Source organism: Conexibacter sp. CPCC 205762, from assembly GCF_030646155.1.
Classification (GTDB): Bacteria; Actinomycetota; Thermoleophilia; order Solirubrobacterales; family Solirubrobacteraceae; genus Conexibacter.
Window position 1 is genome coordinate 54822 of record NZ_JAUTDN010000002.1, and the last position, 114296, is coordinate 169117.

Annotated in this window: 92 protein-coding genes (2 of these 92 cut by a window edge); 29 read left to right on the forward strand and 63 right to left on the reverse strand. The window is 72.3% G+C overall.

Annotated features, from left to right (window positions below; all coding sequences use genetic code 11):
* The 9 genes from Q7L73_RS02475 to Q7L73_RS02515 form a co-directional block, all read right to left on the reverse strand.
* Window positions 1-150 carry the 5' end (the start) of a hypothetical protein gene (locus tag Q7L73_RS02475; RefSeq protein ID WP_304685913.1) on the reverse strand. The gene continues 222 nt to the left of window position 1, outside the view, so only the first 150 of its 372 coding nucleotides appear in the window; the start codon lies at window positions 148-150; the stop codon falls past the left edge of the window.
* 51 nt (window positions 151-201) lie between these two features.
* The gene (locus Q7L73_RS02480) at window positions 202-1035 is read right to left on the reverse strand and encodes a glycerate kinase (protein ID WP_304685918.1); all 834 of its coding nucleotides are present in this window, start codon (window positions 1033-1035) and stop codon (window positions 202-204) included.
* A 28-nt stretch (window positions 1036-1063) separates the two neighbouring features.
* Window positions 1064-1420: a hypothetical protein gene (locus tag Q7L73_RS02485; protein WP_304685920.1), complete on the reverse strand. Its 357-nt coding sequence runs from the start codon at window positions 1418-1420 to the stop codon at window positions 1064-1066.
* A 62-nt stretch (window positions 1421-1482) separates the two neighbouring features.
* Window positions 1483-2109, reverse strand: a complete 627-nt coding sequence (locus tag Q7L73_RS02490; RefSeq protein ID WP_304685921.1) for a signal peptidase I — start codon at window positions 2107-2109, stop codon at window positions 1483-1485.
* Window positions 2078-2626 (reverse strand): hypothetical protein, encoded by a 549-nt coding sequence (locus Q7L73_RS02495; protein ID WP_304685922.1) that lies wholly within the window; start codon window positions 2624-2626, stop codon window positions 2078-2080. The genes Q7L73_RS02490 and Q7L73_RS02495 overlap by 32 nt, the downstream gene beginning before the upstream one ends.
* Before the next feature lie 221 nt (window positions 2627-2847).
* Window positions 2848-3867: a DUF2278 family protein gene (locus Q7L73_RS02500; RefSeq protein WP_304685923.1), complete on the reverse strand. Its 1020-nt coding sequence runs from the start codon at window positions 3865-3867 to the stop codon at window positions 2848-2850.
* Window positions 3868-3934: 67 nt separating this feature from the next.
* Window positions 3935-5470 carry a hypothetical protein gene (locus tag Q7L73_RS02505; RefSeq protein ID WP_304685924.1) on the reverse strand — a complete coding sequence of 512 codons (1536 nt, stop codon included), beginning with the start codon at window positions 5468-5470 and terminating at the stop codon, window positions 3935-3937.
* A gap of 53 nt (window positions 5471-5523) precedes the next feature.
* A complete protein-coding gene (locus tag Q7L73_RS02510; protein WP_304685925.1) occupies window positions 5524-6486 on the reverse strand; it encodes an ATP-dependent DNA ligase in 963 nt (320 codons plus the stop codon).
* Window positions 6413-7420, reverse strand: a complete 1008-nt coding sequence (locus Q7L73_RS02515) for a DMT family transporter (protein ID WP_304685926.1) — start codon at window positions 7418-7420, stop codon at window positions 6413-6415. The genes Q7L73_RS02510 and Q7L73_RS02515 overlap by 74 nt, the downstream gene beginning before the upstream one ends.
* A gap of 71 nt (window positions 7421-7491) precedes the next feature.
* Between Q7L73_RS02515 and Q7L73_RS02520 the strand changes: the two genes are divergently transcribed.
* The gene (locus tag Q7L73_RS02520; RefSeq protein ID WP_304685927.1) at window positions 7492-8415 is read left to right on the forward strand and encodes a LysR family transcriptional regulator; all 924 of its coding nucleotides are present in this window, start codon (window positions 7492-7494) and stop codon (window positions 8413-8415) included.
* A gap of 4 nt (window positions 8416-8419) precedes the next feature.
* Here the strand turns inward: Q7L73_RS02520 and Q7L73_RS02525 are convergent, their stop codons facing one another.
* Window positions 8420-9217 (reverse strand): SDR family oxidoreductase, encoded by a 798-nt coding sequence (locus tag Q7L73_RS02525; protein WP_304685928.1) that lies wholly within the window; start codon window positions 9215-9217, stop codon window positions 8420-8422.
* A 31-nt stretch (window positions 9218-9248) separates the two neighbouring features.
* Here Q7L73_RS02525 and Q7L73_RS02530 point away from each other — a divergent pair, with 31 nt between their 5' ends.
* Window positions 9249-9968: a metal-dependent transcriptional regulator gene (locus Q7L73_RS02530; protein ID WP_304685929.1), complete on the forward strand. Its 720-nt coding sequence runs from the start codon at window positions 9249-9251 to the stop codon at window positions 9966-9968.
* A 68-nt stretch (window positions 9969-10036) separates the two neighbouring features.
* The gene (locus Q7L73_RS02535) at window positions 10037-12004 is read left to right on the forward strand and encodes a bifunctional diguanylate cyclase/phosphodiesterase (RefSeq protein WP_304685930.1); all 1968 of its coding nucleotides are present in this window, start codon (window positions 10037-10039) and stop codon (window positions 12002-12004) included.
* Here Q7L73_RS02535 and Q7L73_RS02540 read toward each other — a convergent pair.
* The 3 genes from Q7L73_RS02540 to sucC all read right to left on the reverse strand — a co-directional run bounded on the left by Q7L73_RS02540 (window position 12001) and on the right by sucC (window position 15204).
* Window positions 12001-13101, reverse strand: a complete 1101-nt coding sequence (locus Q7L73_RS02540; RefSeq protein WP_304685931.1) for a PLP-dependent aminotransferase family protein — start codon at window positions 13099-13101, stop codon at window positions 12001-12003. The genes Q7L73_RS02535 and Q7L73_RS02540 overlap by 4 nt on opposite strands.
* Window positions 13102-13177: 76 nt before the next feature.
* The gene (gene sucD / locus Q7L73_RS02545) at window positions 13178-14053 is read right to left on the reverse strand and encodes a succinate--CoA ligase subunit alpha (protein ID WP_304685932.1); all 876 of its coding nucleotides are present in this window, start codon (window positions 14051-14053) and stop codon (window positions 13178-13180) included.
* Entirely contained in the window at window positions 14050-15204 is a 1155-nt protein-coding gene (gene sucC / locus Q7L73_RS02550; RefSeq protein ID WP_304685933.1) for an ADP-forming succinate--CoA ligase subunit beta, read from the reverse strand. The genes sucD and sucC overlap by 4 nt, the downstream gene beginning before the upstream one ends.
* Before the next feature lie 84 nt (window positions 15205-15288).
* Here sucC and Q7L73_RS02555 point away from each other — a divergent pair, with 84 nt between their 5' ends.
* Window positions 15289-15969, forward strand: coding sequence for an HAD family hydrolase (locus Q7L73_RS02555; RefSeq protein ID WP_304685934.1), 681 nt, complete (start codon window positions 15289-15291; stop codon window positions 15967-15969).
* Between the two features lie 16 nt (window positions 15970-15985).
* Entirely contained in the window at window positions 15986-16780 is a 795-nt protein-coding gene (locus Q7L73_RS02560) for an MBL fold metallo-hydrolase (RefSeq protein ID WP_304685935.1), read from the forward strand.
* Between the two features lie 7 nt (window positions 16781-16787).
* Here Q7L73_RS02560 and Q7L73_RS02565 read toward each other — a convergent pair whose 3' ends face one another.
* Genes Q7L73_RS02565 through accC form a run of 3 tightly spaced genes read right to left on the reverse strand, consistent with a single transcriptional unit; the run spans window position 16788 to window position 20003 of the window.
* Window positions 16788-17657 (reverse strand): bile acid:sodium symporter family protein, encoded by an 870-nt coding sequence (locus Q7L73_RS02565; RefSeq protein WP_304685936.1) that lies wholly within the window; start codon window positions 17655-17657, stop codon window positions 16788-16790.
* A gap of 59 nt (window positions 17658-17716) precedes the next feature.
* Window positions 17717-18205, reverse strand: a complete 489-nt coding sequence (locus Q7L73_RS02570) for an N-acetyltransferase (RefSeq protein ID WP_304685937.1) — start codon at window positions 18203-18205, stop codon at window positions 17717-17719.
* 7 nt (window positions 18206-18212) lie between these two features.
* Window positions 18213-20003 (reverse strand): acetyl-CoA carboxylase biotin carboxylase subunit, encoded by a 1791-nt coding sequence (gene accC, locus Q7L73_RS02575; protein WP_304685938.1) that lies wholly within the window; start codon window positions 20001-20003, stop codon window positions 18213-18215.
* Window positions 20004-20158: 155 nt separating this feature from the next.
* Here accC and Q7L73_RS02580 point away from each other — a divergent pair, with 155 nt between their 5' ends.
* From Q7L73_RS02580 to Q7L73_RS02590, 3 genes are read left to right on the forward strand one after another with little or no spacing between them, the layout of a single operon-like run.
* Window positions 20159-21628 (forward strand): DUF3696 domain-containing protein, encoded by a 1470-nt coding sequence (locus tag Q7L73_RS02580; protein WP_304685939.1) that lies wholly within the window; start codon window positions 20159-20161, stop codon window positions 21626-21628.
* Window positions 21625-22638: a hypothetical protein gene (locus tag Q7L73_RS02585; RefSeq protein ID WP_304685940.1), complete on the forward strand. Its 1014-nt coding sequence runs from the start codon at window positions 21625-21627 to the stop codon at window positions 22636-22638. The genes Q7L73_RS02580 and Q7L73_RS02585 overlap by 4 nt, the downstream gene beginning before the upstream one ends.
* 2 nt (window positions 22639-22640) lie before the next feature.
* Window positions 22641-28598 (forward strand): hypothetical protein, encoded by a 5958-nt coding sequence (locus Q7L73_RS02590; RefSeq protein ID WP_304685941.1) that lies wholly within the window; start codon window positions 22641-22643, stop codon window positions 28596-28598.
* Here the strand turns inward: Q7L73_RS02590 and Q7L73_RS02595 are convergent.
* From Q7L73_RS02595 to Q7L73_RS02615, 5 genes are all read right to left on the reverse strand, one after another.
* Window positions 28551-29561 (reverse strand): phosphatase PAP2 family protein, encoded by a 1011-nt coding sequence (locus Q7L73_RS02595; protein ID WP_304685942.1) that lies wholly within the window; start codon window positions 29559-29561, stop codon window positions 28551-28553. The two genes, Q7L73_RS02590 and Q7L73_RS02595, sit on opposite strands and share 48 nt — an antisense overlap.
* 61 nt (window positions 29562-29622) lie before the next feature.
* A complete protein-coding gene (locus tag Q7L73_RS02600; protein WP_304685943.1) occupies window positions 29623-30927 on the reverse strand; it encodes a sulfate adenylyltransferase subunit 1 in 1305 nt (434 codons plus the stop codon).
* The gene (gene cysD, locus Q7L73_RS02605; protein ID WP_304685944.1) at window positions 30927-31832 is read right to left on the reverse strand and encodes a sulfate adenylyltransferase subunit CysD; all 906 of its coding nucleotides are present in this window, start codon (window positions 31830-31832) and stop codon (window positions 30927-30929) included. Before cysD ends, Q7L73_RS02600 begins: the two co-directional genes overlap by 1 nt.
* The gene (locus tag Q7L73_RS02610) at window positions 31829-32764 is read right to left on the reverse strand and encodes a sulfite exporter TauE/SafE family protein (RefSeq protein ID WP_304685945.1); all 936 of its coding nucleotides are present in this window, start codon (window positions 32762-32764) and stop codon (window positions 31829-31831) included. The genes cysD and Q7L73_RS02610 overlap by 4 nt, the downstream gene beginning before the upstream one ends.
* 42 nt (window positions 32765-32806) lie before the next feature.
* A complete protein-coding gene (locus Q7L73_RS02615; RefSeq protein ID WP_304685946.1) occupies window positions 32807-33481 on the reverse strand; it encodes a phosphoadenylyl-sulfate reductase in 675 nt (224 codons plus the stop codon).
* Between the two features lie 147 nt (window positions 33482-33628).
* Between Q7L73_RS02615 and Q7L73_RS02620 the strand changes: the two genes are divergently transcribed.
* The gene (locus Q7L73_RS02620) at window positions 33629-34657 is read left to right on the forward strand and encodes a hypothetical protein (protein ID WP_304685947.1); all 1029 of its coding nucleotides are present in this window, start codon (window positions 33629-33631) and stop codon (window positions 34655-34657) included.
* Between the two features lie 7 nt (window positions 34658-34664).
* Here the strand turns inward: Q7L73_RS02620 and Q7L73_RS02625 are convergent, their stop codons facing one another.
* The 3 genes from Q7L73_RS02625 to Q7L73_RS02635 all read right to left on the reverse strand — a co-directional run bounded on the left by Q7L73_RS02625 (window position 34665) and on the right by Q7L73_RS02635 (window position 37447).
* The gene (locus tag Q7L73_RS02625; protein WP_304685948.1) at window positions 34665-35321 is read right to left on the reverse strand and encodes an HAD family phosphatase; all 657 of its coding nucleotides are present in this window, start codon (window positions 35319-35321) and stop codon (window positions 34665-34667) included.
* Window positions 35321-37150, reverse strand: coding sequence for a nitrite/sulfite reductase (locus tag Q7L73_RS02630; RefSeq protein WP_304685949.1), 1830 nt, complete (start codon window positions 37148-37150; stop codon window positions 35321-35323). The genes Q7L73_RS02625 and Q7L73_RS02630 overlap by 1 nt, the downstream gene beginning before the upstream one ends.
* Before the next feature lie 81 nt (window positions 37151-37231).
* The gene (locus Q7L73_RS02635; protein WP_304685950.1) at window positions 37232-37447 is read right to left on the reverse strand and encodes a hypothetical protein; all 216 of its coding nucleotides are present in this window, start codon (window positions 37445-37447) and stop codon (window positions 37232-37234) included.
* A gap of 52 nt (window positions 37448-37499) precedes the next feature.
* On the opposite strand from Q7L73_RS02635, the gene Q7L73_RS02640 reads away from it, so the two are divergent.
* The gene (locus Q7L73_RS02640) at window positions 37500-38432 is read left to right on the forward strand and encodes a GDSL-type esterase/lipase family protein (RefSeq protein ID WP_304685951.1); all 933 of its coding nucleotides are present in this window, start codon (window positions 37500-37502) and stop codon (window positions 38430-38432) included.
* Window positions 38433-38481: 49 nt separating this feature from the next.
* On the opposite strand, the gene Q7L73_RS02645 is transcribed toward Q7L73_RS02640, so the two are convergent.
* The 3 genes from Q7L73_RS02645 to Q7L73_RS02655 all read right to left on the reverse strand — a co-directional run bounded on the left by Q7L73_RS02645 (window position 38482) and on the right by Q7L73_RS02655 (window position 43680).
* Window positions 38482-40050: an acyl-CoA carboxylase subunit beta gene (locus Q7L73_RS02645; protein WP_304685952.1), complete on the reverse strand. Its 1569-nt coding sequence runs from the start codon at window positions 40048-40050 to the stop codon at window positions 38482-38484.
* A 55-nt stretch (window positions 40051-40105) separates the two neighbouring features.
* Complete coding sequence (locus Q7L73_RS02650; RefSeq protein WP_304685953.1) at window positions 40106-40597, reverse strand: DUF2269 family protein; 492 nt, start codon at window positions 40595-40597, stop codon at window positions 40106-40108.
* 95 nt (window positions 40598-40692) lie between these two features.
* Entirely contained in the window at window positions 40693-43680 is a 2988-nt protein-coding gene (locus Q7L73_RS02655; protein ID WP_304685954.1) for a hypothetical protein, read from the reverse strand.
* A 217-nt stretch (window positions 43681-43897) separates the two neighbouring features.
* Here Q7L73_RS02655 and Q7L73_RS02660 point away from each other — a divergent pair, with 217 nt between their 5' ends.
* Window positions 43898-45871, forward strand: coding sequence for a metallophosphoesterase (locus tag Q7L73_RS02660; RefSeq protein ID WP_304685955.1), 1974 nt, complete (start codon window positions 43898-43900; stop codon window positions 45869-45871).
* Window positions 45872-45919: 48 nt separating this feature from the next.
* On the opposite strand, the gene Q7L73_RS02665 is transcribed toward Q7L73_RS02660, so the two are convergent.
* Window positions 45920-47533 carry a methylmalonyl-CoA mutase gene (locus Q7L73_RS02665; RefSeq protein ID WP_304685956.1) on the reverse strand — a complete coding sequence of 538 codons (1614 nt, stop codon included), beginning with the start codon at window positions 47531-47533 and terminating at the stop codon, window positions 45920-45922.
* 123 nt (window positions 47534-47656) lie between these two features.
* On the opposite strand from Q7L73_RS02665, the gene Q7L73_RS02670 reads away from it, so the two are divergent.
* On the forward strand, window positions 47657-48355 hold the full coding sequence (locus Q7L73_RS02670; RefSeq protein WP_304685957.1) for a molybdenum cofactor biosynthesis protein MoaE: 699 nt from the start codon (window positions 47657-47659) through the stop codon (window positions 48353-48355).
* A gap of 9 nt (window positions 48356-48364) precedes the next feature.
* On the opposite strand, the gene Q7L73_RS02675 is transcribed toward Q7L73_RS02670, so the two are convergent.
* The 3 genes from Q7L73_RS02675 to Q7L73_RS02685 all read right to left on the reverse strand — a co-directional run bounded on the left by Q7L73_RS02675 (window position 48365) and on the right by Q7L73_RS02685 (window position 50281).
* Complete coding sequence (locus Q7L73_RS02675) at window positions 48365-48784, reverse strand: hypothetical protein (RefSeq protein ID WP_304685958.1); 420 nt, start codon at window positions 48782-48784, stop codon at window positions 48365-48367.
* A gap of 205 nt (window positions 48785-48989) precedes the next feature.
* The gene (tenA, locus tag Q7L73_RS02680; RefSeq protein WP_304686590.1) at window positions 48990-49751 is read right to left on the reverse strand and encodes a thiaminase II; all 762 of its coding nucleotides are present in this window, start codon (window positions 49749-49751) and stop codon (window positions 48990-48992) included.
* A complete protein-coding gene (locus Q7L73_RS02685) occupies window positions 49748-50281 on the reverse strand; it encodes a ferritin (protein WP_304685959.1) in 534 nt (177 codons plus the stop codon). The genes tenA and Q7L73_RS02685 overlap by 4 nt, the downstream gene beginning before the upstream one ends.
* 115 nt (window positions 50282-50396) lie before the next feature.
* Here Q7L73_RS02685 and Q7L73_RS02690 point away from each other — a divergent pair, with 115 nt between their 5' ends.
* A complete protein-coding gene (locus Q7L73_RS02690; protein WP_304685960.1) occupies window positions 50397-51344 on the forward strand; it encodes a UDP-glucuronic acid decarboxylase family protein in 948 nt (315 codons plus the stop codon).
* A gap of 58 nt (window positions 51345-51402) precedes the next feature.
* Window positions 51403-52941, forward strand: coding sequence for a sugar transferase (locus tag Q7L73_RS02695; RefSeq protein WP_304685961.1), 1539 nt, complete (start codon window positions 51403-51405; stop codon window positions 52939-52941).
* Here the strand turns inward: Q7L73_RS02695 and Q7L73_RS02700 are convergent.
* From Q7L73_RS02700 to Q7L73_RS02735, 8 genes are all read right to left on the reverse strand, one after another.
* Entirely contained in the window at window positions 52938-53330 is a 393-nt protein-coding gene (locus Q7L73_RS02700; protein ID WP_304685962.1) for a response regulator transcription factor, read from the reverse strand. The genes Q7L73_RS02695 and Q7L73_RS02700 overlap by 4 nt on opposite strands.
* The gene (locus tag Q7L73_RS02705) at window positions 53327-56338 is read right to left on the reverse strand and encodes an ATP-binding protein (RefSeq protein ID WP_304685963.1); all 3012 of its coding nucleotides are present in this window, start codon (window positions 56336-56338) and stop codon (window positions 53327-53329) included. The genes Q7L73_RS02700 and Q7L73_RS02705 overlap by 4 nt, the downstream gene beginning before the upstream one ends.
* Window positions 56338-57063 (reverse strand): CheR family methyltransferase, encoded by a 726-nt coding sequence (locus Q7L73_RS02710; RefSeq protein ID WP_304686591.1) that lies wholly within the window; start codon window positions 57061-57063, stop codon window positions 56338-56340. The genes Q7L73_RS02705 and Q7L73_RS02710 overlap by 1 nt, the downstream gene beginning before the upstream one ends.
* A 113-nt stretch (window positions 57064-57176) precedes the next feature.
* On the reverse strand, window positions 57177-59357 hold the full coding sequence (locus tag Q7L73_RS02715) for a tetratricopeptide repeat protein (protein ID WP_304685964.1): 2181 nt from the start codon (window positions 59355-59357) through the stop codon (window positions 57177-57179).
* Window positions 59332-60033, reverse strand: coding sequence for a hypothetical protein (locus tag Q7L73_RS02720; RefSeq protein ID WP_304685965.1), 702 nt, complete (start codon window positions 60031-60033; stop codon window positions 59332-59334). The genes Q7L73_RS02715 and Q7L73_RS02720 overlap by 26 nt, the downstream gene beginning before the upstream one ends.
* Window positions 60034-60367: 334 nt before the next feature.
* Window positions 60368-61597 (reverse strand): glycosyltransferase, encoded by a 1230-nt coding sequence (locus Q7L73_RS02725; RefSeq protein ID WP_304685966.1) that lies wholly within the window; start codon window positions 61595-61597, stop codon window positions 60368-60370.
* Window positions 61597-62418, reverse strand: a complete 822-nt coding sequence (locus Q7L73_RS02730) for a hypothetical protein (protein ID WP_304685967.1) — start codon at window positions 62416-62418, stop codon at window positions 61597-61599. The genes Q7L73_RS02725 and Q7L73_RS02730 overlap by 1 nt, the downstream gene beginning before the upstream one ends.
* A complete protein-coding gene (locus Q7L73_RS02735) occupies window positions 62415-63257 on the reverse strand; it encodes a glycosyltransferase family 2 protein (protein WP_304685968.1) in 843 nt (280 codons plus the stop codon). Before Q7L73_RS02735 ends, Q7L73_RS02730 begins: the two co-directional genes overlap by 4 nt.
* 184 nt (window positions 63258-63441) lie before the next feature.
* Here Q7L73_RS02735 and Q7L73_RS02740 point away from each other — a divergent pair, with 184 nt between their 5' ends.
* Together Q7L73_RS02740 and Q7L73_RS02745 are read left to right on the forward strand one after the other, a co-directional pair.
* Entirely contained in the window at window positions 63442-65556 is a 2115-nt protein-coding gene (locus Q7L73_RS02740; RefSeq protein ID WP_304685969.1) for a hypothetical protein, read from the forward strand.
* 38 nt (window positions 65557-65594) lie between these two features.
* Complete coding sequence (locus Q7L73_RS02745) at window positions 65595-68375, forward strand: hypothetical protein (RefSeq protein ID WP_304685970.1); 2781 nt, start codon at window positions 65595-65597, stop codon at window positions 68373-68375.
* Between the two features lie 56 nt (window positions 68376-68431).
* On the opposite strand, the gene Q7L73_RS02750 is transcribed toward Q7L73_RS02745, so the two are convergent.
* The 5 genes from Q7L73_RS02750 to Q7L73_RS02770 all read right to left on the reverse strand — a co-directional run bounded on the left by Q7L73_RS02750 (window position 68432) and on the right by Q7L73_RS02770 (window position 74086).
* A complete protein-coding gene (locus Q7L73_RS02750) occupies window positions 68432-69421 on the reverse strand; it encodes an NAD(P)-dependent oxidoreductase (protein WP_304685971.1) in 990 nt (329 codons plus the stop codon).
* Window positions 69418-70704 (reverse strand): nucleotide sugar dehydrogenase, encoded by a 1287-nt coding sequence (locus Q7L73_RS02755; RefSeq protein ID WP_304685972.1) that lies wholly within the window; start codon window positions 70702-70704, stop codon window positions 69418-69420. Before Q7L73_RS02755 ends, Q7L73_RS02750 begins: the two co-directional genes overlap by 4 nt.
* A 13-nt stretch (window positions 70705-70717) precedes the next feature.
* Window positions 70718-71581: a WecB/TagA/CpsF family glycosyltransferase gene (locus Q7L73_RS02760; RefSeq protein WP_304685973.1), complete on the reverse strand. Its 864-nt coding sequence runs from the start codon at window positions 71579-71581 to the stop codon at window positions 70718-70720.
* Window positions 71582-71769: 188 nt separating this feature from the next.
* Window positions 71770-73275: a glycosyltransferase family 39 protein gene (locus tag Q7L73_RS02765; protein ID WP_304685974.1), complete on the reverse strand. Its 1506-nt coding sequence runs from the start codon at window positions 73273-73275 to the stop codon at window positions 71770-71772.
* A gap of 4 nt (window positions 73276-73279) precedes the next feature.
* Window positions 73280-74086 (reverse strand): FkbM family methyltransferase, encoded by an 807-nt coding sequence (locus Q7L73_RS02770; RefSeq protein WP_304685975.1) that lies wholly within the window; start codon window positions 74084-74086, stop codon window positions 73280-73282.
* Between the two features lie 81 nt (window positions 74087-74167).
* On the opposite strand from Q7L73_RS02770, the gene Q7L73_RS02775 reads away from it, so the two are divergent.
* Window positions 74168-75298, forward strand: coding sequence for a glycosyltransferase family 1 protein (locus Q7L73_RS02775; RefSeq protein WP_304685976.1), 1131 nt, complete (start codon window positions 74168-74170; stop codon window positions 75296-75298).
* Between the two features lie 35 nt (window positions 75299-75333).
* Window positions 75334-76305, forward strand: coding sequence for a GDP-mannose 4,6-dehydratase (gene gmd, locus Q7L73_RS02780; protein WP_304685977.1), 972 nt, complete (start codon window positions 75334-75336; stop codon window positions 76303-76305).
* Between the two features lie 18 nt (window positions 76306-76323).
* Here the strand turns inward: gmd and Q7L73_RS02785 are convergent, their stop codons facing one another.
* Window positions 76324-77166, reverse strand: coding sequence for a methyltransferase domain-containing protein (locus Q7L73_RS02785; protein WP_304685978.1), 843 nt, complete (start codon window positions 77164-77166; stop codon window positions 76324-76326).
* 72 nt (window positions 77167-77238) lie between these two features.
* Here Q7L73_RS02785 and Q7L73_RS02790 point away from each other — a divergent pair, with 72 nt between their 5' ends.
* The gene (locus Q7L73_RS02790; protein ID WP_304685979.1) at window positions 77239-78111 is read left to right on the forward strand and encodes a bifunctional 2-polyprenyl-6-hydroxyphenol methylase/3-demethylubiquinol 3-O-methyltransferase UbiG; all 873 of its coding nucleotides are present in this window, start codon (window positions 77239-77241) and stop codon (window positions 78109-78111) included.
* On the opposite strand, the gene Q7L73_RS02795 is transcribed toward Q7L73_RS02790, so the two are convergent.
* Genes Q7L73_RS02795 through Q7L73_RS02805 form a run of 3 tightly spaced genes read right to left on the reverse strand, consistent with a single transcriptional unit; the run spans window position 78084 to window position 81204 of the window.
* Window positions 78084-79229, reverse strand: a complete 1146-nt coding sequence (locus Q7L73_RS02795) for a glycosyltransferase family 1 protein (RefSeq protein ID WP_304685980.1) — start codon at window positions 79227-79229, stop codon at window positions 78084-78086. The two genes, Q7L73_RS02790 and Q7L73_RS02795, sit on opposite strands and share 28 nt — an antisense overlap.
* Entirely contained in the window at window positions 79226-80218 is a 993-nt protein-coding gene (locus Q7L73_RS02800) for a GDP-mannose 4,6-dehydratase (protein WP_304685981.1), read from the reverse strand. The genes Q7L73_RS02795 and Q7L73_RS02800 overlap by 4 nt, the downstream gene beginning before the upstream one ends.
* Window positions 80215-81204 (reverse strand): glycosyltransferase family A protein, encoded by a 990-nt coding sequence (locus Q7L73_RS02805; protein ID WP_304685982.1) that lies wholly within the window; start codon window positions 81202-81204, stop codon window positions 80215-80217. Before Q7L73_RS02805 ends, Q7L73_RS02800 begins: the two co-directional genes overlap by 4 nt.
* A 23-nt stretch (window positions 81205-81227) precedes the next feature.
* Between Q7L73_RS02805 and Q7L73_RS02810 the strand changes: the two genes are divergently transcribed.
* The 3 genes from Q7L73_RS02810 to Q7L73_RS02820 are packed head-to-tail and all read left to right on the forward strand — an operon-like array spanning window position 81228 to window position 84748.
* Complete coding sequence (locus tag Q7L73_RS02810) at window positions 81228-82028, forward strand: hypothetical protein (protein ID WP_304685983.1); 801 nt, start codon at window positions 81228-81230, stop codon at window positions 82026-82028.
* Window positions 82025-83551: a polysaccharide biosynthesis C-terminal domain-containing protein gene (locus tag Q7L73_RS02815; RefSeq protein ID WP_304685984.1), complete on the forward strand. Its 1527-nt coding sequence runs from the start codon at window positions 82025-82027 to the stop codon at window positions 83549-83551. Before Q7L73_RS02810 ends, Q7L73_RS02815 begins: the two co-directional genes overlap by 4 nt.
* A gap of 21 nt (window positions 83552-83572) precedes the next feature.
* Window positions 83573-84748: a glycosyltransferase family 4 protein gene (locus Q7L73_RS02820; protein ID WP_304685985.1), complete on the forward strand. Its 1176-nt coding sequence runs from the start codon at window positions 83573-83575 to the stop codon at window positions 84746-84748.
* On the opposite strand, the gene Q7L73_RS02825 is transcribed toward Q7L73_RS02820, so the two are convergent.
* Genes Q7L73_RS02825 through Q7L73_RS02845 form a run of 5 tightly spaced genes read right to left on the reverse strand, consistent with a single transcriptional unit; the run spans window position 84709 to window position 91251 of the window.
* Window positions 84709-85608, reverse strand: a complete 900-nt coding sequence (locus Q7L73_RS02825; protein WP_304685986.1) for a class I SAM-dependent methyltransferase — start codon at window positions 85606-85608, stop codon at window positions 84709-84711. The genes Q7L73_RS02820 and Q7L73_RS02825 overlap by 40 nt on opposite strands.
* Entirely contained in the window at window positions 85605-87812 is a 2208-nt protein-coding gene (locus Q7L73_RS02830; protein ID WP_304685987.1) for a hypothetical protein, read from the reverse strand. The genes Q7L73_RS02825 and Q7L73_RS02830 overlap by 4 nt, the downstream gene beginning before the upstream one ends.
* 19 nt (window positions 87813-87831) lie before the next feature.
* Entirely contained in the window at window positions 87832-88980 is a 1149-nt protein-coding gene (locus Q7L73_RS02835; RefSeq protein ID WP_304685988.1) for a glycosyltransferase family 4 protein, read from the reverse strand.
* Window positions 88980-89711, reverse strand: coding sequence for a hypothetical protein (locus Q7L73_RS02840; RefSeq protein ID WP_304685989.1), 732 nt, complete (start codon window positions 89709-89711; stop codon window positions 88980-88982). The genes Q7L73_RS02835 and Q7L73_RS02840 overlap by 1 nt, the downstream gene beginning before the upstream one ends.
* Entirely contained in the window at window positions 89704-91251 is a 1548-nt protein-coding gene (locus tag Q7L73_RS02845; protein WP_304685990.1) for a DUF2142 domain-containing protein, read from the reverse strand. The genes Q7L73_RS02840 and Q7L73_RS02845 overlap by 8 nt, the downstream gene beginning before the upstream one ends.
* 162 nt (window positions 91252-91413) lie before the next feature.
* Between Q7L73_RS02845 and Q7L73_RS02850 the strand changes: the two genes are divergently transcribed.
* Window positions 91414-92601 carry a glycosyltransferase family 2 protein gene (locus Q7L73_RS02850; RefSeq protein ID WP_304685992.1) on the forward strand — a complete coding sequence of 396 codons (1188 nt, stop codon included), beginning with the start codon at window positions 91414-91416 and terminating at the stop codon, window positions 92599-92601.
* A 1-nt stretch (window position 92602) separates the two neighbouring features.
* On the opposite strand, the gene Q7L73_RS02855 is transcribed toward Q7L73_RS02850, so the two are convergent.
* From Q7L73_RS02855 to Q7L73_RS02865, 3 genes are read right to left on the reverse strand one after another with little or no spacing between them, the layout of a single operon-like run.
* Window positions 92603-93799, reverse strand: coding sequence for a glycosyltransferase family 4 protein (locus Q7L73_RS02855; protein WP_304685993.1), 1197 nt, complete (start codon window positions 93797-93799; stop codon window positions 92603-92605).
* Window positions 93800-93815: 16 nt separating this feature from the next.
* Window positions 93816-95069, reverse strand: a complete 1254-nt coding sequence (locus Q7L73_RS02860) for a glycosyltransferase family 4 protein (protein ID WP_304685994.1) — start codon at window positions 95067-95069, stop codon at window positions 93816-93818.
* Window positions 95066-95965 carry a methyltransferase domain-containing protein gene (locus Q7L73_RS02865; RefSeq protein WP_304685995.1) on the reverse strand — a complete coding sequence of 300 codons (900 nt, stop codon included), beginning with the start codon at window positions 95963-95965 and terminating at the stop codon, window positions 95066-95068. The genes Q7L73_RS02860 and Q7L73_RS02865 overlap by 4 nt, the downstream gene beginning before the upstream one ends.
* A gap of 137 nt (window positions 95966-96102) precedes the next feature.
* Here Q7L73_RS02865 and Q7L73_RS02870 point away from each other — a divergent pair, with 137 nt between their 5' ends.
* Together Q7L73_RS02870 and Q7L73_RS02875 are read left to right on the forward strand one after the other, a co-directional pair.
* Window positions 96103-97047 carry a hypothetical protein gene (locus Q7L73_RS02870; RefSeq protein WP_304685996.1) on the forward strand — a complete coding sequence of 315 codons (945 nt, stop codon included), beginning with the start codon at window positions 96103-96105 and terminating at the stop codon, window positions 97045-97047.
* 10 nt (window positions 97048-97057) lie between these two features.
* Complete coding sequence (locus Q7L73_RS02875; RefSeq protein ID WP_304685997.1) at window positions 97058-98002, forward strand: hypothetical protein; 945 nt, start codon at window positions 97058-97060, stop codon at window positions 98000-98002.
* Here the strand turns inward: Q7L73_RS02875 and Q7L73_RS02880 are convergent.
* On the reverse strand, window positions 97992-100823 hold the full coding sequence (locus Q7L73_RS02880) for a glycosyltransferase (RefSeq protein WP_304685998.1): 2832 nt from the start codon (window positions 100821-100823) through the stop codon (window positions 97992-97994). The two genes, Q7L73_RS02875 and Q7L73_RS02880, sit on opposite strands and share 11 nt — an antisense overlap.
* Window positions 100820-102622: a hypothetical protein gene (locus tag Q7L73_RS02885; protein ID WP_304685999.1), complete on the reverse strand. Its 1803-nt coding sequence runs from the start codon at window positions 102620-102622 to the stop codon at window positions 100820-100822. Before Q7L73_RS02885 ends, Q7L73_RS02880 begins: the two co-directional genes overlap by 4 nt.
* Before the next feature lie 112 nt (window positions 102623-102734).
* Between Q7L73_RS02885 and Q7L73_RS02890 the strand changes: the two genes are divergently transcribed.
* Entirely contained in the window at window positions 102735-104207 is a 1473-nt protein-coding gene (locus Q7L73_RS02890) for a hypothetical protein (RefSeq protein ID WP_304686000.1), read from the forward strand.
* On the opposite strand, the gene Q7L73_RS02895 is transcribed toward Q7L73_RS02890, so the two are convergent.
* The 3 genes from Q7L73_RS02895 to Q7L73_RS02905 all read right to left on the reverse strand — a co-directional run bounded on the left by Q7L73_RS02895 (window position 104152) and on the right by Q7L73_RS02905 (window position 109245).
* Window positions 104152-107013 carry a glycosyltransferase family 4 protein gene (locus Q7L73_RS02895; RefSeq protein WP_304686005.1) on the reverse strand — a complete coding sequence of 954 codons (2862 nt, stop codon included), beginning with the start codon at window positions 107011-107013 and terminating at the stop codon, window positions 104152-104154. The two genes, Q7L73_RS02890 and Q7L73_RS02895, sit on opposite strands and share 56 nt — an antisense overlap.
* A gap of 76 nt (window positions 107014-107089) precedes the next feature.
* Entirely contained in the window at window positions 107090-107974 is an 885-nt protein-coding gene (locus Q7L73_RS02900; protein ID WP_304686011.1) for an ABC transporter permease, read from the reverse strand.
* Window positions 107971-109245, reverse strand: a complete 1275-nt coding sequence (locus Q7L73_RS02905; protein ID WP_304686013.1) for an ABC transporter ATP-binding protein — start codon at window positions 109243-109245, stop codon at window positions 107971-107973. Before Q7L73_RS02905 ends, Q7L73_RS02900 begins: the two co-directional genes overlap by 4 nt.
* 58 nt (window positions 109246-109303) lie before the next feature.
* On the opposite strand from Q7L73_RS02905, the gene Q7L73_RS02910 reads away from it, so the two are divergent.
* Entirely contained in the window at window positions 109304-110308 is a 1005-nt protein-coding gene (locus Q7L73_RS02910; protein WP_304686020.1) for a heme A synthase, read from the forward strand.
* Between the two features lie 26 nt (window positions 110309-110334).
* Here Q7L73_RS02910 and Q7L73_RS02915 read toward each other — a convergent pair whose 3' ends face one another.
* A complete protein-coding gene (locus Q7L73_RS02915; protein ID WP_304686023.1) occupies window positions 110335-110949 on the reverse strand; it encodes a class I SAM-dependent methyltransferase in 615 nt (204 codons plus the stop codon).
* Window positions 110950-111079: 130 nt separating this feature from the next.
* Between Q7L73_RS02915 and Q7L73_RS02920 the strand changes: the two genes are divergently transcribed.
* A complete protein-coding gene (locus Q7L73_RS02920; RefSeq protein WP_304686026.1) occupies window positions 111080-111844 on the forward strand; it encodes a response regulator transcription factor in 765 nt (254 codons plus the stop codon).
* Window position 111845: 1 nt separating this feature from the next.
* On the opposite strand, the gene Q7L73_RS02925 is transcribed toward Q7L73_RS02920, so the two are convergent.
* Window positions 111846-113090, reverse strand: coding sequence for an ATP-binding protein (locus Q7L73_RS02925; RefSeq protein ID WP_304686030.1), 1245 nt, complete (start codon window positions 113088-113090; stop codon window positions 111846-111848).
* 132 nt (window positions 113091-113222) lie between these two features.
* Here Q7L73_RS02925 and Q7L73_RS02930 point away from each other — a divergent pair, with 132 nt between their 5' ends.
* Window positions 113223-114296, forward strand: the 5' portion of a protein-coding gene (locus Q7L73_RS02930) for a sensor histidine kinase KdpD (RefSeq protein WP_304686031.1). Its footprint extends 366 nt past the window's final position; the window shows 1074 of its 1440 coding nt (coding positions 1-1074); the start codon lies at window positions 113223-113225; its stop codon lies off the right edge, out of view.

Sequence of the window (114296 nt, forward strand, 5' to 3'; positions counted from 1 at the left end):
GAGCGTGAACTCGACCTCTCTCGCGACCTCGGCGCGGATCGCTCCGGTCTCCGTCATCGCGACGACCGTCGCGCGCCCCGCGACGCCGCGCTGCGCGAGCGCCGACGCCAGCTCCTTGTCCGGATTCGGCTTGCGCTTGAAGAGCCCCATGGCCGCGCAGCGTATCCCGCGAGCGGCGGTCGGGCCAGTCGCGAAGCGGTCTCAGACCAGTCTCGCCAGCTCGCCGCCGGCCGCCTCGATCGCCGCGAGCGTCGGCGCCTCCAGCACGGCCTGCAGGTCGAGGATGCGGCCGCCGAACGGGTCGAGCGTGCGCCCGCCGACGACGGCGAAGCAGGGCACGCCGCTCTGACGCGCGCGCGTCGCCAGCTCGCCCGGCGCCTTGCCGGCGAGCGTGCGCAGGTCGAGCAGCCCCTCGCCGACGATCACCGCGTGCGCCGCCCGCATGCGCGCGTCGCCGTCGAGCACGTCGAGCACGAAGCTCGCGCCCGACTCCAGCTTCGCGTCGCAGGCCTCCGCCAGCGCGGCCGCGATCCCGTCGCCGGCCGCGCCCCAGCCGATCCCGCGCGCCGGCGTGCGCACGTCGCAGAGCACGACGAGACGCGGCGCGATCCCGCCGCCGGAGGCGATCGCCTCGATCATCCCCTCGCCGCCGTCATCGCAGCGGACGTCGCCGGCGCCGACCAGCAGCACCTCGGCGCCGCTCTGCGCGGCCGCCAGCAGCAGCTCGCCGGCGGGAGCGCTGGAGCCGCCCTCGCCGTCGCCCGGCAGCACGCTCCCAAGCTCCACGATCGCCGTCCCGCCGTCCTCGATCAGCCCGATCCCGACGCGTCTGCCGCCGACCTCGACCGCGGCCGTCTCGCCGGCCAGCGCCGGCAGCAGCACTTCCAGCGTGCCGGCGCCGCCGTCGGCGAGCGGGCAGAGGTCGACCTCCCAGCCGCCGGCCTCCAGGCCGCGGCCGAGCGCGGCGGCGACCTGGGTCGCGCGCAGGCCGGCGCTGCGGAAGGGGGCGGGGGCGACGAGCACGGGTGCGGCCATCTCGGCCGCGGATCCTACGGAACGCGCATCAGGCGCATATGTAGACGCCGGCGACGTTGGTGACGTTGATCGTCACTCCGGCCGATCTCCAGCCGCCGGCCGACAGTCTCGCCTGCACGACGTAGCTGCCTATCAGCGAGACGGCCGGCAGCGAGTAGGAGGTCGCGGCCGAGTTGACGACTCTGCCGTCGGGCTGGGTGATGTCGTAGGAGATGGTCGCGCCGCTGGGCGGCGTCACGGGGTCCAGGACGATCTGGCCTCTCAGCACTCCGAGGCCGGTGCATCTGACGTTGCCGGGCGCTGGCACGGTGTAGGACGCGAAGCTCGATTCCGCCAGCACGCTGCCGACGAACGCGGCCAGCGCGGGAGCGGCCGCCCACGCCAAGAGCGCGCAGCAGAGCCCCACCGCGAGGGCGGCCGCTCGCGACCTCCGTGCCGGCAGCGCGCTCAGGACGCCTCCTGCGCCGGCGCCTGGGCGCCGCTCCCTCTGCGCCGCCGCTCCAGCAGCCAGCCGAGCGCGACGGCGCCCGTCAGCACGCCGAGCCAGTACTGCATCCAGGGGTTCTTGAACCAGTTGATCGGCGCAGCCAGCCACGGCACCGCGAAGATCGGCGCCTCGACCCGCGTCGTCGTCAGCGGCGGGTCGTCCGCTCTGTTGCGATCGCCCTTGACGACGAACGTGACCGCGCCGCCGCCGGCCGCTCTGATCGATCTGACGCGGTGCATGATCCGCTTGCCGTCGCTGCGGCGGATCGCGACCACGTCGCCGACCCCGACGCTCGTCGCCGCCTCCGGCCGCACGATCACGACCGTGCCGACCGGGAACTTGGGCCGCATCGAGCCGGTCTTGACGATCAGCGGCGTCGCGCCGACGGCGATCCCCCACGCGGTCAGGCCGAGGCAGAGGGCGCCGAACAGCGCCAGCAGCCAGCTGATCGTGCGCAGGAACGTCTTGCGCAGCTCCCATGGAGCGCGCTGCGGTCTGACGCGCAGATCCGCCGGGGCGTGCTGGCGCCCCGGCAGGTGCGACAGCAGCCCGTGCTCAGGTCGTGGCGCTGAAGGTGAAGGTCGCATTCGACGTCAGGCCCTGGAGCGCGTTCGAGGCGGCGCTCGGGAGCGTGACCTTGTAACAGAGGAACTCGGATGCGCCGGCGGCGAGCGGGCGGGACGCGATGGCGGCACTGCCGAGCCCGGCGGCCTCGGTGTGGAGCGTCGTCGTCGAAGCGTTGTATTCGGTCGCCGTGCAGGTCGCGCTCGGCACGACGCGGATGCCGATCGTGAGAGCCGCCGCGAGCGGCGCGCTGCCGGTCGTCGCGGTCGTCATCGAATAGTTGAAGTCCGAGGTGCCGCTGTTGGTGATTCTCAGCGGGGCGTATCTCACCGCGCCGGGGATCACGCCGGACATCGACAGCGAGGTGAGCGCGACGGTTCCGGTCTGGTCGTTCGCTCTGATCAGGATCGAGCCGGTCGAGAAGCTGGTCGTCACGTCGACCGAATCGGTGAAGGCCGCGTAGGCGCCGAGCCATGAGAGACCGACCAATGGACCGAGCGCCAGCAGCGCACGCACGCGCCGCGACGAGGGGAACTGCATACCGACACCTCCCGAGTGTCTGTGGTTGTAACCACGAGTGGTATCGACTGTCCGGCGAAGAACTTGAAAATGGTCAGGAGATCGGCGAGCGATCAGTAACTTTGATCCACCATTCTTCAGGATATTGGCACGTCCGAACTCCGTTGCCTTTCACCGTAAGGGTGCCGACGCGCCATCCGCCGAAGGCTTTGCATTGCCGCCGACGTGCGCGCGGTCGTCGCTCAGAAGACGAGCGTGCGGCCCGGCTCGCTCGCCTGCGCGCCGCTGTAGGCGACGCCGTCGACCTTCAGCCCGGCCGGGTCGAGCAGCGTCAGCAGGCCGCCTCTGTCGGGCAGCACGAGCGGTGGCTGCAGCGCGATCCGCAATGTCTCGCCGGGCGCGATCCGGCCGTGCAGCGACTGGCGGTGCCGGTCGCGGTCGGCGAGCGTCCAGCCGTCGAGCTCGAGCGCGGCTGCGGTCGTGTTCAGCAGCGTCGCGAACTCGCGCTCGGGCGAGTCGAGCGCGTTGACGAGCGCCGCGACGATCCGGATCGTGCCGTCGTGCGGCGCGGGGACGTCGCCACCGCCACCGCCGCCGCCCGGCGCGCCGCCGCCGATCGTGTGACCGGTCGCGTCGTCGGTGTGCCAGCCCTGCGACTGGAAGGCGAGGAAGATGCCGACCCACTGCTCCGGTCTCGGGAAGTGCAGCAGCAGCGCACCGTCCTGCCAGACGCCGTCGTCGGCGGTGAAGCTGCCGACGTTGCCCTGGTTCATGTGGATGTCGTGGACGCCGTTGCCGGGCAGGAAGCCGAAGACCTTGTCCTTTCTGCCGGGCTCGGGGCCCCAGCGCTCGCCGAAGGCGTAGACGGTCGCCTGCTCGTCACCGACGGCGCGGCCGACGTAGTGGTCGAGCTTCTCGTTGAGGTCGTTGTCGGGGCCCGGCAGGTCGAACGGCAGCACGCGCATCGCGTCCGTGTCGAAGAGGTTCGCGCGGATGAAGTCGAGCGCGGCGCCGCCGGCGCTCGACGCCAGGTCGCTCCAGCCGCGGGGAAGCGCGGCCAGGTCGTTCAGCAGCGGATGCGCGAAGTCGCTCACGACGACGTATCTCAGCTCCGACGGCGCGAGTGCCGACTCGACGTTGACGGCGACCCGCCAGTCGCTCGTCTCGTCGACGACGTGCACCTGGTAATGGCCGTTGCTGCCGGAGGCGAGCCGCCGGTCGACAGCGCTCCCACGCAGCACTCCGTAACGCTTCAGCGGCACGCGAATCCCCCTGTCCGTCGCTGTTGTCGCGGCGACAATACAGAAAAGAGGTGTGAAGCCGGGAGGATTAGCCGTGCTGCAGCGTGATCGTGCGCACGACGGCGTCGCCGCGCTGCGCGATCTCGACGGACAGCGTGCGGCGCAGCAGCGTGCGACCGCTCGCGAAGGCGCTGACGCGGTACTGCCACAGACCGGGCTCGTCGCCGAGCGGACTCAGCAGCAGCTTCTGCCCGTCACGTTCGACGGCGAGGTCGGGCAGTGCGGCGCCGGGATCCTCCCAGCCGTCGCAGGGCGTCGCGACGCGGAAGGCGCGGCGCTGGCCGAAGCCCTCGACCCGCAGCCGCAGCCCGCGCGCCAGCAGCGCGTGGCAGTCGCGGCCCTTCAGGCCCCATGAGAAGGCCAGCCGCCGTGGCGTGCCGGCGATCGTCAGCCGCGGCGCGCGCGGTGGGACGACGGCGATCCGGAAGCTGCGCGACTTGTCGGCGCAGCTGCTTCTGTCGCGCTGCTCCTGCCACGTCAGCTGCGCGTCGAGGCGGCCGCGCTGGGGCGGCGCCTGCAGCTTCAGCGCGTAGCCGCGCGGCGGCAGCGCGACCAGCAGCGGCGCGCCCACCTTGCGGCTGCCGGCGAAGGTCGTCAGCGACGCGACGACCGCGCGCACGTCGCGCCCGTCGCGCGCCTGCACCGGAACGAGCGCGGTGCCGCCGACGGCCAGCTCGCGCGGGAAGGGATCCCACGTCAGGCCGGCCGGCTGGCGGCGGTCGCAGCGGCGCAGCGACTGCGGCGGCGTGTCGACACCCGGCGTGGCGCCGCTCGGCGGTGGGTCTCTCGCTCCTGGGTGCGGTCTCGGGTCCGACGGCGGGTCCGGGTTCGGGCCCGGCGGCGCCTGGCCGTCGAACCAGGCGCTCAGCTGCTCGTCGGCGCCGGCCTCCGCGGGGGCGCCGTCTGCGAGGCCGTGCGAGCGCACGACGAGACAGCGCGGCGCGGCGCCCTCCAGCAGCGTGTCGGAGAGCGTCAGCGTCAGCCGTCTGCGATCGGCCGACAGCGTCGCCGGCCGGCTGCGCGGCAGCGGGTCCGGCGCGATCGTCGCCGTCGCGGTCAGCTCGGCCGGCGGCTCGTCGCCGGGACCGCCGCCGTCGCCGCTGCCGCCGCGCGCGCCCGGGTCGCCGGATCCGCCGGGATCGGCCTCGCCCGGCGCGCCTTGCGAGCCAGCCGGCGTGGCGGCGAGCCGCACGGTCGCGTCGCCGGCGGTGAGGCCGGGCGCGGTCGGGCTGCACTGGGTGCCGCCGGCGTCGCCCGCGACCCGCTCGGCCGCGGCGGCGAGCGTCAGCGTGACGGCGCTCTGCCCGCCCGGCGGCGGCTGCGGCAGCGCCGTGTGCAGGTCGACGCTCACGGTCAGCGTCCCGGCCGGTGGGTCGAGCGCGACCTGCGCCGCCGCCAGGTCGTACGCGAGCGCCGGGTCGGCGCCGCCGCTGACGGACGCGGTGCGCATCGCGGGCTCGCCGGCGGAGGCGCTCGGCGGCGCCGCGAGCGCGAGCGTGCCGGCCGCCAGCGCGCCCACGGCGGCCAGCAGACGGCGCGGCTGCTGGCGCGAGGGCGCGTTCACGCTCCCGATCCTACGGCTCGTCGCACGCGCTCAGGACACCGGTGACGAGATCTTCACGCCTCGTCGAGCTGCGCCAGCAGGCACTCGGCGGGCGGCTTGTCATCGCGCCACCGTCTCAGCCTGGCGCCGTGGCGGATGCGTCCGCCGGCGACGTGGTCGAAGCTGACCTCGACGACCAGCTCCGGTCGCAGCCCGACCCATTCGAGGTCCTTGTCGTTCTTCCAGCGGCTGGGGTCGGCGGAGCCGCGCTCGCCGCTCTCGTACGGCGCCAGTCTGCCGACCAGCTCGCGTCTCTCGGCCGCCTTCAGGCCCGAGGTGTGGCCGACGACGCGCAGTCTGCCGTCGTCGTCGTAGAGGCCGAGGATCAGCGAGCCGACCGTCTCCGGCTCCTTGCCGGGGCGCCAGCCGACGAGCACCGCGTCGATCGTGCGGACGCGCTTGATCTTCGCCATCCCCGCGCGGTCGCCGGGGCGGTACGGCGCCGCCAGCTCCTTCGCGATCACGCCTTCGGCGGTGCGCAGCCACGGCTCCGCCTCCTCCGCCGTGCGCACGAGCGGCGTCGGGTCCAGCGGCGTCTCGCCGCCGAGCCGCTGCGCGAGCGCGACGAGCGCCTCGCGGCGCTGCTCGAACGGCCGCTCCAGCAGCAGCTCGTCGCCATCGGCGAGCAGGTCGAACGCGATGAAGTGGGCCGGCGTCTCGAGCGAGAGCTTCTCGATCCGCGACGCCGCCGGGTGGATCCGCTGCGACAGCAGGTCGAAGTCCTGGCCGCCGTGCGCGTCGTCGATGACGATCTCGCCGTCGACGACGTAGCGGCCGGCCGGGAAGCTCAGCTCGGGGAAGTAGCGCTCCAGCGGTCTGCCGCCGCGGGAGAGGATCTCGACCGCGTCGCCGTCGACGAAGACGAGCGCGCGGAAGCCGTCGAACTTCGGCTCGAAGGCCCAGTCAGCTCCGCTCGGAAGTGACGAGCGCGAGCGAGCCAGCTGAGGGCTGAGGGGCGGGGCAAGCGGAAGCGCCACGGTCGCGCGATGCTATCGGCAGCGCGGCGCGGCGGCGAGCGAGACGTCGGCGCACCGGCACCTGCAGGATCACGACCGCGCCGATCACGAGCATCGCGCCGACGAGCTGGATCGGGCTCAGCTGCTCGCCGAAGACGATCCCCGCCAGCGTCATCGCGACGAGCGGGTCGAGCGCCGACATGATCGAGGCGCGGCTGGGGCCGAGCCGTTCGACGCCGGCGACGAAGGCGCTCATGCCGATCGTCGTCGAGCCGATCGCGATCACGACGATCCACAGCCACGCCTGCCAGTGCAGCGCGCCGAGATGGATCGTGCCGGTCGTCGTGCCGGCGGCGGCGAAGGCGATCGCGGCGCCGCTGCAGATCAGCGCGGCGAAGGTGAGCGGGTGCATGCGGCCGCCGAGCGCGTCGGCGCTCAGCACGTAGGTCGCGTAGATCGCGGCGGCGGCGAGCGCGAGCCCGACGCCGACGGGGTCGATCGCGCCGGTCGCGCCGCCGGCGAGCGTCAGCACGACGCCGGCCGTCGCTATCGCGACCGCGCCGAGGCGGCGGCGCGACGGCGGCTCGCGCCGCAGCGCGATCGCCGCGACGACGACGATCGCCGGGTAGGAGAACATCAGCAGCTCGCCGAGCGAGGCGTCGATCCGCGTCAGCGCGGAGGCGTAGAGGCCGGACTCGGCGCTGTAGAGGAAGAGGCCGAGCGCGAGCGCGGCGAGCGCCGAGCGCTTGTCGGCGCGCGCGACGCCGCGGTGGGCGGCGATGATCCACAGCAGCCCGGCGCCGACCGCGAAGCGGACCGACATCAGCGTCAGGACGCTGGCGCCGGCGGCGTACGCGAGCTTGGCGAGCACCGCCATCGAGCCGAAGCCGAGCGCGGCGACGATGCACAGGAGCAGGCCCTGGCGCTCGCGGCTGATCTGCGGAGAAACGTTCACGCAACCTAAAGTAGGCCTGCGGCGGCCATCGCGTTACCCTTGATGTACTTCGGCATGCCAAGGATTTCCCTATGACACTGCAGCAGCTCCAGTACTTCCTCGCGACGATCCAGCACGGCACCTTCAGCGCCGCGGCCGACGCGCTCTACATGGCGCAGCCGTCGCTGTCGGAGCAGATCCGTCGGCTGGAGTCGGAGCTGGGCGTCGCGCTGTTCGTGCGCGCGGGGCGCAGACTGGTGCTGACCGAGGCCGGCCGCGCGCTGCGGCCGGAGGCGGAGCGGACGCTGGCGGCGGCCGAGCGCGCCACCTCCTCGGTCGCCGACGTGCGCGAGCTGAGAGCGGGCACGGCGACCTTCGGCACCTTCGGCGACGCGCCGACCTGGCTGATCGGCAACGTCGCGGCCGCCTTCCGCCGCCGCCACCCCGACGTCCATCTGCGGATCGTCGGGCTGAACTCCTCCGAGGTCGCCGACGAGGTGCGCGAGGGGCGGATCGAGGCCGGCCTGATCGTGCTGCCGATCGACGACGCCGGCCTCGACGTGCGCCCGGCGATGGAGGACGAGCTGGTGTGGGTCAGCGCCGACGCCGAGCGGATCGCGAGACCGGTCGCGGTCGAGGCGCTCGCCGACGTGCCGCTGATCCTCTACGACGCCCGCTGGGGCTGGGAGGACCCGACCCGCCGCGCGCTGTTCGAGCGCGCCCAGCGCGCCGGCGTCAAGCTGCAGACCGCGGTCGAGGTCGAGGAGGTCGCCAACGCGCTCGACCTCGCCGCCCGCGGCCTCGGCGACACGATCATCTCCCGCTCGATCTCGCTCCGCCGCGGCGCCCTCCCGAGCGCTCTCGGCGTCGCCTCCTTCGACCCGCCGCTGCACGAGACCTTCGCCTTCATCTCCCGCCGCGACGCCCACCTCTCGCCGGCGACGCGCGAGCTGATCGCGCTCGCCGAGAAGCAGCTCGCGAACATGGAATCCCGCCGCGACGCGGCGAGAGACTGACGGCTCAGCGCCGCGGCGCGGCGGCGCTGCCGCGGAGGCGGCGGAGGACCATGTCGGCGAGCGCGGGGGAGAGGCCGTGGACGATGCCGAGCAGGCCGACGAGCTTCGGGTAGGCGACGGCGCGGCGGTCGGCGGCGACGGCGGCGAGGACCGCGTCGGCGAGCCGGTCGGGCGAGGCCGCTCTGTCGCCGCCGTGGTACCAGGGCGGCATCGTCGCCTTCTCGTGATCGTGCAGGTGGGTGGCGATCTCGCCCGGGTAGACGAGCGTGAGGCCGACGCCGGTGCCGGCCAGCTCGTGCCGCAGCGCCTCGCCGAAGGCGCGCTGGGCGGCCTTCGTCGCGCCGTAGACGGCGGCGTCGGGGAAGGAGCGCATCGCCGCGCCGGAGGAGACGATCACGACGTGGCCGCGGCCGGCTGCGACCATCGGCTCCAGCGCCGCGCGCACCGTCCAGACGGTGCCGAGCCAGTTGACCGCCGTCATCCGCTCGACCAGCTCCGGCGTCAGCGCGCGGAACGGGCCGTAGTGGGCGACGCCGGCGTTGGCGACCACCAGCTCAAGCCCGCCGGCCTCGGCGACGAACTGCGCCACCGCCGCCTCGATCGCCTCGCGCGAGGCGACGTCGCAGGGCAGCGGGAGGTGACCGGAGCCGGGCAGCTCGCGCGCCAGCCGCTCCAGCTCGCCGGCCGAGCGCGCCGCCAGGCCGACCGTCGCGCCGCGCGCGGCCAGCGCGCGCGCGAGCGCCTCCCCGATCCCGCTCGACGCGCCCGTCACGAGTGCGCGTGTGCCTGCGCCGACCTCCACGCGGCGAGCCTAACCCATTAACCTGGTCGTCATGAGCCACGAGCACGTCACGGTCGCCGAGGAGGAGTACCTCCAGATGCTCTTCTGGCTGTTCGAGGCGAACCTGCCGATGACCGGCGCCAACCTCGCCCGCGCGATGCAGCTGTCGGCGCCGACGGTCCACGAGATGATCGGCCGGCTGGAGCGCGACGGCTACATCACGCGCGCCAGAGACAAGTCGATCTCGTTCACCGACGAGGGCCGCCGCGAGGCCGAGGAGGTCACCTCCCGCCACCGCCTGATCGAGCGCTTCCTGACCGACGTCGTCGGCGTCCCGTGGGACGACGTGCACGAGGAGGCAGAGCGGCTGGAGCACGCGATGACGCCGCGCTTCGAGGCGTACGTGCGCGCCTCCGTCGGCGACGCGAAGACCTGCCCGCACGGCCATCCGATCAAGGTCGGCGAGCGCGTCTCCGGCGTCCCGCTGGCCGACTGCGAGATCGGCGCCAGCGTCAGCGTGCTGCGGCTGGAGAACGAGGCCGAGGACGTCCTCCACTACCTGATGGACGCCGGCGTCGGCCCGGGCCTGGAGGGCACGCTCTCCGCCAGCGACGACGAGCACGTGACGATCACCGCCGCCGATGGCGCGCAGCACACGCTCACGCGCACGGTCGCCGAGACGGTCACCGTCAGAGCCGATCCGTCGCCGCCGCCGCGCACCGCGATCCCCGCCGAGCAGCTCGTGCTGGGCCGGGATCGCTACGGCCGCTGAGCGCTGACGCGCCAACTAAAGCGTTTTGACTGAACGCTGACGGACAGCTGCCGATCTTCTCGGCGGAGATGTCGGACGGAACCGACACCCCGCGCCCTGCCCCCGCGCCGGCCGTTCATCGGCTGCTCGCTCCCGACGAGGAGCTGGTCCGTCTGCGCGCCGAGGTCGCGCGCGAGCGCGAGGCGCGCGCCGAGGCCGAACGGGTGGCGCAGGAGACGACCGCCGCGCTGGCCGCGCGTCAGCAGGAGCTGGAGCTGCTGGAGGCGATCGCCGCCGCCGCCAACGGCGCCCGCACGCTGGAGGACGCGCTCGACGCCGCCGTCGAGGCGCTGCGCCGCCACGGCTGCTGGACGGTCGGCCGCAGCTGGATCGCCGACGGTGCCGACGAGCCGCTGATAGACGCCGGCGCCGAGCTGTTCGACGCCGCGGTGCCCGCGCTCGTCCCGCCGCCCGACGGCCTGCACGAGCGCGCGCGGGAGGACGGCGAGGCGGTCTGGACCCGCAACGGCTTCGCCTTCCCGGTCCTGCTCGGCGAGCGCGTGCTGGCGGTGCTGGAGCTGCGCGCCTCCGCGACGCGCCGCCCCGACCCGGCGCTGGCGCGCCTCTCCAACCACGTCGCCGGCCATCTCGAACGGGTCGCCGAGCGGGTCGCGGCACGCGAGCGGATCGTCCACCAGACGCTCCACGACGCCCTCACCGGCCTGCCCAACCGCGTCCTCTTCGAGGACCGCCTCGGGCTCGCGCTCACGCGCGCCCGCCGCCGCGGCACTCAGACGGCCGTCCTGTTCCTCGACGTCGACCGCTTCAAGCTCGTCAACGACACCCTCGGCCATCGCGCCGGCGACGCGCTCCTGCGCGAGGTCGCGCAGCGGCTGCGGACCGCCGTCCGCGCCAGCGACACGGTCGCGCGCTTCGGCGGCGACGAGTTCGCCGTCCTCTGCGAGGAGCTGAACGACGAGCGCGACGCGCTGCGCGTCGCCAACTCGCTGCACGCCGCGCTGAGCGTGCCGTGCGAGCTGGGCGGCGACGGCGGCGACCTCGGCAGCGAGTCGCTCGTGCTCAGCACCAGCGTCGGCGTCGCGGTCGCGCGCGGGCGCGAGGCGACGCCGGAGGAGCTGCTGCGCGACGCCGACGCGGCGATGTACCGCGCCAAGGAGCTGGGCCGCTCGCGCACGGAGCTGTTCGACGAGCGGCTGCGCGCGCGGCTCGACGCGCGCCTGCGCGTCGAGCGGGAGCTGCACCAGGCGCTCGACGCGCGCGAGCTGCGGCTCGTCTACCAGCCGGTCGTCTCGCTGCGGACCGGCGGGATGCGCTCGGTCGAGGCGCTCGTGCGCTGGGACCACCCGGAGCGCGGCACGCTCAGCCCCGGCGCCTTCCTGCCGATCGCGGAGGAGAGCGGGCTGATCGTCAAGATCGGCGAGTACGTGCTGCGCGAGGCGTGCGCGCAGGCGGTCGCCTGGCGCGGACGGCTCGGCGCGGAGGCGCCGCTGCCGATCCACGTCAACCTCGCCGCGCGCCAGCTGAGCCAGACGAACTTCGTCGACACGGTCGTGCGGATCCTCGCCGACACGGGCGCGACCGCGCACGACATCGCGCTGGAGATCACCGAGTCGTCGGTGATCGAGAACACGCTGCTCGCGTCCGACATGCTGCGCGAGCTGAAGGCGCTCGGCTTCGAGATCCTGCTCGACGACTTCGGCATCGGCTACTCGTCGCTCGGCTACCTGCAGCAGCTGCCGATCGACGTGCTGAAGATCGACCGCTCGTTCATCGACGCGCTCGGCGGCGCGGCCGACGCCGAGGACGACGGCCGCGCGAGCGCGATCGTGCGCGCGATCGTCGGCATGGCCGACGCGCTCGCGATCGACGTCGTCGCGGAGGGCGTCGAGACCGACGAGCAGGCGCGCATCTCGCAGGCGCTCGGCTGCGACCTCGCGCAGGGCTTCCTGTTCGCCCGGCCGGAGCGGCCGGAGACGGTCGAGCAGCTGCGGCGGGCGTGGACGCCCGCCGCGCGCGCGAAGCCGCGTCGCTCCTAGCCGACCGGCAGCGACTTGACGGCGTCGGCGAGGCGGCCGACGCCCTCCTCGATCTGCGCCACGTTCACGCCCGAGTAGGCGAGGCGGAAGGCGTTCTCGCCGCCCTCGATGAGGAAGTCGGTGCCTTTCACGATCGCGACGCCGCGGTCGCCCGCCGCCTTGAAGAGCGCATCGGCGTCGAAGCCCTCGGGCATCTCGACCCAGAGGAAGTAGCCGCCCTCCGGCGCGACGAACCTCGCCTCCGGCAGCTGCGCGGAGAGCGCGTTGCCGAGCGCCTCGGCGCGCTCCTTCAGCGCGACCTTGACGGTCTCGATCGAGCGCTCGTAGGAGCCGTTGCGGCAGAACTGGTTGACGATCGACTGCGCCACCATGTTCGGCGAGATGTAGGTGTTGGTCGCCAGCTTCGCGATCCGCGCGATCAGCTTCTCCGGGCCGACCAGGTAGCCGACGCGGATGCCAGGGCAGACCGTCTTGGAGAACGAGGAGGCGTAGACGACCTGGTCGTCCTCGGCCAGCGACAGCATCGTCGGCAGCGTCTCGCCGCTGAAGCGCAGCTCGACGTACGGGTCGTCCTCGAAGATCAGGAAGCCGTGCTGCTTGGCGAGCGCGACGAGCGCCTGGCGCTTCTCCAGCGACAGCGTGTAACCGGCGGGGTTCTGGAAGTTCGGGATCAGGTGCGCCAGCTGCGGCTTGACGCCGTCGGCCAGCAGCGCCTCGATGCCGGCGACGTCGACGCCGTCCTCGTGCAGCGCGACCGGGCGCAGGTCGCCGCCGCGCGAGCGCAGCGACAGCAGCGTGCGGTCGTAGGTCGGCCGCTCGACGATCACGACGTCATCGGGCTCCACGAGCGCCTCGAACAGGAACGCGTCGGCCTGCATCGACCCGTTCGTGACGATCACGTTCTCCGGGGCGACGCCGTGCTTCTCCGCGATCCACGCGCGCAGAGGTCTGTAGCCGATCGACGTGCCGTACGAGAACGTCCCGGCGGGGTCGGCCGTGAAAGCGGCGTCAGCGGCGGCGCGGAGGCCCTCGACGTCGATGATGTCGAGCGACGGAGCGCCGCGCGCGAAGGAGATCGGAGCGGGTTCGGAGGCCATCCCCGGAGGGTACGCGATTAACGACGCGGCGCCCGTCTCAGGGCGCCGCGGGACCTGCTGCGAATCTTCCCGGCGGTTACTTCCCGAGGATCTCCATCGCGAGCTCGGCCGTCTCGGTCGGCGTTCTGCCGACGCGGACGCCCTTCGCCTCCAGCGCCTCGGCCTTCGCTCTCGCGGTGCCGGCCGTGCCGGAGACGATCGCGCCGGCGTGGCCCATCGTCTTGCCCTCAGGCGCCGTGAAGCCGGCGATGTAGGCGACGACCGGCTTCGTGACGTTGGCGGCGATGTACTCGGCCGCCTCCTCCTCGGCGGAGCCGCCGATCTCGCCCGACATCACGATCAGCTCGGTCTCGGGATCGTTCTGGAACAGCTCGATCACGTCGATGAACGACGAGCCCGGGACCGGGTCGCCGCCGATGCCGACGATCGAGGAGTTGCCGAAGCCGCGCTGCGCCAGCTCGTTGCCGATCTGGTAGGTCAGCGTGCCGGAGCGCGAGACGACGCCGACGTTGCCCTGCTTGAAGAACGACGCCGGGATGATGCCGACGCTCGCCTTGCCCGGCGACAGGATGCCCGGGCAGTTGGGGCCGACGAGGCGGACGTCCGGGTTGCGCTTGAGCTGCGTGTAGACGCGCAGCTCGTCGTGCGCCGGGATGCCCTCGGTGATCGCGACGATCAGTCTGATGCCGGCGTCGGCCGCCTCGAGGATCGAGTCGGCGGCGAAGCGCGGCGGCACGAAGATCATCGCCGTGTTGGCGCCGGCCTTGTCGACCGACTCCGCGACGGTGTTGAAGACCGGGATGCCGTTGACGTCCTGGCCGCCCTTGCCGGGCGTCACGCCGGCGACGACCTGGGTGCCGTAGTTCTTGTTGTTGGTCGCGTGGAACGTGCCCTCGCGGCCGGTGATGCCCGTGACGACGAGGCGGGTCTCTCTGTCGACGAGGACGCTCATGCGGCAACTCCGGTCTTGGCGAGCGCGACGACCTTCTCGGCCGCCTCGTTCATCGTCGTCGCGGTCGCGACGTTCGGCAGGTTCGCGTCGGCCAGCAGCTTGCGCCCCTCGACGTCGTTGGTGCCGTCGAGGCGGACGACGAACGGCACGGTCGGGTTGATGATCCCGTACGCCTCGATCAGGCCCTTCGCGACCTCGTCGCAGCGCGTGATGCCGCCGAAGATGTTGAAGAGGACCGCTCTGACCTTCGGGTCGGAGAGGATCACCTCGACGGCGCTGACGATCGCGTCGGACTTCGAGCCGCCGCCGGCGTCGAGGAAGTTCGCGGCCGAGCCGCCGGCGAGGCCGACGACGTCGAGCGTCGACATCACGAGCCCGGCGCCGTTGCCGAGGATGCCGATGTCGCCGTCGAGCTTCACGTACGTGAGGCCGCGCTCGTGCGCCATCTGCTCCTGCGGGTCCTCGGCGGAGGGATCGCGCAGCTCCGCGTTCTGCGGATGCCGGTAGAGCGAGTTGCCGTCGAGCGTGACCTTCGCGTCGAGCGCGACGACGTCGCGGTCCGCCGTGATGATCAGCGGGTTGACCTCGATCAGCATCGCCTCTTCGGCGACGAAGGTCGCGTACAGCTTCGACAGCATCGCGCCCACGGGGCGGATCAGGTCGGCCGGGATGCCGGCGGCGAACGCCAGCTTGCGGCCGTGGAAGTCCTGGAAGCCGAGCAGCGGATCGACGTGCAGTCTCGCGAGCGCCTCCGGCGTCTTCTCCGCGACCTCCTCGATGTCCATGCCGCCCTGAGTCGAGAGCATGACGAGGGGCGCCTTGGCGGCGCGGTCGAAGACGATCGAGGCGTAGTACTCCTCCGCGATCTGCGAAGCGCCCTCGATCCAGACCTCATGGACCGTGAAGCCCTTGATGTCCATCCCGAGGATGTCGGTGGCGTACTGCGTCGCCTCCGCTCTGTCCTTCGCGAGCTTGACGCCGCCGGCCTTGCCGCGGCCACCGATCAGCACTTGCGCCTTGACGACGCAGGGGTATCCAATTTCATCAGCTGCCGCGACGGCGTCTTCAACCGTCTTGGCAGGCTTCCCGGTGGGGACCGGGATTCCATGTCGGGCGAAAAGTTGCTTGCCCTGATATTCGAGCAGGTCCATAGCGCCCGCGGACTCTACTCCGCATTAGCAGAATGGGCCCCCAGAACGCGCGAATAGGCCGCGAGCAGGCATAATGGCCGGCCAATGGCCATTCCCAGAACTGTCACTTTCGTTACGTTCGACGTCTACGGCACCCTGATCGACTGGGAGTCGGGCGCGTACGACGCTTTCACCAGAGAGGCGAAGCGCGACGGCTTCACGATCGAACGCGACCAGCTGATGCCGCTCTTCCACTCCGTTCAGGAAGAGATCCAGGCCGGCTCCTACGAGCTGTACGCCGAGGTCCTGCGTCGCACCGCCGTCAGAATCTCCGAGGAGCTGGGCTGGGGCCTGGAGCCCTCGCGCTCCGGCTTCCTGCCGGACTCGGTCCAGCGCTGGCCGGCGTTCAGAGAGGCCAACTCGGTCCTCGCGAGACTCGCCAAGCAGTACAGAACGGGCCTGATCTCGAACATCGACGACAAGCTCCTCGGTCAGACGCGGCGCCACATCCCGCTCGACTTCGACCTCGTCGTGACGGCGCAGCAGGTGCGCTCGTACAAGCCCGACCCGGCGCACTTCAAGGAGTGCGAGCGGCGCGTCGGCAGCAAGAGAGGCTGGGTCCACATCAGCTCCGGCTACAAGACCGACGTCGAGCCGCTGCTGAGACTCAGAGTCCCCGTGATCTGGGTCAACCGCGACAGAACGCCGCTCGAGAGCGGTCAGAAGAAGCCGGACGCGGAGGTCTCCAGCCTGCGCGAGGCGGCGAGACTGCTCGGCATCGGCTGAGGCTGAGGCGCGCGCGATGAAGGCGGTCAGCGTCCACCCGGACGTCATCGTCATCACCAGCCGCATCTGGAAGACGACCGCGACGCTCGTCCGCAACGGCAGCGAGGCGTTCCTGATCGACTCGCCGATCCTGCCGGACGAGCTGGAGATCCTGCCCGCGCTCGCGGAGCAGGCCGAGTTCCCGGTCAGCGGGCTGCTGGCGACGCACGCCGACTGGGACCACCTGCTCGGCGGCTACGCCTTCCCGGAGGCCGCGCTCGGCGTCGGCGAGACGACCGCCGCGCGGCTGACGGCGGAGCCCGGCAGAGCCGCGCGCGAGCTGCGCGACTTCGACGAGGAGTACTACCTCGACCGGCCGCGGCCGCTGTCGCTGCCGGGCGTGCAGGCGCTGCCGGTGCCGGGCTACTGCGCCGTCGGCGACCAGGAGCTGCAGCTGCACCCGGCCGACGGCCACACGGCCGACGGCACGGCCGTCCTGATCCCGTGGGCGCGCGTGCTGGTCGTCGGCGACTACCTCTCCTCGCACGCGATCCCGGAGCTGTCGCCGGGCGCCTCGATCGACAAGTACCTGGCGACGCTGAGACGGCTCGCCCCGCTGCTGACGGCCGCCGACACGGTCGTACCCGGCCACGGCGACCCGCTCGACAGCGCCCGTGCCGCGGCGATCCTGCGCGAGGACGTCGCCTACCTCGAAACGCTGCGCGGCGACGATCCGAGCAGAGCGCCGCTGCCGCTCGCGCGCCGCACCGGCGCGCAGAAGCGCCTGCACGAGTACAACCTCTCGCTGCTGCGCGACGGCAAGGCCACCTGAGCGCGCCTCAGGCGGCCCGCACGGCCGCGTTGCGGCGGTGCATCGCGCGCGCGAAGAGGCCGCCGCTGAGGAACATGATCGCGCCGTAGGCGGCCGCCGGCACCGACAGCTCGGTCGCGAGCGTGCTGCCGACGGCGATCGCGAGCGTCGCGTTGTGGATCCCCAGCTCGAGCGCGATCGCGGTCGCCTGGCGGTCGTCGAGGCCGGCGAGCTTGGAGACGGCGAAGCTGATCGCCAGCGCGGTCACGTTGAGCACGACGACGGCGCCGAGGATCGCGCCCGCGTGCTCGAGCACGACGTCGTGCTCGGAGGCGACCGCGCCGATGACGACGAGCAGGAAGAGGCCGGCGGCAAAGCGCCCGATCAACGGGCGGGCGGCGGCGACACGCCGCGGCCAGCGCTCCCGCACCGCCATCCCGACGGCGACGGGGACGATCGTCAGCAGCAGCACGCGCGCGACGATCGAGCCCATCGCGAGGTCGCCGACGAGCGCGCCGGCGTCGAAGTGGTCGGAGGCGAGGCCGAGGTAGGCGGGGACGGTGATCGCGGCCGCGACGCTGCTGACGGCCGTCATCGTCAGCGACAGGGCGGTGTCGCCGCGCGCGAGGTGGGTGAGGACGTTGGCCATCGTGCCGCCCGGCGAGGCGCCGAGCAGGACGAGGCCGACCGCCAGCCCGGCCGGCAGGTCGAACAGCGTCGCGACGCCGAACGCGAGCGCCGGCGAGACGACGACGAGGTTCACCAGCCCGATCGCGACGCCGCGCGGCTGGCGCACGACGCGGCGGAAGTCGGCGAGCGTCAGCTCCAGCCCGAGCGCGATCATGATCGTCGCCAGCGCGGCGGGCAGCAGCACGGAGGTCGTCAGCGTCGGCTCCACGCGGCGAGGCTAACGAGGGCGGCGCGTCCGCGCGCCGCTTTGCGGTGCGACGCCTCCGCTCAGCGCGGGTCGTCGAGGCTGCGCGCGAGCACGACGTCGCGCTTGCCGCCGGCGCGGCCGACGTGGAAGCCGAAGCGCTCGTAGAGCGCGATCGCGGCCGCGTTGTCCTCGTGCGTGTCCAGCTCGATCCAGCGGCAGTTGCGCTCGCGCGCCCGCTCCAGCGCGGCCTGCACGAGCGCGGCTCCGTGGCCCTCGCGCCGGTGATCGCCGTCGACGTAGAGGTCCTCCAGCACGCACTCGCTGCCGGCCCGCCAGAGGTTGAAGCCGTAGCGCAGCTGGCAGATCGCGACCGGCGCCAGGCCGGCCGCCGGAGCCGACAGCAGGAACTCGCCCTCGCCGCGCTCCAGCACGCGCTCGACGCCGGCGTGGAAGGCGTTCGCGGACGGCCAGTCACGGCCGAGGTGGTCGCGGAAGGCGACCAGCAGCTCGGCCACGTACTCGGCGTCCAGCAGGTTCGCCCGCCAGACGTGCGGCGTCACGTCGCTCACGCGTGCGTCAGGCCGCGTCCGGCGATCTGATGACGGCGATCGTGTCGCCGGCGGAGATCGCGGCGCCCTCGACGATCGGGATCTCGGCGATCACGCCGGCCTTGTGCGCCGTGATCTCGTTCTCCATCTTCATCGCCTCGATGATGCAGAGCAGCTGGCCCTCCGCGACCGTGTCGCCCTGCTTCACCTTGACTCTCCACATGTTGCCCTGCATCGGCGAGGGCAGCGTGTCGGCGCCGCCGCCGGCACCGCCGCTCTTGCGCTCGCGCCGCGGTCTCTTGCCGCCGGCCGCGGCGGGCCCGGACCCGTTGACGGCCACGACCGCCCCGCCGATCGGCGCGGCGCCGATCACGTTGACGTCGAAGCGGCGGCCGGAGACCTCGACCGTGTAGGTCCGCTCGACCTTCGGGTCGTCCTCGTCATCCGTGGGGACAGGGGGCGGGAAGGCGAGCGTTCTGAGCCACTTGCGGTCCTCGACGAGGTCGCGGCAGGTCTCCGCGTTGGCCCACTGCTCGGTCGCGAGGATCGCCGAGTGGAACGGCATCAGCGTCTTCAGCTCGGTGATCTCGTACTCCGACAGCGCGCGCAGCATCCGTCTCGTCGCCTGCTCGCGGTCGGCGTCCCAGACGATCAGCTTGGCGACCATCGGGTCGTACATCGGCGAGACCTCACCGCCCGGGCCGACGCCCGAGTCGACGCGCACGCCGGGGCCCGACGGCTCCTTGTAGTCGCCGATTCTGCCCGGGGCGGGGGCGAAGTTGCGCGAGGCGTCCTCGGCGTTGATGCGGCACTCGATCGCGTGGCCGCGCAGGACGACGTCGTCCTGCGTCAGCGAGAGCGGCTCGCCGGCGGCGGCGCGGATGCCCTCCTTGACGATGTCGACGCCCGTCACCATCTCGGTCACGCAGTGCTCGACCTGGACGCGCGTGTTCATCTCGAGGAAGAAGTACTCGCCGTCCTGCAGCAGGCCCTCGATCGTGCCGGCGCCGACGTAGTGGACGGCGGCGGCCGCGTCGGTCGCGATCTTGCCGATCTTCGCGCGCAGCTCGGCGTCGACGGCGGGCGCCGGCGCCTCCTCGATCAGCTTCTGGTGGCGGCGCTGGATCGAGCAGTCGCGCTCGCCGAGGTGGATCACGTTGCCGTGACGGTCGGCCAGCACCTGCACCTCGACGTGGCGCGGATCGGGCAGGTAGCGCTCGAGGTAGACGGTCGGGTCGGAGAAGAACTTCTCGCCCTCGCGCGAGGCGCCCTCGAAGGCGCCCTCCAGCTCGTCGTCGGTCAGCGCGACGCGGAAGCCCTTGCCACCGCCGCCGCCGGCCGCCTTGACCGCGACCGGGTAGCCGATCGTTCTCTCGATGATCTTGCGCGCCGCTCTGACGTCCTTGACCGGCTCGGTCGTGCCCGGCACGATCGGCACGCCGGCCTTCTGCATCAGCTCGCGCGCGGCCGTCTTGCTGCCCATCGCGTCGATCGCCGCGGCGGGCGGGCCGATGAAGGTGACGCCGGCCTCCTCGCAGGCGGCGGCGAAGCCGGCGTTCTCGGCCAGGAAGCCGTAGCCGGGGTGGATCGCCTCCGCGCCCGAGCGCTTGGCGACCTCGAGGATCTTGTCGACTCTGAGGTACGACTCGGCCGCCGGGCCGGGGCCGATCAGATACGCCTCGTCGGCGCGCTTGACGTGGAGGGCGTCGCGGTCGAGCTCGCTGTAGACGGCGACCGAGGCGATGCCCATCTCCTCGCAGGCGCGGATCACACGGACGGCGATCTCGCCGCGATTGGCGATCAGAATCTTCGAGAACACGCGGCGGAAGGTTAGTGGGTGAGCGTTTAAAACCGCCCCGATCGAACTTCGGCCTACGAGACAACGGTGTAGCGGTTCAAGCGGCGCGCGGCGCGGTCGATGATGCGGGCAGTGGAACCTGCCACTCAGAGAGTGTTTACCATCTTCTCCGAGCAATGCTGACGAAGCTCGAGATCGAGGGTCTGAAGGCGTTCGCCGACCGCACAAGCGTCGAGCTCGCGCCGATAACCCTGGTGTTCGGTGACAACTCTGCCGGCAAGTCCTCGCTCCTGCAGTCTCTCCTGGTCGCGCAGCAAACGATTTGTTCAGCGAGAGACGGCAGGCTCCGAACGTCGGGGCACGACTTCGACCTGGGCGGCTTCACGAACTTGGTCCACGCCCATGACTGCGATCGGCTGCTGGTGATCGGTTGCACCGTCACAGGAGGCCGAGACTTCCGGGACGAATCCACTAGCCATAGCATCGTGATGAACTTCCGAGCCGGGGACCACTCGACGGCTGATGTCGACGAACTGAGACTCTCCTGGCACGGCGGCAGAACGACGACCGGACTGGTGTTTCGACCGATTGAGGCGCGTCGCTCCGAGAGAGAACGACAGTACGACGTCGGCAACGGGGACTGGTCGCCAGAGCTGTTGGAATGGCTGAAGGTCGTCCTTGGACCGCGGCTGGCTGGGAGACAGCGAGCAGCCGCGTCAGCGGCGTGGCGAACGTGTCGCGAGGCCGCAATCGCGGTGGCGCGCCTCGACGAGACTGCGGAGGAATGGGACGGCTTCACGGAGCAAGAGATCGAGAGGGCGCTCGGTCTGATCCGGCCGCGGTTCTCTGCCCAGAGCGGCAGTTGGCTGCCTCGCGGCGTGACTGCCGATTCGCTTCCGCGTGGTTCGGAGGCGACGGCCGTGGCGGCGGTCGTGGCTGCGCTCGAAGCTGTGATCGGGCAGGCTCACGAGCGGTTGCAAGACGAGCTCGGTCGCGTTGTCCATCTCGGGCCCGCGCGCGAGATTCCGCAGCGGGTGACATTGCTTCGCGATGCCTCCCCGGAGATCGGCCGGCTCGTCCACGACGCGGCGCTGCTCGATCGAGTCAACAAGTATCTGAGACATCTCGAGATCCCGTACGACCTCGTGCCAGCCCTGCTCGGCAGAGGAGATGCTCTGCTTGAGGACGCGATAGCGCTCCGTCTGATCGATCATCGGTATCAGACAGCGCTCACCGTCAACTTGCGCGACGTCGGAGTCGGCATCTCGCAACTGCTGCCGGTCGTCGTGTCAGCGGTGACGAATCCGTTTGGGGCCGTGTTTATCGAGCAGCCGGAGCTGCACGTCCACCCTGGACTCCAAGCCAAGCTCGGGGACGTGCTCGTCTCGGAGAGCGCCACAACGCAGTTCGTCGTCGAGACGCATTCCGAGCATTTGATGCTGCGGCTTTTGCGCTATGTGCGAACCGGCCGGATCAGCGCCGACGACATCGCGGTCCTCTATGTGCACCACAACGAACACGGTGCAGGCGCGAGCGTTCGTCGAATCGAGATCGACGACGCTGGTGAGTTCGTCCAGCGATGGCCGGGCGGATTCTTCACTGAGCGAGAGACCGAGTTGTTCGCCGGCGAAGCACCGTTCGCATGAGAGTCACGCGGGTTGTCATCTGCGGCAACGCCGCAACCGAGACGGTGCAGACTGCGACGAGCATCGGGGACCGGGCACGAGCATTGCGGAAGCGGATCGATGAAAAGGGTCTGGGACTGTTCGCGAACCTCGACGAGCGAGGAAAGTTCCTGAACTCGCTTTCACCAGTCGAGCGACAGCGCTGGGTCAGCCTGGTCGTGGACCGGCGACTGGTGCACAGTCTCGATGGCGTCAGAGGCGTCTTCGAGCACGCGACGGTCGACGATCTGCGAATGACGTACGCCGACCTCGCCGATGTCGTCGTGTGCAGCGAGCAACAAGAGCAGAGCCTGATGCAAGAACGCGGACAGGCTGACAACAGAAGGCCGGAGGTCACGTCACTCGAGACGGTTGCGAGTGCCTCGGCGTTCGACCACGACGCAGTCCGATCGACAGTCGCGGCTGGTGAGACACGTGACGCTGTGTTCGACGAGCGGATCAGACCGTTCGCGCCATGGATCGAGAGACTGGTAATCCTCGACCGGTACGCGCTGACGGCTGTCGAGAAACCGTACGATCCCGAGGACGGCTTCAAGTGGCTCCTGCGGCGCTTGCGTGAAGAACGCCGCACTCAAGACCCGTTGAAGCTGGTGCTCACAATGGCCGTGAAACGAAGCGAGATCGACGCGGCCACGGTGGCCTACGTGATTGAACGCTTCGGCCTGCGGCATCCTGATCCCGAATTGTTCAAGTCGATTGCGTTGAACGTCGTGAACGAAGACACCGGCCAACGTCATTTGCACGATCGGTTCTTCCGTTTCGATGGCCGTGTGCTCGACTGTGGAACGGGCCTGGCCGTCTTCGGGCAATCACAGGTCTTTCAGCGCACGAGACTCTCGATCGGCAGTTACGCCGAGTCGGAAGAGACGCTTGACCTGGTCGAGCTGGAACCGACCACCGGCGCGGCGTCATGGCGCCGCAACCAGCAGTTGTGGCTCGCGAGAGACCGATCTCCCATCGACTTCGACTGAGCATGGGCGACTTCGGCGAAGACGACTCGACGATTGGCAACGCGCTCGCGCGCCCGTGCGAGCTGACTCCGACTTCGGTGAAGGACGTTGTCGCAGCGGTCTGGACGATCTTCTTGAGTGGCAGAAAACAAGAGGGGAGAAACGCAAGCTCGCTCGGCACCCGTCTCTTGAGGATCAACTCGTTCGTCGGCATGACGCTGACGCTCCCGCAGGACGCGCAAACGACCGACAGCGCGCTCGCCTTCGTTCGGCACGGAGCGGTAGGCGCCGCTGCCGAAGCGTTGCTGGCGCTCAAGAGCCATGATCCTCAGGCCAAACACAGAATGGCGAGTGTCAGAGATACGCTCCGATTCCGGTTGCGCCAGGCGGGGCAGGCACCAGCGGAGAACTGGGGCGAGTTGCTTATGCTCGGGCGTGCGGTGGCGATCCACACGAGCGTCGCGACAAGGCTTGAGAGCAAGCACCGCGATAGACGCGGTGGGTCCAGAGCACTTATGGAGGTGTTCTGGAAGATCGCGGTGACGAGCGGGACACTCGCGCTGCGAGCGGGCCAGGGTCCTCACAGCGAGATGCCGGCGGGCGCAGGTGTCGCGAGTTTGGAGAAGACTGACGAGCCTCGCGATCACGGGGCGGAGCTGATCCGCCTCCGTGAATGCGCTGAGCAACTCAGCAAGGGGTTAGAGACGGCTTCCGCGGCATTGAGAACTGACGGTCTGCCGCCGGCCGCTGATCTCATCGAGTCCCTCGTGCGGTACGGGGCCGATGTCGAGGCCCTTGCTGCAGCGCTTGAGACCGCATCAGATCTGAGCGCGATCAGAGCCGCGCTCGCGCAGCGCGATCCACGAGTTCGCGCACTTAGAGCGTTGGCGAGTCTCAGGACGGTCGGCGACCAGCTCCTGCCGGATGCTGACGTTCTGCGTGACAGCGCGCGTCATGCGCTCGCTCGACTCTCCGAAGGCGTTCAGGTCGAGGAACTGGATGCGCTGCTCTGGATGCATGATTGGATCGGCAGCTACCACCACGGGTTCGAGGCCTTCGACTCCGACGTTCTGATGGCAGCGTTGCTTGCCGCGGGAATCGGTACGCGGCTCGCGACAGCACCGACGATCGACAAACTCCGTCTCGGTGCGACCAGCGGCGAGGCGCTGGCACCGGTGATGATCGCAGCCAGTGAGGAGTCAGAACTTCCGCCGGAACCTGAGCCGGAGCCGGAACCTGAGCCGAAGCCGGAGCCTGAACCGAGGCCCGAGCCCGATCCAGAATCGAAGTCGGAGCCAACGCCGGCGGCCGAACGGGAGCCGGGTGAGGCCGAGCGGGAATCGGCAGAGACGCCGGTTCCCGAACCGCTGCCGGAAGTGACGGTGGATCCAGCGCTCACGCTTGAACGGGAGCCGGGGGAACCTGTAACGGAATCGGCACCGGTATCCGAACCCGAGCACGAACCAGAACCTGAGCACGAACCCGCGTCCGAGTTCGGAGAGCGGATCTCGCAGCGGCTTCCTCCTGAGATTGGGACCGCCGCGCTCGTCAGTCGGGGACTGGCTGGCGTAGCGGCGGCCGAACTCCCCCCTTCGCCCCGGCGGACAGCACTCGAGCTGCTCGGGCTCGCGGCAAGCGCGCGGTCTCCTCACGGTCCCTGTGCTGGTCAGCTCTCCCGCACGATCGGCGAGCTCCACGAGAAGCTCGAACAAGAAGAAACGCAGCTGATCGCCGTCAGCGCGGCCATCAGCTGCGCGGTCGTTGCGCCGAGTGGATGGATTCAGGAGCTGTTCGGCGAAGCGGCGCCCGCGATGCAGGATCGCGCCGGTCTGCGCGCGATCAGCGAGGTGCTGCACGACTCGGCGCAGCGGCACTTCATCGTTCCGCACGGCGACGACCGGCCGGTGAGAGGCGAGTCGCCTGGAGTGCTTCAGCGCAGACTTGATGCGCTGGCAATCGACGCGCGTCGGTGGTTGGACAAGCCGGGCAAGACACAGTTCGAGCGCGCTACACGCCTCTGGCAACGCTGGGTCGACGAGCGTTCCGGGCGGCTGGGGCGGATGCTCGCGCGCGTGATCGAGAATCGTCCGTCGGAGATAGCGGCGATGCAACCGGAGGTGCGAGACCTCCGTGCGAATCTGCTCAGAACACTTGACGACGACGACGCAAAGCTGCGCGGCTCCGGTTCGAGCCGTCTCGAAGGGCGAGCGCGGCGAGAACTGGTTCGACGTACTGAAGAGATCCTGCAGCTCGTCGACGACGCGATCGTCGCGTCGCACGCACTGCTCGAATTCGAGCAAGACACCCGCACTGAGAACCCAGGCGGGGCAGCGACGCTCGACGCCATCCTCGATGTTCTGACCGCACACCTCAAGGCAGCGAAGGAAGAGGTCGCCCAACTCGACAGAGCTGGCAAGGTGGTGGCCGCTGCCAGCCTCAGGTTCGCGCTCGATCGTCTTCAGCAGCTTGTGGTCAAGCGCGAGCTCGACCTCTCCGATCGCGAGCCTCCGTTCGAGGAAGCGCTGCGAGGCACTCTGCTCGCCTTTGACGTGGAACTCGATGAGGACCTCGAGCTGATCCGACGCCCGCTCAGCGAGAGAACGCGCGCACAGATCCTGGAGCAGCCGCCGATCTGGCGACAGGCATGGAGACTGCGTCGGGCGAGAGGCGAGGTGTTGCACGCTCGGCGAATCCGTCGCATCCTCGTGGAGGTCGAGATGCGAGATCCTCAGAGGCTCGACAACGAGCTTCAGCAGACAGAGCGCAGAGTGCGCCGCGAGCTGGAGGACGAGACGGAACAGCTGCGCACAGAGATCGACCGTGACTGGCGCATGGGACACCTGGCGCCGTCCGTTTGCGCTCTGCTGTTGCAGCGGCTCGATCGCATCGCGGTCCAGATCGACCAGCCGGACGCGCTGTTGCTGCGGGCGCTCGACGGTCTGCGCGATGACGCCCGGACGGAGGCGCGAGAACATGTCGCTGACAGGACCGCCCTGCTTCTGAAGGAACTTGCCGCGGCCGGCTGCGAGCAGGAATTGACCGAAGCGGTTGAGCGGCTCCTTGAGGGGGGGGACATCACGAGCGCGGAAGACGCGCTCGCTCAGATCCGGCGAGGAGAAAGACCGAGCCTCAAAGCCCAGAGAGACCACCTGGATGAGCTGCGGAGATTCCTGGAAACCGCCGACCTGCTCGCGAAGGAGAACCTCACGGCGAAACGTGTACAAGCAGCTGTTCGTGGCGACCAGCAGCTCACCACGCTCGACTTCGAGGCTGTTCGGGAAGCTGGCCACGAGCGCGCCGTGTCGCGCGTGGTCGAACGCTGGTTCTCGCTCGACGAAGAACGAAACGCGCGCGCCGACCGTCGCGGCGAGTTGCGGGAACACATCAATGCGATCTTGGAGCTGCTCGGCTTCCAAGTTACGGAGATCGGGTATGGCACGAGCGAGGTGCGCTCTAACCAGCCCTCGGTTGAGTTCGAGGTTCGCACCAAACCGAAAGGTCGGTCGTACGCCCCGCAGTTCGGCAGCGAAGGCACGGTCTTGCGGACCGTGCTGCTGCGCTCAAGAACGACCGATGTCGTCACCGCTGCCGGCAAAACGACGGAGTTGGCGTGCATCGTGCTCATCCCGCGCGTGCTGACCTCGACGCAGCGACGGCGAATCGCGACGCTTCAGCGCAACAGCCCGACCGCCAGCCCGGTGCTGGTCATCGATACCGCGGTGTTTCTGCACGCTTGTGCTCATGGTTCACTCGGGCTTGCGCCGACGATGCGAGTTGCGCTGCCGTTCACCGCAGTGAATCCATATACTCCCTTCCGGGCCGGGTCGGTGCCGACCGAGATGTTCTACGGGCGCCAGCAGGAAGTTAAGGATCTGCTCGACCCTGATGGCTGCTCGATCGTCTACGGCGGGCGCCGGCTCGGCAAGTCGGCGCTGCTTTACGAGGCCGTACGACGCGCAGAGCAGTCTGATGACGAGATCGCCGCGATCGTCGTCGACCTGAAGGGCGTAGGGATCGGCGAACGCAATCCGCCGTCGGCGCTGTTGCCGTTCCTGACCGAGCAGCTCAGCGCACGCCTCGATACTCGAGTCAGAGAGGCGCGGCTCGGCGATTTCGAACGCCTGCAGACGCTCGTCGGGCAGTGGCTCGCGTGTGATGAGCGACGACGCATCGTGGTCCTGATGGACGAGACCGACGCGTTTCTTCAGGCAGACGCGGCGGTAAACTTCGAGACGACGAACCACCTCTCGGCGCTTCAAGAAAACAACTCACGTCGGTTCAAGGTCGTTTTCGCGGGGCTGCATCACGTCAAGCGGTTCAACGACGTCCCGAACCAGCGTCTCACGCACTTCGGTGGCAAGGTCGCGGTCGGCCCGCTGCCGATCGCGGATGCGCTGCGCCTCGTCCAAGAACCGTTTGCGGCGCTCGGCTTCGGCTTTGAGCCTCCTGAAGCAGTACACCGCATCCTGACGGAGACGCGTAACCACCCTTCGCTGATCCAGCTTGTCTGCCACAACCTCATGCGCCACGTCCTCGCGGGCAGACCTCAGGAGCTCGAGCCGCCGTACCGGATCACTCGCGAGGATGTGGAAGCGGTCATGTCGCGTCCGGCGCTGGTGACGGAGATGCGCGAGCGGATGGAGCTCACGCTCAATCTCGACCCGCGATATCGCGTCATCCTGCTCGTGATCGCACTGCAACTCCTTGAACGGACGGTTGAGCGACCGCTGCGCTCAGATGAGATCCGGAGACTCTGCACAGAGTGGTGGCCGGTCGGGTTCGCCGAAACCGGTGACTACGAGTTTGACGCGCTGCTTGAGGAGATGCGCGAGTTTGGCGTTTTGTATCGCGACATCAACACCGATGCTCACCGCCTGCAAAGTCCGAGCGTCGGACGTTTGCTCGGCACGTTCGAGAGCATCCAAGAGGCGTTGCTCAGCACCCATCAACTCAGCCCTCCGGTGCGTTTCAACGCGAACGCGTACCGCGAGCAGTTGCAGCACGACGGCGACACGTCGAAGGGGTCGGTGAGACGGAGCCCGCTCACGGTGGCGCAGGTGGGGGAGCTTGCCAGACACAGGGAGAGCCGGGTCGTCGTCGTTCTCGGGACCGCTGCGACTCAGGTGGCGAATGTCAACGATGCGCTGCATCTCGGCGGTCTCAAGCGACAGCTCGGAGCCTTCGGAGAGGCCAGGCGAACGGTCAAGCCGATAGCCGAAGCAGGGCCTGACGCGCGCGCATCCCGCGACTCCTACATCAACTCGGTTCGCACCCCGAGAGGCAACACGCACAAGTTGGTGGTGCTGACGCGGGATCCGCGGTCCGAGGACCTCGACACACTCATCGACGCCAGCGTCCATGCCATCGACACACTCGGCGGCAAGCGGACGAGCGGGACGGTCTGCGCCGTCATCGTGAGTCCGGCGACAGCAAGTGCTGTCCGGAGCCTGATCGGGGAGGACGAACGAGCTGTCGTTCGCCCATTCACCGTACTCAGGATGGAGCGCTGGGATCCGGCTGGCCTGCGTGCCTGGGCCTACGACGACGAGCTCGCCTTCGCAACCGACCGCTGGCTGGGCGAACTGCTGGCCACAACGGGTGGATGGCCGGCTCTGATCGAGCGGCTGGGGGCCGGCGAACTCCGCTCCAGCGCTGCACTCTCCAGCGCCCTCCGCGACGAACGCGAGCGGCTTGAGACAAGAGACGGCGCCTCGGAGCTGCTTGAGGCCGTCGGACTGACGGACCCTGAAAGCTTGGAGGGGCGCGCCTGGGACGGGATGTTGCGATACGGCGAGCCGGTGCCGCTCACGCGCAGCATCGTCACGGACGTGAGCGCACTCAGCGAGCTGACCGATGCGTACGCCGCACGTATCGCCTACGAGACGTTGCGCGCGAAAGACGTGCTCGTGGTCGACAAGCCGTCGCGCTCGATCTCACCCGAACCGACTGTCGCTGCTGCTTGGCGGCGAGTGTTCGGCTGAGGCTTGCTGCCGGGCGCCCTGATCGCGACGGCGCGCGTGCCAGCGCGTCCAGGCCCAGCGGACGCCGAAGTACGCGGCGACAGCGTAGATCCAGCCCAGCAACAGGTCCGCAACGTAGTGCTCGCCGCCCCAGACGAGCGCGAATCCCATCACGAGCGGGTAGGCGACCAGCAGCGTCCGCAGGTACCACCGCCGGGCGCTCCCCCACAGCTCCAGGCAGATCAGCAGCGAGAAGGCGGCGTGCAGCGACGGCACGGCGGCGACGTCGTTGGCGTACTCGTAGCCGGTCCCGACGAGGCCGAATCTGGCGCCGATCCCGAGCTGGCCCCAGATCTGCGGGATCGCCCGCTCGACGTGCGGGATCAGGCCCTGCTCGGCCGCCATCCACGGCGGCGCGGCGGGGTAGAGCGCGTAGGTCGCGAAGCCGGCCAGCGACAGCACCGCGACCGTGATCGCGTAGCGGCGGAAGCGCTGCCGGTCGAGCTTCCACAGGATCGCCGCCAGCAGCGGCGTCGCGAAGAAGTGGGACATGTAGACGACCCACGCGACGATCCCGTACCAGGGCAGCGTGCCGGGGGTGTAGAGGCGCTCCTGCAGCCAGGTCGTCGGCACCTGGCCGCCGAAGAGGAATCTGTCGACGTCGATCTGCGGCAGGAAGAACGGCTCGAAGAAGAGGCCGTCGGCGGCGCCGCGGGCGAGGTCGTAGCCGGCCAGCACGAGGAAGAACGGCAGCCAGTCGATCAGCGCGCCCTTGAACCAGCCTCTGAGGTCGCCGAACGAGAAGGCGAGCAGCCCGAGCAGGATCCACAGCAGGATCCAGTCGCGCGTCAGCGGCAGCCCCTCGGCGGCGACGAACCAGACCGTCGCCGCCAGCCACACGAGCGGCGGCAGCAGCCGCAGCGCCCGCCTCGGTCGCGTGAGCGACGATCCGATCGCGGGCCTGCGGCTGGTACTCGATTCCATCGCGCGACGATAGCGCCGTCGCGCGTTCCGGGGCAGGCCGAAGCCCGCCCCGGTGCGGGCGCTAGCCCGAGATCAGACCGGCGCCGACGGTGTCGTTGGTCGCCTCGTCGATCAGGATGAAGCTGCCGGTCTCGCGGTTGCGCTCGTAGCTGTCGAACGCGAGCGGGCTGCTCAGCTTCAGCTTCACGTGGCCGATCTCGTTCAGCGACAGGCCGCCCTCGGCCGGCTCGCGGTCGAGCGTCTCGACGTCGAGCCGCCAGTCGATCGCCTCGACGATGCCGCGCACGGCGCGCGTCGTGTGCTTGATCGCGTACTTGCCGCGCGGCTGCAGCGGCTGGTCGCTCATCCAGCAGACGACCGCCTCCAGCTCCTTCGCGACCGTCGGCTGGTCGCTCGGGCGCGCGATCATGTCGCCGCGCGAGACGTCGAGGTCGTCTTCCAGTAGAAGCGTGACCGACTGCGGCGGGAAGGCGGCGTCGAGCGGGCCGTCGATCGTGTCGATGCCGGCGACTCTGGTCGTGCGGCCGGAGGGCAGCACGACGACCTCCTCGCCGGGCGTGATCACGCCGCCGACGACCTGACCGGCGTAGCCGCGGTAGTCGTGGTAGCGCTCGTCGTTCTGCGGGCGCACGACCCACTGGACCGGGAAGCGCCAGTCGTCGAGGTTGCGGTCGCCCGCTATCTCGACCGTCTCGAGGTGGTGCAGCAGCGTCGGGCCGTCGTACCAGGGCGTGTTCGCCGAGTCCTCGACGACGTTGTCGCCCTTCAGCGCCGAGATCGGGATGAAGGTGATCTCGCTGAAGGCGGCGATCGGCTCCGACCACGCCTTGAAGTCGGCGACGATCGCATCGAAGACCGACTGGTCGTAGTCGACCAGGTCCATCTTGTTGACGCAGACGACGAGGTGCGGCGTGCGCAGCAGCGCCGAGATCGCGGCGTGGCGGCGCGACTGTCTGACGAGGCCGTTGCGAGCGTCGACCAGCACCAGCGACAGGTCGGCCGTCGAGGCGCCCGTGACCATGTTGCGCGTGTACTGCTCGTGACCGGGGCAGTCGGCGATGATGAAGCGCCGTCTGTCGGTCTGGAAGGAGCGGTAGGCGACGTCGATCGTGATGCCCTGCTCGCGCTCGGCGCGCAGGCCGTCGGTCAGCAGGGCGAGGTTGAGCTCGCCGTCGCCGCGGCGCTCGCTCGTCTCCTTCACGTGCGCGAGCTGGTCGGCGAGGATCGACTTCGCGTCGTGCAGCAGGCGGCCGATCAGCGTGCTCTTGCCGTCGTCGACCGAGCCGGCGGTCGCGAAGCGCAGCAGCTCCGTCGTCTCAATGCCCTCGTCGTGCGGTCGCCCGTTCATCGAGGCCGTCGCTGCCATTAGAAGTAGCCCTCTCGCTTGCGGTCTTCCATCGCGGCCTCGGTCGCGCGGTCGTCCGCGCGCGTCTGGCCTCGTTCGGTGATGTTGGTCGCCGCGATCTCCGCGACGACCGTCTCCAGCGTGGTGGCGGTCGAGGTGACGGCACCGGTGCAGCTGATGTCGCCGACGGTCCGGTAGCGGACCATCTCGGTGAAGACGTCTTCGCCCTCCATCCGCTCCATGAAGTCGAAGGCGGCGTAGAGCATCCCGTCGCGTCTGAAGACCTCGCGCTCGTGCGCGAAGTAGATCGACGGCAGCTCGAGTCTCTCGCGCTCGATGTACTGCCAGACGTCGAGCTCGGTCCAGTTCGAGATCGGGAAGACGCGCACGTGCTCGCCCTTGCGGACGCGGCCGTTGTAGAGCTGCCACAGCTCCGGGCGCTGCGCCTTCGGGTCCCACTGGCCGAAGTCGTCGCGGAAGGAGAAGATCCGCTCCTTCGCGCGGGCGCGCTCCTCGTCGCGGCGGGCGCCGCCGAAGGCCGCGTCGAACTGGTGCTCCTCGATCGCGTCGAGCAGCGTGACCGTCTGGAGGCGGTTGCGGGAGGCGCGCGGGCCTCTCTCCTCGACGACGCGACCCTTGTCGATCGACTCCTGCACGGAGGCGACGATCAGCCGCTCGCCGATCTCGGCGATGCGGCGGTCGCGGTACTCGATCACCTCGGGGAAGTTGTGACCGGTGTCGACGTGCATCACCGGGAACGGGAACCTCGCCGGGCGGAACGCCTTCTCAGCCAGTCGCAGCAGGACGATCGAGTCCTTGCCGCCGGAGAAGAGCAGCACGGGCCGCTCGAGCTCGGCGGCGACCTCGCGCATGATGTGGATCGCCTCGGCCTCGAGCGCGTCCAGATGTGAGAGCTCGTACGTCATGCCTGTTCCGTTGCGGTGGGTGGGTCGGTCTTGGGGAGGATGTCTGCGCTGCGTATGCGGCGCTGTCTGCCGCGGTGCAGCCCGTAGGCGGCGACGGCGACCAGAAGCGGCACGATGAAGATGACAGAGACGGGATAGTCAGCGACACCGGCCTTCTTCAAGAGTGCCATGCCGGCGGCGAGGAGGACTATCCCGAGCGTCGGCCGCAGCGCGTTCTCGGGCAGCTTGAACGCGAGGTTCGAGCCGATCCAGACGCCGGGGAGCGAGCCGATCAGGATGTTGCCGGCGAGCGCCAGGTCGACGTTGCCGCTGAGCAGGTGCGCGATCGAGGCGACCCACAGCAGCAGCGCCGCGTGGAAGACGTCGGTGCCGACGACGCGCAGCGGCGTCAGACGGAAGACCAGGATCAGCGCGACGGCGATCAGCGCGCCGCTGCCGGCCGAGGTGAGGCCGAGCACGAAGCCGACCGAGATGCCGACGAGGATCGCCGCGACCTTGTGGCGCGTGTCGAATCTCTCGATCGTGACGCGCTCGCCGCCGCTGCTCATGAACAGCGCGCGGGCGAGCACGGCGATGCCGGTGACGAACAGCGCGCCGGCGACGGCGGTCAGCAGGAAGGTGTCGAACGAGTCGCCGCCGAGCGCCTTCTCCAGCATGTGCAGCACCTGCACCCCGCCGAGCGCGCCGGGGATCGAGCCGACCGCGAGCCACAGCGCGATCGTCATGTCGACCGAGCCGCGGCGCCAGTGGCGCCAGCCGCCGACGGTCTTGGTGACGGCGGCGTAGGCGAGGTCGGTGCCGATCGCAGTCGTCGGCGCGGTGCCGAGCACGAGGATCAGCAGCGGCGTCATCAGCGAGCCGCCGCCGATGCCGGTCATGCCGACGAGCATCCCGACGCCGAAGCCGAAGGCGATGACGAGAGGCCAGTCCACGGCGTCAGTCTTTCACCATTTCGGTCGGAATACCCGACTGATTCAACCGTGAAGGCCGCACTCGACCTTGTCGTTCCCCGCCCAGCGGCCGCTGCGGTCGGCGGCGGGCACCGTGCAGTGGGTGCAGCCGATCGACGCGTAGCCGCGGTCGTGCAGCGGGTTGTACGGCAGGTCGTGCTCGTGGATGTAGCGCCAGATGTCTCTCTCGCTCCAGTCGGCGAGCGGTGCGGCCTTCCAGATTCCCTGCTTCTCGTCCCAGCTGATCTTGGGCGTGTTGGCGCGGGTCGGCGCCTGGTCGCGGCGCACGCCGACGATCCATGCGTCAACTTCGCTCAACGCCTGTCTGAGCGGGACGACCTTGCGGATGCCGCAGCACTTGTCGGGCGCGCTCTTCCACAGCTCGGGCCCGTGCTGCGCCTCCTGCTCGGCGAGGCTCATGCCCCGCCACGCCTCGAACTCGACGCCGTAGCGCGCTTCCATCTTTCTCCACGTCTCATAGGTCTCGGGGAAGAGAACACCGGTGTCGAGCGTGAAGATGCGGGCCTCGGGCTCGATTCTCAGTAAGAGATCGATGAGAACCGACTCCTCCTGCTGAAACGAGCAGGCGAGATAGAGGCGCGGGTGGAAGCGCTCCACCATCCGCGCGACCACCTCCGCGGCCGTGAGCGACTCCGCGTCGGCGGTCAGCGAGTTGTCGATCGGAGCGGTCGCACTCATGGTCGACGTAAATTAGCAGAAACCCGATGGGGTTTCGGGAATTTAGACCATTGCGGTCAACAAAGCGACCCCTCCGCGGTTGCCTTCCCCCACCTGCTTCCGGCATGCTGGACGGAAAGGGGACAGACCGCGGAATCGGGGGATTCGATGGGGTTGAAGATCGCGTTCATCGCGCGCACGGGAACGCCCAACGCCTACTACCGCGCCGTCGGGCCGCTGATGGCGCTGACGGCTCGGGGGCACGGGCTCGCCCAGGTGATGGGGGAAGGTCAGCCGCCGAACCACGGCGCTCTCGCCGAGTGCGACCTGCTGCTCGTCCATCGCTTCAGTGAGGGCGACCCGTTGACGGCGATGCGGACGGTGCACGAGCGGGGCGTGCCGGTCGTGTGGGACAACGACGACGACGTCGTCGCGCCGCAGCGGGCGTCGGGCGCCGGCAGAAGACGCTGGAACGCGGTCGAGCGCCAGCGCCTGGTCGGCTCGATCCGGCGCGTGCACAGACTTGCGAGCGTCGTGACCACGCCGAGCGCCCAGCTTGCCGAGGGCTACCGCGAAGACGGCGCGCGCAACGTCCACGTGATCGAGAACTACCTGCCGTCGCAGTTCGTGCTCGCGCGCCGGCCGCAGCGCGCCGACGACACCGTCACGATCGGTTGGACCGCCGCCTTCGAGCACGAGGTCGACGCTCGCGAGCTGAGACTGCCGCAGTTGCTGAGAAGACTGATGGAGGCCCACCCGCAGGTGCGGGTCGCCTCGCTCGGCGTCGACCTCGGTCTGCCGCGCGATCGCTACAGACGCTCCAGACCGCTGCCGTTCGACCAGGTCGCGCCATGGGCGGCGAGCTTCGACATCGGGATCGCGCCGCTGACTGACATACGCCTCAACCGCGCCCGCTCGAACATCAAGCTGAAGGAGTACGCCGGAGCCGGGACGCCGTGGGTCGCCTCGGCGGTCGGGCCGTACGTCGGCCTCGGCGAGCGCCAGGGCGGCCTGCTGATCGACAACGACCGCTGGTACGAGACGCTCGAACGGCTCGTGCTCGACGCCGGTCAGCGACGCCGGCTGGGCGAACAGGGCCTCGCCTGGGCGCGCACGCAGACGATCGAGACGAACGCCGCCGTCTGGGAGCGGCTGCTGACCGGGCTCGTCTCCGAGGCGGCGGCGCTGCGCCGCTGAGACGGCTTCAGCGGCGAGAGGCCGAGACCAGGCGCGGCAGTTCGGCCATCGCGTCGAATGGCTCGGCGCCCTCGTCGCGCAGCAGTGCGGCGGGGGTGCGGGCGCTGTAGCCGAGCACGCGCATGCCGGCGGCGCGGCCGGCCTTGACGCCGGCGGGGCTGTCCTCGACGACGACCGTCGCGGCCGGCTCGAAGCCCATCCGCTCGGCGGCGTGGTGGAAGAGGTCGGGCCACGGCTTGCCGCGGCCGACGTCGTCGGCGGAGAAGATGCGCGCGTCCGGGAAGCGGTCGGTCAGGCCGGCGGCGGCGAGGCCGCGGCGGATCCGCTCGTGGTCGCCGCTGGAGGCGAGGCAGTAAGGGATGGCGGCGGCGTCGAGGCCGTCGAGCGCCTCGGCTATCCCTGGGATCGCCGGCGCCTCGCCGGCGGCGTAGGCGGCGAACAGCGCCGCGCGGTAGTCGTCGCGCAGCGTCGCCGGCGGCGGTGCGCCGAGCCGCTCGGTCACGACCTCGACCATGTGGCCCCACGACCGCCCCATGAACTCCCGCACCGAGTCGTCGGTGCTGGTCGGCAGGCCGATCGCCGTCAGGCCCTCCGCGAGGACCCGGTTGGCGACCGGCTCAGAATCGACGAGGACGCCGTCGCAATCGAAGATGACCGCGGTCACTAGACCGCGCACTCACCCTCGCCGCGCTCGACCACGAACGGGATGTTCTTGTTCCAGTCGATGAACAGGTTCATGTTCTCGAGGTTGAACTCGGCCGGCATCGCGAGATCGCGGACCGCGTCCTCGAACGCGCTCGTGCCGACGCGCTCGGCGAAGGCGTTGAACTCCTCGCCGTCGTTGCGGTCGGACTCGTAGAGGCGGACCCAGCGCTCGACCGCCTCCGGCACGCGCTTGCTCGGCAGGCGCAGTCTCAGGCGCGCGCCGAAGATCACCTCGCCGCCCTCGTAGCGGCCGCCGATGTGCGGGATCGAGGCCGGGATCGTCTTGTCGCCGACCTTGATCGAGGCGCCGTAGAGGCCGATGTTGGCGATGTGGTGCTGCGAGCAGCCGTTCGGGCAGCCCGACATCTTGATGTGGATTCTGCGCGTCAGCGGGTCGGTCAGCTCCATCGCCGTGACGCGCTCCTTGACGGCCTGGTTGAGGCCCATCGAGGAGGTGATGCCGAGCTTGCAGGAGTCGGTCCCGGGGCACGAGACGACGTCGGTGATCTCGTCGACGCCGGCCTCGCCGAGGTCGAGCGCCTGCAGCCGCGTCCAGACGTCGTAGAGCGCCTCGTCGCGGACCCAGCGCAGCACGAGGTTCTGCTGCACCGTCGTGCGCGCGAAGCCGCCGCTGTAGTCGCGCATGATCGCGGCCAGGCCGCGGAACTGCTCGGGCGTCAGGTCACCGCGCTCGATCTTGATCTCGACCGTCGAGAAGCCCTCCTGGATCTGGGCTCTGACGTTCGTCGAGACGTAGTGCTCGAACTCCGACAGGTCGCCGTTGGGCGTCCCGTACGAGGGCTGGAGCGACGGCGCGTTGGCCTCCTCGTCGTAGACGAAGAGACGCTGCATCGGGTCGAAGTCGCGCTCGTGGACCCAGTCGCCCTTGAGCTCCTCCTCGACCTGGTTGCGCAGCTCCTCGATGCCGAACTTGTCGACGAAGACCTTCAGGCGGGCACGGGCGCGGTTCTTGCGCAGCCACTCCTGGCGGTCGAAGATGCGGAAGACGGCCTCGGCGACCTTCAGGAACTCGCCGTCCTCGGCTCTGACGAAGTCGTAGAGCGTCGGCGCGACGCGCGCCATGATCGACGTGCCGCCGCCGACGCGGACCTCGAAGCCCTTGACGCCGTCGCGCACTCTCGCGAGGAAGGCGATGTCGTGGATGCCCGTGATCGCGCGGTCCTCGGCGGTGCCGTCGAACGCCGTCTTGACCTTGCGCGGCATCAGCTGCGTCGTCGGGTGACGGACGAAGTAGCGCACGTAGGCGCCGGCCCACGGCGTCGTGTCGAAGACCTCGTCCTCGCAGATCCCCGCCCAGGGATCGGCGGTGACGTTGCGGACGGTGTTGCCGCAGCCCTCGCGCGTCGACAGGCCGACGGCGCTGATGTCGCGGATCAGCAGCGCCATCTGATCGAGCGGAACGTGATGGATCTGCACGTTCTGGCGCGTCGTGACGTGCGCCTTTCTGAGCGGCGCGTAGCGCTCGACGACGTCGGCGAACGCCTCCATCTGCTCCGGCGTGACGCCGCCCCACGGCAGCTTCACGCGGCACATCTGGACGTTCGGCTGGCGCTGGCCGTAGACGCCCTGTCTGAGGCGGAAGCCGATGAACTCGGCCTCCGGGTAGTCGCCGGCCAGGAATCTCGACGACTCGGTGTCGAAGTCGTCGAACTCGCGCTCGAGGATCGGGATGATGTGACCCGGGACGTCGGCGATGACCTCCGGGTTGTCGATCGAGCCCAGCTTGCCGGGGCTCTTCGTTCTCTCTCTGACCGAGCTGGGTTCCATGCGAAGCGATCCTCCTACGGGCGGGCGGAGGACAAAGGTACCAAACCCCTCAGGATTTTCGGGGTTTTCCGCGTGAGCGGCTCAGCGGCCCCACGGGTGGGCGTCGGCGCCCGGACCCGGAAGCCCGCGCACGCCCTCCAGCAGGGCGGTCCGCGTCCAGCGGTCGACCTGCTCGGGCGCCGCGACGAACGTCGGCGCCGTGTCGCGCATGAACTGCTCCAGCGCCGTGACGACCGCGGCCGCCTCCTCGGGCGAGGCGTTGGGGGCGACGATCTCCAGCTGGGGACGGCGGTTCATCCCTCGGAGGGTACCGCTCGCACCCGCGCACGAGGTCCGTTAGCGTGGCCAGATGATCCCACCACGCATCGCGACCGGCATCGGTGCCGTCGCGGCGATCGCCGCGCTGTCCCTGCCGTCCGTGGCCACGGCCGCCAAGAAGCCCACGGCACAGGGCAAGAAGGCGGCGCCGCAGTTCTACGTCTCGCTCGGAGACTCCTACGCCAGCGGCTACCAGCCGCCGGCCGCCGGCGCTGCCGCCGGCAACACCAGAGAGGGCTTCGTCTACCAGGTGCCGGCGCTGGCGGCCAGACGCGGCTGGAAGCTGAGAGTCGTCAACTTCGCCTGCGGCGGCGCGACGACGACGTCGATCCTCGAGCAGAAGGACTGCCCGAAGGCGGCGCTCGGCCCGGGAGCCGCCGGCTACGGCGGCAAGACGCAGATCCAGGCGGCCGAGGCCTTCCTGAAGAAGAACAGAGCGAAGGTCGGCCTGATCACGGTCTCGATCGGCGGCAACGACGTCACCGCCTGTGCGACCGAGCCCGACCCCGTCGCCTGCGTCGCGGTCGCCCAGCCGAAGCTGGCCAGAAATGTCGCCACGCTGACCAGACGCCTGCGCAAGGCGGCCGGTCCGAGAGTCCGCATCGTCGGCACGACCTACCCGGACGTGATCCTCGGCTCGTGGCTGCTCGGCACCGACGCCGGCAGGTCGCTGGCGAACCTGTCGGTCTTCGCCTTCCAGTCGTCGATCAACCCGGTGCTGAAGAAGACCTACGAGGGCGTCGGCGGCAGATTCGTCGACGTGACGGCGGCGACCGGCGCCTACACGCCGCTCGACCAGACGACCGACGCGCCCGGTATCGGCGTCGTCCCGATCGCGGTCGCGAAGGTCTGCGACCTGACCTGGTTCTGCGCCGCGAGAGACATCCACGCGAGAAAGTCCGGCTACGCGATCATCGCCGACCTCGTCGCGAGAACGCTGCCGAAGGGCAAGCAGGGCAAGTAGCGCTGCGCGCTGCGGCGGCGGGGAGGAGCCCGCCGCCGTGGCATCGCTTCTACAGCGGGATGTTGCCGTGCTTGCGCTGCGGGCCCGGCTCGCGCTTGGTCTGCAGCATGTGCAGCGCCGCGATCAGCTTCGGGCGCGTCTCGTGCGGGACGATCACGTCGTCGATGTAGCCGCGCTCGGCCGCCGAGTAGGGGTTGGCGAAGCGCGCCTTGTAGTCGTCCATCAGCTTTCTGCGGCGCTCGTCCGGCGTCGGGCTGTTGGCGATGTCGCGCCGGTAGATGATGTTGACCGCGCCCTCCGGCCCCATCACCGCGACCTCCGCCTGCGGCCAGGCGAAGTTGAAGTCGGCGCCGAGGTGCTTGGAGGCCATCACGTCGTAGGCGCCGCCGTAGGCCTTGCGCGTGATGACGGTGATCTTCGGCACGGTCGCCTCGGCGTAGGCGTACAGCAGCTTCGCGCCGTGGCGGATGATCCCGCCCCACTCCTGCGCGGTGCCGGGCAGGAAGCCGGGCACGTCGCAGAGCGTCAGGATCGGGATGTTGAACGCGTCGCAGGTGCGCACGAAGCGCGCGGCCTTCTCGGAGGCGGCGATGTCGAGCACGCCCGCCAGCGACGCCGGCTGGTTGCCGACGATCCCGACCGGGAAGCCGTCGAGCCGCGCCAGCCCGCAGATGATGTTCGTCGCGAAGTGCTCGTGCACCTCGAGGAACTCGCCGTCGTCGACGATCAGCCTGACGACGTTGCGCATGTCGTAGGGCTTGTTCGGGCTGTCCGGGACGACCGTGTCCAGCTCCGGGTCCTCGCGCAGCGGGTCGTCGGTCGGCTGCACGCGCGGCGGCAGCTCGAGGTTGTTCGACGGCAGGAACGAGAACAGGTAGCGCGCGTCCTCGAGGCAGGCGTCCTCGTCGTCGGAGGCGAAGTGCGCCACCCCGGACTTGGAGTTGTGCGTCATCGCGCCGCCCAGCTCCTCGAACGTCGGCTCCTCACCGGTGACGGTCTTGATCACGTCGGGACCGGTGATGAACATGTGAGAGGTCTCTCTCACCATGAAGATGAAGTCGGTGATCGCCGGCGAGTAGACGGCGCCGCCGGCGCACGGGCCCATGATCAGCGAGATCTGCGGGATCACGCCGGAGCAGCGGACGTTGCGCAGGAAGACGTCGCCGTAGCCGCCGAGCGAGACGACGCCCTCCTGGATGCGGGCGCCGCCGGAGTCGTTGATGCCGATGACGGGCGCGCCGATCTTGGCGGCGAGGTCCATCACCTTCACCATCTTCTCCGCCATCACCTCGCCGAGCGAGCCGCCGACGACGGTGAAGTCCTGGCTGAAGACGCAGACGGTGCGGCCGTCGATTCTGCCGTGGCCGGTGACGACGGCGTCGCCCCACGGCCGGTTCTTCTGCATCTCGAAGTCGTGCGTGCGGTGGCGCACGAACGTGTCGAGCTCCTGGAAGGAGCCGGGGTCGAGCAGCTTCTCGATCCGCTCACGCGCGGTGTACTTCCCCTTCGCGTGCTGCTTCTCGACCGCCGCCGCCGAAGCGGAGTGGATCGCCTCTTCGCGCAGCTCCTCGAGCTGGGCGAGCTTCTCGTCGAACGTCTCTGGAGCCTTTTGGCGCATAGCGGCGAGCGATGCTATCGCCCCGCCGCCGGAAAGCTCCCCGATCAGGGCCTGCTCAGGCGCCGGGCTTGACGACCATCAGGAAGACGGCGATCACGACCAGCAGCGAGGCGGCGCCGACGAAGATCGAGCGCTGGCGCGCGAGCGCGTCGTACTCGGCGCTGAGCGCGCCGCCGGAGCCCTGCACGTCGAGCGCGGCGCGGTCGCGCAGTCTGCGCGCGTTCGGGATCAGGACCGCGTGCTCGATCCCAAGCAGCACGATCACGATCGCGAAGGCACCGCCCCACCAGCCGCCCGAGAAGTCGCCCCAGCGGTCTGAGGCCATGTAGAAGCCGGCGATGATGACGACGATCGCGGCGGGGGTGACGACCATCCGCGAGACCTGGATCTGCGCCTCGTGGTAGGTCGGCAGCGAGCGCGTGTCGCGCGTGCGGACGACTCTGTCGATGACGGGGTACGCGAAGGTCACACCGAAGGCGACGATCGCCGCCAGGATGTGCAGGAAGAGGACGATCGCGTAGAAGTCGACGTGGCCCGGTGCAGTCATCGTTCAGACGCTACCCGACGCTCCCGACACGACGCCGCCCGCCCGCGCCGGGCGGCGCGAGCGGGCGGTTGGTGCGGTGCGGGACGGCGTGAGGTCTACTTCAGCGTCAGGCGCACCGACTGGGAGGCCTTCGCCTTGTTCGTCTGGCGGGTCGTCACGCGCACCGACAGGCGGCCTCTGCGCGCCGCCAGTCTTCTCGCCAGCGCTCTGCCGGCGCCGAGGCCGGTCACCTTCACGGTGACGGCGCGGGCGCCCTTCTTCGGCAGCTTGACGGTGACCGTGCGGCCCTTGCGCGTCAGCGCTCTGCCGCCGGCGCGCTTGCCGCCGGCCTTCGCCGAGATCGACGCGCCGCTGGTCGTGAGGCCCTTCGGCAGCGTGACCGCGACGCTCGCCAGCGGCTTGGAGCCGCTGGGCACCTTCGTGCTGACGCTCAGCGCGCCTCTGCCTCTGCGGAAGCGCAGCGAGCCGGTCGACTGCGGCCGGGTGCAGCCGATCGGAACGAGTCTCGGGCTGCGGCTCGATCTCTTGCCGTTCTGGCCGACGAACGACGAGACGAGCGGCGGCTTGGCGCAGAGGTTGCCGACCGTCGTCAGCACGCCGGTCGAGCCGCCTCTGAAGGCGAGCTCGAAGCTCGACAGCGTCAGGTCCGGGATCGCGCCGAAGGTCGTCACGACGAGGTTGTTTCTGATCGAGACGATGCCCTCGAGGTCGAGGTTGACCTCGCCGCGCAGCTGGACCATCAGCTTCGGCAGGCCGCCGGTCGGCACTCTGACGAGGTAGGTCGGCCCGGTCAGCGGTCTGCTGATCAGCGGGCTGACCGCCTTCGCGGTCGCGACGCGCGAGCGCTCCGAGCATCTTCTGGCGGCGAACACGGCCGGGTCGCAGGCCTCTCTGATCGTCGCGAGGTTGGTCGAGACCGCCTTCGGCAGCGTCACGACCGCCTGCTTCATCGCGGCCTCGCCGCTTCTCTGCGTGATCGTCGTCGTGAAGGCCGGGTGCGCGCCCTGCTTCGTCAGCCCCTTGCCGCCGATTCTGCCGCTGATCTGCGGGCCGAACGGCAGTCTGTCGCAGCCGGTGACGGCGAGCGTGCTGGTCGCGCCGACGTTCGCGCCGCCGTCGAGCGGCGTGAAGTCGCCGCTGGCCGGCAGCTGTCCGCAGCTGGTCGGGTTGCGCATGAAGCCGGGGCGGTCGACGTTGACGATCAGTCTGCGGATCGCCAGCGGGATGCCGAACTGCAGCGCCGGGATCGGGTCGCTGATGATGTCGAGCCCGCCGTCGTTGCCGAGGATCAGGCGCTGGTTGACGATCACGGTGCCGGCGTCGACCGGACCGAGGTGGGCCGGGACCTTGATCGTGAGGCCGGCCGGGTCGCCGGGCTGCTGCGGCTGCGTCAGGTAGATGCTGCCGGGCAGCGTCGGCGGCTCGGGGCCGGAGCCGTCGATCGACTGGACCGAGCCGATCCGGCTGGAGTCCTCGCAGTTGCCCGCTCTGGCGTTGTCGAGCGAGCACTTCGTCAGCCCTCTCAGCGCGAGCGAGCCGATCAGGCCGGGCGGCAGGTCGAAGGCGACTCTGCCGACCGGGATCGTTCTGTCAGGCCGGTCGAACGTCAGCGTGAACGGCGAGCTGGCGCCGCCCTGCGTGTTCGCCACCGACGTGCCCATCGAGGGCGTGAATCTGCGCTCGCAGTCGCCGGCGGTCGTGAAGGCGCCTCTCGTCTCGATTCTCGGCGTGCCCGACCACGGCCCGACGATCGCCGTCGAGACGTTCTCGCCGCAGGTCGTCGGCGTCACGAGCGCCGATCTGGGTCCGCCTCTGAAGGTCAGTCTGAAGTCGGTGAACGCGATCTGCGGAAGGTCCGAGAAGACCGTCGTCACCTGGCCGGTCGTGTTGTCCGGGTTGACCGTCGCCGAGACCTTGATGTGGGCGCCGAACAGCGGCACGTCGAGGAACAGGCGGAGGCGGTCGGTCGGCGTCTGCGTGCCGAAGTAGACCTTGCCGGGGAAGGAGCCGAGGATCGGCGAGACGAACTCGATCGAGCCGACCTCCGAGGAGGCCGGGCAGTTGGCCGCGACCGACGTGTCGGCCTGGTTGAAGCCGGCGTCGGTGCACGCGTCGAGGTTGGCCGCCAGCGCGACGTTCAGCAGCACGCCGGGCGGCGCGACGACCGTCGTCGTGCGGACGTGGGAGCTGACGCGCTCGGCGTTGCCCTCGCCTGGCTTGACGTCGAAGCTGATCGCCGAGGTCGAGTCCGGCGTGGCCGGGTCGGCCGCGGTCGTCAGCGACGCCTGGAAGGGGACGTTCGCGCAGTCGGTCGGCGTGTAGGAGCCGGCGTTGCTGCTGCTGGCGCCGCCGTACGAGGTCGCGGTGACGGTGATCGCCGCGTCGATGCACGAGGTCGGGTTGGTGAAGAACGGTCTCCCGCCCGGGTAGCCGTCGAGTCTCTGGATGATGTAGTCGGTGTGGAGGCCGACCTCGCCGAAGATCGGCACGGTCGCTCTGTTCGGCAGGCCCGCGAGCGACGCCGTCAGGCCGAGGTCGTGCGGGTCGACGCTGATCGGCGAGATGAGCTTGATGTGGTCGCCGACCGGCGGGGCGATGTCGATGCCGAAGGCGGCCGGTGAGCCGGCCGAGGGCTCGAGGTTGTAGATCGTGCCGTCGACTCTGCCGCCGAGGATGCCGTTGACGAGCGGATTGGTCGTCGTCAGGCCGGTGACGACGGTGCCGACGGCGGTGTCGGCGGCGCAGTCGGCCGCTCTGCTGTGGTCGTCGACCGCGAACTGCGCCTGCGTGCACTGTCTGAAGTTGTTGACGTAGGCGACGACGCCGGGGGCGAGGTGGATGCTGAGGTCTCTCGCGCTGTCGGCAGCCGAGTCGCCGTTGTCGCTGAACTCGATTCTGATCGCCATGTCGGGGTGGGCGGCGGCCGAGAAGGGGTCGCCGTTCGGGACCGAGCCGCCAGCCGGCACCGCCGGCGTCGGCGTCACTCTGTCGATCGAGAAGGCATGCGCGCTCGCTGCGAACGCGAATGGCAACAACAGCGCAACGAGCGCTGCGATCAGCGCTCGCGGGGGGACGATCCTCATTCTCACCTCTCCTTGCGACGTGCCTGCGACGGCGTCTTCCGTTCCGCCCACGGGACATGCCCCGCGGGATCGAGTTGCAAACGCGTGCGTTTCATGGCGAACAGGCCCCGACACATGTCGAATTCCGTCGAACTTCACCGCCGGGTAACGAGCAGCGGGCGCGCAGGCGCTTGGGTTCGCACGTCAGGCCCAACGCAACGATTGGACGCACCCCCTTATGAGCAGCACCTCCCCCGGCCGCCTCGGCGGCCTGGCGGCGACCGCAGCGCTGGTCGCCGCCGTTCTCGTGCCCGCTTCCGCGAGCGCAGAGATCATGGACGCCCACCTCGCGTTCACTGGTGACACGACCACGACGATGGCTGTCACCTTCAAAGAGACCGCCGCCGTCAGCGGCACAACGGCGACCGCCTACGCGCGCCCCGTCGGTGCCGGCGGCGCCGCCGCATGCGCCGCGGCGCCGGGCCCCACGGGCTGCATCTCGATCGCGCTCACGCGCAGCGACGTGCCCGGCAGAGACGCCACCGGCACGGTCAACACCTACACCTTCTTCACCGGAACGTTCAGCGGGCTCACCCCCGGCGCGACGTACGACTGGTTCATCAACGACTCAGTCACCACGGCCGGTGTCACCCCCGGCACGTTCAAGACCGCCAGAGGCGGCAACACGACCTATACCGCCGCCACGTACGGCGAGGTCCACACCGACGACGGCGACGACGTCGTCGCCTTCGGCGCCTCCGGCCCGGGCAACTACTCGGTGCAGGGCGTCGTGGGCCTCCAGGCCGCCGACAGAACCGTCTGGAACCAGGACACGCGCCCGGCGTTCGTCGTCTCCTCCGGCGACAACATGAACGACGGCAACATGGAGCACAGATGGGATGACCTGCTCGCCGGCAACACGGCCAGCGGGGGCAACGGCACGACGGTCGACACGACCTTCATCAGAACCGTGCGCGGCTCGATCCCGTTCATGAACGCGCTCGGCGACCACGAGTACAAGAACATCACGCCGGCGGGCACCGCCTCGCCGCTCTACTACGCCCACTCGCCGAACCCCGGCAACGGGCCGAGCGGGCAGGAGAAGGCCTCCTACTCCTACGACTACAACGGCGTCCACTGGGTCGTGCTGGAGGCGAGCCCGGGCAACAAGCCGTCGAGCTTCCCGCAGTACTGGGCGAACGAGCTGAGATGGCTCGACGCCGACCTCGCGGCGGCCGTCACGCGCACGCGCTTCCAGATCGTCGTCATGCACCAGCCGCCGTTCCACTCGAAGACGAGCCGCGTCTACCCGTCGTACGCCGATCCCGAGTTCCGCGACGACGTGATGCCGATCTTCGACAAGTACGGCGTCGAGGCGGTCGTCTCGGGCCATGACGCCCACAACGTCCGCTCCTTCCCGCTCGTCGGCACGCCGACGGAGGACTGGGCCGTCGGCAAGCCGAGAATCTCGCCGGAGCTGGTCGAGCCGGGCCACGGCACGACCTACCTCGAGCAGTCGACGACCGGCAAGAACTACGACGGCCTGCTCGACCGCGAGCCGTGGGTCGCCTGGTCGCAGACGCAGGAGACGATGCCGGCGGTGCTGCTGTTCACCTTCGGCGCGAAGTCGGTCGGCGTCCGCTTCGTCAGAACCGACGCGCTCGACCCGGTCACCAACCAGCTGCTGTATGGCGGCGGGCTGGTCGACAGCTTCACGATCAAGCAGGTGCCGCCGGCCGGCACCGAGGAGCCGAGTGGCCCGCAGGGGCCGAAGGGCGACAGCGGCGAGCAGGGGCCGAAGGGCGACGCCGGCGCGAACGGCGCGGCCGGCACCAACGGCACCAACGGCACGAAGGGCGACAGCGGCGCGGCAGGCGCCAAGGGGGACGCCGGCGCGAAGGGCGAGACCGGCGCCGCAGGCGCCAAGGGCGACCAGGGTGAGCGCGGCCCGGCCGGCGCTGCCGCCAAGGTCACCTGCAGCGTCAAGCGCGGCAAGGGCGCGCCGAAGGTCAGCTGCAAGGTCACGAGCGCGAGCAAGAGCACCAGCAAGCAGCTGGCCCGTTCGAACGCGCGCCTCGTGCGCGGCGGGCGCACCTACGCGACCGGCACGGCGGCGACGCTGAAGAGCCGTCGCACGGTCACGCGCGGCAGCTACACGCTGCGCGTCACGGCCGGCAAGCGCGTGCTGGCCTTCCCGGTCCGCATCCGCTAGATCGCATCGTCTTCCGGCGCCGCTCGGGCGGCGCCGGAAGCGCGGCGATCAGATCTCGGCCTGGTATCTGCCGAAGACGTCGCGCATCGCGCCGCAGACCTCACCGATCGAGCAGCGGTCCTTGAGCGCCTGGCGGATCAGCGGCAGCAGGTTGTCGCTGCCGCGCGCCGCCGTCCGCAGCTGCTCCAGCCGCTGCTGCGCCAGCGCCTGGTCGCGGTCGGCCTTGAACTGCGTCAGCCGCGCCACCTGCGCCCGCTCGGACTCGGGGTCGACGCGCAGCAGGTCCTGCACCTCCAGCGCGCCGTCGACGTACTTGTTGACGCCGACGACGATGTCCTGCTCCTGCGCGTAGCGCTCCTGATAGCCCCAGGCCGACTCCTCGATCTCGTTCTTGATGAACGCGATCGCGTTGACCGAGCCGCCCAGCTCGTCGACCTTGCCGATCAGCTCGGTCGCGCGCTGCTCGATCTCGCTCGTCAGCGCCTCGACGAAGTACGAGCCGGCGAACGGGTCGACGGTGTCGGTCGCGCCCGACTCGTGGCCGATGATCTGCTGCGTGCGGAGCGCGATCTTGGCGGCCTTCTCGGTCGGCAGGGCGAGCGCCTCGTCGAAGCCGTTGGTGTGCAGCGACTGCGTCCCGCCGCAGACCGCCGCGAAGCCCTGCAGCGCGACGCGGACGATGTTGTTCTCCGGCTGCTGCGCGGTCAGCGTGACGCCGCCGGTCTGCGTGTGGAAGCGCAGCTTGAGCGACTTCTCGTCTCTGGCGCCGAAGCGGTCGCGCATGATCGTCGCCCACATCTTGCGGGCGGCGCGGAACTTCGCGACCTCCTGGAAGACGTTGTTGTGGCCGTTGAAGAAGAAGGCCAGGCGAGGGGCGAAGTCGTCGACGGCGAGGCCCGCCTCGATCGCGGCCTGCACGTAGGCGATCCCGGAGGAGAGCGTGAAGGCGACCTCCTGGACGGCCGAGCAGCCCTTCTCGCGGAAGTGGTAGCCGGAGATCGAGACGGTGTTCCATCTCGGGACGTTCTCTTTGCAGTAGGCGAACAGGTCGGTCGTCAGCCGCATCGAGCCTTCGGGCGGGTAGATGAAGTTGCCGCGCGCGATGTACTCCTTGAGGATGTCGTTCTGGACCGTGCCGCGCAGCTGCTCGGGCGCGACGCCCTGCTCCTCGCCGACGAGCTGGTAGAGCAGCAGCAGCACGCTGGCGGGCGCGTTGATCGTCATCGAGGTCGAGACCTCGTCGAGCGGGATGCCGTCGAAGGCGGTCCGCATGTCGTCGATCGTGTCGATCGCGACGCCGGTGCGGCCGACCTCGCCGAGGCAGCGCGGATCGTCCGAGTCGAGGCCGAGCTGGGTCGGCAGGTCGAACGCCATCGAGAGACCGGTGGAGCCGTTCGCGAGCAGGTACTTGTAGCGCTCGTTCGACTCCTTCGCGGACGCGTAGCCCGCGTACTGGCGCATTGTCCACAGTCGCTTGCGGTACATGTCCGGGTGCACGCCGCGCGTGTACGGGAACTGGCCCGGCTCGCCGAGCTGGAGCTGCTCCGGCACGTCCTGCTCGTCGTAGCGCTGCTTGACCTCGATGCCGGAGTCGGTGAAATGCCGCGGATCGTCCGGGCCGACGATCGGGGCGATGAAGCGATGGTCCTCGGTCACGCTCATGCTTGCGAGGGTACGCCTCGGCGCCCGCGGGGACCGCCGATCGGGCGTTGCGCGGACGTTGCCGCGGCGCCGGTTGCGACGCGCTGCGGGCGGACGGGCTGCGCGCTGGCCTACCCTTGCCGCATGCACGTGCGGATCCGACTGTTCGCGATGCTGCGAGAGCGCGCCGGGACGAGCGAGCTGCAGCTCGAGCTGCCCGACGACGCCCGCGTCAGCGACGCGCTCGCGGCGCCCGCCGTCGCCGCGCTCGCAGAGGGCCTCCCGCTCGTGCTCGCCGTCAACCGCGAGTACGCCTCCGGCGAGCAGCCGCTGGCCCCCGGCGACGAGCTGGCGCTGGTGCCGCCGGTCTCGGGCGGGGCCGGCGAGCCCGACGCCGCCGCGTCTGACGCCGCCGACGCCCCGCCCGCCGCCATCCACGTGCGCGTCACCGGCGAGCCGCTGCTGCTCGACCCGCTCGTCGCCCGTGTGCGCGACACGCGTGCCGGTGCGCTCGTCACCTTCTCCGGCGTCACGCGCGACGTGCCGTCGCTCGTCTACGAGGCGTACGGCGAGATGGCGCTGGAGCAGATGGCCGCGATCGTGCGCGAGGCGGTCGCGAGCCACGGCCTCTGCGCCGCCGCCGCCGAGCACCGGATCGGCACCGTCCCGCTGTCGGAGCCGTCGGTGCTCGTCGCCGTCTCCGCGCCGCACCGCCCCGAGGCGTTCGCCGGCGCCCGCGAGATCATCGACCGCATCAAGGCCGCCGCGCCGATCTGGAAGCAGGAGGTCGACGAGACCGGCGCCGCCACCTGGGTCGACGGCACCACCCCGCCGACCGCCTGACCGCGTCGCTCAGCGACGGCCTAACAGCCGGGAGTACTCCTCCGGCCATATCGTGTCGATGAACTGCGCCTCGACCGCCGCGCGCCCTATGCGGCTGGTCGGCCCGTCCTCGCGCGCGGTGACGGCGATCACGTCCTGGCGCTCCAGCAGATAGCGCGGGTTCATCAGACAGACCTGCTGCAACGCCCCGTCGAGCGCGAACCGCACCATGTGGTGCTCGGGCGTCTCGTCCCACCACTGGTGGGCCGGTCTCTCGGCGTCGATGTGCAGCGAGAGGATGTCGCCCTTCTGGTTGTAACGGCTGCTCGTGAAGCGCACGCCGTCGATCACGATCTCGCCGCTGACGCGCGGGCGTGGGTAGACCTTCAGCGCACGGGCATGCGCCTCCACGGCAGCGATCTCGGCGCTGCTCCGTTCCACAATGCTCATATCGGCCTTCTCCCGGTCGAGAACGCGGTCACCACGTCAGGTCCCGGAACCGTGACGAGCACCTCGGCGTCGCGTCCTGTCAGCTCGGGATGTCTGTCGACGATGTGCTCCCATCGTGCCTCGGTCAGGAGCACCTGTCTACCTCAAGGATCTTTGGTCCGGCGCGGGAACACGGCGGCGACCATATCCCTGGGGGGGCGCCGGGTCAGATCGCCGGCGGCTCGAGCCGCCAGGAGGCGTCCCAGAAGGCCAGCTCGTGGCGGCTGCTGTGCGCGAAGACGTCGTGCAGGCGCGCGCGGGTCGGGACGTCGGCGGCGCTGCCGATGCGGTCCATCAGCTCCCGGCACCAGGCCGCCAGCGCCTGGAACTCGGGATCGGCGTAGGTCGCGATCCAGCGCGCGTAGGGATTCGGCGCGGCGGCGTCTGGCGCGGGGGTGGCGGCGTCTGGGGCGGACGCGGCGGCGGGCGGCGGCTGGGCGGCGGCGAGGCGGGCGCCGACCTCGGCGTAGCCCCACATGCATGGCAGCAGCGCCGCGACGAGGTCGGCGAAGTCGCCGAGCGTCGCTGTGCGCAAGAGGAAGTCGGTGTAGGCGCGGGTCGTCGCGGTCGGCGGCTCGGCCTCCAGCTCCGCCGGCGCCACGCCCCACTCCAGCGCGAACGCGCGGTGCAGGTCCATCTCCGTCACCAGGATCGCCTGCGTCAGCTCGGCGAAGCGGCGCATCGTCGCCAGCTCCGGCGCCCGCGCGCAGCCGAGCGCCAGCAGGCGGCCGTAGTCGACCAGGTAGACGTAGTCCTGGCGCACGAAGTGGCGGAAGCGGTCCAGCGGCAGCGTGCCGTCGCCGATCCCGCGCACGAACGGATGCGTGTGCTGCGCCTCCCAGGTCGCCGCCGCGGCGGCGCGCAGCTCCGCGCTGAAGCCGCCCGCCGCGCCCGCGGCCGCGCGGGCGCCGCCGCCCGACGTGCTCAGAGCGCGCCGCCGGCGGCGTTCGGCGCGGTCGGGTCGGTGCCCTCCTCGCGCGGCTGCTCGCGCGCCAGCCAGTCCTCGATGTCCATCGGGCGGTCGGCGAGGCGCTCGGCGATCGTCAGCAGGTCCGACATCGAGGCGACCTCCTCGACCTGCTCCTTCAGGAACCACTGCATGAACTGCTCGCTCTGAAAGTCGCCCTCCTCCCGCGCGACGCCGACCAGCGCGGCGATCTGGCCGCTGACGCGCTTCTCCTGCTCCAGCGACAGCGCGATCGGCGCGACGACGTCGGCGAAGGCGGTCTCGGGCGCCTTCACGCCCGGGACGGTCGCCTGCTCGTCCAGGTCGAGCAGGTACTGGATCATCATCATCGCGTGGTTGCGCTCCTCGAGCGCCTGCGCGTAGAAGAACTCGGCCAGCCGCGGCAGCGTCTGCGCGTCGTAGTGCACTGCGACGGCGATGTACTGCTGAGAAGCGGCGAACTCGTTGGCGATCTGCTCGTTGAGACGCTCGACGAAGCGGGTGGCGGGCATGGGACTCCTGAACATCGCGGGTTCGCTCGAAACGGCCCGAAAAGGGCCCGTGCAGCGATCGTAGAGGACCGACCTGTCAGCGAACATGCCGGTTCCAGGGCTATCCTCCTGCGTCATGGCTACCTGTCTGGTGACCGGAGGCGCCGGCTTCCTCGGATCGCACCTGTGCGATGAGCTGCTGCGCCGAGGGCACCGCGTGATCTGCGTCGACAACCTCGAAACCGGCTCCCTGGCGAACATCCACCACATCCGTGGACCGGAGTTCGCGCTGCTCAACGTCGACATCATCGAGCCGTACTTCGTCGATGAGCCGATCGACTTCGTGTACCACCTCGCCTCGCCGGCCTCGCCGATCGACTACCTGCGGCTGCCGCTGCACACGCTCAAGGTCGGCTCGCACGGCACGCACCACACGCTCGGGCTGGCGAAGAAGCACCGCGCGCGCTTCCTGATCGCCTCCACCAGCGAGGTCTACGGCGATCCCCAGGAGCACCCCCAGAAGGAGACCTACTGGGGCCACGTCAACCCGATCGGCCCGCGCGGCGTCTACGACGAGGCGAAGCGCTACGCCGAGGCGCTGACGATGGCGTACCACCGTCAGCAGGGCGTCGACACCGCGATCATGCGGATCTTCAACACGTACGGCTCGCGGATGCGCGCCCATGACGGCCGCGCGATCCCGACCTTCCTGCGGCAAGCGCTGCAGGACCAGCCGATCACCGTCTTCGGCGACGGCTCGCAGACGCGCAGCTTCTGTTATGTCTCCGACCTGATCCGCGGAATGATCGCGCTCGCCGAGTCGGGCATCCACCACCCGGTCAACATCGGCAACCCGGACGAGTTCACGCTGCTGGAGCTGGCGCAGACCGTGATCGAGATCACCGGCTCGCGCTCGCAGATCGTCCACGAGCCGCTGCCGACCGACGACCCGCAGGTGCGCCGGCCCGACATCACGCTCGCTCGCGAGCTGCTCGGCTGGGCCCCGGAGGTCGTGCTGCGCGACGGGCTCCAGCGCACGATCGACGACTCCGGCGTCGAGGCGCTCGTCGGAGCGACCGCCTGACCGCGGTGACGCAAGACCGGAACCTTCGCGGTTCCGGTCCGTTGCAGTGAAGGAGGTCATGCAACGAGTGGCAAACGGCGCGCTGAACGTCGACGAGCAGCATCCGGAGCAGACGGCGACCGCGGTCGCCTCGATGTCCGACAGAGACGTGCGCCGCAAGCGCCCGCCGGCGTTGTCGTTCCTGCTGCGGCTCGTGACGCTGCGCAAGCTGATGCGGGTCGCCTCGCTGCTGGCGCTCGACTTCGCCGGCGTCTGGCTCGCGCTCTTCACCGCGCTGCTGCTGAAGGGGCTGATCAAGGGCGACCACGGGCTGTCGGCATCGGTCCACCTCGCGTCGGGCCAGACGCGCGACTTCCTCGCCTTCGCCTACCTCGTGACGGTGCTGCTGTTCGCGCGCTCGGACCTCTACGCCGACCGCCCCCGCCGTCCCGGCCTGGCGCGGATCGTCAGCTCGCTCTTCCAGGTCACGGTCGTCGCGCTCGTCTACGCCGTCCTCAGCGGGCAGGAGTTCAGCAGCTACTACATCTTCTACGCCTCGCTCGGCTTCGCGGTCGTCTACGTCTCGACCTTCCGCTGGTTCCACACCGCGGTCACCGGCTGGCTGCTCGGACAGGCCGGCTACACGCGCCGCACGCTGCTCGTCGGCAGCGGCAAGCACATCGACCAGGTCGCGCACGCGCTCGGCGGCAGCGACGGCCGTGAGGTCGACCTCGTCGGCTACATCTCGCTGACGCCGCGCCCTGACAACGGCCTGCGCTCGCTCGGCGACCTCGCCGACCTCGCCGCGGTGCTGGAGCGCGACCGCGTGCAGGAGGTGATCATCGCCGACCCCGACTTCCCGCAGGAGCAGGCGGTCGAGCTGGTCGACACCTGCCATCGCCGCGGCGTCGACGTCCACATCGCGCCGTCGACGATGGAGATCCTCGTGCAGCGGGCCGAGTTCGTGCCGGGCCAGTCGCTGCCGCTGTTCACGCTCAAGCCGCCGGTCTTCGAGGGCGTCGACTTCGCCGTCAAGCGGGCCTTCGACCTGATCGGCGCGTTCGTGCTGATCGCGCTGCTGTCGCCGCTGCTGGTGACGATGGCGCTCGCGGTCAAGCTCACCTCGCGCGGTCCGATCCTCTACCGCTCGGCCCGCCCCGGCATCGGCGGCCTGCCGTTCGACTGCTTCAAGTTCCGCACGATGTACAGCGACGAGCGCGTCACCGAGGCGGAGCTGGAGAAGCTCAACGAGGCCGACGGCGCGCTCTTCAAGATCCGCGACGACCCTCGCGTGACGAAGGTCGGCAGAACGCTGCGGCGCTACTCGCTCGACGAGCTGCCGCAGCTGATCAACGTGCTGCGCGGCGAGATGTCGCTCGTCGGCCCGCGGCCGCTGCCGCTGCGCGACTTCGAGCGGCTCGAGGAGTGGCACAAGAAGCGCTACCTGGTGCTGCCGGGGATCACCGGCCTGTGGCAGGTCTCGGGCCGCTCCGAGCTCGACTTCGACGACCTCGTGCGGCTCGACTTCCTCTACCTCGAGCGCTGGTCGGTCGCGCTCGACCTCGTGATCATCCTGAAGACGTTCCCGGCCGTGGTCACGCGGCGCGGCGCCTTCTAGGCTGCGCGCCGCTTCGCCAGCGCGGCGGCGACGCGGTCGCGCAGCTCCTGCGGCGCGAACGGCTTGCGCACGTAGTCGTCGGCGCCGGCGTCGTAGCCGCTTCTGACGTCGGCCTCCTGCACGCGGGCGGTCAGGAGGATCACCGGGACGTCGGCGGTGCGCGGGTCGGCGCGCAGCTCGCGCGTGACGTCGTAGCCGGTCAGCTTCGGCATCATCACGTCGAGCACGCAGAGGTCGGGCAGCTCGGCGCGCGCCAGCTCGAGCGCCTCGGCGCCGTCGCGCGCGACGAGCACCTCGTAGCCCTGGCGCTGGAGCCGGAAGCTGACGAGCGTGAGGATGTCCTCGTCGTTGTCGGCCACCAGGATCCGCGCCGTCGTCTCGCCGCTCATGCCTGTCGTGCTCCGTTCCCGCTCGCGGCCTCGACGGCCTGCCTGTCGGTGGTCTCCGTCTCGGTCTGCGTCTGCGCCCGCAGCGGCAGCAGGACGCGGAAGGTCGTGCCGCGCCCAACCTCGCTCTCGACCGTGATGCGGCCGCCGTGGCCCTCCGCGATCGCCTGGCAGATCGACAGCCCGAGGCCGATCCCCGGGATCTCCTCCTTGACCGCCGTCGAGGCGCGGAAGAAGCGGTCGAAGAGGCGCGCCTGCTCGTCGGGCGGGATCCCGATGCCGGTGTCGGTCACCGCCAGCTCGGCCTCCTCGCCGCGGTCGCGCAGCGTCACGCTGACGCTGCCGCCGGCGGGCGTGAACTTGAGCGCGTTGTTGATCAGGTTGTCGACCAGCTGGCCGAGCCGCTCGGCGTCGCCGCGGATCTCCGGCACCGGCTCGGTCCGCGCCGTCACCTCGACGCGCGCCTGCTCGGCGCGCGGGCGGGCGGCGTCGACGGCGTCCTGCACGACCCGCTCCAGCTGCGCGCGGCCGTGCTCGAGGTTGAGCGTGCCGGCCTCGACCTGGGCGACGAACAGGAGGTCGCCGACGAGCCGCTGCAGCCGCCGCCCGTTGCGCTCGACGATCTCGAGGAAGCGGCGCTGCTGCTCGTTGATCTCGCCGACCTCCTCCTCGATCACCAGCTCCACGTAGCCGACGATCGAGGTCAGCGGCGTGCGCAGCTCGTGCGAGACGAGCGCGAAGAACTCGTTCTTGAGGCGGTCGGCCTCGGCCTCGGCGGCGCGCTTCTCGGCGACCTGCACGACGAGCCCGGCGATCCCGTCGAGCGTGTCGAGCAGCTCGGCGTCCGGCGGCGCGCCCTCGTGCTGCCAGAACTGCAGCACGCCGAGCGCGTGCGGCCCGCGCCCGACCGGCAGCGCCGCGCTGATGCGCAGCCCGGCGGCGGACGCGGCGGCGTCGTCGGCGGTGCAGCTGGTCCAGTTCGCCTCGCCGCCGGCGAAGACGCGGCCGGCGAGGCCGGCGCCGCGCTCGTGCGTGGCGGCGCGCACCTGCTCGGCGACGGCGGCGAGCGCCCGCTCGGCGGCGGGCTGCGACGGCTCGCAGCGCCACAGGCCGGCGCAGGCGAGCCGCCCGTCGACCTCCGGCAGCCAGAACGCGACCAGCGGCCATTCCATCGCCTCGCCGAGCGCGGCGAGCGTCGGCTCGACCAGCTCGGCGCGGCCCTCGACCTCGGCCAGCACACGGCTGACCGCGCCGCGGGCCTCGCGCTCGCGCTCGCGCAGGCGGCGGCCGGTGACGTCGCGCACGAACGCGTTGGCGCGCCAGCCGGTGCCGATCCGCAGCGGCGCGAGCGATATCTCGACCGTCAGCTCGCTGCCGTCGGCGCGTCTGGCGGGCTGCTCGAAGCGGTGGGTGCGGGCGCCCGCGTACTCGGCGTCTGCGAGCACCTGCGCGTAGCGGTCGTCGAATGCGCGCAGCTCGGCGTCCGGCACGATCAGCTCCGTCAGCGGTCTGCCGGTCGCCTGCTCGGCGGTGTAGCCGAACAGGGCCTGCGCCTGCGGCGACCACTCGAGCACGACGCCGTCCTGGTCGCTGGCGACGTAGGCGTCCTGCGCCGTCTCCAGCACCGCCTGGTTGAGCTCGGCGTGGTGCTGCGCGTACTGCGTCGCGAGCGCCCGCACGAGGCCGACCGCGGCCGGCTCGGCGAGGCGGCCGGCGAGGTCGATCGCGGGCGCCGGGAAGGGCGCGGTGCCGACGCGGCCGAACGAGATCACGCCGGCCACGCGCGTGCGCCCCGGCAGCGGCAGGTGCAGCTCCTGGCGGATCGGGGCCTCGCCGCCGAAGGCCGGGATCGTCAGCCCGCCCTCGTCGTGCTGGGCGTGGATCGCGCGGCGCTCGGCGAGCGCGCGGCCGGCGAGGCCCGCGCCGCTGCGCAGCCGCCGCGGCAGCTGTTCGCGCTCGAAGCCGAGCACGCCGCTGAGCAGCAGCGGGCCGTCGGGGTCGGTCACGTCGAGCGCGTAGAGCGTGCCGGCGTCGGCGCCGAGCGCGTCGCCGATCTCGCTCAGCAGCACCGCGGCCAGCTCGTCGAGGTCGGCGGCGGCCGAGATGCGGGCGACGACGCGGTGGAAGGCGTCGCCGCGCTCCTTCTCGCGCGCCAGCTCCTCCAGCGTCCGCTCCAGCTCGCCCTGCTGCGCCTCCAGCTCGGCGTTCTGGTGCTCGAGCTCGTCGCGGCTGTGCTGCGCCGCCTCCGCCATCTCGTTGAAGGAGGAGATCAGCGTGTGCGCCTCGGCGATGCCGCCGTCGGCGGCACGCGCGTCCCAGTCGCCCTGGGCGCGACGCGTCGCCGCCGCCGCGACGCGCTTGATCGGCGCGACGACCAGCCGTGACAGGTAACCGCCGTAGATCACGACCAGCACGGGGCAGAGGATCAGTCCCAGCAGCGCGAACAGGAGCGCGCGGGTGGCTGCGCTGTCGCTCTCGTGGCGGACCATGTCGGCGTACGTGCGCTCGGCCCGCTCGAAGGCGGTGAACTCGGCGCGGATCGCGTCGACCTGGCGCTTGCCGGTGCCGCCGGCGACCATGCGCCGGGCCTGCTCCGGGTTCGTGCGGGCGCGCGTGATCTGCGCAGGGACGTAGCCGCCGACGTACTGCTCGCTTTGCCTCACCGCCTCCTCAGCCGCTCTGCGGCGCCCGTTGGAGCCTCGCTCGGGAACGGCTGCCAGCAACGCATCGGCGGCGCCGGGAAGCTCGCGCTTGGCGTCCTCGTACGGTTCCAGGAAGTCCTGGTTGGCGGTGATGATGTAGCCGCGCTGGGCGGTCTCGGAGTCGACCACGAGCCGCTCGACGCGGTTGCCGGCGGCGATCGCACCGAGCGAGCGGGCGAGGTCGCGGTTGGCGTCGTGCAGCTGGTCGACCGAGCGCAGCGTGACCGCGAAGGCGGCAGCGACGACGACGACCAGCACCGCCGCGCCGATCGCGAGGCGGCCGTCGAGCCCGCGCAGGGCGGCGCGCATCAGGCGCTCCTCCGGTAGGCGTGCGGACCGGCCGGCTGGAGGCCGAGCGCGCGCGGGTCTCTCAGCCGCTCGGCGCGGCCGAGCAGCAGCACGCCGCCGGGCGCGAGCGCGTCGGCAAGCAGCCGCTCCAGCCGCGCCCGCGCCGGCGCGGTGAAGTAGATCGCGACGTTGCGGCAGAGGATCAGCTGCCAGCCGCCGCCGGGCGCGCTGCCGGCGAGCAGGTCGCGCTGCTCCCAGCGCAGGCGCGCCCGCAGCTGCTCCGACAGGGCGGTGTCGACCTCGTGCGCGCGGCGCAGGTTCTCCTCCAGCAGGTCGGAGCCGAGCAGCTGCGTCCGCTCGAGCGCGCCGAGCCGCTCCAGCAGCAGCCCGAGCGATATCAGCTCCGAGCCGTCGGAGCAGCCGGCCGACCAGACGCGGATGGCGCCAGGCTGCTGCAGCAGCGGCGGCAGCAGCTCGCGCTCCAGCAGCTCGAACTGGTGCGGGTCGCGGAAGCGGCCGGTGACCGAGACCGCGATCGAGCGGCGGAAGCGCGTCAGCGCGGTCGGGTCGGCGGCCAGCCTGCGCGCGAGCGCGGCGGCGTCGCCGACGCCCTCGGACGCGAGCGCGCGCCGCAGCTGCGTCGCGAGGTGCTCGTCGCGGAAATCGGCAAGCGGCAGCGCGCTGACCCGCGCAAGCGCGGCTCGGTCGGCCTCCGCGACCGACGCTGCAAGCTGCTCCGTCGACATCTGCACTGGGAATACCCTCTTGACGCGCCCGCTCCTGCGCGATGGCGGGATTGGAGCGGTTCTGGACTCGAACCGGTCATCGGCAGCGCCGCTTCCGGTCTGGAGCGCGGCTGTCAGGGCGCCGTGGCGCCGGCGCTCGCCTGCGCCTGCATCAGGGCGAGCTGCGTGGCGGGATTCCACGGGTCGACGAAGACCGCCGCCTCGTACGCTCTCAGCGCGCCCTGCGCGTCGCCCTGGTCGGCTTCGAGGCGGCCGAGGTTGAGCCACGTCTGCGCGTTCGCCGGCTGCAGCTCGACCGCCTGCTGCAGCGTTCTCAGCGCCTCCTCGGCTCTGCCCTGCGCGACGAGCGCCTCCGACAGCGCGAACAGCGGCTCGACCGCGAGCGGGTTGATCTTGTGGGCATCGCGCGCCTTCGCGGCCGCCTGCGGCGCTCTGTTGGCGTCGAGCAGCGCGAGCGCGTCGTCGTTGACGTTCATCGCGTGCAGCGGCTGCCAGATCGTCCAGGCGCCGATCAGCCCGGCGACGAGCACCGCCAGCGCCGCGAGCAGCCGGCCGCGGGCGGCCAGCAGCGGGCGCGGCAGGCGGCCGGGCGGCGGCGGGTCGGCGAGCGGGCCGCGGCCGGCGACCCAGCCGGCGGCGATCAGGCCGGTGATCGCGGTGCCGGGGATGAACCAGGTCCAGTCGACGGCCGAGTGGAAGCCGAAGCCGACGGCGGTCAGCGCGAGCGTGACGAGGCCGATCCGCTCCGGCGTCCACTCCTGCGCCGGCCGTCGCGGCGCCGGCACGCGCGTGTCGCGCGCGCCGATCGCGGCGAGCGCCCAGGCGCCGTAGCGGCGGCGCGGCAGCAACGCGGTCGCGCGCAGCGCGGCGGTCAGCCACGCCGCCAGCAGCAGCAGGTTGACGCCGAGCCCGACGAGGCCGAGGTCGGCGAGCGTCTGCGGCACGTAGCCATGGGCGTGGCCGGCGCGCAGGCGGTCTCTCTGCAGCGCCCGTCGCGCCGATCTGTAGCCGTCGGCGCCGACGCCGGCCCAGCGCGTGTTGCTGTTGTACTTCCACAGCTTGAAGGCGTCGTCCCAGTATCTGGCGCGGACGCCGCCGGCGGAGGTGAAGCGGCCGGGGTCGTTGCCGGGCTGCTGCGCGTTGGGGTCGGTCAGCTCGTGCCATCTGTCGGAGATCGAGCCGGTCAGGCCGCGGTCGGAGAGCGCGAGCTTGCCGACGCCCGCGATCGGCACGAGCGCGACCAGCACCAGCAGCACGGCGCCGACCGTCTGCCGCCGCTGCGGCGACCACTGGCCGCGCGAGGTCGAGAAGGCGAGCGCGAGCCCGGCGATGAAGGTGACGATCAGCACCGTCAGCAGCAGCAGGCCGAGATCGTGGCCGGCGTCGGCGCGGACGTCGAGCGGGACGCCGTCCCTCGCCAGCCCGTCGTTCCCGAACGACCACAGCCCGACGATCGCGGTGCAGACGCCGGCCGCCAGCAGCATCGCCGCGCCGCGCAGTCGCAGCGGCACGATCGCGAACCACAGCACGACGACGAGCAGCGTGCTCAGCAGCGCGCCGCGGCTGTAGGCCAGCAGCATCGCCGTCAGCAGCACCGTCAGCGCCGGCACCGACAGCGCGCGCAGGGCGGCGTGGCCGTCGCGGCGGGCGCCGACCCAGAGGCAGCCGGGGATGCCGAGCACGGCCATCAGGCCGACGGCGTTCCAGTAGTCGAACGGCGCGCGCAGCCGCGCGGTGCCGGTGTCGACCCCTTCCAGCGACGGGAAGACCTTCACCAGCAGCGCCCAGCCGGACAGCGCCAGCGCCGCCAGCACGATCCCGCCGATGATCGCCGTCCAGCGGCCGGCGGCGATCCGCACGAGCGCGGCCGCGCCGGCGAAGGCGGCGAGGTAGGCGAGCGTCAGGTTCGCCGCCGCCCACGAGTCCGACGGGGCGACCGACCAGCTGATCGAGATCGCCGTCAGCGCCGTCAGCGCGCCGAACAGCAGCACCGTCATGCCGCCCCACAGGCGCCGGCTGCCGGTCGCCGTCAGCGCCGCCAACGCGACGCAGAGGCTGCCGATCACGGTCAGCGCGATCTCCGGCCCGGTCGTCGAGTCGAGCGAGCTGCCGCCGCCGGAGACGAACGAGACGGCGACGATCAGCGCCGCCAGCGCGAGCGTCAGCGGCGGGTCGGGATGCGCGGCGAGGCGCCCGCGCAATCCCTGGGCGCGAACGGGCGCGCCGGCGTCGTCGGACGCCGGCGAGGTCAGCTCGGCCGGCTCGTTCTCAGGCGCGTCTGCGAGCGAGGACACGTCGCCCGATCGTCGGTGCGCCGAAGCCGATCGCGCCGGCGGCGAGCAGCACGAGGAAGGCGATCAGCGGCGTCGGCAGCGCGCGGCGATCGTCCGAGAAGGAGGCCGGGATGCCGGGCGTGACGGTCGTGCCGCCGACTCTGACGGGCGCGCCGCTGCCGGCCTGCTGGGTCGGTGCCGGCGTCGGCGCGGGAGCGGGGGCGGGCGTCGTGCCGCTGCTCGCGCCGCCGTCGCCGCTGCCGTTGCCGGGCGCGTTGCTGGTGCTGCCGGCGGTGCTGCCGAAGGAGCCGTCGGAGCCGCTGCTGCTGCCCGGGGTGCTGCCGGGGCTGCTGGTGCCGGGGCTGGTGTTGCCGCCGTTGGAGCCGTTGCTCCCGTTCGAGCCGTTGCCGCCGTTGCCGCCGTTGCCGCCGTTCGAGTTGTTGTTGCCGTTGTCGGGCGCTCTCGCGTTGAGCGCGGCGTTGATTGCGTCCATGCAGCCGGTGTACTCGGCGATGTCGCCTCTCACCAGCTTGCGCGCGTCGCGCAGGTCGCTCTTCGCGTAGCTGCCGGTCAGCAGACCGGTCGGCGAGGTCGAGCAGTCCTTGATGATCGCGTCGGCGGTCGACGCCGCGGCGGGCGCGGCAGTGACGCCGAGCGCGAGCACGGCCAGGATGAGCGGGAGCGGGGAGAAACGCATCAGAAAGGACCTTCGACGCCGGGGTCGTTCAACCTACCAACGGCGGACGGACCGGGAAGTTGCGGGTGGAGAGCATGCCTCCGGCGCCGGGGAGGAGCACCGACAGGTCAGTGCCCCTCCCCGTTGCGCCGAAGGGGTGCCGCGCCGGCGACGGAAGCCCGGGACCGGGGGCGGCCTCCGTCGACCAGGACCAGCGCGGCAGAGGCGGCCCCCCGACCCGAGGCGCGCCGGGCCGGGAGAACACCTTGCCCGCCTGATACCCGGCCGCCTGAGCGGCAAACACCGCTGGCAGGAGCCGGTGTCAGCGCATCGCTCTGGCGCGTCGGCGCTGCGCTCAGCGGGCGAGCGCGCGGCGGTACGCGGCGACGGTCGCGGCGCCGCAGCCGGGCCAGGTGAAGCGCGCCTCGACGGTCGCGCGCGCGGCGGCGCCGAGCGCGGCCCGCTCCGCGTCGTCGCGCAGCAGGCGGTCGATCAGCGCGGCGAGCGCGGCGGGATCGCGCGGCGGCACGGTCAGCAGCCCGCCGCCGAGCGCGGCGATCTCCTGCGGGCCGTCCTCGCCGGCGCAGCCGATCGCCGGCACGCCGCCGGCCATCGCCTCGACGTAGGCGACGCCGAACGCCTCGTCGACGCTCGGCAGCACGAACAGGTCGGCCGACTGGGCGCGCTCGCGTGCCTGCGCCGGCGGCAGCTGGCCGCGGAAGCCGACCCGCTCGGCGACGCCGAGCTGGCGCGCGAGCTGCTCCAGCGCCGGCCGCTCCGGCCCGTCGCCGACGATCTCCCAGCGCAGCGCCGGATGGTCGGGGACGAGCCGCGCCAGCGCGTGCAGCACGTCGGCGTGGCGCTTGCGCGCGACGAGGTGGCCGACGGTCGCGAGGGTCGGCGGGCGGCTCGCGGGGGCGGAGGCGAGGGCGCCAGGCGCGGCGGAGGCGTCTGGCACGGCGGAGGCGGCGGGCAGCGGCGGCAGGTCGGTCCCCAGGTGGACGACCTCGACCTTGTCGGCCGTCGCGCCGGCGGCGCGGCAGCGGACGGCGGTGCCGGCGCTGTTGGCGAGCACCAGCTTCGCGTGCTCGAAGCTGCGCGCGACGGTGCGGCGGGCGTAGGGGCTGCGCTCGATCGTCGCCAGCACGTCGCCGCCGTGGACCGAGACGACCAGCGGCGCGCCCGGCAGCGCGCGGCGGACGGCGTCGCCGGCCGGGACGGCGTAGTGGGCGTGGACCAGCTCGAACGGGAAGCGCGCGTGCAGCTCCCGCAGCGCGCGCTTCAGCGCCGGCGCCGCCCACGCGCCCCAGGCGCCGTAGCTCCACGGCCGCGGCGGTGAGACGTACGGCACGTAGGTGACCTCGATCCCGTCCAGCTCGACGCGCCGCGGCTGGCTCGACGCCGTGCGCAGCGCGCCGAGGTCGAGCCGCTTGACGGCGGCCAGCGGCGGCAGCGGGCGGTGCAGCACGAGCACGCGCACATCGGCGCCGGCGTCGCGCGCGGCGAGCGCCTGGCGGTGCGCCCAGACGCCGAGCACGGGGTCGCTGGCGCGCGGGTACAGCTCGGCGACGATCGCGACGCGCACTACCAGCCCCGGTGGGTCGTCAGCGTGCGCTGCGCCTCCGCCGCCGTCACGTGCGGGCGCTCGGCGAGGAAGTCGCGCGCCTCCGCGACCGCCGCCTCGCGCCGGTAGCTGTCGGCGATCGGGCGCAGCACGTGCCGGATCGGGGTCGCGTCGACGACGCCGATCGGCCAGCCCTGCTCGCGCGCGACCGCGCCCCAGTGAGCGTCGAGGCCCCAGCCGGCCTTCAGCTGCGGGAACGGCAGCAGCGTCTCGAAGGTGCTCGCGTGCAGCGCCGTCAGCGGCCCGATCTCGACGAAGCCGGTCTCGCGCGCGACGCTGCCGCCCTGGCGTCTGGTGACGCGCCAGGCGGCGTGCGAGCGGCGGCGGTGGGCCGGCTGCGCCAGCCGCAGGTCGAACCGCTCGGCGAGGAACAGGAAGCGGTCGAGGAAGCCGTGTGGCAGCGCGACGTCGTCGTCGAGCAGCAGCAGCCAGTCGCGCCCGCCGGCGGGCGTGCGCTCGAGCAGCAGGTTGAGGTTCTCCCACTTGCCGCGGCCGCCGACGTCGGTCGTCTCCAGCGTGACCTCGTGGCGCGAGCGGGCCAGCTCTGCGCGCGCCTGCGGCAGCAGGTTGGCGCGGTCGGTCCGCTCGATCGCCAGCACCAGCACGCGGCGGCGCGGCGGCGCGGCGGCGGCGGCGCGCGCGAGCCGCAGCGGCTCCAGCGCGGCGACGCGGCGGGCGTCCAGCAGCGCGTCCTCGACGCGCGTGCGCACGTTCAGGCGGATGCCGCCGACGATCCCCGACTCGCCGGAGGCGAACGGGTTCTCGCTCTTGGCGGCGCTCATCGCGGTCTCACCGTCTGCGCGATCCGGCCGGCGCTGTGAGCGGCCATCACGACGCCGTTGAGGCAGCGCCGCCGCGGCACGTGCCAGCAGCAGCCGGCGAGCGTCCGCAGCTCGCGCGCGAGCGACGGCGCGACGCCCTTGCGCGCGTCGGTGCGGCGGCCGGCGCGGCCGCGGAAGAAGGCCGCGCGCGAGAGCGCTCTCAGCGTCGCGTCGGACGGCGTGCGGCGATGGTCGAGGCCGGCGGCGGCGACGTAGCGGATGCGGCCGCCGGCGGTGCGGTGGCGCTCCTCCCACTCCTCCTCGTCGCCGCCGACCGGGATCGTCTCGTCGAAGCGGCCGGCGGTCTCGAAGGCGCCGCGGCGGATCGCGATGTTCGCGCTCCAGGCCAGCGGCACGTCGACGTCGGCCGGGCCGGCGTCGAAGGCGGTGATCGGCGCCGCGTCGCGGCCGCAGGCGTGCGGTCCGCCGCCTTCCAGGACGGCGCGGATCGGGCCGGTGAAGACGTCGACCTCGGGCGAGGCGTCGGCCGCCGCCAGCAGCGCCGGCAGCCAGCCCGCCGGCGCGCGCACGTCGTCGTCGACGAAGATCAGCAGCTCGCCCTCGGCGGTGTCGATGCCGGCGTTGCGCGCGGCGTTGGGGCCGCTCGGCGCCGGCAGCGTGACGACCTGCGCGCCGTGGCGCTCGGCGACGGCGGCGCTGGCGGCGTCGGGACCGTCGAGCACGACCACGATCTCGGCCCCGGCCGTCCGCGCCTGCGGCGCGATCGACGCCAGCGACACGTCGAGATAGCCGGGTCGGTCGCGCGTCGGCACGACGATCGTGGCGGAAGGGACGCGCATCGCCTCGGAAACAGTAGAGCGGCGTCTCCGCGCGAGTCGCGCCGTCCGGCTTGACAACCAAAAACTCACCGTTCTATGGTGACGCCAGTCCCGGAGTGAACGGTCGCGTTTTTCCGGCTTCATGGAGAGAGATGAGCGAGGTGGCCGCTGGACCGGGCGCGCGCTCAGGAGGAGGCACACACGGATGACCCTGGTGAAGACGCTCGCCGCCGCCGCGGCGGGCGCGGTCGCGGCGCTCGCGGGAGCCGCAGCGCCCGCGCAGGCGGTCGACGACTGTCCCAACGCAGCGATCCGCGCGCAGCAGGGCTCCACGCGCCTGCCGGACTGCCGTGCCTTCGAGCTGGTCTCGCCGGCCGACAAGAACGGCAACAAGATCCAGCTGATGAGATTCGTCTCGCCGGCGGGCGGCGTCCTCCACTTCCGCTCGCCCGGCGTGTTCGCCGGCGGCAGAAGCAACATCGGCGCCGACTTCGCCGCGCATCGCACCGACAACGGCTGGATCACCACCCCGTTCGTGCCCGCCCTCCGCGGCGACCGCATCCCGCGGCTGGCCGACTCACCCGTTGCGCTCGCCTTCTCGCAGGACTTCACGCAGGCCGTCGTGAGAACGGCGTACCCGCTCTATCCGTCCGACACGGGCGGATCGGCGCGCGCGCCGAGAGTCTCCGCCGACCTCTTCCTGGTGAGAGGCGACGGCAGCCACAGCTGGCTCAGCAGCGGCTCGCCCGCGACCGACGCCTCGATCGCCGAGGTCCGCTTCGTCGCAGCCTCAGACGACCTCTCCAGCGTGCTGATGCAGAGCGGCCGCCGGTACGACCCCGCGCTGCCGGACGAGTCGGTCGAGCACCTCTGGATCCGCCGCGGCGACCGGCCGATCGCGCTCGTGAGCGTCGGCCCCGACGGCCAGCCGCTGCCGGTCACGCCGGGGACGGCGCTGATGGCCGACGACGGCTCGCGGATCGTCTTCGAGTCCGAGCCGGCCTTCTTCGGAACGGCGAGACTGCTCGTGCACGACCCCGTCAGCGGGACCACGACCGAGCCGGCCTTCGGGTCCGCCAGACGCGTCTGCGAAGGGGCCGAGATCGCCAAGCTCAGCCCAGACGGGCGCCGGCTGATCTTCCGCTGCACGACGCAGTTGACCGGTGACCCGTCGGCGGGGTCGACGGCCCTCTACCGCGCCGATCTCGACACCGGCGCGGTCACTGCGCTCGGGATCGAGGGCAGCCTCCTGGCCGCGACCGACGACCTCTCCGAGGGCTATGTCAGCGGCTACGTCGACGGCGTGGGGGCGATCTGGCGGTTCGGCGACGGCGCGCCCAGATCGGTGGCCAGACAGAGCCCGGTCGTCAGCCAGGAAGCGCTGTCGCCCAACGGCGAGTACTTCGCCTTCAAGACGGGCGGCGACCTCGGCTTCCCCACCGGCAGCCTCTTCGGGGAGACCTACCTGTACTCCAACCCGACCGGGCAGCTCGCCTGCATCACCTGCACGCCGGAGGGGAACACGGCGGACGACAGCGGCTACCTGGCGGCCGACGGCATCGACACACATGGCCAGGTCAGCGACGCGGGCGACGTCTTCTACACGGCCGCCTCGTCGCTCGTGCCGACCGACGTGAACGGCAGATACGACGCGTACGTGTGGCACGCCGGGAGACCGCAGCTGCTCAGCTCGGGCACGGCCGCGACGGCCGCGTCCGTCGTCGGCGCCTCCGACGACGGACGCGAGGCCTACCTGATCAGCTCCGAGCGGCTCGCGCTGCAGGACGTCGACAACGGCGTCCCCGACCTCTACGCCGCGAAGGTCGGCGGCGGCTTCGCGGTGCCGGCCGCCGCGCCCGAGTGCGTCGGCGACTGCCAGGGCGAGCCGCAGCCGTTCCTGCCGCCGGCCGACCCGGGCACCGCGCTGTTCGCGGGCCCGGCCGATCGCGACGACCCCGCCGCGCCGCGCGTCACGAAGGTCTTCGGCACCACGCCGCTGAGCGGCAGAGCGCTCGCCGGCTGGGCCAGGAGCGGTCGCACGGCGCTCGCCGTCGAGGTCTCGCACGCGGGCACCGTCAGAGCCGTCGTGCGGGCGAGGATCGGCAGACGCGCCGGCGTCGTCGTCGCCTCGGCCACGCGCAAGGCGACGGGCGGCGGGAGCGTCCGCCTGACACTGCGGCTCTCCAGCGCGGCGCGCAGACAGCTGCGCAGACAGGGCTCGCTCAAGCTCGCGCTGCGGGTCTCCTACTCCGGCCGGCCGGGCGTGCAGCTGACGACGCTCACGCTGCGCGCGCCGAGCACGCGAGGTGCCGCGCGATGACCCGCCAGATCGATCAGACCGAAGGGAACGCGTCACGCATGCGCACGACCAAGCGACGGCTCCGCGGACGGACGGCGCGCGCCGGGATCGCGACGATCGCGGGCCTGCTGGCCTCGCTGTCGCTCGCGGGCGCGGCACCGGCCGCCGAGTACGGCGAGAACTACGGCGTCGAGACCTTCACCGCCAGAGCGGTCGACCTCGTCGACGACGGCGCCGGCGGCCTCGTGCTCGGGGACGAGGTCACGCAGGCCGGGGCGCATCCGGACCTGCTCGTCGTCGACATCAGAATCAGAGGCAGAAACGTCAGCACCGGGCCGCTCCCGCAGACGATCCCCGACGGCACCGCGAAGGACATCGAGCTGGAGCTGCCGCCCGGCATCTACGGCAGCGCCGTCGCCACGCCCCGCTGCCCGATGTCGGCGTTCATCGATGGCAGATGCGCGCCGCAGACGGCCGTCGGCAAGCACGTCCTCTCCTACGCCGCCGCCCGCGGCGATGACATCCAGGGCTCGGTCGTCTACAACGTCGTGCCGCCGGAGGGCGTCGTCGCGCGCTTCGCCTTCAACGTGATCGCCGTCGACGTGGTGATGGACATGAAGGTCAACAGCGACGGGCGCTACACGCTGCAGACGAACATCCGCGACATCTCGACGGCGCTGGCGCTGCTGCGCTCGCAGACGTACCTGTTCGGCGTCCCGGCCGCGTTGAACGGGCCGGGCACCCTGCTCGGCGCCCTGGGCGACCTCGGCGGGCCCGGCGGCGGCGAGCAGATCCCGATGCTGACGCTCGCGTCGCAGTGCGGGCCGGCGCTGCCGGTCCAGCTGCGCACGCGCTCGTGGGAGCGGCCCGAGACCTGGGTCACCGCCGCCTACACCCCGCAGGACGGCATCTCCGGCTGCGACCGGCTGACGTTCGAGCCCGACTTCGCGGCCACGCCCGACAGCCCGCGCGCCGGCGTGCCGGCCGGGTACGAGATGCGCGTGACGGTGCCGCAGAACCTGCGCGGCGACGGGCTCGCGACGCCGTCGGTGCGGACCGTCAGCGTCACGTTGCCCGAGGGCACGGCGGTGTCGCCGTCGAGCGCGCAGGGGCTCGTCGGCTGCTCCGACGCGCAGGCCGCGCTGCTGAGCGAGGCGGCGTCGAGCTGCCCGTCCGCGTCGCGGATCGGCTCGGTGCAGATCGACACGCCGCTGCTCGCGGGGCCGCTGGAGGGCGGCGTCTTCCTCGGCACGCCGCTGTCGATGAGATCGCAGACGGGCGAGATGCTGCGCCTGTTCCTGATCGCCAAGGGCCACGGCGTGACGATCAAGCAGGAGGGGCGGATCACGCCCGACCCGGTCACGGGCCAGCTCCATGCCGTCTTCGACGGCGCGCCGCAGCTGCCGTTCTCGGCGCTGACGGTCCGCCTCGACGGCGGGCCGACCGCGCCGCTGACGAACCCGCGCACGTGCGGGACGCACACGACCACGAGCGAGATCACGGCCTGGTCGGGCCAGGTCGCGACCACGACCGACACGTTCGAGATCACGCAGGACGCCAGCGGCAGAGCGTGCGCGCCGCTCGGCTTCGCGCCGTCGTTCGTCGCCGGCATGGGCAACGCCTCGGCCGGCGCCGCGTCGACGTTCACGCTCGCGTTCGGGCGCGACGACGCGCAGCAGGACCTCGGCGACCTGTCGGTGAGCCTGCCCGCCGGGATGATGGGGATGGTCGCCGCCAGCGACCTCTGCGACGACGCCTCCGCCGCGGCCGGTACGTGCGGCGAGTCGTCGCGCATCGGCAGCGTCGGGACGGCAGTCGGCGCGGGCCAGAACCCGTTCCAGCTGAGCGGTCGCGGCGTCTACCTGACGGGGCCGTACAAGGGCGGGCCGTTCGGCCTCTCGATCGTCGTGCCGGCGGTCGCCGGGCCGTTCGACCTCGGGACCGTCGTCGTGCGGGCCGCGATCCACGTCGACCGCAGAACGGCGGCGCTGAGCATCGTCTCCGACCCGTTCCCGACGATCCTCGAAGGGATCCCGCTGCGGATGCGCCAGGTGACGGTCGCGATCGACAAGCCCGGCTTCATGGTCAACCCGACCTCCTGCTCGGAGAAGCGGATCGGCGGGGTGCTGCGGTCGAGCACGGGCACCGCCGCGAACGTCGGCTCGCGCTTCCAGGTCGGCAACTGCCGGGCGCTGCCCTACGCGCCGAAGCTGGCGCTGCAGGTCGGCGGCAGAGGCCGCACGCGCAAGGGCGTCACGACGCCGCTGACGGCGCTGCTGCGGATGACCGACGGCCAGGTCAACAACCGCGTCGTGACGGTGAAGCTGCCGAGAACGCTGAACTCGCGGATGGAGGTGATCCGCGACGCCTGCACGCTCGACCAGTTCGAGGCCGGCGCCTGCGACAAGAACGTCGGCACCGCGACGGCGACGACGCCGGTCCTGCGCAACCCGCTGACGGGCACGCTCCAGCTCGTCAGAAACCCGGCGCGCAGACTGCCGGACCTGATGGTGCGGCTGCGCGGAGCGGGCCGTGAGGCCGGCGTCACGATCGACCTCACCGGCAAGATCACGATCCCGCGCGACCTGTCGCTGCAGACCTCGTTCGACACGATCCCGGACGTGCCGATCCGCAGCTTCAGACTCAACCTCGTCGCCGGCAGACGCGGCGCGATCGGCGTCACCCGCAACCTCTGCGCCGCGGCGACGAGACGCGGGCTGGTCTCGCAGCTCTCCTTTCGCGCGCAGAGCGGCCGGCTGGAGCAGGCCGGCCAGCGGCTGAACGTCGCCGGCTGCGGGGCGAGAGCGACCGCGAAGAAGAAGGCGCTGACGAAGCGCTGAGCAGGGGACACGGCGGGCGGCCCGAGCGGCCGTCCGCCATCCGCCGCGGCGTGCGGCTACTTCCCCAGCGAGCTGAGGTGGCTGCCCTGCGTGAGGTCCTGCTCGCGCAGCCACGCGACGGTCGCCGCGATCCCCTCGCGCACGCCGATTCTCGCTTCCCAGCCGAGCAGCGCTCTCGCCTTCTCGACCGACGGCCAGCGGCGCACGACGTCGACCTCGAAGGTCGGCAGGTGCTCGAGCTGGAAGGCGCCGGGGTCCTCGCCGCACTCCTCCCAGATGATCCGCGCCGTCTCGGCGATCGTCAGCTCCTCGGAGGCGGAGACGTTGAAGTCCTCGTTGAGGGCGGCCGGGTGGCCGGTCGCGACGACGATCCCGTCGGCGATGTCGTCGATGTGCGTGAGCGTGCGCGTCTGCGTGCCGGAGCCGAAGATCTGCAGCGGCTTCTGGCCGCCCAGGACCTTCTTGATGACGTCCGGGACCATGTGCGCGATGCCGGGCTCGGGGTCGGGCATCTCGCCCGGTCCGTAGGCGTTGAAGGGGCGGCAGATCGTGTACGGCAGGCCGTGCTCGACGTGCGCGGCGCGGCAGTAGATCTCGCCGGTCAGCTTCGAGAAGCCGTAGGCCGACGTCGGCACCGGGCAGCTCGGCAGGTAGGCCTCGGTCGTCGGGTACTCGGTCGCGTTCTCGAACACCATCGAGGAGGAGACGTACGTGAAGCGCTCGACGCCGAGGTCGATCGCGGCGCGGAAGACCCCGTTGTAGAGGCCGTTGTTCATCTCCGTCAGCGTGTACGGCAGCTTGTGGAAGTTGCCGATCCCGCCGACGATCGCGGCGAGGTGGATGACGAGCGGGCAGCCGTCCATCGCGGCCTTCGCCTGCTCGACGTCGCGCAGGTCGCCGGTGTGGATCTCGCAGCCCTCGCGCATCCACTGCGGCGCCTCGCGCTGGTCGGAGACGCGCACCTCGTAGGCGGGGTCGCGCAGCAGGCGGCGGACGACCGCGGCGCCGATCGTGCCGGCGCCGCCAGTGACGAGCACGCGCGTCATGAGCGCGTCGGCTCCGTGCCCGCGAGCGCGGCCAGCTCGTCGGCGAACGCGAACACCTGGCCGCTGCCGAGGCAGTTCCAGGGGTCGACGACGAGCGCGCCGTCGGTCGCCAGCGCGGCTATCGCCTGCGTCGTCTGCGACGAGGAGAACTCGGAGTGGTTGGCGGCGACGATCACGACGTCGGCGTCGCGCAGCGCCTCCTCCAGCGGCTGCGTCGGCGAGGCGACGTGCGGGTCGTGGACGGCGACGTCGGCCAGCTCGCGCTCCAGCAGCCGCACGAGCTTGTGCGCGAGCGAGTCGCGCTCGTCGTCGGTGTCCTTCTTGAAGGCGAGCCCCAGCACGGCGACCTTTCTGTCGCGCAGCGAGCCGCCGGCGATGCGGCGCTTGAGGCCGGTGACGAGGAAGTTCGGCACCGACTCGTTGACGCGCGAGACGGCCAGCAGCATGCCGGGCGCGTTCGAGCGCTCCTCCGAGAAGGCGAAGTCCTTGCGCAGGCAGGTGCCGGCGGTGAAGCCGGGCTGGGCGAGGCCGCCGCGCGGGTAGTCCTTGTTGACGAGGTCGATCACGTCGAAGACGTTCGCGCCGTACTGCTCGCAGTCCATCATCAGCAGGTTCGGCAGCGCGAAGGTCGTGTAGCGCATGATGTTCGCCCAGATCTTCGCCAGCTCGGCCTGCACCGGCGTCGTCTGCACGATCTCCGCGTCGAAGACGCCGAACAGCCGCGCGGTGCGCGCGCCGGCCTCCTCGCCGACGCCGCCGATGATGCACGGCAGCGTGTCGATCTCCTCGAGGAACTTGCCGGCGGCGATCCGCTCCGGCGCGTGCGCGACGAAGACGTCGACGCCGGAGCGCAGGCCGCGCTTGCGCTCGAGGTAGCCGGCGACGAACTCGGTCGTGCCGGGCGCGATCGTCGAGCGCAGCACGATCGTCTGGCCCTCGCGCAGCAGCGGCAGCAGGTCGTCGAGGACCGAGCGGATGTCGCTCATGTCGATCTCGATGTGCGACAGCGAGGGCGTGCCGAGCGTCAGCACGATCGCGTCGGCGGCGGCCGCGTCGGCGACCGAGGAGGTCGTCGTCAGGCGGCCGGAGGCGTGGACGCGGGCGATCAGCTCGTCGGCGCCGGTCTCCATGAAGGGCATCCGGCCCTCGGCGATCGCGCCGAGGCGGGCGGTGTCGTTGTCGACGCCGATCACGCTCAGACCGCGGTCGGCGAAGCTGAGGGCGAGGGGGAGTCCGATCCGGCCGAGGCCGATGACCGCGACGTCGGGCGTGGTGTCGCTCATTGCCCGTGAGAGGCTAGCGGGCGGGGCGGTTGCGCCGTTCCGCGACCCACTGCTTCGCGAAACCGGTCACGAAGCGCGGGTTGTGACGGGCGTAGCGCTTCCACAGGCGTCTCGGCTCCTGCTTGAGCCGGTAGGCCCACTCGAGGCCGTTGCGCTGCATCCACGCGGGCGCCTGCGGGACGAGGCCGGCGTGGAAGTCGAAGGCGGCGCCGACGCCGATCAGGACCGGCGCGTCGAGCCGGTCGCGCATCGCGGCCATCCACTTCTCCTGCTTCGGCACGCCGATGCCGACCCAGACGACGTCCGGGCGGGCGCGGTTGATGTCGGCGGCGATCGCGTCCAGCTCCTGCTCCGACAGCGCGCGGAACGGCGGCGACCAGCCGCCGACGATGCGCAGGCCGGGAAAGCGCTGGCGCAGCCTCAGCGTCAGCTTGAAGAGCGCGCTCTGGTCACGCCCGCCGTAGAGGTAGTGGCGCTGGCCGCTGGCGGCGGCGCGGGCGCAGGCGCGCGCCATCAGCTCGGGGCCGTAGACGCGGCTGTCGATGTCATGCCCCAGCGCGCGCAGCGCCCAGGCGAGCGGCTGGCCGTCCGGGACGGTGAAGGCGGCGCGTGCGACGGCCGCGCGCAGCGCCTCGTCCTCGCGCGCCTCCATCACCGTGTGGACGGCGGCGACGCAGACGTACTCGCGCGCATCGGCGGCGACGGCGGCGTCGATCCAGTCGAGCGCGCGCTCGTAGTCGGTGACGGCGAGCGGCAGGTCGAGCACGGGGACCAGCTCGACCGGCGGCAGCTCCGGCGCGGGCGACGCCGGTGCAGGCGGCGCGACCCGGTCGGGCGCGTAGGAATGGGGGATGACGTCGAAGGAAGAGGTGGACATACGCGGTCGCCGTAGCGACGATTGGAGGAGACTTCCGCCAACTCCAACGGGCCAAACATCCGAAGGTTGCGCGGTTGCTGCGCGAATTCCTGCAACCACCCCGCGCGGCTGCGGATTCGCCTGTCTTGCTGAAGTTTAGGGCAAGGGACGGCGCCGGCCCTGCACGATCGCGCCCAGTGTGACGGACGTCACCTTCCGGCCGGCAGCAGATCGACCGCCGGCGGCAGCTGCGAGAAGCGCACGGCCGCGACCCGCTCGGGCACGACCACGGTGGGCGTCGGCTGGCGGAATCTGAGCAGCTCGTAGGTGCTGGTGCGGGTCCGTCTCGGCGGGCCCCAGGCGCCGTCCGGCAGGGCGCTGCCGACCTGCGGCGGCAGCACCGGCGGGTCGCCGGGGCCGGGCGAGCTGGCGACCGTGACGACGTCGACGGCGCGCAGCGGCAGGCCGGCCCACGGCACCATCCGCAGCTCACGGCGGTAGTAGCGCAGCGCGACGACGCCGTTGGCCGGCGAGACGACGACGGCGCGGTCCTCGGGCGCGTCGCCGAGCGCCTGCGCCAGCCCCTTCCAGTCGGGCCGCTGGTACTGCTTGTCGGCCGCGACGGCGATCACGACCGCGACCGACAGCGCGCACAGCGCGGTCAGCAGCGCGAGGCCGGCGCGCGCGCCGCGGCCGGGGGCGACGGTCGCGAAGCCGGTCGCGATCGCCGCCGCCAGCGGCACGACCGCCGGGATCAGGTTGCGCGCGTTGAGGTAGTCGGCGCCGACGACCGCGCCGGCGAGCGGAAGCGCCAGCCCGCACAGCCCGATCGCGCCGACCAGCAGCGCCCGCTCGCGCACGCGCCGCTCGGCGTGCCGCGCCAGCAGCCACAGCCCGCCCGCCACCAGCGCCGCGCCGAGGATGCCGGTCGGCAGCGCCCCCGGGCCGCGGTAGCCGAGCAGGAACTGCTTCGGGATCTGCGCCAGCCGCGTCGCGACCGCCGCGCCGGCGATGTCGTAGGGGTTGTCGCGCTGCGCCAGCAGCAGCGGCAGCAGCGCGGCTGCGACGACCGCCAGCGCGGCGACGGAGGCGAGCACGGCGCCGCGGCGCGGATGTCTCCACAGCAGCCAGACGAGCTGCGGCGCGAGCACGAAGCAGGCGAAGTAGTGGCTGCAGAGCGCCAGCGCCGACAGCAGCGTCCACCACGCCAGCAGGCGCGGGCGCGGGTCGTCGAGCGCGTGCAGGAACAGCAGCAGCCCGGCGGCGCTCAGCAGCGCCACCAGCTCGTAGCTGCGCGCCTCCTGCGAGAACCAGATCAGCAGCGGGTTGACGGCGATCAGCGCCGCCGTCGCGAGCCCCGCGCGGGCGCCGCCGATCCGGCGCCCGAGCGCGAACGCGACCGGCACGAGCGCGATCCCGGCGAGCGCGGAGACGAGCCGCAGCCCGACCTCGCCGTCGCCCGCGGCTCTGACGGTCAGCCATTCGAGCACGTAGAAGAGCGGCGGATTGCTCTCTCTGTGCGGCAGCGCTCTGAGCATGTCGCCGAACGGCAGCTGCGTCAGCTGCCAGGTGGCGGCCTCGTCGAACCAGATGCTCTGCAGCCCGAGCGTCGCGAGCCGCAGCACGGCGGCGAGCACGACCAGCCCCGCCAGCGCGGGCCACGGCCCGGCCGGCAGGTCCCGCTCGCGCACGCTCCGGACTGCCGCCGCGCTCACGTCGTCAGTCGACCCGTGCGAAGAGCGCGTCCTGCGGCGTCAGCTGCTCGACGAAGCGGTAGCGCTCGCCGAGCACGTCGGCGAGCGAGCCGCGATCGCCCTCGTCCCACGCCTCCATCAGCAGGTAGCGGGGCGCGTGGCGGTCGAGGTCGAGGCCGCGCAGCGCCTGCGGCTCGTAGCCCTCGAGGTCGAGCGACATGAAGTCGATCGCCGGCGAGCCGAGCTGGTCCAGCAGCGACGACAGCGTGCGGCCGGGGGCGGAGACGAGCATCTCCGGCTCGAGCCCGAGGCGGAAGGCGCTCTGGACGTACTCGCGCTCCTCCGCGGCCGAGCCCTTCGAGCCGGCGACGACCGACATCAGGCCGCCGTAGCGCAGCTCGACGCTCGTCCCCTCCAGCTCCGGCGCGACCAGCGCGGCGTGGACGACGTTCGAGCCGGGACGCTCCAGCACGGCCTCGCGGTGGAGGTGCGGGATCGGCTCGACGAGCAGCCCGCGCCAGCCGCGGAAGCGCTCGAGGTAGTAGGTGTTCGACTGGTCGAAGCCGTCGTTGGCGCCGGCCTCGACGAAGAAGCCGCGCTCGATCTCGGCGAGGTACGGCTCGAGCTTGGCGTCGAGGTCGTACAGCGCCGGGCGCGACAGGTGCTGCTCGCCGCGCGCCTCGGCCGCGCGGCGCGCCGTGCGGCTGCGCTTGCGCGTCCAGCGCATGTAGGCGGGGCCGGCGCCGGAGCGCGCGAAGATGCGCGAACGGTGGAGCGCCGAACCGAGGCGCTGCTTCCACGGCGGGATGTAGTTGGGATCTCTGCTCGCCACGCACAGCACCGTAGCGACTCGCCCCGATGCCCGCCCGGCGCGGCGCGGGCGCGCGCGACCGCCGTCTGCAACGCTTCGCCCGTGCTCGGACGACGACAGCGCCCCCACGACGGCGGCCCGCTCACGATCGGGCTCGACTGCCGCGCGGCGGTCGAGGAGCGCGGCGGCCGCGGCACCGTCGTGCGCGAGCAGCTGCGCACGCTCGCGGCCGGCGACAGCGATCACCGCTACGTCCTCTACGCCCGCGAGCGGTGGGAGGAGGTCGCGCTCGACGAGCGCTTCAGGTGGGCGCTGCTGCCGGCGCCGGACCCGCTCTGGCACCTGCGCGCCGCCGATCGCATCAACGGCCGCTGCGACGTCTACCTGTCGACCAACAGCTACCTGACGGCGTGGTTCCTGCGGATCCCGTCGGTGCTGATGGTGATGGACATGACGACCTTCGACCGCAGGCTGGTGCCGAAGCGCAGCTCGATGTGGATCGAGCGCGCGACGCTGCCGCTCGCGCTGCGCCGCACCGCCGCCGCGATCTGCATCTCGCAGGCGACCGCCGACGACCTGATCGCGCACTTCCCGAACGCCGCGCCGCTGGCGGTTGTCTCGCCGCTGGCCGCCTCCGAGCAGTTCGCCGGCGCGACCGACGCCGACGTCGCGCGGGTGCGCGAGCGGCATGACCTCGACGGCCCCTACGTGCTGTCGGTCGGGACGCTGGAGCCGCGCAAGAACCTGCCGCGGCTGATCGAGGCGTTCGCCTCGCTGACGGCGCAGCAGCGCCACGGCGCGAGACTGGTGCTGGTCGGCGCGCGCGGCTGGGAGCGGTCCGAGCTGGACGCCGTGCTGGCGCGCCACGAGCAGCTCGTGCAGGTGCTCGGCTTCGTCGACGAGGAGGACCTGCCGGGCCTCTACCGCGGCGCCGAGCTGTTCGCCTATCCGTCGATCTACGAGGGCTTCGGGCTGCCGCTGCTGGAGGCGATGCACGCCGGCACGGCGGTGCTGACCTCGCCCGTCTCGAGCCTGCCGGAGGTCGCCGGCGAGGCGGCCCTCTACGCCGACCCGCACGACGCCGGCGCGATCGCGGAGGCGCTCGCGCGCGGCCTCGCCGACGACGCGCTGCGGGCGCGGCTGGCGGCGGCCGGACGTGCGCGGGCCGCGACCTTCTCGTGGGAGCGGCACGTCGACGAGACGCTCGCCGTGCTCACCCGCGCCGTCCGCTGACGACGGGTCCGACGCCCGTTGCGTAGGCTGCCCGGATGGCTTCACGCAAGAGAGCGCTCATCACCGGGATCACCGGCCAGGACGGCTCCTACCTCGCCGAGCTGCTGCTCGAGCAGGGGTACGAGGTGCACGGGATGGTGCGCCGCGCGTCGACCGAGAAGTTCGACCGCATCGAGCACCTGCGCGACCGCATCACCCTCCATCAGGGCGACCTGCTCGACCAGCGCTCGCTCGTCGACACGCTGCGCGCGGCGGCGCCGGAGGAGATCTACAACCTCGCCGCGATGAGCTTCGTCGCGCTGTCGTGGGTCCAGCCGACGCTGACCGCCGACTTCACCGGCGTCGGCGTCACGCGGATGCTCGAGGCGGTCCGCGAGGCGGCGCCCGAGGCCCGCTTCTACCAGGCCTCCAGCTCCGAGATGTTCGGCAAGGTGCGCGAGGTCCCGCAGAACGAGGAGACGCCGCTCTACCCGCGCTCGCCCTACGGCGTCGCGAAGGTCTACGGCCACTTCATCACGATCAACTACCGCGAGTCCTACGACCTCCACGCGACCAGCGGCATCCTCTTCAACCACGAGTCGCCGCGCCGCGGGCTGGAGTTCGTGACACGCAAGATCACCTGGCACGCGGCCGCGATCAAGCTCGGCCTGAGGGACGAGCTGGCGCTCGGCAACCTCGACGCCAAGCGCGACTGGGGCTACGCGAAGGACTACGTCAAGGCGATGTGGCTGATGCTGCAGCAGGACACCGCCGAGGACTTCGTGATCGCCACCGGCCAGACCAACACCGTGCGCGAGTGCGTCGAGGTCGCCTTCGACGAGGCCGGTCTCGGCAGCTACGAGAGATACGTCCGGATCGACCCGAGATTCGTCCGTCCGGCCGAGGTCGACCTGCTGATCGGCGACCCGTCGAAGGCGAAGCAGCAGCTCGGCTGGGAGCCGGAGACGACCTTCGAGGAGCTGATCCGCCTGATGGTCCGCGCCGACCTCGAGCTGCTCTCCGCCTGAGGCCGGCGCGACGCTCGTTCAGCCGGCGGCGCGGTCGCCGGCGAACGGGCTGCGGCGGCGCCACGGCGCCGTCGGCGCGAGCGCGACCGCGTTGTCGGGCCGCGCGCCCTCCGGCACGAAGCGGCCGAGCACGAACGTGTCATGCGGGTGGCGGACCGCGATGTGGTGCAGCTGGATCCCGGCGCGGTCGAGCAGCCGCACGATCGCTCCGCCGTCGAAGACGTGGTGGTGCAGCAGGCGCGTGTTGAGGTTGTCGCGCCGCGCCGCCTCCCACTGTTCGCGCGGCGAGTCGTCGGCGTCGCGCGAGCGGTCGTGCAGCGCCAGCGTCTCGTCCAGGTGGGTGAGGTCGTCCTCGCCGGTGCCGGCCGCGTGGTCGGCGACGATGTGCTCCAGCGGCGTGACCGGGCGGCGATGGTCGAAGGTGCCCTCGCGGTGGGGCGCGACGAGCGCGATCCAGCCCTCCGGCACGAGCACCCGCCGCCACGCCTCCAGCTCGGCGAGCGGGTTGGCGAAGTGTTCGATCACGTGCGACGTCATCAGCACGTCCCAGGAGCTGTCCGGCAGCCCTTCGAGCTGCCCGCTCTCGACCACGACCAGTCTCCCCAGCGGCGCGCCGTCGGGCGCGTACGGGGCGCTCTCGTCGAGCTGGTGCCAGGCCGTGTCGGCGCGCCACTGGACGGCGTCGCAGCTGGCCAGCCGCGGGTAGAGCGGCCAGATCCCGCCCTGCTTGAAGCGGTCGGTCGGGCCGCCGACCTCGAGGCCGCGGAGGCCGGCGAGCGGCGCCGAGAAGGCGTCGGGCAGCGGGCGGCGGTGGCCGGCGAGGCGCCAGCGCGCGTTGACGGCGGCGTCCTTCAGGCCCATGGCGCGGGGAGATCGTGCATGTCAGGCACCGTACCGATGTCGTCTCCGCCAAGTCGTTAGCGTGCGGGCCTGATGTTCGAGATATGCCGTACCTGTGGCGGAGCGGTTCAGACCTCCGCGCTGCTGGCCCCGCTGCCGTTCGTCACCTGTGAGCGCTGCGGCTTCACCTTCCGCGTCGACCGTGCCGAAGAGGACGTCCACGCGATCTACGAGGAGGGCGCCTACAGCGGCGCGCTCGCGACGCTCTACTCCGATCCGGCGACGCTGCGCAACCGCCGCCGCGACGCCCGTGTGCGGCTCGACTTCATCGCGCCGCACGCGCCCCGCGGCGCGCGGCTGCTCGACGTCGGCGCGGCCGGCGGGGCGTTCGTCGAGCAGGCGATCGCGCGCGGCTACGCCGCCGAGGGCGTCGAGCCGACGCCCGAGTTCGCCGCCTTCGCGCGCGACTCGCTCGGCGTCCCGGTGCGCGCGACGACGGTCGAGCAGGCCGGGCTCGAAGAGGCCTCGCTCGACGTCGTCACGATCTGGCACGTGCTCGAGCACATCCCCGATCCGGTCGACGTGCTGGGCCTGCTGCTGACGGCGCTGAGACCGGGTGGCGCGATCGCGATCGAGGTCCCCAACGCGGGCGGTCACCTGGCGCTCTCGCAGGGACGCGAGTGGGCGTCGCTGCAGCCGGAGGTCCACGTCAACCAGTTCGGCCCGCGCAGTCTCGCGGCGGCGCTGGAACGCGCCGGCTTCGAGGTCGTCGACGTCAGCTCGGTGACCGTCACGCCGTATCTGCGGCGCGGGCAGCGGCTCCAGCCGGGCCAGGTCGTCCACCGCCTGCGCGGGGTGCAGAAGCTGCGCACGGTCTCCTCGACGCATCCGCACGGCCACGAGCTGCTGCGCGCGATCGGCCGGCGGCCGGCCGCCGCTCAGCCGGCCGCGAGCGCCAGCTCGTAGCTGCGCGCCGTCTCGCGCGCCGTCCGCTCCCACGAGAAGGTCGCGGCGCGCGCGAGGCCGCGCTCGCGCAGCAGCGCGCGCAGCGGCTCGTCGCCGATCAGCCGCTCGATCGCGGTCGCGATCGTCGCCGCCTCGGAGGGGTCGAACAGCAGCGCCGCGTCGCCGGCGACCTCCGGCATCGAGGCGCGGTCCGAGCAGGCGCCCGGGACGCCGCGCGCCATCGCCTCCAGCACCGGCAGCCCGAAGCCCTCGTAGAAGGACGGGAAGACGTGCGCCGCGCAGGCGCGCCACAGCCCCTCGACGTCGGCGCGCGAGAGCCAGCCGGGGAAGCGCACGACGTCGGCGACGCCGCGCTCGCGCGCCCGCTCCAGCAGCGCCGCCTCGTGCTCGGTCTCGTAGCCGGGCACGACCAGCAGCGGCCGCCGCTCGGCCGGCAGCAGCGCGAGCGCGTCGATCAGCCCCTCGACGTTCTTGTGCGGCCGCTTCGCCGCGAGGCTCAGCAGCAGCGGACGCTCGCCCAGCTCCAGCCGCGCGCGCAGCTCCGGCTCGGGCGTGACCGGCGCGCCCTCCGGCGGCAGCGTCGTCGCGAGGTGGACGACGTCGATCGCGGCGGCGTCGGTGCCGATGTGGGCGACGACGTCGTCCTTGGTCGACTGCGAGTCGGCGATCACGCGCCGCGAGGCGCGCACCGCCGCCGGCACGAGCAGTCTCATGCCGAGGCCGCGCAGGCCGAAGTGGGCCTCCGGCGCGACCGCGTAGTGGAGGTCGTGGACGGTCGTCACGCGCGGCGGGCCGCCGGCGAGGCGGCCGGGCCCGGTCGAGGCGAGCGAGTGGATCAGGTCGGCTCTGACCCAGCGCGCCAGCTTCGGCACGTGCCACTGCTCGCCCCACACCCACTGCTTGCGGTCTCTCGCGTCGACCGGCGCCAGCACCGACTGGACGGTGCCGTCGTTCCACGGCGCGGCGCCGTCGGCGGCGGCGCGTCTGCTGACGATCGCGACCAGCTCCAGGTCGGGCAGCGCGGCCAGCCGCGGCAGCAGCTCGCGGGCGTAGACCTCCATCCCGCCGGTCTCGCCGGGGACGAGGTAGACGAGGTTGAGCGCGACGCGCGTCGTCATGCGGCCTCCAGCAGTCTCAGGTCGGCCGCGACCATCTCGCCGACGAGCTGCTCGAAGCCCGTCCGCGGCTGCCAGCCGAGCAGCTCGCGCGCCCGCGCCGGGTCGCCGACCGGCGGCCACCGCTCCGGCGGGCGCACGAAGCGCGGGTCGACCTTTACGCGGTCGCTGCCGTCGGGCGCGTGGCGGCCGACCCCGGCGGCGGCGAAGGCGGTGTCGACGAGGTCGCCGACGGTGTGCGGCATGCCCGAGGCGAAGACCCAGTCGGACGGCTCCTCGTGACGCAGCGCCAGCACCATCCCGGCGACGACGTCACGCGCATGCGACCAGTCGCGCACCGCCGCCAGGTCGCCGAGCGTCAGCGTCTCGGCGCGGCCGGCGGCGATCGCGGCGACGCCGGCCGTCACCTTGCGCGGCAGGAACCGCTCGGGCCGCCGCGGCGACTCGTGGTTGAAGGTGATCGCGGAGACGAGGAAGCGGTCGTGGCGGGCGCGCAGCGCGCCGACGAGGCCGTGGGCGGCGAGCTTCGCGACGCCGTAGGGGCTGCGCGGCCGCATCGGCGCACGCTCCGACTGCGGCGAGACGCCGGCGTCGCCGAAGACCTCGCTGGAGCTGGCGACCAGCACGCGCACCGGGCGCTCCTGCGCGCTGGCCGCCGCGAGCACGGCGGCGGTGCCGCCGGCGACGGCGCTGACGACCTCGGTCGGGTCGTCCCACGAGTCGGGCACGAAGGTCGGCGCGGCGAGGTGGTACAGCTCGTCGGGCTGCGCCGCGGCGATGGCGGCGCGCACGCTCGCGGGGTCGAGCAGGTCGAGCGGCAGCAGCTCCAGCCGCCCGCGCAGGTGGCCGAGGCCGGCGCTCGCGAGCGCCTCGTCGCCGTCGCGGCCGGGGCGGATCGTGCCGAGGACCTCGTCGCCGCCGGCCAGCAGCTGCTCGGCGAGGTAGCCGCCGTCCTGGCCGGTGACGCCGGTGATCAGGACGCGCCGGCTCATGCGCCCGGCCCCCTGCCGTCGGCCGGCTCGCTGAGCACGCCGGCGCCGCCCCAGCGACCGCGCGCGGCACCCAGCGCGGAGCCGGTCCAGCGCAGGCCGGGCAGCCTGCCGGCGCGGTCGATCGCCGGTGCGACGGCGTGGTAGGCGAGCGCGCGCCAGCGGATCGAGCCGAGCGCGGCCGCGACCGCCGCGCGCAGCCGCGCCGGCCGCCCCAGCGGCGCGAACGCCGGCGAGCGCCAGCCGACGTCGGCCAGCACCTGCCAGGCGATCGTCAGCTGCGGCAGGCGCGCCTGCAGGCGCGAGACGCCGAAGGTCGCGACGATCTTGTCGACGCTGGCGCTGGTGCCGCCGACGGCGCGGTCGACGTGCGTCGTGTCGGTCGTCGCGATCGCGCCGTGCATCGCGACGCGGCCCATCAGCAGCCAGTCGTTGCCGAGCGCGTTGGGCATCGGCAGCGCGGCGCGCAGCGCGTCGCCGCGCATCAGGCCGTACATCACGCCGTTGTCGTCGACGCGGCGGAAGTAGTCGACGACGCGGGCCGCCGGGCGCGCGTCGAGGTGGTCGTGGCGCAGCCCGGCGGCGACCTCGCGGTCGCCGTCGAAGTAGCGCGCGCGGCCGTAGGCGACGGCCAGCTCCGGCTGCGCCTGCAGCAGCGCCAGGCAGCGCTCGACGTAGTCGGGCTGCAGCCAGTCGTCGTCGGCCAGCAGCATCGCGTACGCGCCGCTCAGCTCGGCCGCGAGCAGGTTGAAGTTGGCGGTCGAGCCGCCCGCGTTGGTCGGCTGGCGCAGGTAGCGCAGGCGCCCGTCGGCGGCGGCGAGGCGGCGGCAGAGCTGCTCGGTGCCGTCGCCGGAGGCCTGGTCGGAGACGATCAGCTCGATTGCGCGGTGCGTCTGCCCGAGCGCCGTGTCGAGCGTGCGGGCGAGCGTCTCGGCGCGGTTGTACGTCGGCACGGCGATGCTGACGAGAGGCTGGTCGCGGTCGCTCACGCGGCCGATGCGATCATGTCGGGGTGTCCTCTGTCTGTCTCGTGCATCTGGTGTGGGCCCCGCTCGGCGCGGAGCCGCTGGAGCGCTTCCTGCGATCGTACAGCGAGCGTCCGCCCGGCCTCGGCCACCGGCTCGTCGTCGTCCTCAACGGATTCGCCGACGGACCGCTGCCGGCGGCGGTCGCCGAGCCGCTGGCGCAGCTGCCGCACGAGGCGCTGCGGCCGGCGCGCGCGATCCAGGACCTCGCCGCCTACCGGCTCGCCGCCGGTCACGTCAGCTGGGCCGACAGCATCTGCTTCGTCAACTCGCACGCGCAGCCGCTCGCCGACGGCTGGCTGGCGCTGCTGCACGAACGGCTGCAGGACGACGGCGTCGGGATCGTCGGCGCGACCGGCTCGCACGAGAGCACCTTCTCGGCCGCGCCGCGGCCGCTGAAGCCGCTGCGCGCGCTGCAGTACCCGCCCTTCCCGAACCCGCACCTGCGGACCAACTCGTTCATGCTGCGGCGCGCCGACATGCTCGCGCTCGACTGGCGCATCGGCCGCTCCAAGAGCGCCGCCCACCAGCTCGAGAGCGGCAAGCGCGGGATCACCCGCCAGCTCGCCGCGCGCGGCCTGCGGGCGCGCGTCGTCGACCGCGACGGCGTCGCCCACCCGCCCGAGCAGTGGGCCGCCAGCCGCACCTTCCGCTCCGGCGACCAGGAGCGGCTGCTGGTCGCCGACAACCGCACGCGCCAGTACGCCGACGCGCCGCCGGCCGAGCGCGAGCGGCTGGCGCGGATGGCGTGGGGCGAGGCGGCGGTCACCGCGGTGCCGCGCCCGTGACCGCGCGCGACGAGCCGGCCGTCGAGCCGGACGCGCCCGACGCCGCGGCCGAGCCGCCGACGCGGCAGTCGGTCGACGAGGCGCTGACCGCGCCCGACGCCGGCAACCGCGCGATCCGCGGCGGCGTGATCCGCGTCGTCGGCTTCGGCGCCGGGCTGTTCCTGACCGCGCTCGTGACGCCGTTCCTGCTGCGCCACCTCGGCGTCGACGCCTTCGGCCAGTACACGGCCGTCGTCGCGATCGTGACGATCGTGCAGGGGCTGACCGATGCCGGCCTGACGATCGTCGGCCAGCGCGCCTACGTCCACGCCGACGCCGAGCGGCGGCGGACGCTGCTCGCCGACCTGCTCGGGATCCGGCTCGTGCTGACGCCGATCGGGATCCTGCTCGGGGTCGGCTTCGCCGTGCTCGCCGGCTACCCGAACGCGCTCGTCACCGGCACGCTGCTGGCGGGCGTCGGCGTCGTGCTGGGCGTGACGGCGGCGGCGCTGGCGATGCCGCTGAGCGTCGAGCTGCGGCTCGGCGCGGTGACGGCGATCGACTTCGTGCGCCAGCTGACGCTCGTGATCGGGATCGCCGTGCTGATCGTCGCCGGCGCCGGCCTGCTGCCGTTCTTCGGCACCTACATCGCCGGCGGCGCGGTCGCGGTCGCGGCGGCGCTCGCGTTCCTCGGCACGAGCGCCTGGGTCGTCCCGCGCTTCTCCTGGAGAGAGTGGCGCCCGCTGCTGAAGGAGTCGGTCCCGGTCGCGCTCAGCCTCGTCGTCAACACGACCTACGTGCGCGCCCTGATCGTGCTCTGCTCGCTGCTGGCGACCGAGCACGAGACCGGCCTCTTCGCCGCCTCCTACCGCATCTCGGAGATCCTCCTGGGCGTGCCGATGATGATGTTCGGCGCCGCCTTCCCGATCCTCGCCCACGCCCACGTCGCCGACCGCGACCGGCTCGCCTACGCGCTCCAGCGGATGGGCGAGGCGTCGCTGCTGGTCGGGCTGCTGGTCGGGCTGCTGCTGGCGGTCGGCGCCGTCCCGGCGATGGCCGTGCTCGGCGGCAGCGAGTTCAGCGGCGCCGCCGACGCGCTGCGGATCCAGTCGGTCGCGATCGCCGGCGCGTTCATGACGGGGCTCGGCACGGCCGCGCTGATATCGGTCCACCGCCAGCGCGAGCTGCTGCTCGTCAACCTGATCGCGCTGCTGACCGTGATCGTGCTCGGGACGACGCTGATCCCGCTCTGGGGAGCCAACGGCGCGGCGCTGGCGGCGAGCATCGGCGAGCTGCTGCTGGCGGTCACGTCGCTGACGCTGCTGATCCGCTCGCAGCCGGACCTGCGGCCGGACTTCCACTACGTGCCGAAGCTGCTGCTGGCCGCCGGCGCCGGCGCCGCCTGCCTGCTGCTGCCCGGCTCCGACGTGATAGCGACGGTCGCCGCCGCGCTCGTCTACGGCGCCGTCGCGTGGCTGCTGAGAGCGGTGCCGATGGAGCTGGTCGACGCGCTCGTGCGGCGACGGCCGCTCGCCGACGCCTGAGCAGTCGCTAGCCTGCCGCGGATGCCCGAAGCCGCCTCGCCCGCCGTGCCGTCCGAGACCCGCCGCCGCGTCGTGCTGCTGCGCGGCAACGCCGCCAACGTGCCGGAGCTGCAGGCGTGGGAGCACGTCGGCGGCGACTACGACGTGTCGGTGCTGGTGCCGGGCTCCAACGACCGCGACGTGTCGGCGCTGTCGTTCGGGCAGGTGCCGGTGCAGACGGTCGGCGAGCGGATCCCGGGCGGCCGCCTCGGCGGGCTCGCGACGCGCGTCGTCGGCGACCGCTATCTCGGCCTGGAGGAGCGGCTGCGCGGCGCCGACGTCGTCCATGCCGCCGAGCTCAGCTTCTGGTTCTCGTGGCAGGCGGCGAAGCTGAAGCAGCAGCTCGGCTACAAGCTCGCGCTGACGGTGTGGGAGACGCTCCCGTTCGTCGAGGCGTACCGCAACGTGCGCACGCGCCGCTACCGCCGCGACGTGATCGCCGCGACCGACCTCTACCTCGCGACGACCGAGCGGGCGCGCGACGCGCTCGTGCTGGAGGGCGTCGCGCCGGAGCGGATCGAGGTCGCGCCGCCGGGGATCTCGGTCGACCGCTTCGCCGCCGCGCGCGTCGCCGCGCCGCCCGCCGACGGCCGCCACCTGATCCTCTCGACCGGCCGGCTGGTGTGGGAGAAGGGCCACCAGGACCTGCTGCGCGCCGTCGCGCTGCTGCGCTCGCGCGGCCGCGACGACCTGCGCGTGATGATCTGCGGCGTCGGCCCCGAGGAGAGACGGCTGCGCGGCGTCGCGCACGACCTCGGCCTCGACGACGTCGTCGAGTTCCGCGGCTACATCGACAACGACGAGATGCCGTCCGTCTACGCGCAGGCCTCCTGCCTGGTGCTGGCGTCGATCGCGATCCGCTACTGGGAGGAGCAGTTCGGGCTCGTGCTGGCGGAGGCGATGGCGGCGCACGTGCCGGTCGTCGCGGCCGCCAGCGGCGCGATCCCGGAGGTCGTCGGCGACGACGGCCTGCTGTTCTCCTCCGGCGACTGGGTCGGGCTCGCCGACACGCTCGCGCGCGGACCGCTGGCGGCGTCCCCGGGCACGCGCAGAGCGCCCGACGCCGCGCGCATGGCGCGCTACAGCCACGCCGCCCAGGGCGCCCGCCTGCGGGCCGCCTACGACGGGCTGCTGGGCCGTCGCAGCGCCAGCGTGTAGCTCGCGCCGCGTCCGCCGCGCCGCTCGATCGGCGCGACCGCGAGCCGCACCGCCTCGCCGGCGAGGCCGGCGACCTTGCGCGCCGGGCCGTTGGTCGAGAAGGAGGCGAACGAGCCCGCCCAGCCGAAGTTGTTCGAGCGCCGCGCGTCCTCGTCGGCGGTCGTCTGGTGGACCGGCTGGAGGCCGTGGCGGGCGCCCTCGGCGACGATCGCCTCGGGTGCGATCAGCGCCAGGTGCCGGGGCGGGTCGACGTGCGCCCAACGGCCGCCGAGCACGCGCAGCTGCAGCGATCTCGGGTTCGGCGCGATCACGATCAGCGTGCCGCCGGGGGCGAGCGCCGCGGCCGCCGCGGCGATCGTCGCGGCGGGGTTGGAGAGGTGCTCGATCACGTGCCACATGACGATCGCGTCATGCTGGCCCGAGAGCGCCGCGGCGGGGTCGTCGGACTGCGTCACGGGGATCCCGAGCACGTCGGAGATGAAGGCGCAGCAGGCGGCGTCCAGCTCGATCGCGCTGACGTCGTAGCCGGCGCGCCGCGCCAGCTCGATGAAGCCGCCGGTCGCCGGGCCGATCTCCAGCAGCGAGCCGCCGGCCGGCACGAGGCTGCGCACCAGCTCGAGCCGGTGCGCGGCGTTGTCGTCGCGCGCGACGGCCGCGTCTGGCGACTCCGGCATCCCGTAGTAGCTGGCCGGGTAGTAGCGGCCGAGGTCGTCCGGGACCTCCGCCAGCGACACCGTCCCGCAGGCTGTGCAGGCGACGTAGGGGAAGGCGTGGTCGCTGAGCCGGTGGTTGCGGTCGACGGCGTCGAACGCCGGCACCGTCGGGCCGCCGCAGAAGCGGCAGGCGATCTCGTTCGTCATCTCGTGCAGGGCTGCAGTTGGAGGTTGAAGAGCGCGGGCGAGCGCTCGCTGCCGTCGGCCAGTCTCGCTGCGCCGCTGTGCAGCGTCAGCGTCGTCGGGCGGTCCCGCAGGCGGATTCTGAACGCCGCCGGCTGGCCGGGCGCGGCGCTGCCGCGAATCACCCGCGGCCCGCCGGTGAGGCGGAACCGGAGCACTCTGTCGGTCAGCGGGTGGGTGTTGACGATGCCGCTCAGGCAGCGCTCGTCACCGTGCGGGAAGACGCGCAGCCGCATCGGGTTGGCCGGGTCGCCGAAGCGGTCGGGCAGCGCGCCGCGCAGCAGCCACTCGATCCGCAGCGGCATGCGCGGATGCTCCAGCCCGGCCCACGGGTAGAGCGGCGGGCTTCTCAGCAGCTCGCTGTCGAAGCCGACGGTCGACTGGCCGGAGGAGGTGAGGATCACGTCCGGCACGGCGCGGCCTTCGAGGTCGACCTTGCCGGTTCTCCAGTCGACCTCCGCCTGCGCCGGCGGCGTGCCCGGCGGCGGCTCGGTCCCGTCGCCCTCTATCCCGACCGAGAAGCGGTAGCCGAGCGAGCGGTTGAAGACCTGCAGGAACGCCATCTGGGCGGCGACGTCGGGGTGGATCGTGCCGTCGACGGCGAGCGGCTCGCTGCTGCTGATCGCCTCGCCGGGGTCGTAGGCGTCGACCGCCTCGTCGATGAACTCGAGCTGCTGGCGCGGCACGTCCTTCATCCCGACGACGTTGGTGAACTTCTTCGCCGGGTGCCAGGTCGCGGCGAGCTGGAAGACCAGCAGCCCGCCCATCGCGACGACGACGACCGCGGTCTTGACGCGCCGCGGGAAGGCCCGCAGCGCGACCAGCACGAGCCCGACGGCGACGGCCGCCGCGACCGCCGTCGCGAGCACCGCCCACAGCTCTCTGCCGAACCCTATGCGCTGCGACAGCTTGCCCAGCACGACGTCGCCGAAGAACTGCGAGGTCGGCGCGATGAAGTATCTGTAGACGTCACCGGGCGGCCACTCGTAGGAGCTGGCGACCAGCCACGTGACGGCGACGCCGCTGACCGCGATCGACCACAGCGGCGGCGGCTTCTTGAAGACCGCGAGCGCGCCGGCGAGCACGAACGGCGCCGCCAGCACCGCGAAGTAGCGGTCCTCGTTCATCGAGAAGTAGTAGGCGTAGGAGAAGATCACCGCGTAGCCGGCGACCAGCCACGCGAAGCCGCCCTCGACCGCGTCGGCCGGCTTCCAGAGGCTGCGCAGCAGCAGCGGCAGCGCGAGCACGAACGGGACGATCGCGGTGCCGATCGCGAGGTGCGAGAAGAGCGTGCGCGTGTTGTCCCACAGGACCGACAGCTCTATCTGCGGGTGCAGCCGCACGCCGCCGTACTGCTCGCCGCCGACGAGCGGGCCGGTGCCGACGACCAGCAGCGCCAGCAGCAGCGCGATGGCGCCGGCCGACAGCAGCGGGTGGCGCGTCAGCAGCCGCTTCGGCAGCGCCTTCAGCCAAGCGGCCAGGCGCTCGCCGTCGGGGCGGCCGAACCAGATCGTCGCGAGCGCCGCGGGCGCGATCGCGCCGACCAGCGGCGCCCAGCCGATGCGCGCGATCACCGTCAGCGCGAGCGTCGCCAGCACCAGCAGGTCGCCTCTCCAGCCGGGCCGTCTCAGCGAGCGCAGCATCGCCCACAGCATCAGCCCGCAGCTGAGCGTGCCGACGGTCGTGTTGAGCGTCGTCGTGCCGTAGAAGGCGAAGCTCCCGCTGGAGGCGATCAGCGCCGGCGCCAGCGCCTGCCAGCGGCCGAGGCCCAGCTCGCGCGCCGCCAGCCAGACCGGCACGACGACGAGCGACTGCGCCAGCGCGGTCAGCACGTGCAGCAGCTGGTACTGCTTGGTCGGGTCGTCGGTGGCGAGCACCGTCAGCCACGCCAGCCAGCTGGTCAGCCGCTCGGGGCCGCGCGCGACGTTGCCCTGGAGGAAGTTGGCGAAGTCGCCGTCGATGAAGCGGCCGAGCAGGACGGCGTTGGACTCGTCGATCGTCGCCAGCCGGCTGTCGAAGCTGAAGTGCAGCAGCACGGCGGTCATCAGCGCCGTCCACGCGGCCAGCACCAGCAGCGGTCCGTGACGCAGGAGCAGCTCCGTCGCCGCCGGCCGGGCGGAGGCGCCGGTCGCGGGTGAGATCGAGCTGTCGCTGGTCGGAGACGCCATCAGGTCTGGCTGCCGGAGGCTAGCGGAGCCCGCGGTAGGCGGCGGCAACCGTGTCGAGCGAGCCGTCGAGCGAGAGCCGTCTCGCGTTGCGGCCGAACCACTCGGCGGTGCGGTCGCGCAGCGGCTCGCCGGCGTCGCGCACGCGCAGGATCGCGGCCGCCAGCTGCTCCGGCGCGACCGAGTCGGCGACGACGCCGTTCTCACCCTCGTCGACGAGCTCGACGGCGGCGTTGTCGGGCTCGCGCACGACGACGCTCGGGACGCCGCGCGCCGACGCCTCGACGACGACCATCCCGTAGCCCTCGCGCTGCGACGGCAGCACCATGCAGAGCGCGCTCGCGAGCGTCTCCTCGACCTCTTCGCTGGAGACGAAGCCGGGCGCGCTGGCAACCTCCTCCAGTCGCTCCTCGGCGATCGCCGCCAGCACCAGCTCGCGCTCGGGCCCGTCGCCGAGGATCCGCAGCCGCAGCTCCGGCGCCTGCTCGCGGGCGCGGGCGAAGGCGCGCACGAGCGCCGGCACCCGCTTCTCCGGGATGTGGCGGCCGGCGAAGGCGACGAGCGGCTGCGCCGGCGCCGGCGTCGGCTGCTCCAGCGAGCCGGCGTACTCGCCGGTCAGCACCGTCGGCTCGCCGCGCAGGCCCTCGTCGCGCAGCCGCGCGGCATGCAGGCGGGAGAAGCAGAAGGCGCGCTGCGGCACGCGCGCGCACAGCCGCTGGACGAAGGCGCCGACCGCGCCGCCGGCGCCGCCGAGGTACTCCCGCCAGTAGCTGCGCGACCAGACCTCGTGCCAGTCGACGACGATGCGGAAGCGATGCAGCGGCCGCACGACCGCCGCCGCCAGCAGCGAGAAGTAGGGGAAGGAGGCGGTGTGGACGACCTCGTAGCGGCGGCCGTGGCGCAGCAGGTGCCAGAGCACGCCGGCACCGAAGACGAGCGGCGGCAGGATCCGCCGCCGGCCCCCCTCGGCGTAGAGCGCCATTCTCGGGCCGACGACGCGCACGTCGACCCCCGCGACGCCGGCCGGCTCGCCCTGCGGCCACTGCCGCAGCGTCAGGTACGTGACCTCGTGGCCGTCGGCCGCGAGCCGCTCGGCGAGGTTGCGGTACCAGCGCTCGGCGCCGCCGACGGTGTGCGGGAAGAGGCAGTCGTAGACGAGGCAGACGCGCATCAGCGGCTCCGCTCGTCGCTCGCGGCGCCGGGGCGGTCGCCGGGGCCGTCGCCGGGCGCGCGCAGCGCCAGGTACCAGCCGCCCAGCAGCAGCGCGGGCACGCCGAGGCCGATCAGCGGCAGCAGCAGCCACAGCGCCCACGGCCCGAGCGCGTTGAACGTCGCGGCGCGGTCGGCGGTCGTGCCGAGGCTCTGCAGCATGCTCTTCTCGTCAGCCGAGGTGAAGGTCACGTCGAAGGCGATCGCGAGCGGGTAGCCGCCCCACGGCACCGCCTTCGTCCGCGCCAGCACGCGCGGGTCGTCGGTCGCCGCCAGCTGCGTCGCGGTCGTGCCGGTGTTGCCGACGCAGAGCCTGCCGGTGACCGTTTTCGACGGCGGGTCGAGCGGGACGCCTATCTGGTGCCCCTCCGGTCTGACGACGACCCGCTGCCGGTAGCCGGGCGCGCGCAGCGTCACCGTCAGCTCCGTCGGCAGCGGCGAGTCCTGCGTCAGCGACAGCAGCAGCCGCTCGCCCTCGGGCGCGAAGACGATCCCCTCCTGGCAGTATCTCTGGTCCGGCCCGATCTCCAGCGCCGTCTGCTGGCGCGAGCCGGTCGGCACGGGCGTCGAGGCGATCACGCGCTCCTGTCTGAGCATCCGCGGCAGCAGCTCGACGCAGAAGGCGATCAGCAGCAGCACGAGCGCGAGCAGCACCGTCAGGAGCGCGCGGCGGGGCGTCAGGCCGTCACGCATAGAAGCGCTCCACCGTGATCAGCATGCCCGACAGCTGCAGCACGATCCCGAGCGCGATCACGGCGGCGCCGAGGAACGGGCCGAGGCGGCGCGGCAGCGAGGTCGCGATGAAGGCGATCGCGAGCGCGAACGGGACGATCAGCGGCAGCGCGTAGCGACCGACGATCAGCGGGTCGCCGGAGCCGAGCAGCGCGAGGTAGGAGACGAGGTGCAGCAGCGCCAGCAGCGAGCCGCAGATCGCCAGCAGCCCGAGCAGCACGTGGACCCGCTCGCGCAGCAGCTCGCGGCGCGTCCAGCCGGCCCAGAAGAGCGCGACGAGGCCGAGCAGCATGCCGGCCTTCAAGGCCGTGTAGACGCGTGCCGGGAAGCGCACCTCCAGCCACCCGAAGGAGCCGAAGAAGGTCTCCACGAACATCTGCCGGAAGCCGTAGTCGGGGCCGACGCGGCTCGGCAGGAACGGCAGTCTCGGCAGGTAGAACTGCCACACCTGCTGGGCGAACTGGCCGATCCCGAAGCCGCCCTGGTGGATGTAGTTCGTCTGGTCGCCGTAGAGGCTGCCGCCGCTGCCGCCGCCCGCGACGAAGAGGCGGAAGAGGAACAGCCCGACGGCGAGCACGACGGCGCCGGCGCCGCAGGCGCGCAACGCGGCGCGACGGGCGATCGGCGGCTGCTGTCTCCACCACGCCAGCGCGACGACGACCGCCAGCGGCGGCAGCAGCGCGAGGCCGCGGCCGTGCGTCAGCGCGGAGGCCGCCGCGAGCGCGCTGAGGCCGGCGACGCGGCGCGTGTTGAGCCCGCGCACCAGCGTCCGCAGCGCGAGCGCGGTGAAGGCCGACCAGACCGTCACGAGCAGCGTGTCGGCGTTGACGATCCCGGCCATCGAGGTCAGCTGCGGCTGGACGGCGACGACCGCGGCGGTCAGCGTGCGGACCCAGATGCGCGCGGTCAGCTCGGCGGCGGCGAGCCAGGCGCACGCGACCGTGATCAGGAACAGCACGATGTTGGCGACGCGGGTCGCCAGCAGGTGGTCGTACAGCGAGTCGCCCGGGGCGGCCTTGTAGGCGAGCGCCTCGTAGGCGTAGTAGAGCGGCGGGTTCTTCGCGATCGGGTTGGCGCCGTCGCCGTCGGAGCGCTGCGCCTGCGTCGCGCTGCGCTCGTAGTCGTCCCAGCGCTGCTGGTCGGCGGCGTTCCAGAGCGGACGCGCGCCGGGAATGCCCATCAGCATCCGCAGCCCGAGCGCGTCCATCGCGGTCGTCTGCTCGCTGGAGTGGCTGCCGGCGCCGTCGAAGGTCGTCGAGGAGGGCGCGTCGCCGGTCTCGGCGAGGTGCTGGACGTAGGCGAAGTGCTCGGACTCGTCGGGCCCCTGGAAGGGCGGCAGCAGCAGCGCCCAGCCGCTCGCCAGGATCGCCGCCGCGACGAGCACGAGCGCCAGCGGCGCCGGGAAGGCGCGCAGACGCCGGCCGAGCGCCGACGCGACGCGTCCCAGCGACTCCGTCGGCTGCTTCGCGCCGGGAGCGCGCGGGTCGCGTGAAGCTGCCATGCGGTGCGTCACAGTAGCGGTTGCGCAGGTCTTCCCGGCCTGACGGGGCGCACGGCCCCAAAGCGGCAGCCGCACCTTTCGCTAGCATCAGCGCAACTCGACGGGCGCTTCCCCGTTACAGGTGCCATTGGGCGCGCTCCCCCGGCGGCCCGTCCCGAGCTGATGACGACAGCACAAAAAGAGAACCTCCCCGGTCTGCACGACGACGCCGACCAGTCCGAGCTGCGCGTCTCGGTCGTGATCCCGTGCCTCAACGAGGCCGAGAACATCGAGCAGTGCGTCACCGCGGCGCTCGGCGTGCTCGAGCGCAACGGCATCGCCGGAGAGGTCGTCGTCGCCGACAACGACTCCGACGACGGCAGCGCCGAGCTGGCGCGCGCCGCCGGCGCCCGCGTCGTCGTCGAGCCGCGTCGCGGCTACGGCAGCGCCTACCTCGCCGGCTTCGAGGCGGCCCGCGGCCGCTTCATCGTGATGGGCGACGCCGACCTCACGTACGACTTCAACGAGATCCCGCGCTTCCTCAGAGAGCTGGAGGACGGCGCCGACATGGTGATCGGCGACCGGATGAAGAACATCCATCCGGGCGCGATGCCGTGGCTGCACCGCTACGTCGGCAACCCGCTGCTGTCGGGCTTCCTCAACCTGCTCTTCAGAACCGGCATCAGCGACGCCCACTGCGGCATGCGCGCGGTCCGCCGCTCGACGCTGCCGCAGCTGGCGCTGCGCACGACCGGGATGGAGTTCGCCTCCGAGATGGTGATCCGGGCGGCGAAGGAGAAGCTCGACATCCGCCAGTTCGACATCGAGTACCACCCGCGCGGTGGCGAGTCGAAGCTGTCGAGCTTCCGCGACGGCTGGCGCCACCTGCGCTTCCTGCTGGTGCACTCGCCCAACCACCTCTTCATCCTCCCGGGCGCCGTGATGGCGCTGATCGGCGCGCTGATCGCGATCACCGTCGTCGCGAACATCAACGTCTTCGGCCGCGAGTGGGACCTGCACGCGCTGATCGCCGGCGCGCTGCTGCTGATCGTCGGCACCCAGGTCGTCGCGCTCGGCCTCTGCGCGCACGCCTACGGCACCTATTTCATGAACGAGCGAGATCCCTGGTTCGATCGCATGCGCGCTCGCTACAGACTCGAGCACGGGCTCGTGCTCGGCGGGCTGATCGCCTTCGCCGGCTTCGTGATCGCGGCCGTGATCGTGATCGAGTGGATCGATCGCGGCTTCGGCAGCCTCGGCGAGGAGAGACTCGCCGTGCTCGCGCTGACGCTCGTGATCGTCGGCATCCAGGTCTTCTTCTCGTCGTTCCTGCTCAGCATCCTCGGCCTGCGCCGAGGCGACCAGCGCTGAGTCAGCGGCGCGCCGGGAAGGCGGCCCGCAGGCCGGCCTCGACCTGCGCCGCGGCGCGCGGCCAGGTGCGCCCGGCCGCCCACGCGACGCCGGCGGCGCTGCGCCGCTCCCACAGCTCGCGCTGGTCGAGCAGCCGTTCGAGCGCGTCGGCGATCGCGGCCGGGTCGAAGGCGGCCAGCTCGACGGCGTCGCTGGGGCCCCACTCGCTGCGCGTGCTGGGACGGTCGACGTCGACGCACGGCAGGCCGCAGGCGAGCATCTCCTGCGGCACCAGCGACGGGTTCGTCAGCGACAGCACCATCCCCGTGGTCGCGCCGCGGTAGGCGGCGGCCAGCTCGTCGGCCGACAGCAGCCCGAGCTGTCTGCTCGGGAACGGCGTCGGCACCTCCGCGCGCGAGCCGAACAGCTCCAGCTCGACGCCGGGGCGGCGGCGGTGCAGCTCCGCGAGCGCGAAGAGGCCGAGCGGGACGGCGCGGCGAGGCGTGCTGGGACGGGCGTAGAAGAGCACCCGCAGGGCGCGCTCGGAGCGGCCCGGCCCGGCGCTGTAGCGGCCGTGGTCGATGCCGAGGTCGAAGTGGCTGACGCTGGCGCCGTACTCGTCGCGCAGCAGCGCGGCCAGCCAGCGGCTGGCTGCGATGCAGTGGAAGCCGGCGCGGTAGGTCGCCGCCGCCCAGATCGCCTCGGCGCTGGTGGCGTGGAACTCCGGCTCGTGATCCTGCACGAGGTAGGCGCGCGCGCCGCAGCGCTCCAGCAGCTGGACGCGGTAGGCGGTCGGCCAGCTCGTCGCGAGCACGACCTCGGCGCCTCTCCAGGCGTCGAAGCCGCGCCGGATCGGCGCCGCCACGTCGCCGAACTCGCGCCGCAGCGCGCGTCCGACGGCGCCGTCGTCGGGCAGGTCGGCGTGGCGGCCGGTCGGGTCGTCCATCCAGATCGAGCAGCGGTGGCCGCGCGCCTCGAGCCCGCGCACGAGGTTGAAGATCGTCGCGTGGCCGCCGCCGCCGCGCGGGAACCAGGGGATCACGATCGCGACCTCGAGCGGGCCGCTGGTGCCGTCGTGCGCCGGCGGCGTCAGCGGCGCCGGGCCGTGGCGCGCCAGCTCGGCGACGGCGGCGTGCGCGGCGAAGGCGCTCTCGTCCAGCGGCGGCGGGGCTCTTCGCAGCCGCCGCTTGACGCGGTCTGTCAGCTCGTGGCGGTCCATCGCGCGCCGGGCCGTCTCAGCCGGTCAGCTTCGAGCGCAGCTTCCGCGTCAGCGGCCGCACGAGCGTCCAGACCGGCTGCATCGCGGGATGCTCGCGCAGCCACTTCAGCCGCTGCCAGGCGCCGGTCCGCTTCAGCCGCAGGGCGGGCTTCGCGAGCCGTCTGTACTCGTTGCGCTCGTGCATCAGCAGGCGCTGGCGGTCGAGCGCCATGCGGCTGTCGGCGGCGAGCTGGCGGGCGCCGGCGTAGGGCGGCGGCGGCGGGTCGCGGCGGATCTTCTCCAGCGCCGCCGCCATGAAGACGCCCGACTGCTCCCATGTCGGCCACGTGCGGGCCGTCTCCAGCGCGTTGGCGCGCAGGAACGTCAGCAGCCGCCGGTCGCGCGCGAGCAGGTCGAGCGCGCGCGCCGTGCCGGCCTCGTCGTCCCAGTCGACGACCCAGCCGTTCCAGCCGTGCTCGATGTACTCGTCGTAGCCGGTGACGGGCGCCACGACGCAGGTCGCGCCCATGTGGAAGCCCTCCAGCGGCGGTCCGAACATGCCCTCTACGCGCGACAGCTTCAGGACGACGTCGCTGGCGCCGTAGAGCGCGGCCATCTCGTCGTGGCTGATCGGCCCGACGACGGCGTCGGCGCTGCCCGGGGCGATCTTCGAGTGGTCGCCCGTGACGACCGTCAGGTGGCGCGGCTCGCGCATCCTGCCGACCGCCGAGATCGCCGGCCAGACGCCCTTGAACCAGACCTGCGGGTTGCCCTCGACGACGATCCGCAGCGGTTCGCCGACGCGCACGTCGAGCTGCTCGGGCGAGCGGAAGACCGTCTTGTCGATCCCGTTGCGGACGAGCAGGCAGGGCGCGTCTGGGCGCGCCTGCCGCAGCGTCTGCGCGATCCAGCTCGCCTCGGTCACGTAGCTGAGCGGGAAGTCGAGCACGCCCGCGGCGGCCGGCCGCTCGGCGCTGAGCGCGTCGTAGAAGCGGTCCTCGAGGCTCTGGATGAAGTGGACGTAGCGGTCGGCGTCGAGCTCGTAGAGCGAGTAGACGGTCTCCCACCAGGTCGCGATCGCGACGTCGAAGCGCTCGCGGCGGGCGTCGTCGAGGCCCTCGACGCGCAGGTGGGCGAGCCCGTCGAACTGCCACGGCGCCGCCTCCTGCTCGCGCACCAGCACGAGCGTCACCTCATGGCCGTGTCTGAGCGCCAGCTCGCGCGCGTGCTGCACGACGACGCCGACGCCGCCGGACAGCTGCAGGTCGTTGAGGAGGAAGGCGACCTTCACGCGTGGCCGCTCGCCGCGGGCGCGTCGTCGTCCTCGCCGGCGGTCGGCGCGGCGGCTGCGGCCGTCGCCTGCGCGAGCGCCGCCTCCGTCTCCGCGAGGCGCGCCTCCAGCGCTCTCAGCGCGGCGACGTGGTAGAGCAGGTCGCTCTCGCGCTGGCGCTCCCAGCGCCGCTGCTCGACGACGTCGGCCTGCACGACGCGCGTCGCCGGCAGCGCCGGCCCGAGCTTCGCGGCCTCGGCGCCGAAGGCGAGCAGCAGGTGCGAGGCGACGCCGGGCGCGAGCGCGACGGAGGCGCTCGCGCGCGCCTCGCCGTCGAGCGGCAGCAGCGCGGTCCCCTGCAGCGCGACCTGCCGCAGCGCGACGTGGCCGGCCGGCAGCAGCGAGCGCAGCTCCGACAGCGCGCCCTCGCCCCACAGGGTCGCGTGGTGCGGGTTCTCGATCGCCCAGAAGTCGTCGTTGGGGACGCTCAGCAGGACGGTCGTCGCGGGGCGCGCGGCCAGCTCCGTCAGCAGCGTCACGAGCGGCGCGAAGTCGCTCAGGTGCTCGATCGTCTCGAAGCAGGTGATCACGAGCGGCTCGTCGCCGGCGAGCGTGCTGCGCAGGGTCGCGAGCGCGTCGCCGTCGGCGAGGTCGAGCGCGAGCGCGGTCGCCTCGCGCGCCTGCACGGCGGCCGCGGCGGCGTCGGCGACCGCGGCGTCGCGGTCGATCAGCAGCGCGCTGCCGCCGTAGGGCTCGTCGCCGAGCGCGGCGGCGGCCGCGACGCCGGCGCCGCAGCCGAGGTCGCACCAGCGCGCGGCGGCGCGGATCAGCGGCGCCGCGAGCGCATAGCGCAGCTCGTGCTCGGCACGCGTGGCGGGGCGGCTGTCGGCGGTGATTCGTTCTTGCCAGTCGGGCATGCGCAAAGGCTCCTGCTCGTCGCGGAAGGCTACCTGTCGCCCCAGCGGTGCGCGTGACGCTGCCGGCCTCCGTACCATCCCCGCATGCGCCAGCGACCCGTCCGCCGCCCGTGACGCCCGCGTTCGCACGCGGTGCGATGCCGTACACGGCGCCGGCCGAGCGCGAGCTGCTGCGGCTGGCCTTCGTCGGTCAGGGGACCTATTTCGAGGCCTGCGCGCAGATGCGCGACGGCGCCGGCCTGCAGACCCGCTTCGTCGAGTTCCGCGAGGGCGCCGAGCTGGGACGGCTGCTGGGAGAGCTGCACACCTGGCGGCCGCACGTCGTGCTCGTCTTCCGCCCGGAGATCGTCCCGGCGGGGGCGTTCGCCGGCCTCGACGCGGCGACGCTCGGCTTCCTCACGGAGCCGCTCCCGCGCGCCCGCGGCAGCGCCCACGACGACCTCGAGATCCGCCTCAAGGCGCTGCGCAAGGTCGACCGCTCGAACTTCGACCGGATCGTCGCGTTCGACCCCCACATCGTCGCGGCGGCGTCCGAGGTGCTGCCGGTCTGGCGCTCGCTGCCGCTGCCGGTCGACGATCGCTTCTTCGCCGACGTCGAGCCGATCCGCGACCGCCCGAAGGTGATGTTCGTCGGCCGCTCGACGGGCCACCGCGAGCAGCTGCTGACGCCCTCCAAGCACGGCTTCGACGTGCTCCACCTCGCCTTCGGCGTCGACGCCGAGCGGCTCGACGCGCTGATGCGCGAGCACCACGTCGGCATCAACCTCCACAACGAGCCGTATCCCTCGTTCGAGAACCGCGTCTCGCTCCACCTCGCCGCCGGCCATCTCGTGCTGAGCGAGCCGCTGGACCCGCTGCACGGGCTCGAGCCGGGGATCGACTTCGTCGAGGTCGGCACCGCCGGCGAGCTGCACGGCCGCATCGAGCTGCTGCAGCGCTCGCCCGACGCCTACCACCGCGTGCGCGTGCGCGGCCGCATGAAGGCCGAGGGCTTCCGCGCCTCGAAGGTCTACCCGCGGCTCGTGCACGACCTGCTGCTCGATCTGCGCGCCTTCGGCAGCGAGCGGCTCGGCGCGCGGTAGCCTCACGTCCATGGCAAACCTCGACGCGCTGCGCGCGGGCGGCTGGGAGCGGCTGGAGCTGCCGCCGGTCGTCGAGCGCTATCCGACGATGCTGACGCTTGACGAGCGCCGCCTGCTGCACTGGCTGGCGCGAGACGTCTGGGAGGGCACGGGCGCGATCGTCGACGCCGGCTCCTTCCTCGGCGGCTCGACCGTCGCGCTCGCGACCGGCGTGCGGGCGCGCGCGACGCCGGCGACGACCGCGCCGGCGCCGCCGATCACGACCTACGACCTCTTCCTCGTCGAGCAGTACTCGCTCGACGGCGGCTACTTCGAGCGCTGGCCCCAGCTCGGCGTCGACGACAGCTTCCGCGTCGCCTTCGACGCGCTGATGGGCGACCTCGCGCGCGAGACCGAGGTCCACGAGGGCGACGTGACGGCCGAGAGATGGAGTCGCGGCCCGATCGAGATCCTCTTTCTCGACCTGTTGAAGCTGGTCGAGATCAACGACGTCGTGCTGCCCGAGTTCCTGCCCTCGCTCGTCGCCGGCAGAAGCGTGCTGATCCAGCAGGACTACGTGCACGGCATGCTGCCGTGGATCCAGGTGACGATGGAGCTGCTGGCCGACTCGGTCGAGCACGTCGTCGACACCGGCGGCAGCCGCGTCTACGCGGTCACGAGAGCGATCTCGGCGGAGCAGCTGGCGCAGCTGCTGCCGCTCGACGAGCGCGTCCCGCAGGCGCGTCAGCAGCAGCTGATGGAGGGCGTCGTCGCCCGCTACGGCGGCGACCGCCGCGGCACGATGACGCTGGCGCTGGCGAATTTGCTGATCCATCACGGCGAGCTGGAGCGGGGCGCCGCGCTGCTCGACCACGTCGAGCGCCACTACGCGGACGCGCCCGAGGTGATGGTCGACGTGCAGCCGACCCGCGGCGAGCTGGCGAAGAAGGGCTGGCCGGCGCCGGTCAGCGCGTGAGGCGCGCCCGCAGCGCGCGGGCCGCTCTCAGCAGGTTGCGCACGAGCAGCTGCGCCGCGCTCTGCGACATCTCCTCGGTCAGCGCGGTGAGACGGCCGTTGTCGTCCTTGAGCGCGCGGTTCTCGGCGATCAGCCGCTCCTGCGCGGCGCGGAAGTCGGTCGCCTTCGCCTCGAGGTCGTCGACCCAGGTGCGCAGGTCGCCGATGCGCGCCTCGTAGGCGTCGTGCTGCTGCGCGAGCTGCGCGCGGCCGCTGGCCGACTGCTCGCGCGCGCCGCGCAGCAGGGCGGCGACCTCGACGGCGGAGGCGGTCGTGTAGGGGCGCTCGACGCAGAGCCACTGGGCGGCGTCGTAGGGCGGCGCGGCGGGACCGGGCTCGATCACCCTGCGGACCGCGCTCCAGCGGTCGGCGCGGCGCTTGGCGGCGAGCGGCTCGGCGATCGGCTCGAGCGTGAGGCCGGCGACGACGGCGCGGTTGAGCAGCTCGTGGTCGGCCTCGTCGGCGCGCGCGTCGGCGGCGAAGCCGCCCAGCCGCTCCAGCGCCGCTCTGCGGATCGCGTACGGGCCGACGGCGAAGGCGTGGTGGCTGAGGCCGGCGAGCGGCGCCGCGGGGAGCGGCACGAACGCGTGCAGCGCGAGGTCGCGCTCCGGCTCCTCGGCGGCGGCCTCGCGTGGGCCCGAGGCGGCGGCGCCGCGCGCCGCGGCAGGCGTCGTGCCGCCGGTCGCGTCGAGGACCGCGCAGGCGTAGACGTCGGCGCCGGTCGCGGCCGCGGCGCGCAGGGCGGCGGCGAACGACGGCAGCGGCACGTCGGTGGGCGGCACGAACGCGATCAGCTCCGCGTCGCCGGCGGCCGCGAGCGCCGCGTCGTGCGCCTCGCCGCCGTGCCCGGCGCGCTGCGGGCGCACGACCGGCACGCCGCGGCTCGCAGCCGCCGCGACCGGGCCGACGCCGTCCGCGCGCAGGTCGGCGACGACGGCGTCGCAGCCGTCGAGCGCCGCGAGCTGCGCCGACAGCAGACCGTGGTCGCCGTCGAACAGCAGGCAGACCGTGAGCGAGGCGGCCGCGTCGGCGTCGGCGGGCGCGGCGGCGGCGTCGTTCGCGCGCGCGACGGCGCGGTGCCAGCGGTCGTACGCGGCCTCGACGGCGGCCGGTGCGAACGGCGGCTGCGGCCGTTCGACGACGGTCGCGAGGCGGCGCCGCAGCAGCTCCGCCAGCGGGCGCGGGTCGGCCGGCGCGGTCGGCTCGCCCAGCGGCAGCGGCAGCAGCGCGCCGCTGTCGTCGCCGAACATGTGCGCGTCGCGATCCGTCGCGGCGACCAGCTCGCCGGTGCCGCCGCTGCGGCCGGCGGCGATCGGGATCGCGAGCGCGACCGCCTCGCTGACGGTGTTGGGCGCGTTGTCGACGGTCGACGGCATCACCGCCAGCACGCCGGGGCGCGACAGCAGCTCGGCCGCGCCGCGCTGGTCGAGGTCGCTGACGATCCGCCAGCTCCACGGCCAGCGCGCCGCGCGCTGCGCGATGTACGCGTCGGCGGCCTGGCCGAGCACCTCGGCGACCGGGCCGAGGAAGGTCACCTCGAAGCGTGCCGGCGACGCGTCGGCGGCCAGCAGGTCGAGCGCGTCGCAGAGCGTCACGACGCCCTTGCGCGTCTCCAGGCGGCCGAAGAAGACCAGCTCGCGCGGGAGCGCGTCGTCGCCGCCGGCCGGCTCGCCGGGCGTGCTCGCGCTGGCGCCGGCCGCGCTGCGGGCGCGCACCGCGGGCGGGACGCTGAACGACTCCGGTCGCACCGCCGCCGGTGTCGCGTACGGCTGCACGTGGACCCGTCGCGGCAGCCGCCAGCCGCGCTGGCGCATGTAGTCGTGCAGGTAGCGGCTGGGGCCGAGCAGCACGTCGGCGCGCTCGACGGCGATCCGTTCGAGCGCGTCGTTGACGTGGAACTCCTCGCGCGTCAGCGCGACGCGGTTGGCCTCGGCCGCCCAGCGCGTCGGGCCGTGCGTGCCGACGACGAAGGTCGTGCCGGCGTGCGCGGCGCCGTGCGCCTTCGCCAGCTGCGCGTACGCCGACTGGCCCATGTTCTCGGGCGCGTGGACGACGTCGAACGGCTGCGCCCGGCGGCGCAGCCAGCGATCGACCTCGTACGCGGCGCTGACGACCAGGTGCGGCGTCCCGACGGTCACGACGCCCGGCTCGCGCAGGAACTCGAGCGTCAGCCCGCGGCGCGCGCAGTGGTCGCGCCAGCGCTCGTTCGCCTCGGCGGCCGTCCGCTCCTGCCAGCCGCTGAAGAGGAAGGTCACCTCGTGGCCGGCGCGCGCGAGCGCCTCCGCCAGCGCAGTGCTGGCGGTGCCGATCCCGCCGCCGGTCATCCCGGCCAGCTCGAACGAGACGACGCAGACGCGCGCGGGCCGGTCGTCGTCGGTGACGGCGCCGGCGTCGACCGCGTCGTCGAGCGTGAGCGCGTGCGGCCCGGCGGCGAGCAGCGCCGCGACCCGCTCGTCGCCGACGGGCGCCGCGACGACCAGCGGCAGCTCCTCGGCGCGGTCGCCGTCGAGACGGGTTGCGAAGAGACTCACGACGACCGTCCAGTCGGCGTGCGCGGCGACCGCGTCGCGCAGCGCGATCAGCGCTTCGCTGCCGCCGCCGGGGGCGCCGCTGACGACGAGCGCGGCGAGCGTGCCGAGCAGCTCGTCGCCGGCCTCCGCGAGCGCCGCCGCGTCGAGCGTGAGCAGGCCGCCGGCCGCCGGCCGCTCGGGCCAGCGCGTCAGCGGCGCGTCCAGGCGCGCGGCGAGCCGCCGCGCGATCGCGTCCGCCTCGTCCCAGCTCATCTGCGCGCCTGGCGCCCGGCCAGCTTGTCTCGCGCCCGGGTCGGCCAGCTGCTGACGGGTCCGCGCAGGCCGCGACGCAGACCCCAGGCGATCGCCCCAGACGCCGTGCCGCGCTGGCGCAGCTCGGCGTCGAGCTCCGCCTTCTGGCGCTCGTAGAGGGCGATCAGCTCGCGCTGCTCGCCGATATGCCGCTCGTAGTCGGCGATCACGCCGTCCAGCTCCAGCACGCGCGCCTCCAGGCGCTGTCGTGCCTCGGCGCCGGCGGCGCGCTCGTCGCGGGCCGCGGCGGCGGCTCGCTCTCCCTCGTCCGCGAGGCCTGCTGCCAGGGCGGGCAGCTCGGCGAGCGCGGGCGGCTGCTCGGCCCGGAAGCGGGGCAGCAGGAGCGAGCGGGACCGCTCGGCGGCTGCCGGCGGCAGCACGCTGCCCCAGTCGCGCGCGCGCAGCTCGCTCCAGTCGTCGTCTGCGACCGCGGTCAGCAACGGGTCCGGCAGCAGCTCGACGGCACGGCCGGCAAGCGCGAGGCGGGCGAGCAGGTCATCGTCGACGGCAGGCCCGTCTAGCTCGCCGCCGTAGCCGCCGACGGCGTCGAGCGCGGTGCGCCGGACGGCATACGCGCCGACCGCGAGCGCCGGGTAGAGCAGCTGCGCGATCGCAGGACCGGGCAGTGGAACGTAGGCGCAGTGGTCGATCGGAAGGCGGTAGTCGGGCAGCGGCACGACGCGCTCGGGCCGCTGGTCGCGCACGACGAGCGAGAGCGCGTCCGCGTTGCTCGCCGCGAACGTCGCCGCGACCTGGCCGACGAGCAGCGGGTCCGGTTCGTGCGCAGCGTCGAGCACAAGCAGGATGTCGCCGTCGAGCCGGTCGGCCAGCTCGTCGCGTGCCGCCCCGGAGAGACGATCGGAGACGACCGTCTCGACGTCGTCGAGCGGCCGCTGCGGCGACGTCGCCAGCAGCGCGCCGATCTGCGTCGGCGGTGTCGTGCCGCGCCGCAACGTCGTCACGATCCGCTCGGCCTGGCCGCCGTCGGCGGCGACGACGAGGACCGCGACCGTCGGCGCTGCCGGCGGGTTCGGAACGCCGGGGCGGGCGCGGCCGGCGATCGCACGGTGCCAGCCGTCGAGCGCCTCGGCGTCGGCCGTGTCGACGGCGTCGAGCGGATGCGCGAACCGCTGCTGCGGAAGCGTCCATCCAGCCAGTCGCTCCAGCTCCGCGGCGTCGGCGACGAGCAGCATGTCCGCCGTCTCGACGCTGCGCCGCTCGAGCTGCGCGCGCACCAGCTGCGGCAGCGCGGCCGGTCGGCTGAGGCCGTCGCCGTCGAGGCGATCGGCCGCGACGACGAAGCGGAGGTCGCCGTAGTCGCTGCCGAGCCGCCTGGCGCCCTGCGCGAGCGCGCCGACGCCGTTGCGCGCCGGCAGGTGGACGACGTCGAAGGGGCGCGCGGCGTGCGCGGCCGACAGCCAGCGATGGACCGCGTAGGCCCGGCGCAGCTCCGGGTGGGGGCTGCGCACGATCGCGACGGCGGCCTCGTGCAGCCAGTCGCAGACGACGCCGGCCGTCAGCAGCTCGGCGGCGCGGGCGCGCAGGCGGTCGTAGTCCGGACAGCCGGTCAGCAGCAGCGTGACGTCGTGGCCGGCCCCGGCGAGACGGCGCGCGAACGATTCGCGCAGGGTGTCCTCCGGCGCCGCGACAACGAGCAGGCGCGCGGGCCGGGAGGCGCGCGTGCGGGCGGCGTCGGGGCGCGCGCCCCATGCCTCGGCGAGGCTGGCGGTCGCGTTCGGGTGCAGGGTGAATGCGGCCATCGACTGCGGGGCATCCTAGGCGAAATCCGTTCGGTGGCGGTTTGCGCCGGAGATCGGCCGATCAGCGCCGGAACCCCGATCCGGGGGCCGCGGACCTATGATCCAGGAGTCGATGGGAGGGAACGCCGACAAGGGGGCGTCGCGCGCGGCGTCGTCGGACGTCCGCCAAAGGGTGGCCGCATACGCGATTCTCGCTGCGGGCATCGCGCTGCCGCTGCTCGTCTACTGGCCGGGCCTGCTCGACCCTGACGCCGTCGCGACGCTCGCGCAGGCGCGCAGCGGCTGGATCGGCGACCACCGCTCGGCGCTCGGCACGTGGGTCTGGCGCGAGGCGTGGCTGGCGCTCGGCGCGGGTCCCGGCTTCTTCTTCGTGCCGCAGATCGTCGCGTCCGTCGGCGGCCTCTACCTGGTGCTGCGCGCCGCGCTGCGGCGTGTCGCGGCTGCCGTTGCGACGGTCGTGACGCTGTGGTCGCCGTGGACGCTCGGCTTCGTCGGCTCGATCGGCCGTGACATGTGGTTCGTCTCCGCCTGCCTGCTCGCGCTGGGGCTGGCGATCGGCTCGCTGCGGTGGCCGCGGCGGGTCGCGATCGCGGCCGTGGCGGTCGGCTTCGCGCTGACGGTCGTCGCCACCGCCTCGCGCCAGAACGGCGTCACGGCGGTGCTGCCGATCGCGGTCGCACTGACGGTCGCGGCGGTGCGGCTGCTGCCGCAGGACAGCTCGATCGCGCGCCTGTCCGGCGTGCGCGCGGCGGTCGCGGCGGTCATGGCAGGTCTCGTCGTGACGGCCGCCGGGCTCGCCGTGACGGTCGCCGGCACCTCCGCCGTGACGAGAGTCGAGGAGCATCCGGAGGTCTACACGCAGGTGTGGGACCTCGGCTACATGACCGTCAAGCGGGGCGAGCGGATGATCCCGCCGCTGCCGAGAGCGATGCAGCCGGTGCAGACGGAGGCCGAGGTCGCCGAGCGCTGGAGCCCGACGACGTCGCTGTACATGCGCTTCGACCGCACCTTGACCAAGCTCCCCGAGCTGTATGACGAGGCGGCCGCGGAGACGCTCTCCGACGCGTGGCGGACCGCGATCGAGGAGCACCCGCTGCTCTACCTGCGCGGTCGCTTCGGCCTCTGGACGCGGCAGCTGGGGATCGGCGACACGCCGTGGCACACCTACATCGACGGGATGGCCGGGAATGAGTTCGGCTATGACGACACCGCGCTGCCCGGGCTCACGCAGGCAGCGGTCGACTACGCCCGCTTCTGGTCGGTCGACGGGGACGGCAACGGCTTCATCTACCGCGCCTGGCTGTTCCTGGGGCTGTGCGGCGCCGGGCTCGTCCTGCTCGCCCGCCGCTTCCCGCTCGCGGTGCGGATGATCGGACTGCTGGCGGCGGCCGGGATCACGTCGCAGCTCGGCCTCTTCCTGCTCGCGCCGTCGGTGCAGTGGCGCTATCAGCTGCTGACCGTCTACGCGGGGGCGGCCGTCGCCTGCGTGGTGGTGAAGGCGGTGGCGCGCGCCCGCGCCGGCGAGCCGGTCAGCGCCGCAGCTGGGCGCGCACGAAGCGCGCGCCTCGACCCGGCCATTGACTGATCGGCGGTCGCGCCGCCCGGCGCAACCGCCGGCGGGCCCGTTGCATCCCGCCGCCGCCCTGAGCCAGCTCGCGCTGCAGCTCGCCCTTCTGCTGCTCGTAGAGGGCGATCAGCTCGCGCTGCTCGCCGAGGTTGCGCTCGTAGATCGCGACCAGCTCGTTGAACTCGTCGATCCGCCGCTCGTAGGCCGCTTCCAGCTCGTCTCGGCCCCCGATCGCGGAGCGGATCGCGCGCTGGGTCCCGCTCAGCAGCGCCGGCAGGTCGGCGACGTCGTCGTCGAGCCGCTGCCGGAACGGCCGCAGGCGGCGGATCTGACCCTCGCCGGCGCCGACCGGCACCGGGATCTCGCCGTAGTGGCGGGCACGGAAGTCGCTCCAGCGGTCGTCGCGCAGCGTCGTCGCGAGCGGCTCCGGCAGGACGTCGAAGCGCAGGCCGGCGAGCGCCGCGCGCGCCAGCAGCTCCTCGTCGACGATCTCGTCCCAGGTGTCGGCCGCGTAGCCGCCGAGAGCGTCGAGCGCCGCGCGCCGGATCGCGTACGGGCCGACGCTCAGCGCCGGGTAGGCGGCGGCCGCGAGCGCAGGCCCGGGAGCCGGGACGAACGCGCGCAGATCGGCGGGGACGTCGTCGTCGCGGCCGGGCGCGGCGGCCGGGCCGGCGGTCTTGCGGGCCGCGTCGGGGTCTCGCGTGACGAGCGACAGCACGTCGCTCACGCCGGCCGCCATCGCGCTGCGCAGCCGTTCGACCAGCTGCGCGTCGGGCTCGTCGGCACCGCGCAGCACGATCAGCAGGTCGGCTCGCGCGGAGGCCGCGGCGTCACGGCGCGCGGGCCCGGTCTCGCGGCCGGCCGCCCGCACGATCTCGACGCCGTCGATCTGCGGCGTCTCCTGCTCGGGGTCGAGCATCGCGACGATCCGCTCCGGCGTCTGCTCCGCGCGCAGCAGCGCGGCGGCGATCCGGCGGACGTCCTCGGCGCTGGCGTCGACGATGCAGACCTCGGCGGTCGGCAACGCGACCGCAGCGGTGGCGGCGGCCGGTCGCGCGGTCGCGGCGACGGCGCGGTGCCAGCGGTCGTAGACGGCGTCGCATGCCTCTGCCGAGACGGCCGGCGAGACGCGGCCAGCCGGCTCGGCAGCCTTCCGGCGCAGCGCGTCGGCGAGCGCGCCGGCGTCGAACCGCTCCTCCGCTGCGCCGAAGGTCGGCGGCTCCAGCCCGACGGCGTCGCGCCAGCCGTCGAAGGTGGCGCCGGCGAGGTCTTCCGCGGCCACGATCTCGCCGGTGCCGCCGGCGCGCGAGGCGACGAACGGGATGCCGAGCGCGATCGCCTCGTAGACCGTGTTGGGCGAGTTGTCGACGAGCGAGGGGATCGCGACGACGCACGGCGCCTCGCGCAGGTAGGCGATCGCCTCGTCGTGACCGAGGCCGGGCAGGACCTTCCAGGCGAGATCGCCCCAGGCGCTCGCGCGACGGCTGATGAAGGCGGTCGACTCCTCGCCGAGCACGCGCTCGGGACGGCCGACGAAGGTGACCTGGTCGAACGGGCAGTCGCCGGCCACGAGCAGGTCGACGGCGTCGCAGAACGCCTCCAGGCCCTTGCGGGTCTCGAGGCGGCCGAAGAAGATCAGCTCGCTGGGCGTTCCGGCGGCGACGCCGCCAGACGGCTCGTGCGTCAGCTCCCGCACCGACTGCGGGCGGGCGTACGGCAGCACGAAGGTCCGCTCGGGCAGCTGCCAGCCGCGCTCGCGCATGTAGTCGACGAGGTACGAGCTGGGGCTGAGCACGACGTCGGCCCGCGCGACGCTGATCCGCTCCAGCCGCTCCATCACGAGCATCTCGAGGGTCTCCATCCCCTCGCGGTTGCACTCGGCGACCCAGCGCATCGAGGAGTGCGTGCCGATCACGAACTCGACGTCCGCGTAGGCGAGACCGAGCGCCTTCGCGGTCAGCGCGAACGCCCCGTGGCCGATCGCCTCCGGCAGATGGACGACGTCGAACGGCTTGGCGGCGTGCTCGCGCAGCAGCCAGCGATGGAACTCGTACGCGCGCCGCACGGCGTGGTGCGGATTGCGGACGGGGATGTCCCAGGGCGTCCCGAGCAGCGAGAAGCCGATGCCGGCCCGCCCGAATCTCTCCTGCCATTCCGGCAGGCGCTCGGCCTGCTTGCGTTCGAGCCAGCCGGTGAACAGGACCGTGACGTCGTTGCCGGCGGCGGCGAGCGAGTGCGCGAGCGAGTGGTAGGCGGTGCCGATCCCGCCGTTGCCGGTCGGGCCGGTGACCTCGTAGGAGGCGACGAGCACACGAGCCGGCGGCGGCTCGGCCGGTGCGGCGGCTATCGCGGCGTCCAGCGCGAGGCTCAACGGCCCTGTCTCGAGCGTCGCGGCGAGCGCGTCGCCCGGTCTGCACGCGATCAGCAGCGCGGCCTCGCGCCGCGGCGAGGCGGTCGTGCCGGCGCCGACGTGGATCAGCGTCGCGCTCGCGACCTGCCAGCCGTGCTCCGCCGCCTCGGCTCGTCTCGCAGCGACGGCGGCGAACGGCGATCCCCCACGGCCCTCGTCGAGCGCGACGACGATCCGGGCTTCGCCGAGCGCCGCCCAGTCGACGGCGGTCGTGACGACGAGCGACCCGGCAGGCGGCGTCGTCGACTCGTGCGCGATGTCGACGGCGAGCGGCGCGTCGAAGGCATACGGCGGGCTGCCGACGCTGAGGATCTCATCGCTCCCGGCTGCGGCCGCCAGTCGGCTGACGGCGAGTTGCAGGTTCGGGGGTGCGACGACGGTCGTCGACGTCCCCTGCACGGAGGACGAGGTCATGAACTGACCGCATCCTAAGCAATCGAGACGCCGAACGTCGGAACGTCAGCAGCGCGCGCCGCGTCCGCGACTCGATTCAGAGGTCCTCCGCGATCAGCGGCGCCTCTTTGTCGAAGTAGCGGTAGGCGACGACGACGAGGACGATGAGGATCACGAACGGCACCGCCGTCAGCGCCCAGTTGCCGCCCATCGCGCTGTGGAGGCTGGGGTGGCTGGGGTCGATGACGGCGTGGCGGAACTGCTGGATGACGGCGGCGAGCGGGTTGAGCAGCATCAGCCGCTCTATCGTCTTGTTCCCGATCACGTCGATCGTGTAGAAGATCGGCGTGCCGTAGAACATCATCTGCAGCAGCACCTCCCACACCGGTCTGATGTCGCGGTAGCGCACGTAGAGCGCCGACAGCAGCGTCGAGATGCCGGCCGCGAACAGCGCCAGCAGCGCCAGCAGGAAGGGGATCTCCAGCCAGCCCCAGTGGACGCTGCCGCCGTTGAGCAGCAGGAAGACGACGACCACGATCGTGTTGAGGCCGAGGTTCATCAGCGCCGTCATCACGACCGAGAGCGGGATCACGAGGCGCGGGAACTGGACCTTGCGCACGAGCGGCTCGCGGTCGACGAGGCTCGTCACCGCGGTCGAGGTCGCCTCCGACAGGAAGGTGAAGATGACGATGCCGCTCAGCAGCGCGACCGGGTAGTAGGCCGAGTCGCTGTTGAACTTGAGCACGTGCGTGAAGACGACGTAGAGCACGCCGAACAGCAGCAGCGGGCGCATCAGCTGCCACAGGTAGCCGAGCGCCGAGCCGAAGAAGCGCAGCTTGAACTCGGTGACGGCGAGCGTCCGCGTCAGGTTGAAGAAGCGTCTCGCGTCGACGCCGATCGCGACCGGCCCGGAGATGCGCGGGCCGCGCGCCGGCTGCGGCGCCGCGGGCGGCGCCGGCTCGGTCGGCGTCTCGACGCTCATCGCTCGACCTCGGGCTCGGCCGCGACGACCGGCTCGGCCGCCGCCGGCTGCGCGTCCGTGCGCTCGACCGCAGAGGCATAGGGCAGCTCCAGCAGCGCGCCGGAGGCGTGCGTGCCGGAGACGACGACGTCGACGAACTGCTCGCGCACGTCGAGCGAGGCGGTGCCGCCGCGCAGCGCGACGGCCGGCGTCGCGTCGTAGCGGCCGGGCGCGAGCACGTTCGTGAACTGGACGTGGAAGAGCGCCTCGTCGCCGGGCTCGAAGCGGCCGGTCTCGGCGTGCTGCCACTGCGTCGAGGCGGAGAAGACCTTGTCGTGCGCGGCGTTCTCGAGCGTGACGGCGAAGACCGGGTGATCGACCGCGCGCGTGAAGCGGACACGCGCCGCGAATCTGCAGTCGCGCTCCAGCTCGAGCATCGACGCTCTCGCGCCGGTCACGTCCTCGAACCACGCCTCGACGATCTCGGCGCCGCCGATGCCGGAGCGCAGCTCGTCGGAGGCGGCCGCGGCGGCCGCCTCGGGCCGCCCGAAGTTCAGCTCCAGGTACTCCATCCCGATCCGTCTCGGCTCGCCGGTCGAGACCATGTCGCCCTTGTGCAGCAGCACGGCGCGGTCGCAGAAGCGCTCGACGGCGCTCATGTCGTGCGTGACGAGGATCACCGTGCGGTTCTCGTCCTTCAGCCGGTAGAACTCGTCGAAGCACTTCTGCTGGAAGGCGGCGTCACCGACCGCGAGCACCTCGTCGACGAGCAGGATGTCGGCGTCGACGTGGATCATCACCGAGAAGGCCAGCCGCACGAGCATGCCGGAGGAGTAGTTCTTGATCTTCAGCGTCTCGAACTCGCGCAGCTCGGCGAAGTCGAGGATGCTGTCGTAGCGACGGCTCGCCTCGCGCGGGGAGAGGCCGAGCATCGTGCCGTTGATCAGCACGTTGTCGCGCGCCGGCAGGTCGGGGTTGAAGCCGACGCCCAGCTCGATGAAGGCGGACAGGCGTCCGTCTACGTAGATGCCGCCGTTGTCGACGCGGTAGATGCCGGCCATGCACTTCAACAACGTGCTCTTGCCGGATCCGTTGCGGCCGACGATGCCGAGGAACTCCCCGTGCGCGACGTCGAAGGAGACGTCTCTCAGCGCGACGAACTCGTGGAACGCCTTGCGCCGGAACGGATGGAGGGCTGTCTCCTTGAGCGTTTGGACTCGCTCGGTCGGGACGCGGAACGCCTTGGAGACGTTTTCCACGGCGACAGCAGCAGCTGCGCGGGTGCTCGACATCGACGTGAAAGGTACCGACATGGCGTCGCCGGCCCGTCTCCGTCATTCTTTGTCGGCCGTGTCCGACCGTCTGCCCACGTTCAGCCCCGAGCAGTTCCGCAAGCTCTCGTGGGTCGCGCTGTTCTTCCTCACCGTCGTCGTGCTGACCGGCGCGGCGGTGCGGCTGACCGGTTCCGGCCTCGGCTGCCCGGACTGGCCGCAGTGCCACGGGCAGGCCGTCCCGCCGCTCGGCTTCAACACCTTCGTCGAGTACGGCAACCGCGTCTTCTCGGCCTGCATCGGCGTCATCTCGCTGTTCGTCTGGTTCGCCGCCTGGCGCCGCCGGCCGTACCGGCGCGACCTCTTCCTCGTCAGCGGCTTCCTGCCGCTCGGCTGCCTCGCGCAGGGCGTGCTCGGCGGCTTCACGGTCAAGCACCACCTCGCGCCGGGCTTCGTGATGGCGCACTTCTGCCTCTCGATGCTGATCCTGATCGCCGCCGTCTGGCTGGTCTGGCGCGCGCGCTACGACGACGACGCCGAGCGCCCCCGCAGCGAGGACGCCTGGACCGTCTGGCTGGTGCGCTTCACCGCCGCGCTCGGCGGCATCGTGATCTTCGCCGGCACGCTCGCGACGGCTGCCGGCCCGCACCCCGGCGACAACGACGGCGAGCTGGTCCACCGGCTCGACTTCAAGGGCGCCGAGACGCTCGTCTGGCTGATCCACCGCCACGGCGTCGCCGCGACGACGCTCGGCCTCTGCGTGATCCTCGCCTGGTTCATGGCGCGCCGCCGCACGACCAACGCCCAGCTGGTCGAGGCGCTGACGCTCGCCGGCATCCTGATGGCGGCGCAGGGTCTCGTCGGCAGCGTCCAGTACGCGCTCAAGCTGCCGGCCGACTTCGTCTGGGTCCACGTCACGCTCGCGACGATCACCTGGATCGCGCTGCTGTGGACGGTCGGCGCCGCCGGCCGCGTCGGAACCCCGACCAACCGCTCCGACGACGGTCCCGACGGCGGCAACGGCCACGGCATGATCGGCGCCGAGTCGATCGCCGCGCCGGTGCCGGCCGCGGCCCGTCGCTAGCGGCGGGCCGGCCCTCCGTCCGGCGGCTACGTCCGGACGGCGACGAGCCGGTACGAGGAGGCGAGCGAGTGCACGTGGTTGGTGCTCGTCAGCGCCTTGCGCTTGATCACCGGGTAGGTCAGCCAGCGCAGCAGCCAGCCCTTCCAGCCCGGGAACGGCCGCAGCCACTCGATGAAGATCCAGCCGAGCGTCGAGTAGACCGAGTGGACGCCGGTCACCTCGCTCACCTCGAAGCCGTGGTCACGCGCGAGCGTCGCGAGGCCGTCGCTCGTGTAACGCTGGAAGTCGGTCGGGTCGAGGTGCTCGGGCTGCATGAACGGGACGCAGAGGTAGAGCACGCCGCCGGGACGCAGCACGCGGTGGAACTCCGTCACGACCTCGTGCGGGTTCTCGACGTGCTCGAGCACGGCATTGCAGATGATCGCGTCGAAGTGGCCGTCGTCGAACGGGATCTCGTGCAGCGGCGAGTAGACGTCGATGTTCTCGTTGTGGAGACCGGTCTCGATGTCCTGGTTGGTGAGCGTCCCCGGGATCGCGGCGGAGATGTCGCGATGGCCCGCGCCGGCGTTGAGCACCTGGCCGTCGAGCAGATGCTCGTAGCCGTCCAGCTCGCGCTCCAGCGGAGGGAAGAGGTCGCCCACCTCGAGGCGAGGCTCTTTGGCGCGTAAACGCTCAAACCATCGGTTCATCGTCGGGCGACGATACTGCACATGAATACCTGGTCGTCGGAAGCGAAAAAGCCGTGCCGGCGATCATCTAGCATCGAGAACGATGCAGCCGGACGATCCGCCTCGCGGCGGCAACGGGTCGACGCCGTGGCACGACGGCCCTGACACCTCCCTCACGATCCTCGTCGTCGACGACGAGTCGGACCTGCGCGACCTGCTGACGCGCTCCTTCTCGCGCGAAGGCCATCGCGTGCAGGCGGTCGCCGACGGGCGCACCGCGATCGAGCTGGCCTCGACCGAGCCGTTCGACGTCGTCCTGCTCGACGTCGCGCTCGGCCCCGGCCCCGACGGCTACGAGGTGACGCGCTCGCTGCGCGCGCGCCGGAACGTCGTCCCGATCATCATGCTGACCGCGCTCGACAGCGAGGCCGACGCCGTGCTCGGGCTCGAGGCCGGCGCCGACGACTACGTCACCAAGCCGTTCGGGCTGGCCGAGCTGCGCAGCCGCATCCGCGCCGTGCTGCGGCGCGCCCGCGCGCAGGCGCCCGCGCCCGGCGGCGACGCCGACGTCGTCACCGTCGGCCCGATCCAGCTCGACAAGGCGCGCCGCGAGGTGCGCATGAACGGCGAGCCGGTCCACGTCACCTTCTCCGAGTTCGAGCTGCTCGGCGCGCTGATGAACGACCCGGGGCGGCTGCGCAACCGCCAGGAGCTGCTGCGCGCGATCTGGGGCGACAGCGCCTACCGCGACCCGCGCGCGATCGACGTGCACGTGCGCCACCTGCGCGAGAAGCTCGAGCCCGAGCCCGACCACCCGCGCCACATCGTCACCGTCCGCGGCGCGGGCTACCGGCTGCAGGCCGGCTGAGTCAGCTCCACAGGCCGCTGACCGGAACGGCGGTGAGGCGGTCCCCGAACGGCAGCGTCGCCGCTCCGGTGTAGAGCACCACGCCGGCCGTGAAGCGGTCGCCCAGCCTGTCGCGCAGGTTGCGCAGCCCGCGGAAGTCGGCCGCCGACACGGTCGCGGCGGCCTTGACCTCGACGCCCGCGACCTCGCCGCTGCGGCGCTCCAGCACGACGTCGACCTCGCCCTGCTTCTGATCGCGGTAGTGGAACAGCTGCGCCGGCTGCTGCGACCAGTCGTTGAGCCGCACGAGCTCCATCGCGGCGAAGCTCTCCAGCAGCGGCCCGGCGACCTCGGGATCGTCGGCGATCCGCTGCTCGTCGGCGCCGCGCAGGAACGCCAGCAGGCCGCTGTCGGCCACGTGCAGCTTCGGGCTCTTGACCTGGCGAGGCCCGACGTTGACGTGCCACGACTGCAGCCGGCGGACGAGGAACAGGCGCTCGAGGATCTCGGTGTGCGCTCTGGCGGTCTTCGCATCGACGCCGAGGTCGGTCGCGAGGCCGTGGAACGTGGCGAGCGCCCCGGCCCGCGCGGCGATCGCGTACAGCAGGCGCTCGACGTTGCCGGGATCGTGGACGTCGGCGACGTCCTCCAGGTCACGCCCGATGATCGACGCGACGTAGCTGGAGAAGAAGCGCGCGCTGCCGCGGGCGCTGCGCACCTCCAGCAGCTCGGGAAAGCCGCCGGTCGCGAGCAGCGCCGCGAGCGGCCCGCGTCCGATCGGCGCGTCCGACAGCTGCGGAAGGTCGTTCTCGAACAGCGCGTCGACGAAGCGCCCGTCGCCGCCGTGCAGCTCCGCCTGGGCGAGCGGCCACAGCTGCACATAGTCGATCCGGCCGGGCAGCGCGTCGGCCACGGTCGGCAGCGTCAGCAGGTCCGCCGACCCCGTCAGCAGGAACTGCCCTCGCGCGGGATCGCGATCGAGCCGCTCCTTGATCGCGAGCAGCAGGTTCGGAGCGCGCTGGATCTCGTCGATCACCACGGAGCCGGGCAGTGCCGCGACGAACCCCTGCGGATCAGTGCGCGCAGCGGTCGCGGTCGCCTCGACGTCGAGCGTGACGAAGCGCGCCGGATGCTCGTGGGCGGCGATCGATCTCGCGAGCGTGCTCTTGCCGACCTGGCGTGCGCCGAGCAGGGCGACGGCCCGGCTCTCGCGCAGCGCTTCGAGCAGGATTGGCCGCAGCCGCCGTTCGATGCGAAGATCGGACATCGCCGGCAGTCTAGGACAGATTGGGAAAATCAACAGGGACAGATTAGGAAAATACCCTGGGACAGATTGGGAAAATCAACAGGGACAGATTGGGAAAATACCCTGAGACGGATTGGAAATGACGGGCGCCGCGTGAACATCGGCGCGCTCGGCCTGCGCGGGCGGATCGTCGGCGCGCTCGTGCTGACGGCGGCGGTGACGCTCGCCGTGGCCGCGCTCGGCCTGCTCGGACCGCTCGAACGGCGGCTGCAGCACGCGGAGCTCGACGGCCTCGTCCAGAAGGTCAGAGAGACGAGAGACGCCTTCGGCGGGCTGACCGATCGGCAGACGGCGATCGGCTCCAACGCGCTCTCGCAGATCGGCCTCGCGCTCGTGCGCAGCAGCGGCACGCAGGAGATCTACCTGCTCGACAGCGCGCACGCGCTGCGGCTCAACATGACCGACCCGGCGACCGCCGCCGGCGACCGCTTCGACGACGTGCCGGAGGCGTTCGCGCAGCGCCGCCTGGTCTCCTCGGTCGGCACCTCCGACGGCGACGAGGTCGTGCGCGTCGCGATGCCGGTGACGATCGACGGCGAGCGCTACGTGCTGGCCGCGCGCAAGCCGATCAGCGAGGTGCGCGACGCCGTCGCGGTCGTCCGCCGCGCCTTCCTGACGGCGGCGCTGAGCGGCCTCGCGATCGCGCTGCTGCTGGGGCTCGGCTTCGCCGCGACGCTCGTGCGGCGGCTGCGCAGGCTGCGCGACGCGACCGTGCGGCTGGCAGAGCACGGGCCGGTCGAGGAGGTCCCCGCCGACCGCAACCGCGACGAGGTCGGCGACCTCACGCGCGCCTTCGCGCGGATGCAGCAGCGGCTGCACCAGCAGGAGGAGGCGCGCCGCGCCTTCGTCTCGACCGCCTCGCACGAGCTGCGCACGCCGGTCGCCTCGCTGCGCGGGATGCTGGAGCTGCTCGCCGACGAGCTGGAGCACGGCGAGGTCTCCTCCGAGCAGGCGCGCGAGCAGGTCACGAAGGCGCTCGCGCAGTCGCGCCGGCTCGGCCGTCTCGCCGCCGACCTGCTCGACCTCAGCCGGATCGACGCCGAGGTCGCGCTGCGCAGCGAGCCGGTCGAGCTGCGCGAGCTGTCGCGCGCCGTGATCGCCGAGTTCGAGCTGGGCGCGCCGGCGGCCGAGGGCCGCACCGTGCCGCGGCTCGCCGACGGCAGCGAC

Coding starts and splice junctions, on each gene's coding strand:
- Q7L73_RS02480 (WP_304685918.1), bottom strand. CDS start 1,035: ATGGCCGCACCCGTGCTCGTCGCCCCCGCCCCCTTCCGCAGCGCCGGC.
- Q7L73_RS02490 (WP_304685921.1), bottom strand. CDS start 2,109: ATGCGACCTTCACCTTCAGCGCCACGACCTGAGCACGGGCTGCTGTCG.
- Q7L73_RS02495 (WP_304685922.1), bottom strand. CDS start 2,626: ATGCAGTTCCCCTCGTCGCGGCGCGTGCGTGCGCTGCTGGCGCTCGGT.
- Q7L73_RS02520 (WP_304685927.1), top strand. CDS start 7,492: ATGACACTGCAGCAGCTCCAGTACTTCCTCGCGACGATCCAGCACGGC.
- Q7L73_RS02530 (WP_304685929.1), top strand. CDS start 9,249: ATGAGCCACGAGCACGTCACGGTCGCCGAGGAGGAGTACCTCCAGATG.
- Q7L73_RS02535 (WP_304685930.1), top strand. CDS start 10,037: ATGTCGGACGGAACCGACACCCCGCGCCCTGCCCCCGCGCCGGCCGTT.
- Q7L73_RS02540 (WP_304685931.1), bottom strand. CDS start 13,101: ATGGCCTCCGAACCCGCTCCGATCTCCTTCGCGCGCGGCGCTCCGTCG.
- sucD (WP_304685932.1), bottom strand. CDS start 14,053: ATGAGCGTCCTCGTCGACAGAGAGACCCGCCTCGTCGTCACGGGCATC.
- sucC (WP_304685933.1), bottom strand. CDS start 15,204: ATGGACCTGCTCGAATATCAGGGCAAGCAACTTTTCGCCCGACATGGA.
- Q7L73_RS02555 (WP_304685934.1), top strand. CDS start 15,289: ATGGCCATTCCCAGAACTGTCACTTTCGTTACGTTCGACGTCTACGGC.
- Q7L73_RS02560 (WP_304685935.1), top strand. CDS start 15,986: ATGAAGGCGGTCAGCGTCCACCCGGACGTCATCGTCATCACCAGCCGC.
- Q7L73_RS02580 (WP_304685939.1), top strand. CDS start 20,159: ATGCTGACGAAGCTCGAGATCGAGGGTCTGAAGGCGTTCGCCGACCGC.
- Q7L73_RS02585 (WP_304685940.1), top strand. CDS start 21,625: ATGAGAGTCACGCGGGTTGTCATCTGCGGCAACGCCGCAACCGAGACG.
- Q7L73_RS02590 (WP_304685941.1), top strand. CDS start 22,641: ATGGGCGACTTCGGCGAAGACGACTCGACGATTGGCAACGCGCTCGCG.
- Q7L73_RS02595 (WP_304685942.1), bottom strand. CDS start 29,561: ATGGAATCGAGTACCAGCCGCAGGCCCGCGATCGGATCGTCGCTCACG.
- Q7L73_RS02600 (WP_304685943.1), bottom strand. CDS start 30,927: ATGGCAGCGACGGCCTCGATGAACGGGCGACCGCACGACGAGGGCATT.
- cysD (WP_304685944.1), bottom strand. CDS start 31,832: ATGACGTACGAGCTCTCACATCTGGACGCGCTCGAGGCCGAGGCGATC.
- Q7L73_RS02615 (WP_304685946.1), bottom strand. CDS start 33,481: ATGAGTGCGACCGCTCCGATCGACAACTCGCTGACCGCCGACGCGGAG.
- Q7L73_RS02620 (WP_304685947.1), top strand. CDS start 33,629: ATGGGGTTGAAGATCGCGTTCATCGCGCGCACGGGAACGCCCAACGCC.
- Q7L73_RS02630 (WP_304685949.1), bottom strand. CDS start 37,150: ATGGAACCCAGCTCGGTCAGAGAGAGAACGAAGAGCCCCGGCAAGCTG.
- Q7L73_RS02635 (WP_304685950.1), bottom strand. CDS start 37,447: ATGAACCGCCGTCCCCAGCTGGAGATCGTCGCCCCCAACGCCTCGCCC.
- Q7L73_RS02640 (WP_304685951.1), top strand. CDS start 37,500: ATGATCCCACCACGCATCGCGACCGGCATCGGTGCCGTCGCGGCGATC.
- Q7L73_RS02645 (WP_304685952.1), bottom strand. CDS start 40,050: ATGCGCCAAAAGGCTCCAGAGACGTTCGACGAGAAGCTCGCCCAGCTC.
- Q7L73_RS02650 (WP_304685953.1), bottom strand. CDS start 40,597: ATGACTGCACCGGGCCACGTCGACTTCTACGCGATCGTCCTCTTCCTG.
- Q7L73_RS02655 (WP_304685954.1), bottom strand. CDS start 43,680: ATGAGGATCGTCCCCCCGCGAGCGCTGATCGCAGCGCTCGTTGCGCTG.
- Q7L73_RS02660 (WP_304685955.1), top strand. CDS start 43,898: ATGAGCAGCACCTCCCCCGGCCGCCTCGGCGGCCTGGCGGCGACCGCA.
- Q7L73_RS02665 (WP_304685956.1), bottom strand. CDS start 47,533: ATGAGCGTGACCGAGGACCATCGCTTCATCGCCCCGATCGTCGGCCCG.
- Q7L73_RS02670 (WP_304685957.1), top strand. CDS start 47,657: ATGCACGTGCGGATCCGACTGTTCGCGATGCTGCGAGAGCGCGCCGGG.
- Q7L73_RS02675 (WP_304685958.1), bottom strand. CDS start 48,784: ATGAGCATTGTGGAACGGAGCAGCGCCGAGATCGCTGCCGTGGAGGCG.
- Q7L73_RS02685 (WP_304685959.1), bottom strand. CDS start 50,281: ATGCCCGCCACCCGCTTCGTCGAGCGTCTCAACGAGCAGATCGCCAAC.
- Q7L73_RS02690 (WP_304685960.1), top strand. CDS start 50,397: ATGGCTACCTGTCTGGTGACCGGAGGCGCCGGCTTCCTCGGATCGCAC.
- Q7L73_RS02695 (WP_304685961.1), top strand. CDS start 51,403: ATGCAACGAGTGGCAAACGGCGCGCTGAACGTCGACGAGCAGCATCCG.
- Q7L73_RS02700 (WP_304685962.1), bottom strand. CDS start 53,330: ATGAGCGGCGAGACGACGGCGCGGATCCTGGTGGCCGACAACGACGAG.
- Q7L73_RS02705 (WP_304685963.1), bottom strand. CDS start 56,338: ATGCGCGCCGCCCTGCGCGGGCTCGACGGCCGCCTCGCGATCGGCGCG.
- Q7L73_RS02710 (WP_304686591.1), bottom strand. CDS start 57,063: ATGTCGACGGAGCAGCTTGCAGCGTCGGTCGCGGAGGCCGACCGAGCC.
- Q7L73_RS02720 (WP_304685965.1), bottom strand. CDS start 60,033: ATGCGTTTCTCCCCGCTCCCGCTCATCCTGGCCGTGCTCGCGCTCGGC.
- Q7L73_RS02730 (WP_304685967.1), bottom strand. CDS start 62,418: ATGAGCGCCGCCAAGAGCGAGAACCCGTTCGCCTCCGGCGAGTCGGGG.
- Q7L73_RS02735 (WP_304685968.1), bottom strand. CDS start 63,257: ATGCGCGTCCCTTCCGCCACGATCGTCGTGCCGACGCGCGACCGACCC.
- Q7L73_RS02740 (WP_304685969.1), top strand. CDS start 63,442: ATGACCCTGGTGAAGACGCTCGCCGCCGCCGCGGCGGGCGCGGTCGCG.
- Q7L73_RS02745 (WP_304685970.1), top strand. CDS start 65,595: ATGCGCACGACCAAGCGACGGCTCCGCGGACGGACGGCGCGCGCCGGG.
- Q7L73_RS02750 (WP_304685971.1), bottom strand. CDS start 69,421: ATGACGCGCGTGCTCGTCACTGGCGGCGCCGGCACGATCGGCGCCGCG.
- Q7L73_RS02755 (WP_304685972.1), bottom strand. CDS start 70,704: ATGAGCGACACCACGCCCGACGTCGCGGTCATCGGCCTCGGCCGGATC.
- Q7L73_RS02760 (WP_304685973.1), bottom strand. CDS start 71,581: ATGTCCACCTCTTCCTTCGACGTCATCCCCCATTCCTACGCGCCCGAC.
- gmd (WP_304685977.1), top strand. CDS start 75,334: ATGGCTTCACGCAAGAGAGCGCTCATCACCGGGATCACCGGCCAGGAC.
- Q7L73_RS02785 (WP_304685978.1), bottom strand. CDS start 77,166: ATGGGCCTGAAGGACGCCGCCGTCAACGCGCGCTGGCGCCTCGCCGGC.
- Q7L73_RS02790 (WP_304685979.1), top strand. CDS start 77,239: ATGTTCGAGATATGCCGTACCTGTGGCGGAGCGGTTCAGACCTCCGCG.
- Q7L73_RS02795 (WP_304685980.1), bottom strand. CDS start 79,229: ATGACGACGCGCGTCGCGCTCAACCTCGTCTACCTCGTCCCCGGCGAG.
- Q7L73_RS02800 (WP_304685981.1), bottom strand. CDS start 80,218: ATGAGCCGGCGCGTCCTGATCACCGGCGTCACCGGCCAGGACGGCGGC.
- Q7L73_RS02820 (WP_304685985.1), top strand. CDS start 83,573: ATGCCCGAAGCCGCCTCGCCCGCCGTGCCGTCCGAGACCCGCCGCCGC.
- Q7L73_RS02825 (WP_304685986.1), bottom strand. CDS start 85,608: ATGACGAACGAGATCGCCTGCCGCTTCTGCGGCGGCCCGACGGTGCCG.
- Q7L73_RS02830 (WP_304685987.1), bottom strand. CDS start 87,812: ATGGCGTCTCCGACCAGCGACAGCTCGATCTCACCCGCGACCGGCGCC.
- Q7L73_RS02835 (WP_304685988.1), bottom strand. CDS start 88,980: ATGCGCGTCTGCCTCGTCTACGACTGCCTCTTCCCGCACACCGTCGGC.
- Q7L73_RS02840 (WP_304685989.1), bottom strand. CDS start 89,711: ATGCGTGACGGCCTGACGCCCCGCCGCGCGCTCCTGACGGTGCTGCTC.
- Q7L73_RS02845 (WP_304685990.1), bottom strand. CDS start 91,251: ATGGCAGCTTCACGCGACCCGCGCGCTCCCGGCGCGAAGCAGCCGACG.
- Q7L73_RS02850 (WP_304685992.1), top strand. CDS start 91,414: ATGACGACAGCACAAAAAGAGAACCTCCCCGGTCTGCACGACGACGCC.
- Q7L73_RS02855 (WP_304685993.1), bottom strand. CDS start 93,799: ATGGACCGCCACGAGCTGACAGACCGCGTCAAGCGGCGGCTGCGAAGA.
- Q7L73_RS02865 (WP_304685995.1), bottom strand. CDS start 95,965: ATGCCCGACTGGCAAGAACGAATCACCGCCGACAGCCGCCCCGCCACG.
- Q7L73_RS02870 (WP_304685996.1), top strand. CDS start 96,103: ATGCCGTACACGGCGCCGGCCGAGCGCGAGCTGCTGCGGCTGGCCTTC.
- Q7L73_RS02875 (WP_304685997.1), top strand. CDS start 97,058: ATGGCAAACCTCGACGCGCTGCGCGCGGGCGGCTGGGAGCGGCTGGAG.
- Q7L73_RS02880 (WP_304685998.1), bottom strand. CDS start 100,823: ATGAGCTGGGACGAGGCGGACGCGATCGCGCGGCGGCTCGCCGCGCGC.
- Q7L73_RS02885 (WP_304685999.1), bottom strand. CDS start 102,622: ATGGCCGCATTCACCCTGCACCCGAACGCGACCGCCAGCCTCGCCGAG.
- Q7L73_RS02890 (WP_304686000.1), top strand. CDS start 102,735: ATGGGAGGGAACGCCGACAAGGGGGCGTCGCGCGCGGCGTCGTCGGAC.
- Q7L73_RS02895 (WP_304686005.1), bottom strand. CDS start 107,013: ATGACCTCGTCCTCCGTGCAGGGGACGTCGACGACCGTCGTCGCACCC.
- Q7L73_RS02900 (WP_304686011.1), bottom strand. CDS start 107,974: ATGAGCGTCGAGACGCCGACCGAGCCGGCGCCGCCCGCGGCGCCGCAG.
- Q7L73_RS02905 (WP_304686013.1), bottom strand. CDS start 109,245: ATGTCGAGCACCCGCGCAGCTGCTGCTGTCGCCGTGGAAAACGTCTCC.
- Q7L73_RS02920 (WP_304686026.1), top strand. CDS start 111,080: ATGCAGCCGGACGATCCGCCTCGCGGCGGCAACGGGTCGACGCCGTGG.
- Q7L73_RS02925 (WP_304686030.1), bottom strand. CDS start 113,090: ATGTCCGATCTTCGCATCGAACGGCGGCTGCGGCCAATCCTGCTCGAA.